The sequence below is a fragment of the Nocardia sp. NPDC004168 genome, from assembly GCF_040610355.1.
Taxonomy (GTDB): Bacteria; Actinomycetota; Actinomycetes; order Mycobacteriales; family Mycobacteriaceae; genus Nocardia; species Nocardia sichangensis.
Window position 1 is genome coordinate 282,316 of the sequence record NZ_JBEXME010000005.1, and the last position, 114,908, is coordinate 397,223.

The 114,908-nt window shown below is 66.7% G+C and carries 100 protein-coding genes and 9 pseudogenes (2 of these 109 only partly in view); 62 read left to right on the forward strand and 47 right to left on the reverse strand.

Features of this window, described 5'->3' with window-relative positions:
* From ABZW96_RS13165 to ABZW96_RS13200, 8 genes are all read left to right on the forward strand, one after another.
* Positions 1-174, forward strand: the 3' end of a protein-coding gene (locus ABZW96_RS13165) for an HAD-IIIA family hydrolase (RefSeq protein WP_355074200.1). Its footprint begins 1,326 nt before the window's first position; only the last 174 of its 1,500 coding nucleotides appear in the window; its start codon lies off the left edge, out of view; it ends in the stop codon at positions 172-174.
* Entirely contained in the window at positions 171-1,214 is a 1,044-nt protein-coding gene (locus tag ABZW96_RS13170; RefSeq protein WP_355074202.1) for a glycosyltransferase family 9 protein, read from the forward strand. The genes ABZW96_RS13165 and ABZW96_RS13170 overlap by 4 nt, the downstream gene beginning before the upstream one ends.
* On the forward strand, positions 1,211-1,774 hold the full coding sequence (locus tag ABZW96_RS13175; protein WP_355074204.1) for an SIS domain-containing protein: 564 nt from the start codon (positions 1,211-1,213) through the stop codon (positions 1,772-1,774). Before ABZW96_RS13170 ends, ABZW96_RS13175 begins: the two co-directional genes overlap by 4 nt.
* Positions 1,771-3,153 carry a PfkB family carbohydrate kinase gene (locus tag ABZW96_RS13180; RefSeq protein WP_355074205.1) on the forward strand — a complete coding sequence of 461 codons (1,383 nt, stop codon included), beginning with the start codon at positions 1,771-1,773 and terminating at the stop codon, positions 3,151-3,153. Before ABZW96_RS13175 ends, ABZW96_RS13180 begins: the two co-directional genes overlap by 4 nt.
* A gap of 21 nt (positions 3,154-3,174) precedes the next feature.
* A complete protein-coding gene (locus tag ABZW96_RS13185) occupies positions 3,175-3,864 on the forward strand; it encodes an SDR family oxidoreductase (RefSeq protein WP_355074207.1) in 690 nt (229 codons plus the stop codon).
* Positions 3,855-4,805, forward strand: a complete 951-nt coding sequence (locus ABZW96_RS13190; RefSeq protein WP_355074209.1) for a glycosyltransferase family 9 protein — start codon at positions 3,855-3,857, stop codon at positions 4,803-4,805. Before ABZW96_RS13185 ends, ABZW96_RS13190 begins: the two co-directional genes overlap by 10 nt.
* Entirely contained in the window at positions 4,798-6,123 is a 1,326-nt protein-coding gene (locus ABZW96_RS13195; RefSeq protein ID WP_355074210.1) for a UDP-glucose/GDP-mannose dehydrogenase family protein, read from the forward strand. The genes ABZW96_RS13190 and ABZW96_RS13195 overlap by 8 nt, the downstream gene beginning before the upstream one ends.
* A gap of 274 nt (positions 6,124-6,397) precedes the next feature.
* Positions 6,398-7,714 (forward strand): solute carrier family 23 protein, encoded by a 1,317-nt coding sequence (locus ABZW96_RS13200; protein WP_355074211.1) that lies wholly within the window; start codon positions 6,398-6,400, stop codon positions 7,712-7,714.
* 72 nt (positions 7,715-7,786) lie between these two features.
* On the opposite strand, the gene ABZW96_RS13205 is transcribed toward ABZW96_RS13200, so the two are convergent.
* From ABZW96_RS13205 to ABZW96_RS13225, 5 genes are all read right to left on the reverse strand, one after another.
* The gene (locus tag ABZW96_RS13205) at positions 7,787-9,340 is read right to left on the reverse strand and encodes an AMP-binding protein (protein WP_355074213.1); all 1,554 of its coding nucleotides are present in this window, start codon (positions 9,338-9,340) and stop codon (positions 7,787-7,789) included.
* 3 nt (positions 9,341-9,343) lie between these two features.
* Positions 9,344-10,570 (reverse strand): thiolase family protein, encoded by a 1,227-nt coding sequence (locus tag ABZW96_RS13210; RefSeq protein WP_355074215.1) that lies wholly within the window; start codon positions 10,568-10,570, stop codon positions 9,344-9,346.
* A gap of 106 nt (positions 10,571-10,676) precedes the next feature.
* Entirely contained in the window at positions 10,677-11,519 is an 843-nt protein-coding gene (locus tag ABZW96_RS13215; RefSeq protein WP_355074216.1) for a dienelactone hydrolase family protein, read from the reverse strand.
* Between the two features lie 86 nt (positions 11,520-11,605).
* Positions 11,606-12,088 (reverse strand): hypothetical protein, encoded by a 483-nt coding sequence (locus tag ABZW96_RS13220; protein WP_355074218.1) that lies wholly within the window; start codon positions 12,086-12,088, stop codon positions 11,606-11,608.
* Positions 11,992-13,074, reverse strand: a complete 1,083-nt coding sequence (locus ABZW96_RS13225; RefSeq protein ID WP_355074219.1) for a hypothetical protein — start codon at positions 13,072-13,074, stop codon at positions 11,992-11,994. The genes ABZW96_RS13220 and ABZW96_RS13225 overlap by 97 nt, the downstream gene beginning before the upstream one ends.
* A gap of 110 nt (positions 13,075-13,184) precedes the next feature.
* Between ABZW96_RS13225 and ABZW96_RS13230 the strand changes: the two genes are divergently transcribed.
* A complete protein-coding gene (locus tag ABZW96_RS13230; protein WP_355074442.1) occupies positions 13,185-13,817 on the forward strand; it encodes a TetR/AcrR family transcriptional regulator in 633 nt (210 codons plus the stop codon).
* 118 nt (positions 13,818-13,935) lie between these two features.
* Here ABZW96_RS13230 and ABZW96_RS13235 read toward each other — a convergent pair whose 3' ends face one another.
* Together ABZW96_RS13235 and ABZW96_RS13240 are read right to left on the reverse strand one after the other, a co-directional pair.
* Positions 13,936-15,165 carry an erythromycin esterase family protein gene (locus tag ABZW96_RS13235; RefSeq protein WP_355074221.1) on the reverse strand — a complete coding sequence of 410 codons (1,230 nt, stop codon included), beginning with the start codon at positions 15,163-15,165 and terminating at the stop codon, positions 13,936-13,938.
* 274 nt (positions 15,166-15,439) lie between these two features.
* On the reverse strand, positions 15,440-16,054 hold the full coding sequence (locus tag ABZW96_RS13240; RefSeq protein WP_355074223.1) for a TetR family transcriptional regulator: 615 nt from the start codon (positions 16,052-16,054) through the stop codon (positions 15,440-15,442).
* Between the two features lie 134 nt (positions 16,055-16,188).
* Between ABZW96_RS13240 and ABZW96_RS13245 the strand changes: the two genes are divergently transcribed.
* A complete protein-coding gene (locus ABZW96_RS13245) occupies positions 16,189-17,085 on the forward strand; it encodes an SDR family oxidoreductase (RefSeq protein WP_355074225.1) in 897 nt (298 codons plus the stop codon).
* A gap of 254 nt (positions 17,086-17,339) precedes the next feature.
* Here ABZW96_RS13245 and ABZW96_RS13250 read toward each other — a convergent pair whose 3' ends face one another.
* The 6 genes from ABZW96_RS13250 to prpD form a co-directional block, all read right to left on the reverse strand.
* Positions 17,340-19,052, reverse strand: a complete 1,713-nt coding sequence (locus ABZW96_RS13250; protein ID WP_355074227.1) for an acyl-CoA dehydrogenase family protein — start codon at positions 19,050-19,052, stop codon at positions 17,340-17,342.
* 318 nt (positions 19,053-19,370) lie between these two features.
* Positions 19,371-20,282, reverse strand: a complete 912-nt coding sequence (locus tag ABZW96_RS13255) for a cutinase family protein (protein ID WP_355074229.1) — start codon at positions 20,280-20,282, stop codon at positions 19,371-19,373.
* Between the two features lie 609 nt (positions 20,283-20,891).
* Entirely contained in the window at positions 20,892-21,602 is a 711-nt protein-coding gene (locus tag ABZW96_RS13260) for a DUF6069 family protein (RefSeq protein WP_355074231.1), read from the reverse strand.
* Between the two features lie 428 nt (positions 21,603-22,030).
* A complete protein-coding gene (locus ABZW96_RS13265; RefSeq protein WP_355074233.1) occupies positions 22,031-23,137 on the reverse strand; it encodes a bifunctional 2-methylcitrate synthase/citrate synthase in 1,107 nt (368 codons plus the stop codon).
* The gene (gene prpB / locus ABZW96_RS13270; RefSeq protein ID WP_355074235.1) at positions 23,134-24,048 is read right to left on the reverse strand and encodes a methylisocitrate lyase; all 915 of its coding nucleotides are present in this window, start codon (positions 24,046-24,048) and stop codon (positions 23,134-23,136) included. The genes ABZW96_RS13265 and prpB overlap by 4 nt, the downstream gene beginning before the upstream one ends.
* Complete coding sequence (gene prpD, locus ABZW96_RS13275) at positions 24,048-25,550, reverse strand: 2-methylcitrate dehydratase PrpD (protein ID WP_355074237.1); 1,503 nt, start codon at positions 25,548-25,550, stop codon at positions 24,048-24,050. The genes prpB and prpD overlap by 1 nt, the downstream gene beginning before the upstream one ends.
* 154 nt (positions 25,551-25,704) lie before the next feature.
* Between prpD and ABZW96_RS13280 the strand changes: the two genes are divergently transcribed.
* A complete protein-coding gene (locus ABZW96_RS13280) occupies positions 25,705-27,141 on the forward strand; it encodes a short-chain fatty acyl-CoA regulator family protein (protein WP_355074239.1) in 1,437 nt (478 codons plus the stop codon).
* 20 nt (positions 27,142-27,161) lie between these two features.
* Here the strand turns inward: ABZW96_RS13280 and ctaD are convergent, their stop codons facing one another.
* Together ctaD and ABZW96_RS13290 are read right to left on the reverse strand one after the other, a co-directional pair.
* Complete coding sequence (gene ctaD, locus ABZW96_RS13285) at positions 27,162-28,859, reverse strand: cytochrome c oxidase subunit I (protein WP_355074241.1); 1,698 nt, start codon at positions 28,857-28,859, stop codon at positions 27,162-27,164.
* Between the two features lie 31 nt (positions 28,860-28,890).
* Positions 28,891-30,684, reverse strand: coding sequence for a thiamine pyrophosphate-requiring protein (locus tag ABZW96_RS13290; protein WP_355074242.1), 1,794 nt, complete (start codon positions 30,682-30,684; stop codon positions 28,891-28,893).
* A gap of 158 nt (positions 30,685-30,842) precedes the next feature.
* Between ABZW96_RS13290 and ABZW96_RS13295 the strand changes: the two genes are divergently transcribed.
* Entirely contained in the window at positions 30,843-31,346 is a 504-nt protein-coding gene (locus tag ABZW96_RS13295; RefSeq protein ID WP_355074243.1) for an FAD-binding oxidoreductase, read from the forward strand.
* A 61-nt stretch (positions 31,347-31,407) separates the two neighbouring features.
* Here ABZW96_RS13295 and ABZW96_RS13300 read toward each other — a convergent pair whose 3' ends face one another.
* Entirely contained in the window at positions 31,408-32,058 is a 651-nt protein-coding gene (locus ABZW96_RS13300; protein WP_355074245.1) for a hypothetical protein, read from the reverse strand.
* A complete protein-coding gene (locus ABZW96_RS13305) occupies positions 32,055-32,672 on the reverse strand; it encodes a hypothetical protein (protein ID WP_355074247.1) in 618 nt (205 codons plus the stop codon). The genes ABZW96_RS13300 and ABZW96_RS13305 overlap by 4 nt, the downstream gene beginning before the upstream one ends.
* Before the next feature lie 870 nt (positions 32,673-33,542).
* On the opposite strand from ABZW96_RS13305, the gene ABZW96_RS13310 reads away from it, so the two are divergent.
* Complete coding sequence (locus ABZW96_RS13310) at positions 33,543-34,427, forward strand: universal stress protein (RefSeq protein WP_355074249.1); 885 nt, start codon at positions 33,543-33,545, stop codon at positions 34,425-34,427.
* Positions 34,428-34,612: 185 nt separating this feature from the next.
* Here ABZW96_RS13310 and ABZW96_RS13315 read toward each other — a convergent pair whose 3' ends face one another.
* The 3 genes and pseudogenes from ABZW96_RS13315 to ABZW96_RS13325 form a co-directional block, all read right to left on the reverse strand.
* On the reverse strand, positions 34,613-40,069 hold the full coding sequence (locus ABZW96_RS13315) for a carboxyl transferase domain-containing protein (RefSeq protein ID WP_355074251.1): 5,457 nt from the start codon (positions 40,067-40,069) through the stop codon (positions 34,613-34,615).
* A gap of 826 nt (positions 40,070-40,895) precedes the next feature.
* Positions 40,896-41,387: a TetR/AcrR family transcriptional regulator C-terminal domain-containing protein gene (locus tag ABZW96_RS13320; RefSeq protein WP_355074444.1), complete on the reverse strand. Its 492-nt coding sequence runs from the start codon at positions 41,385-41,387 to the stop codon at positions 40,896-40,898.
* Positions 41,388-41,399: 12 nt separating this feature from the next.
* A pseudogene (locus tag ABZW96_RS13325) lies at positions 41,400-41,630 on the reverse strand (helix-turn-helix domain-containing protein); the annotation flags it as partial.
* 333 nt (positions 41,631-41,963) lie between these two features.
* Here ABZW96_RS13325 and ABZW96_RS13330 point away from each other — a divergent pair.
* Positions 41,964-42,941, forward strand: a complete 978-nt coding sequence (locus ABZW96_RS13330) for an ADP-ribosylglycohydrolase family protein (RefSeq protein WP_355074253.1) — start codon at positions 41,964-41,966, stop codon at positions 42,939-42,941.
* 127 nt (positions 42,942-43,068) lie between these two features.
* On the opposite strand, the gene ABZW96_RS13335 is transcribed toward ABZW96_RS13330, so the two are convergent.
* Both ABZW96_RS13335 and ABZW96_RS13340 read right to left on the reverse strand, forming a co-directional pair.
* Positions 43,069-44,271 carry a phosphatidylserine decarboxylase gene (locus ABZW96_RS13335; protein WP_355074255.1) on the reverse strand — a complete coding sequence of 401 codons (1,203 nt, stop codon included), beginning with the start codon at positions 44,269-44,271 and terminating at the stop codon, positions 43,069-43,071.
* Between the two features lie 153 nt (positions 44,272-44,424).
* Positions 44,425-45,381: a LysR family transcriptional regulator gene (locus ABZW96_RS13340; protein ID WP_355074257.1), complete on the reverse strand. Its 957-nt coding sequence runs from the start codon at positions 45,379-45,381 to the stop codon at positions 44,425-44,427.
* 64 nt (positions 45,382-45,445) lie between these two features.
* Here ABZW96_RS13340 and ABZW96_RS13345 point away from each other — a divergent pair, with 64 nt between their 5' ends.
* From ABZW96_RS13345 to ABZW96_RS13385, 9 genes are all read left to right on the forward strand, one after another.
* On the forward strand, positions 45,446-46,579 hold the full coding sequence (locus tag ABZW96_RS13345) for an XdhC/CoxI family protein (RefSeq protein ID WP_355074259.1): 1,134 nt from the start codon (positions 45,446-45,448) through the stop codon (positions 46,577-46,579).
* An 80-nt stretch (positions 46,580-46,659) separates the two neighbouring features.
* Complete coding sequence (locus tag ABZW96_RS13350; RefSeq protein ID WP_355074261.1) at positions 46,660-47,550, forward strand: xanthine dehydrogenase family protein subunit M; 891 nt, start codon at positions 46,660-46,662, stop codon at positions 47,548-47,550.
* 2 nt (positions 47,551-47,552) lie between these two features.
* On the forward strand, positions 47,553-48,071 hold the full coding sequence (locus tag ABZW96_RS13355) for a (2Fe-2S)-binding protein (protein WP_355074262.1): 519 nt from the start codon (positions 47,553-47,555) through the stop codon (positions 48,069-48,071).
* Positions 48,068-50,458, forward strand: a complete 2,391-nt coding sequence (locus ABZW96_RS13360; protein ID WP_355074263.1) for an aerobic carbon-monoxide dehydrogenase large subunit — start codon at positions 48,068-48,070, stop codon at positions 50,456-50,458. Before ABZW96_RS13355 ends, ABZW96_RS13360 begins: the two co-directional genes overlap by 4 nt.
* Before the next feature lie 26 nt (positions 50,459-50,484).
* Positions 50,485-51,378, forward strand: coding sequence for an XdhC family protein (locus ABZW96_RS13365; RefSeq protein ID WP_355074446.1), 894 nt, complete (start codon positions 50,485-50,487; stop codon positions 51,376-51,378).
* A complete protein-coding gene (locus tag ABZW96_RS13370) occupies positions 51,375-51,968 on the forward strand; it encodes a nucleotidyltransferase family protein (RefSeq protein ID WP_355074265.1) in 594 nt (197 codons plus the stop codon). The genes ABZW96_RS13365 and ABZW96_RS13370 overlap by 4 nt, the downstream gene beginning before the upstream one ends.
* Positions 51,965-52,852 (forward strand): MoxR family ATPase, encoded by an 888-nt coding sequence (locus ABZW96_RS13375; RefSeq protein WP_355074267.1) that lies wholly within the window; start codon positions 51,965-51,967, stop codon positions 52,850-52,852. The genes ABZW96_RS13370 and ABZW96_RS13375 overlap by 4 nt, the downstream gene beginning before the upstream one ends.
* Before the next feature lie 13 nt (positions 52,853-52,865).
* Positions 52,866-53,510 (forward strand): SRPBCC family protein, encoded by a 645-nt coding sequence (locus ABZW96_RS13380; RefSeq protein WP_355074269.1) that lies wholly within the window; start codon positions 52,866-52,868, stop codon positions 53,508-53,510.
* Positions 53,507-54,733, forward strand: a complete 1,227-nt coding sequence (locus ABZW96_RS13385) for a VWA domain-containing protein (RefSeq protein ID WP_355074270.1) — start codon at positions 53,507-53,509, stop codon at positions 54,731-54,733. Before ABZW96_RS13380 ends, ABZW96_RS13385 begins: the two co-directional genes overlap by 4 nt.
* Positions 54,734-54,892: 159 nt before the next feature.
* Here ABZW96_RS13385 and ABZW96_RS13390 read toward each other — a convergent pair whose 3' ends face one another.
* On the reverse strand, positions 54,893-55,333 hold the full coding sequence (locus ABZW96_RS13390) for a hypothetical protein (protein WP_355074272.1): 441 nt from the start codon (positions 55,331-55,333) through the stop codon (positions 54,893-54,895).
* A 481-nt stretch (positions 55,334-55,814) separates the two neighbouring features.
* Between ABZW96_RS13390 and ABZW96_RS13395 the strand changes: the two genes are divergently transcribed.
* On the forward strand, positions 55,815-56,219 hold the full coding sequence (locus tag ABZW96_RS13395; protein ID WP_355074274.1) for a hypothetical protein: 405 nt from the start codon (positions 55,815-55,817) through the stop codon (positions 56,217-56,219).
* Between the two features lie 139 nt (positions 56,220-56,358).
* Here ABZW96_RS13395 and ABZW96_RS13400 read toward each other — a convergent pair whose 3' ends face one another.
* Positions 56,359-57,360, reverse strand: coding sequence for a transcriptional regulator (locus ABZW96_RS13400; protein ID WP_355074276.1), 1,002 nt, complete (start codon positions 57,358-57,360; stop codon positions 56,359-56,361).
* Between the two features lie 93 nt (positions 57,361-57,453).
* On the opposite strand from ABZW96_RS13400, the gene ABZW96_RS13405 reads away from it, so the two are divergent.
* From ABZW96_RS13405 to ABZW96_RS13420, 4 genes are all read left to right on the forward strand, one after another.
* Positions 57,454-57,876 (forward strand): VOC family protein, encoded by a 423-nt coding sequence (locus ABZW96_RS13405; RefSeq protein ID WP_355074278.1) that lies wholly within the window; start codon positions 57,454-57,456, stop codon positions 57,874-57,876.
* Positions 57,877-57,907: 31 nt separating this feature from the next.
* Positions 57,908-58,168, forward strand: a complete 261-nt coding sequence (locus tag ABZW96_RS13410; protein ID WP_355074280.1) for a hypothetical protein — start codon at positions 57,908-57,910, stop codon at positions 58,166-58,168.
* Positions 58,169-58,371: 203 nt separating this feature from the next.
* On the forward strand, positions 58,372-59,805 hold the full coding sequence (locus tag ABZW96_RS13415; RefSeq protein ID WP_355074281.1) for an aminobutyraldehyde dehydrogenase: 1,434 nt from the start codon (positions 58,372-58,374) through the stop codon (positions 59,803-59,805).
* Positions 59,806-59,970: 165 nt separating this feature from the next.
* Positions 59,971-60,717 (forward strand): ABC transporter permease, encoded by a 747-nt coding sequence (locus ABZW96_RS13420; protein ID WP_355074283.1) that lies wholly within the window; start codon positions 59,971-59,973, stop codon positions 60,715-60,717.
* Positions 60,718-60,767: 50 nt separating this feature from the next.
* Here ABZW96_RS13420 and ABZW96_RS13425 read toward each other — a convergent pair whose 3' ends face one another.
* On the reverse strand, positions 60,768-61,424 hold the full coding sequence (locus ABZW96_RS13425; protein ID WP_355074284.1) for a VC0807 family protein: 657 nt from the start codon (positions 61,422-61,424) through the stop codon (positions 60,768-60,770).
* Positions 61,425-61,651: 227 nt separating this feature from the next.
* Between ABZW96_RS13425 and ABZW96_RS13430 the strand changes: the two genes are divergently transcribed.
* A complete protein-coding gene (locus tag ABZW96_RS13430; RefSeq protein WP_355074285.1) occupies positions 61,652-62,044 on the forward strand; it encodes a hypothetical protein in 393 nt (130 codons plus the stop codon).
* Between the two features lie 73 nt (positions 62,045-62,117).
* Here the strand turns inward: ABZW96_RS13430 and ABZW96_RS13435 are convergent, their stop codons facing one another.
* On the reverse strand, positions 62,118-62,495 hold the full coding sequence (locus ABZW96_RS13435) for a TIGR03618 family F420-dependent PPOX class oxidoreductase (RefSeq protein WP_355074286.1): 378 nt from the start codon (positions 62,493-62,495) through the stop codon (positions 62,118-62,120).
* 46 nt (positions 62,496-62,541) lie between these two features.
* Complete coding sequence (locus ABZW96_RS13440) at positions 62,542-62,832, reverse strand: dihydrofolate reductase family protein (RefSeq protein ID WP_355074288.1); 291 nt, start codon at positions 62,830-62,832, stop codon at positions 62,542-62,544.
* A 90-nt stretch (positions 62,833-62,922) separates the two neighbouring features.
* Here ABZW96_RS13440 and ABZW96_RS13445 point away from each other — a divergent pair, with 90 nt between their 5' ends.
* The 3 genes from ABZW96_RS13445 (at position 62,923) to ABZW96_RS13455 (ending at position 64,974) form a co-directional block, all read left to right on the forward strand.
* Positions 62,923-63,375 (forward strand): helix-turn-helix domain-containing protein, encoded by a 453-nt coding sequence (locus ABZW96_RS13445; protein ID WP_355074290.1) that lies wholly within the window; start codon positions 62,923-62,925, stop codon positions 63,373-63,375.
* A gap of 238 nt (positions 63,376-63,613) precedes the next feature.
* Complete coding sequence (locus tag ABZW96_RS13450; RefSeq protein ID WP_355074292.1) at positions 63,614-63,844, forward strand: DUF6400 family protein; 231 nt, start codon at positions 63,614-63,616, stop codon at positions 63,842-63,844.
* A gap of 299 nt (positions 63,845-64,143) precedes the next feature.
* The gene (locus ABZW96_RS13455; protein ID WP_355074294.1) at positions 64,144-64,974 is read left to right on the forward strand and encodes an LLM class F420-dependent oxidoreductase; all 831 of its coding nucleotides are present in this window, start codon (positions 64,144-64,146) and stop codon (positions 64,972-64,974) included.
* Between the two features lie 190 nt (positions 64,975-65,164).
* Here ABZW96_RS13455 and ABZW96_RS13460 read toward each other — a convergent pair whose 3' ends face one another.
* Complete coding sequence (locus ABZW96_RS13460) at positions 65,165-65,773, reverse strand: helix-turn-helix domain-containing protein (RefSeq protein ID WP_355074295.1); 609 nt, start codon at positions 65,771-65,773, stop codon at positions 65,165-65,167.
* Between the two features lie 77 nt (positions 65,774-65,850).
* Between ABZW96_RS13460 and ABZW96_RS13465 the strand changes: the two genes are divergently transcribed.
* Both ABZW96_RS13465 and ABZW96_RS13470 read left to right on the forward strand, forming a co-directional pair.
* A complete protein-coding gene (locus ABZW96_RS13465) occupies positions 65,851-66,801 on the forward strand; it encodes a zinc-binding dehydrogenase (RefSeq protein ID WP_355074296.1) in 951 nt (316 codons plus the stop codon).
* A 476-nt stretch (positions 66,802-67,277) separates the two neighbouring features.
* Entirely contained in the window at positions 67,278-67,970 is a 693-nt protein-coding gene (locus ABZW96_RS13470) for a dienelactone hydrolase family protein (RefSeq protein WP_355074298.1), read from the forward strand.
* A gap of 195 nt (positions 67,971-68,165) precedes the next feature.
* Here the strand turns inward: ABZW96_RS13470 and ABZW96_RS13475 are convergent, their stop codons facing one another.
* The gene (locus ABZW96_RS13475; protein ID WP_355074300.1) at positions 68,166-69,500 is read right to left on the reverse strand and encodes a carotenoid oxygenase family protein; all 1,335 of its coding nucleotides are present in this window, start codon (positions 69,498-69,500) and stop codon (positions 68,166-68,168) included.
* 332 nt (positions 69,501-69,832) lie between these two features.
* Between ABZW96_RS13475 and ABZW96_RS13480 the strand changes: the two genes are divergently transcribed.
* From ABZW96_RS13480 to ABZW96_RS13495, 4 genes are all read left to right on the forward strand, one after another.
* On the forward strand, positions 69,833-70,597 hold the full coding sequence (locus ABZW96_RS13480; protein ID WP_355074302.1) for a potassium channel family protein: 765 nt from the start codon (positions 69,833-69,835) through the stop codon (positions 70,595-70,597).
* Positions 70,598-70,862: 265 nt separating this feature from the next.
* The gene (locus ABZW96_RS13485) at positions 70,863-72,146 is read left to right on the forward strand and encodes a serine hydrolase (RefSeq protein WP_355074304.1); all 1,284 of its coding nucleotides are present in this window, start codon (positions 70,863-70,865) and stop codon (positions 72,144-72,146) included.
* Positions 72,147-72,669: 523 nt separating this feature from the next.
* Positions 72,670-73,230 (forward strand): choice-of-anchor K domain-containing protein, encoded by a 561-nt coding sequence (locus ABZW96_RS13490; RefSeq protein ID WP_355074305.1) that lies wholly within the window; start codon positions 72,670-72,672, stop codon positions 73,228-73,230.
* 119 nt (positions 73,231-73,349) lie between these two features.
* Entirely contained in the window at positions 73,350-73,622 is a 273-nt protein-coding gene (locus ABZW96_RS13495) for a hypothetical protein (protein WP_355074307.1), read from the forward strand.
* A gap of 136 nt (positions 73,623-73,758) precedes the next feature.
* On the opposite strand, the gene ABZW96_RS13500 is transcribed toward ABZW96_RS13495, so the two are convergent.
* On the reverse strand, positions 73,759-74,226 hold the full coding sequence (locus ABZW96_RS13500) for a MarR family transcriptional regulator (RefSeq protein WP_355074309.1): 468 nt from the start codon (positions 74,224-74,226) through the stop codon (positions 73,759-73,761).
* A 111-nt stretch (positions 74,227-74,337) separates the two neighbouring features.
* Here ABZW96_RS13500 and ABZW96_RS13505 point away from each other — a divergent pair, with 111 nt between their 5' ends.
* Both ABZW96_RS13505 and ABZW96_RS13510 read left to right on the forward strand, forming a co-directional pair.
* Complete coding sequence (locus ABZW96_RS13505) at positions 74,338-75,465, forward strand: NADH:flavin oxidoreductase (RefSeq protein ID WP_355074311.1); 1,128 nt, start codon at positions 74,338-74,340, stop codon at positions 75,463-75,465.
* 212 nt (positions 75,466-75,677) lie between these two features.
* Positions 75,678-76,334: a helix-turn-helix domain-containing protein gene (locus ABZW96_RS13510; protein WP_355074313.1), complete on the forward strand. Its 657-nt coding sequence runs from the start codon at positions 75,678-75,680 to the stop codon at positions 76,332-76,334.
* 194 nt (positions 76,335-76,528) lie between these two features.
* Here ABZW96_RS13510 and ABZW96_RS13515 read toward each other — a convergent pair.
* Positions 76,529-76,603, reverse strand: a pseudogene (locus ABZW96_RS13515) (FAD-dependent monooxygenase); the annotation flags it as partial.
* A 59-nt stretch (positions 76,604-76,662) separates the two neighbouring features.
* A complete protein-coding gene (locus ABZW96_RS13520) occupies positions 76,663-78,102 on the reverse strand; it encodes an MDR family MFS transporter (protein ID WP_355074315.1) in 1,440 nt (479 codons plus the stop codon).
* 97 nt (positions 78,103-78,199) lie between these two features.
* Between ABZW96_RS13520 and ABZW96_RS13525 the strand changes: the two genes are divergently transcribed.
* Together ABZW96_RS13525 and ABZW96_RS13530 are read left to right on the forward strand one after the other, a co-directional pair.
* Positions 78,200-78,868: a TetR family transcriptional regulator gene (locus ABZW96_RS13525; RefSeq protein ID WP_355074317.1), complete on the forward strand. Its 669-nt coding sequence runs from the start codon at positions 78,200-78,202 to the stop codon at positions 78,866-78,868.
* 270 nt (positions 78,869-79,138) lie between these two features.
* Positions 79,139-80,665 carry an amidase gene (locus ABZW96_RS13530; RefSeq protein WP_355074318.1) on the forward strand — a complete coding sequence of 509 codons (1,527 nt, stop codon included), beginning with the start codon at positions 79,139-79,141 and terminating at the stop codon, positions 80,663-80,665.
* A gap of 728 nt (positions 80,666-81,393) precedes the next feature.
* On the opposite strand, the gene ABZW96_RS13535 is transcribed toward ABZW96_RS13530, so the two are convergent.
* Entirely contained in the window at positions 81,394-81,756 is a 363-nt protein-coding gene (locus tag ABZW96_RS13535) for a DoxX family protein (RefSeq protein ID WP_355074320.1), read from the reverse strand.
* 59 nt (positions 81,757-81,815) lie between these two features.
* Positions 81,816-82,286, reverse strand: coding sequence for a cupin domain-containing protein (locus ABZW96_RS13540; RefSeq protein WP_355074322.1), 471 nt, complete (start codon positions 82,284-82,286; stop codon positions 81,816-81,818).
* Positions 82,287-82,366: 80 nt separating this feature from the next.
* On the opposite strand from ABZW96_RS13540, the gene ABZW96_RS13545 reads away from it, so the two are divergent.
* Both ABZW96_RS13545 and ABZW96_RS13550 read left to right on the forward strand, forming a co-directional pair.
* Positions 82,367-83,233, forward strand: coding sequence for a LysR family transcriptional regulator (locus tag ABZW96_RS13545; RefSeq protein ID WP_355074323.1), 867 nt, complete (start codon positions 82,367-82,369; stop codon positions 83,231-83,233).
* Between the two features lie 929 nt (positions 83,234-84,162).
* A pseudogene (locus ABZW96_RS13550) lies at positions 84,163-84,777 on the forward strand (alpha/beta hydrolase); the annotation flags it as partial.
* 190 nt (positions 84,778-84,967) lie between these two features.
* Here the strand turns inward: ABZW96_RS13550 and ABZW96_RS13555 are convergent.
* On the reverse strand, positions 84,968-85,993 hold the full coding sequence (locus tag ABZW96_RS13555; RefSeq protein WP_355074325.1) for a DMT family transporter: 1,026 nt from the start codon (positions 85,991-85,993) through the stop codon (positions 84,968-84,970).
* A 158-nt stretch (positions 85,994-86,151) separates the two neighbouring features.
* Here ABZW96_RS13555 and ABZW96_RS13560 point away from each other — a divergent pair, with 158 nt between their 5' ends.
* Entirely contained in the window at positions 86,152-86,604 is a 453-nt protein-coding gene (locus ABZW96_RS13560) for an Lrp/AsnC family transcriptional regulator (protein ID WP_355074327.1), read from the forward strand.
* 130 nt (positions 86,605-86,734) lie between these two features.
* Here ABZW96_RS13560 and ABZW96_RS13565 read toward each other — a convergent pair whose 3' ends face one another.
* Positions 86,735-87,973, reverse strand: coding sequence for an MFS transporter (locus tag ABZW96_RS13565; protein ID WP_355074328.1), 1,239 nt, complete (start codon positions 87,971-87,973; stop codon positions 86,735-86,737).
* On the reverse strand, positions 87,966-89,756 hold the full coding sequence (locus ABZW96_RS13570; protein ID WP_355074330.1) for an HEXXH motif domain-containing protein: 1,791 nt from the start codon (positions 89,754-89,756) through the stop codon (positions 87,966-87,968). The genes ABZW96_RS13565 and ABZW96_RS13570 overlap by 8 nt, the downstream gene beginning before the upstream one ends.
* Before the next feature lie 1,466 nt (positions 89,757-91,222).
* On the opposite strand from ABZW96_RS13570, the gene ABZW96_RS13575 reads away from it, so the two are divergent.
* From ABZW96_RS13575 to ABZW96_RS13590, 4 genes are all read left to right on the forward strand, one after another.
* Complete coding sequence (locus tag ABZW96_RS13575) at positions 91,223-91,375, forward strand: hypothetical protein (protein WP_354957206.1); 153 nt, start codon at positions 91,223-91,225, stop codon at positions 91,373-91,375.
* 67 nt (positions 91,376-91,442) lie between these two features.
* Complete coding sequence (locus ABZW96_RS13580; protein ID WP_355074332.1) at positions 91,443-92,681, forward strand: FxsB family cyclophane-forming radical SAM/SPASM peptide maturase; 1,239 nt, start codon at positions 91,443-91,445, stop codon at positions 92,679-92,681.
* A gap of 16 nt (positions 92,682-92,697) precedes the next feature.
* On the forward strand, positions 92,698-94,491 hold the full coding sequence (locus ABZW96_RS13585) for an HEXXH motif domain-containing protein (RefSeq protein ID WP_355074334.1): 1,794 nt from the start codon (positions 92,698-92,700) through the stop codon (positions 94,489-94,491).
* Between the two features lie 22 nt (positions 94,492-94,513).
* Positions 94,514-95,749: an FxsB family cyclophane-forming radical SAM/SPASM peptide maturase gene (locus ABZW96_RS13590; protein ID WP_355074336.1), complete on the forward strand. Its 1,236-nt coding sequence runs from the start codon at positions 94,514-94,516 to the stop codon at positions 95,747-95,749.
* A gap of 102 nt (positions 95,750-95,851) precedes the next feature.
* On the opposite strand, the gene ABZW96_RS13595 is transcribed toward ABZW96_RS13590, so the two are convergent.
* Positions 95,852-96,247, reverse strand: coding sequence for a transposase (locus ABZW96_RS13595; protein ID WP_355074448.1), 396 nt, complete (start codon positions 96,245-96,247; stop codon positions 95,852-95,854).
* Between the two features lie 38 nt (positions 96,248-96,285).
* Positions 96,286-97,875, reverse strand: coding sequence for an MFS transporter (locus ABZW96_RS13600; RefSeq protein ID WP_355074338.1), 1,590 nt, complete (start codon positions 97,873-97,875; stop codon positions 96,286-96,288).
* Positions 97,876-97,988: 113 nt separating this feature from the next.
* On the opposite strand from ABZW96_RS13600, the gene ABZW96_RS13605 reads away from it, so the two are divergent.
* On the forward strand, positions 97,989-98,666 hold the full coding sequence (locus ABZW96_RS13605; protein ID WP_355074339.1) for a TetR/AcrR family transcriptional regulator: 678 nt from the start codon (positions 97,989-97,991) through the stop codon (positions 98,664-98,666).
* Between the two features lie 154 nt (positions 98,667-98,820).
* Here the strand turns inward: ABZW96_RS13605 and ABZW96_RS13610 are convergent, their stop codons facing one another.
* Complete coding sequence (locus tag ABZW96_RS13610; RefSeq protein ID WP_355074340.1) at positions 98,821-98,970, reverse strand: hypothetical protein; 150 nt, start codon at positions 98,968-98,970, stop codon at positions 98,821-98,823.
* Positions 98,971-98,984: 14 nt separating this feature from the next.
* Complete coding sequence (locus ABZW96_RS13615) at positions 98,985-100,088, reverse strand: bifunctional 3-(3-hydroxy-phenyl)propionate/3-hydroxycinnamic acid hydroxylase (protein ID WP_355074341.1); 1,104 nt, start codon at positions 100,086-100,088, stop codon at positions 98,985-98,987.
* Positions 100,089-100,162: 74 nt separating this feature from the next.
* Here ABZW96_RS13615 and ABZW96_RS13620 point away from each other — a divergent pair.
* The 7 genes and pseudogenes from ABZW96_RS13620 to ABZW96_RS13650 all read left to right on the forward strand — a co-directional run.
* Positions 100,163-100,552 (forward strand): annotated as a pseudogene (locus ABZW96_RS13620) (AMP-binding protein); the annotation flags it as partial.
* Positions 100,533-100,643: pseudogene (locus tag ABZW96_RS13625) on the forward strand (fumarylacetoacetase); the annotation flags it as partial. The pseudogenes ABZW96_RS13620 and ABZW96_RS13625, both read left to right, overlap by 20 nt.
* A gap of 33 nt (positions 100,644-100,676) precedes the next feature.
* Positions 100,677-100,922 (forward strand): annotated as a pseudogene (locus ABZW96_RS13630) (AMP-binding protein); the annotation flags it as partial.
* Between the two features lie 80 nt (positions 100,923-101,002).
* Complete coding sequence (locus ABZW96_RS13635) at positions 101,003-101,335, forward strand: hypothetical protein (protein ID WP_355074343.1); 333 nt, start codon at positions 101,003-101,005, stop codon at positions 101,333-101,335.
* Positions 101,336-101,644 (forward strand): annotated as a pseudogene (locus ABZW96_RS13640) (fumarylacetoacetate hydrolase family protein); the annotation flags it as partial.
* A gap of 473 nt (positions 101,645-102,117) precedes the next feature.
* Positions 102,118-102,432: pseudogene (locus ABZW96_RS13645) on the forward strand (toll/interleukin-1 receptor domain-containing protein); the annotation flags it as partial.
* Positions 102,433-102,972: 540 nt separating this feature from the next.
* Complete coding sequence (locus ABZW96_RS13650; protein ID WP_355074450.1) at positions 102,973-104,874, forward strand: WD40 repeat domain-containing protein; 1,902 nt, start codon at positions 102,973-102,975, stop codon at positions 104,872-104,874.
* 112 nt (positions 104,875-104,986) lie between these two features.
* Here the strand turns inward: ABZW96_RS13650 and ABZW96_RS13655 are convergent, their stop codons facing one another.
* From ABZW96_RS13655 to ABZW96_RS13665, 3 genes are all read right to left on the reverse strand, one after another.
* Positions 104,987-105,190, reverse strand: a complete 204-nt coding sequence (locus ABZW96_RS13655) for a hypothetical protein (protein ID WP_355074344.1) — start codon at positions 105,188-105,190, stop codon at positions 104,987-104,989.
* Between the two features lie 480 nt (positions 105,191-105,670).
* A complete protein-coding gene (locus tag ABZW96_RS13660) occupies positions 105,671-106,066 on the reverse strand; it encodes a hypothetical protein (protein WP_355074345.1) in 396 nt (131 codons plus the stop codon).
* A 297-nt stretch (positions 106,067-106,363) separates the two neighbouring features.
* Positions 106,364-106,519, reverse strand: coding sequence for a hypothetical protein (locus ABZW96_RS13665; RefSeq protein ID WP_355074347.1), 156 nt, complete (start codon positions 106,517-106,519; stop codon positions 106,364-106,366).
* 239 nt (positions 106,520-106,758) lie between these two features.
* On the opposite strand from ABZW96_RS13665, the gene ABZW96_RS13670 reads away from it, so the two are divergent.
* Both ABZW96_RS13670 and ABZW96_RS13675 read left to right on the forward strand, forming a co-directional pair.
* On the forward strand, positions 106,759-107,793 hold the full coding sequence (locus ABZW96_RS13670; RefSeq protein WP_355074348.1) for a zinc-dependent alcohol dehydrogenase family protein: 1,035 nt from the start codon (positions 106,759-106,761) through the stop codon (positions 107,791-107,793).
* Between the two features lie 274 nt (positions 107,794-108,067).
* Entirely contained in the window at positions 108,068-108,640 is a 573-nt protein-coding gene (locus tag ABZW96_RS13675) for an NADPH-dependent FMN reductase (RefSeq protein ID WP_355074349.1), read from the forward strand.
* 276 nt (positions 108,641-108,916) lie between these two features.
* On the opposite strand, the gene ABZW96_RS13680 is transcribed toward ABZW96_RS13675, so the two are convergent.
* On the reverse strand, positions 108,917-109,315 hold the full coding sequence (locus ABZW96_RS13680) for a nuclear transport factor 2 family protein (RefSeq protein WP_355074351.1): 399 nt from the start codon (positions 109,313-109,315) through the stop codon (positions 108,917-108,919).
* Positions 109,316-109,754: 439 nt separating this feature from the next.
* On the reverse strand, positions 109,755-111,464 hold the full coding sequence (locus tag ABZW96_RS13685; RefSeq protein ID WP_355074353.1) for a thiamine pyrophosphate-binding protein: 1,710 nt from the start codon (positions 111,462-111,464) through the stop codon (positions 109,755-109,757).
* A 605-nt stretch (positions 111,465-112,069) separates the two neighbouring features.
* Between ABZW96_RS13685 and ABZW96_RS13690 the strand changes: the two genes are divergently transcribed.
* The 3 genes and pseudogenes from ABZW96_RS13690 to ABZW96_RS13700 all read left to right on the forward strand — a co-directional run bounded on the left by ABZW96_RS13690 (position 112,070) and on the right by ABZW96_RS13700 (position 114,378).
* Positions 112,070-112,363, forward strand: coding sequence for a hypothetical protein (locus ABZW96_RS13690; RefSeq protein WP_355074354.1), 294 nt, complete (start codon positions 112,070-112,072; stop codon positions 112,361-112,363).
* Between the two features lie 106 nt (positions 112,364-112,469).
* On the forward strand, positions 112,470-113,381 hold the full coding sequence (locus ABZW96_RS13695) for an NAD(P)H-binding protein (RefSeq protein ID WP_355074356.1): 912 nt from the start codon (positions 112,470-112,472) through the stop codon (positions 113,379-113,381).
* A 212-nt stretch (positions 113,382-113,593) separates the two neighbouring features.
* Positions 113,594-114,378 (forward strand): annotated as a pseudogene (locus ABZW96_RS13700) (SDR family oxidoreductase).
* Between the two features lie 243 nt (positions 114,379-114,621).
* Here the strand turns inward: ABZW96_RS13700 and ABZW96_RS13705 are convergent.
* Positions 114,622-114,908, reverse strand: the end of a protein-coding gene (locus ABZW96_RS13705) for a class I SAM-dependent methyltransferase (RefSeq protein WP_355074358.1). It continues 643 nt past the right edge of the window; only the last 287 of its 930 coding nucleotides appear in the window; its start codon lies off the right edge, out of view; it ends in the stop codon at positions 114,622-114,624.

Below are 114,908 nucleotides of genomic sequence, written 5' to 3' on the forward strand. Positions count from 1 at the left end.
GTCATCGGCGACACCGGCGCCGACGTCGCCGCCGCGCAGTCCGCGGGCGCACGCGCGATCCTGGTGCCGACGGCGAGAACCCTCCCCGGCGAGGTGCACCGCGCGCGTCGCGAAGCGACCGTGGCGCGGGATCTGACCGAGGCCGTCCGGCTGGCGATGGCGGGTGTGCCGTGACCGGCCGGGCGCTGGTGGCCCGCATGGACAATTTCGGCGATGTGCTGCTGGCGGGGCCGTGCGTCCGAGCGGTGGCCGCGCAGGTCGATTCGGTGACGCTGCTGGCCGGGCCGCGCGGCCGAGCCGCCGCGGATCTTCTGCCGGGTGTGGAGCAGGTCGTGACGTGGCGCGCGCCGTGGATCGATCTGGAGCCACCCGCGGTCACGTCGGCGGGCATCGATGCCTTTGTCGAGCGGATACGCGCGCTCGAGGTGGATCTCGCGTTGATCCTCACGTCCTTCCACCAGTCGCCGCTGCCGCTGGCGCTGCTGCTTCGGATGGCCGGTATTCCCTGGATCGGCGCGATCTCGGAGGACTACCCCGGTTCGTTGCTGGATCTGCGCCATCGCGTCGAGGGCGATCCGCCCGAAGCCGAACGGGCGTTGTCGCTCGCCGCGGCGGCCGGCTTCCGGCTGCCGCCCGGCGACGACGGGAAACTCGCTGTCCGGCAGCCGTTGCCGAAGGTCGGCGGGCTCACCGGCGAACCGGGTTACGTGGTCATGCATCCGGCCGCGTCGGTACCGGCGCGGCAGCCGTCCCCGTCCCGTTCCGCAGCCATCGTCGCCGCACTGACCAGCGCCGGTCACCGGGTGATCGTGACCGGCGCTCCCGCCGACCGGCCGCTCACCGGCGCCGTCGCGGGCAGACACGGCATCGACCTCGGTGGAGCCACGACCCTGCCCGAACTCGCCGCCGTGCTCCGCGACGCGAGCGTCGTGGTGGCGCCCAACACCGGCCCGGCGCATCTCGCCGCGGCCGTCGGGACACCCGTGGTCTCGCTGTTCGCACCGGTCGTGCCCGCCGAGCGGTGGGCCCCCTACGGCGTGCCGGTGGCCATGCTCGGTGACCAACGCGCGCCGTGCCGCGGCAGCAGAGCCCGGGTCTGCCCGGTGGCGGGGCATCCGTGCCTCGACTCGATCACCCCCGAGCAGGTCGTCACGGTGGCGGAAGAACTCGGTGCGGGCAGCCTCACGCGCCTGCGGACAGGAGGTGCGGGGTGATCGAAGACCATTTCGCGGCTTTGCACGCGGCGCTGGACCGCACCAGTTGCTTCGCACCCGATATCCGCAGATGGGGCAGGCAACTCGCGGTCGTGCTCGCCAACGGTGGACGGTTGCTCGCCTGCGGTAACGGCGGCAGCGCCGCGGAAGCCCAGCACCTGACCGGTGAGCTGGTCGGCCGCTTCCGCAACGAGCGCCGTCCGTTCTCGGCGATCGCGCTGCACGCCGACACCTCGGCGGGTACCGCGATCATCAACGACTACGGCGAGACCGAACTGTTCGCCCGCCAGGTCCGCGCGCACGGCAGGCCCGACGACATCCTCGTCTTGTTGTCCACCAGCGGCACCAGCCACAACGTGGTTGCCGCGGCGAAAGCGGCGCACGACATCGGCGTCGTCACGTGGGCCATGACCGGGCCTGCGCCCAATCCACTCGCGGCGCTGTGCGACGACGCCGTCGCCGTGGACGCGCCCACCACGGCCACTGTGCAGGAAGTGCATCTGGTCTTGGTGCACGCTCTGTGCTCGGCGCTCGACGATGCACTGGGGGTACCGACATGAAGCCGTTGGTCGTGGTCGGCGACAGCATTCTGGACGTCGACATCGAAGGCGTCGCGGAGCGGTTGTCGCCCGAAGCGCCCGTGCCCGTCGTGGACGTGGAACGCCAGTGGATACGCCCGGGCGGTGCCGGGCTGGCCGCCGCGCTGGCCGCGCAGTCGGTCGCCGAGGTCTCGCTCATCACGGCGACCGCCGACGACCACGACGGCCGCATCCTCACCCGGCTCCTCGACCAGCACGTTCGAGTCGTTCCGATCGCGCTGCGCGGCAAGACGGTTCGCAAGGCCCGCGTCCGCGCCGCGGGACAGTCGCTGTTGCGAATGGACACCGGCGACGGCACCGCGGACGGCGGCTCGGTGAGCGCCGCGGTTACCAGGACACTGCGGGCGGCCGGGGCAATCCTCGTGGCGGACTACGGCCGGGGTGTCGCCGCGCATCCCCGGATCCGGAGCCTGCTCACCGAACTGGCTCGGTCGGTACCGGTGGTGTGGGATCCGCACCCGCGCGGCCCCGCGCCGACACCGGGAGCACAACTGGTCTCGCCGAACCTGAAAGAGGCACGCCAGTTCGCGCCGGGATATGTCGAACCCGACGAGTTGGCGAAGGTGCTCCGAGACGAGTGGGCAGCGGATTCCGTCGCGGTTACCACCGGTCCGGGCGGAGCGGTCCTGGCCAATGGGAAACGGCTCACTGTGGTTCCGGTACCTGCCGACGTCCGTCTCGCCGGGCATCCCGGTTCCGACACTTGCGGCGCGGGTGACCGATTCGCCTCGGCCGCGACCGCCGCCCTGTTCGGCGGCTCCACGGTCGCCGACGCGGTGTCGCACGCGGTCGACGCGGCGGCCAGGTTCGTCGCGGCGGGCGGCGCGGCCACGTTGTCCACGTGCGACAGCACGGCCGTGGCCACGGCGGGGCCGACCGACACGAACGAGTCGGCGTTCGAGGTGGCGGCGCGAATCAGGGCGCGTGGCGGCCGACTCGTCGCCACCGGTGGCTGTTTCGATCTGCTGCATCCCGGCCATGTGAGCCTGCTGCGCCAGGCTCGCGCCATGGGTGACGCCTTGGTGGTCTGCCTCAACTCCGATGCGTCGGTGCGGCGCCTGAAAGGGCCGCGCCGGCCGATCGTCACCGCACGTGACCGTGCCCGGCTGCTCGTCGAACTGTCCTCGGTCGACGCCGTCGTCGTGTTCGACGAATCCTCGCCGAGCGCACTGCTGGACCGCCTTCGCCCCGATGTGTGGGTCAAGGGCGGCGACTACTCCGGCGTGGATCTCCCCGAGGCCGCGGTCGTTCGCGGTTACGGCGGCGAGATCGCGCTGATACCCACTGTTCCCGGTTACTCGACTACACAACTGGTCACCGCGAGCCAGGTCGGCGGCTGACCCGAGAACGTAAGGAGCGCGATGCGAACCCTCGGCAATGTCCTGATCACCGGTGGCGCTTCCGGGCTCGGCGCGGCGGTCACCGCCGCCGTCCGCGCGAACGGGGGCCGCCCCTATGTGATCGACCGGGTGGAGCCCGAGGCACCCGTCGATTTCGTGCGTGCCGATCTCGCCGACACCGTCGCCGCCGAACAGGCCGTGCACGAGATCATCGAGCGCACGGGGGGCCGGATCGACGGCGTGTTCACCGCGGCGGGGACCGACGCCTGCGGCCCACTGGACCAAGTGCCCACGAAGAAATGGGAATACGTGGTCCAGGTCAATCTGTTCGGCACCGCCGCCGTGATTCGTGCCGCCCTTCCGGCGCTGCGGGAGAGCAAGGGAACGGTCGTGACGTGTGCTTCCACCCTGGGCATCAAGGCGGTCGGTCACGCGACCGCCTATTGCGCCTCGAAATTCGGCGTCGTGGGCTTCACCAGGGCGCTCGCCGCCGAAACGGCGGGCAGCGTCGGGGTGACCCTGCTCATCCCGGGCGGGATGCACACGGCGTTCTTCGACGACCGCGACGAGCAGTACAAGCCGCCGCCCGACGCGAAACTCAACCAACCGCGGGACGTCGCCGACGCGGTGGTCTTCGCGCTCCGGCAGCCGCCGGGCTGCGAGGTCAGGGAGATGGTCGTGTGCGCCTCGGAAGAGGGATCGTGGCCCTGACGCGCACGATCCTGGTGCTGCGGGCACTCGGGCTCGGCGACCTGCTGACCATCGTGCCCGCCTTGCGCGGGATCAGAAGCTCCCACCCCGGCCACCGGGTGGTGCTCGCGGCGCCGGCAGCGCTGCGTGACCTCGTCGGCCTCATCGACGCGGTCGACGAACTGCTGCCGACGGCGGGACTTGGTGCGCTTCGATGGCCCACCGCGCCACCGAGTCTCGCGGTCAACCTGCACGGCAAAGGACCGGAGAGCATCCGCGATCTGCTGACGGCAGGCCCCGATGCGCTACTGACCCACCACAATCCGGAATTTCCCGACCTGCCCGGCCCCGCGTGGCGCGACGACGTGCACGAAGTGGATCGCTGGTGCCGGCTGCTGGAATACGGTGGGATCGACGCCGATCCAACCGCACTGCTGCTGCCGGCCCCACCGCGACCCGCCCCCGAATCGAATGCGGTCGTGATCCATCCCGGCGCGGCGTATCCCGCGCGGCGCTGGCCGTCCGAACGCTTCGCGCGAGTGGCGCGTGAACTCGTCGCCGACGGTCATCGAGTGGTGATCACTGGGAACAGAGACGAAATGCGCTTGGCCAACGCGGTCGCCGAGAAGGCCGGGCTACCGCCCTCGGCGGTGTACGCGGGACGCACCGATCTGACCGAACTCGCCGCACTGGTGGCCGACGCGGCTCTGGTCGTGTGCGGTGACACCGGCGTCGGGCATCTCGCCACCGCGTTCGGCACACCGTCGGTAGTGCTGTTCGGGCCCACGCCCCCGAACCGGTGGGGGCCGCCCCCGGACGCGGAACACCACATCGCGCTGTGGGCCGGGACGGTCGGCGACCCGCACGCCGATTATCCGGATCCGGGCCTGCTCATGGTGCGACCCGAACATGTGCTCACGGTCGCGGCCGACTTGCTCGGACAGCGGGTCCGCCATGGGTAGTCGCGTCGGCGTGGTCGGCGCCGGTTATGTGGGTCTCACCAGCGCCGCATGCCTCGCCCACCTCGGACACCACGTGATCTGCGTCGACAACGACGAAGCCAAAGTGGCGGCGCTGCGTACGGGTGCGGTCGCGATCGTCGAGCCCGGGTTGCCGGAACTGGTTCGAGAGGGACTGGAGGAAAATCGGCTGGTCTTCACATCGGACGCGCAGGCGCTGCACGAATGCGAAGTGGTCCTGTTGTGCCTTCCCACGCCCATGGGCACCGGCGGTACGGCCGACCTCGGCGTGCTCGAGGACGCGCTGAGGACGTTGGCCACCGTCCTGCCGCCGGACTGTGTGCTCGTCACCAAATCCACCGTCCCGGTGGGGACGGCGGCGCGGATTCCCGCCCTGTCCGGTCTCGCGGGCACGGCGGTGGTCAGCAACCCCGAATTCCTCCGGGAGGGCCACGCGGTCGAGGATTTCCTGCGCCCCGACCGGGTTCTCCTCGGCGCGGCCGAGCACGATCGGGAGTCGGCCGACCGTGTCGCGGCGCTCTACGCCGGAACGGGCGCACCGGTGCTGCGTTCCGACTCTGCCAGCGCCGAACTGGCAAAGTACGCCAGCAACGCATTTCTCGCGGTGAAGCTCTCGTTCGTCAACACACTCGCCGAACTGTGCGAACGAGTCGGCGCCGACATCACCAAGGTCACCGGCGCGATGGGGATGGACGACCGGATCGGTCCCGCCTTTCTCGCTCCCGGCCCCGGCTGGGGCGGCTCGTGCCTGCCCAAGGACACGCGCGCGCTCCTGCGTGCCGCGGAAGCTCGGGGTGTGGACTTCGCCATGGTTCGCAATGCTCTGCAAGCCAACGACCGTCAGCAGGCGATGGTGCTGCGCAAGATCCGCCGCGCGGTCACCGATTCGGTCGACGGCTCGCTGGCCGGCACCCGGATCGGCGTGCTCGGCCTCGCGTTCAAAGCCGGAACCGGCGACCTGCGCGACTCCCCCGCCGTCGCGGTCGCGCGGCAGCTGACCCGGCACAGCGCCGTGGTCACCGCCTACGACCCGTGTGTGCCGGCGGGCACCCCGGGTCTGGACGGCATCCGCGTGGTGGACGACCCCTACCTGGTGGCGAAAGACGCCGGCGCGCTGGTGATCCTCACCGAGTGGCCCGAATTCCGTTCGCTCGACTGGGCGAAACTCGCGACCGATGTCGACCGACCCGTAATCGTCGACACGAGAAATCTTCTCGACGAGCGCCTGCTCACCGGCACCGGATTCACGGTGCTGGGCAACGGCACCTCCGGCGCTTCCGACGGCGGACGGGCCTTTTAGACACGCTCGTGCAGGGCCCAGGTACGCGAAGCCGGTCTCGGCACCGGCGATCTGCTGGCCACCGGAACGCCGTCCCGCGTCGGTTACGCCCGCACCCCCGCCTGGCTGGTGCAGCCGGGCTACACCGCGAAGGCGTGGGCGACGACTTCGGCACCGTCCGGCGCCCACGCCTACGGGGCACAGGACGAGGTCGACGCGCGGCACGACAGCATGCGATATCTCGGCCGAGGAGTCCGGCACAGCGCGCCGGCCGTCGATGCCGCACACTGCTCCCATGACGACGCCCGAATCGCGAACCGGATCGATGTTCCGGTGGACTCCGGTAGCCACCGGCGCGGTGATCGCGCCCGGCGAGCGATTGACCTGGCCGCGCACGATCGGGATCGGATTGCAGCATGTGGTGGCGATGTTCGGCGCCACCTTCCTGGTGCCGGTCCTCACCGGGTTCCCACCGTCGACGACGCTGCTGTTCTCCGGGGTCGGCACCCTGCTGTTCCTGGTGATCACCCGCAACCGGCTGCCGAGCTATCTGGGTTCGAGTTTCGCGATCATCGCTCCGGTCCTCGCGGCCACCGCCTCCGCCGGAATGGGTGCGGCGCTGGGCGGCATCGTCGTGGTGGGCGTCGTGCTGATCGTCATCGGCGCGGTGGTGCACTTCGCAGGCACCCACTGGATCGAAGCGCTGATGCCGCCGGTGGTCACCGGCACCATCGTCGCCCTGATCGGGCTGAACCTGGCGCCGACCGCCAAGACGAATTTCGAGAAGGACGCGATCACCGCGACGGTCGTGCTCGTCCTGCTGATCCTGTGTCTGGTGCTCTTTCGCGGGTTGCTCGGCAGGCTGGCGATCGTCACCAGTGTCGTGCTCGGCTATCTGCTCGCGCTCGCCCGCGGCGAGGTCGACACCGCGGCGATCGGGAAGGCTTCCTGGGTGGGGCTGCCCGACTTCCACGCACCGAGCTTCCACCTCTCGGTGATCCCGATGTTCCTGCCGGTGGTCCTGGTACTCGTGGTGGAGAACATCGGGCACGTCAAGTCGATCACCACGATGACCGGTATCGACTACGACCGGCGCATGGGCCGCGCGCTGGCGGCCGACGGTCTGGCGACCGTACTGGCAGGCAGCGGCGGCGGTTCGGCGACCACCACGTACGCGGAGAACATCGGCGTGATGGCCGCGACGAAGGTGTACTCCACCGCCGCGTACTGGGTGGCCGGCGCCGCGGCGATCGCGCTCAGCCTCTCACCGAAGGTGGGAGCCGTGATCGCCGCCATCCCGGCCGGGGTGCTCGGTGGCGTGACGACGGCACTCTACGGCTTGGTCGGAATCCTCGGCGTGCACATCTGGGTGAGCAACCGGGTGGACTTCGGCAAGCCGATCAACCAGTTCACCGCGGCCATCCCGCTGGTCATCGGCATCGCCGACTTCACATGGGTGGTAGGCGAACTCGACTTCGGCGGTATCACGCTGGGCGCCGTCGCCGCGCTGGTGATCTACCACGCCATGCGGCTCATCGGGGGATGGCGCGGGACGGTCGTCCCTGACAACGCGCACGGGGTGCGGAAGCCGGTGGAACCGACGGATCGGTGACCGTCGGCGATTCCGGGCAACAGCGATCGACGCTCCATGCGCTGGGAACCTGGAGGAATACGAGCACGACCCTCAGATCCTCGTGCTGCGGTCGGCCCAAAATCGCTCCCGCACTTCCTTCTTCAAGACCTTGCCATTGACGCTGCGAGGGAGCTGGTCGACGAAGACGACCGCCTTGGGCGCCCGCACCGGGCCGAGCCGCTCGCGGCACCGGGCGATCAGCTCCGCCTCGCCAACGGTCTGCCCCGCCTCGAGTTCGACCACAGCGGTCACGACCTCACCCCAGTCGGGATGCGGGGCGCCGACCACCGCGCAATCCCGCACGGCGGGGTGGCTCCAGATCACCTGCTCGACCTCGCCGGGAAAGACATTGAAACCGCCAGAGATGATGAGGTCCTTCTTCCGGTCGGTGATGTGGAGGTAGCCTTCCGCGTCGCGATGCCCCAGGTCGCCGGTGTGCAGCCATCCGTCGACAATGGTCTCCGCGGTGCGTTCGGGATCCTTGTAGTAGCCCTTCATCACGAGATCACCCCGGACACAGATCTCGCCGGTCACACCCGCGGCCACCTCCGCCCCGGACTCGTCCAGAATCGCCACCGTGGCCAGCGGATAGGGTCGTCCGCACGAACGGAGTCGGTGCTCGGGCGCAACCCGTCCGTCGATCAGGTGCTCGTCGGGCCGCAGGAACGAGATCGCCGCGGGGGCTTCCATTTGCCCGTAGCCTTCCAGGAAGACCGGCCCGAGCCGCTCGATTCCGGCGCGGAGTTTCTCGGTCGACATCGGCGCCGCGCCGTAGGTCAGGTAGCGCAGGGACGAGGTGTCGGCAGTCCGCTGCCGCAGCGCCTCGAGCAAGCGGTAGATCACCGTCGGCGGAAGGAACAGATCCGTGACGCGGTGCCGCTCGATGGCATCGAGGACCCGCTCCGGTGTCGCGCGCGGGATGATGACGACTGCGCCCCCGCGTGCGGTGGCCTGCAGGCTGAACAGCCCGGCCGTGTGCGTCATCGGGGCCGCGGCCAGGTTGACGATGGGTGCGCCCGCCGGATGGACCAGCGCCATCATCTGGTGGGTCACCATCGCCGACAGACTGCGGTGCGTATTCATGACGCCCTTGGGTGCACCGGTCGTTCCGCCGGTCGGCGCCACGGCGACCACATCGTCCATGGCGTAGCCGACCCGCGGTGGCGCGGTGGGATGCTGGGCGGTCCAGTCCCGCAGGGTCACATCGTCGGTCCCTGCCGCCAACGCGATGTATACGCCGACCTCGGGTGCTGCCGTCTTCAGTTCCGCTACCTGGTCGGCGAGAGCAGGGTGGTAGAACAACACTTCCACGTCGAAGCGCCGCAACAGCCGGATGTTCTCGCTCACCGGATGGGCCGGGTTCAGCGGGACCCACGCCGCGCCCGCGCGCCATGCGCCGAGTACGCAGATCCACGCCAGCGGTGAGTTCGGCGACAGCACGGCGATTTTCGATTCGCGCCGCATGCCGGCGCTCAGTAGCGCATGGGCGATTCGGCACGACAGCGCACCGGCTTCGTCGAAAGTCCAGACCTCGTCGTCGGTCCGGTAGGCGACGCCCGCCGGATTGATCGCCCGCCCTCGATCGAAGAAATCGATGATGGCCATGTCTCACACCCTTCCCAGCACGATGACGGCGGTGACCGCTTCGTCGCCGCGGTGGAAACCACCGCCGTTCTCCGCCAACGCGATTCGCGCCCCATCCACCTGACGCTGACCGGCGTTGCCGCGCAATTGTTCCGTGAGCTCGAAGATCTGGCCGAGCCCACTCGCCCCGAGGGGATGCCCCTTGGATTCCAGGCCGCCGGAGGGATTCACCGGAATCCTGCCCCCGAGCGTGGTCTCACCGCGCAGCGCCGCCGGTCCACCCGCACCGAGCGGAACGAGGCCGAGCAACTCGGTCTGCAGGATCTCGCCGAATGCCGTGGCATCGTGAACCTCGGCCACGTCGATGTCCTCCGGACCGGCTCCTGCCAGTTCGTAGGCGCGTGCGGATACCGTACGGCTCGGGTGTCCCTCGAACGTCGTCGCGTCGCGGTCCGCTCCGCTGCCGAGGACGGCGGCGAGAACCTGCACCGATTTCGGCGCGCCGAGCCGCCGGAGCCCGGCCTCGCTGCACACGATCACCGCGGCCGCGCCGTCGGTGATCGGCGCGCACATCGGGACGGTGAGCGGGTACGACAGCTGCCGCCCCGCGAGTACGTCCGCCACGGTCATCGGCTTGCGGTAATGCGCGCGCGGGTTGTCGGCCGCATGGTCGTGATTCTTGGCCGCTACCGCGGCGATCTGTTCCTGGGTCGTGCCGTGCAGACGCATGTGGTTGCGAGCGATAGCCGCGTAGATGTCCATGAAGACCGAGCGGCGCCCCAGGTCGTGGTCGTCGACGTCACCACCCAACTCCAGCAGGACGCGCTCGAGCGCGGCGGGATCGGACACGTCGTAGGCGCTGTCGAACACCGCCATGGTTCGTTCGGGGTCGTCGACGTGCATGCGCTCCACGCCGACGGCCAGCGCGACATCAGCGGCCCCCGACCGGATCCGATCCACCGCGAGCGCGAACGCGGAGGCGCCCGTAGCGCAGGCGTTCTCGACGTTCACGATCGGAATGCGCTGAATACCCGAGGCCCGCAAGGCGATCTGCCCCGCGATCATGTGCTGGCCCTCGAGCGCACCTTGCGTGGCGGTACCGAAGAACGCGGCGTCGAGTGCGTCGGCGGAGGCACCGCAGTCCCGCAACGCGTCGGTGACGGCCGAGCGGGTGAGATCGTTGACGCTCTTTCCGGGGTGTCTGCCGAACGGCGTCATTCCGACACCGGCGACCCAGACGGGGGTTGTCATGATTTTCCTTTCGATTCGGAAGTCGTCGATGCGGTCCGATCGACGCCGGCCCGCGCCGAAGGCGGTGCGGAGTCGCATCGACCTCGCGGGACGACAGGAGTCGTCGCTAAGGGCGCTCACCGATCGGCTGGTGATCCGCCAGGAGTCGACTGCCGAGGAAATCCAGTACTCGGTGTAGGGCGGCCTGGGTAGGTTGGCCCGGTTCGTCGATGAGGTGTTCGGTCAGGACCGAGTGGGGATCGAGCACGGCGTCCGGATTGGCGGCGGCGTCGTCTAGTTCGATCGCGATGAACGCCTCGCCGAGTTGGTCGCGCAGGAAGTCGAATCGTTCGGCCGGAGAACGTCGATCACCGCAGAATCGCAGGCCCATGACCGAAAGTCCGTCGGCGCAACGTTGTTTGACGCGGGCGAGGTCCGAAGCGGACAGGTCGATGGAGTATTTCTGTCGCGAGGTGAAACCCAGCGGCAGCCCCGGCTGGGACAGCACGGGCGCGATCAGACGGTCGTCGACCGCCATGGCGAGGGCGAATCCACCGGTGAAGCACATCCCGACGGCACCGACACCCGGTCCGCCGCAGCGGCGGTGCTCGTGTTCGGCCAGCGCACGCAGCCAGTGCACGACCGGTGAGGTGCGGCCGGTGGCCAGCACCACGAACTCCCGGCTGACGCAGATCGGCCCGAGCTGACCGGCGACGTTCGCCAACGCGGAGACCAGCCCGTGCGCGGCGGGGCTGGGGTCACGACCCGGGTTGCCGTACAGGTGCGGCACCACCGCCGTGCACCCCAAACCCGCGACGCGGCGGGCGAAGTCGAACACCTCGGGTGAGATGCCCGGGAATTCCGCCATGACGATTACGGCGGGACCGGCGCCTTGGCGGAAAAGTGCGCGGGTCTTGCCGTCGTAGGTGAACGAATCGCGCTCGAAGTCGTGAAGATCGTCGTCGCTCATGTGTAGCCCTTCTCGTGAACGGGCCCTCACTATCGACCGGCAGGACTCGCCGGTTATAGGAAAAATGTTCCCCGATGCGCCCGGAGTCACCGCTGTCCCTCGACAGCGCCGTCGATGAACAGCGGCGTCGACGAGACCGGGACCCGAAGCACTCCCCCAGCGATGTCGACCGGCACCCGAGCACCGTGCGCATCCACTACATGCGCCCGGAGAAACGGCCAGTCGCAGACGAATTCGTTCGGTGAATCATCCTGATCGGCCATGCCGCGCCGCTCCCAGACGACCAGCGCCGGAGTACCGTGATTCCGCTCGGCTTCGAACAAGTACAAGTCGGGACGATCGGTGACGGTGATCCGCCGAACCCGGGTGGCGCCGTCGAGCAGGCGTGCCATCAACTCGAACGTGTCGGCGGCCGGATGCCGCCGACCGATGGTTGCGCCCGCACTGTCCAGAAGCTGGAGTTTGCCGAACATCAGCGCACCCGCGGCACGGCTGTCGCGATAGAACTCCCATTCGGGGGCGATCGGGTAGTACAAGTTGCGCCGGATGCCCTCGGCGAGCGCGAGCATCGTGCGCACCACCACATCCCGGCAGGCCAGCCTGTGCCGTGTGCCTCCAGTTCCGGTGCGCACCCGTTCATGAACATCTGCAATGTGGGCGGCAGTTCGGCCATGCGCTGGTAGAGCTCGACCACCGGCGCGTCGGCCGCGGCTTCGATCTCTTCGAGGGTGTCGGGCATAGGAGCCTTCCCGAGGAACTGCTGCTGATGAACCGCGAGCACATCGGCCAGATGCGGCAGATTGTCCGGGAAATCCGTGGGCAGCGGCCCACTGTGTTCGCTTGCGACGACCGGCTTTTCGCATCCGTGCGCGGCCAGCTGCGCTCGGCATGCTCGCACCAGTTCCGGGACGGTGTACGGGTCGCCGTATGGGTGGATGTCGAAAACGTCGAAATGCTCCGCTCCATCCCGCAGCACCTCTCCGAAGAAGCGCCCCCAGGTGCGCGCTCCGGCCGGTCCGTCGCCCAGCATCGCCCCCGGCACCGCCGCGCCGAGTACCACCAGCGCCGCGGGGTCCGCCTGTTTCACGGCCTCGTGGAAGACCCGCAGCTGAGCGACATAGTCACCGGCCGTACCGGCCCAGAACAACGGCAGGCATGGCTCGATCTCGCACTGCCAGAAACGGATTCGGCCCGGCTGGTGCACGGCGAGCTCTCGGACGAAGCGATGGTAGCGGGCGATGTCGATGGCCGGCGACGCGGGCAGCCACCGGGTGGCGCGCCGCGTGGCCCAGTGCGAACCCGCGCACACCGTCACCCACGCCTCGTCGCCGTCGGCGAGTTGGTCCAGCAACGCGTCGAGCACGTGCAGATCGAACCGGCCGGGTTCCGGCTCGACCTGCGACCAGTAGATGTTCACCCGGACGATGCCTGCGCCCAGCGCCCGCGCCTGTGGCACGAACTCCTCGGGTCGGCCGAACAGCCCGTAGGTGGTGCCACGCACCACCCCGAGACGAATTCCGGGCAGCAGTTCATCCGCGGATACGGCAGAGGTCATGGTCGTGCTCCTTTCAGCGGGCAAATAGAGGACTATCAGTACTCTATTAGTGAGCCAAGCTACCACGAGATTCCGCCACCAAGGGACGTATAGTCCTCTAAGTGAACGGAATGAGTGGGCCGGACGGGCCGAGCCGCGCGGACGATCACCGCAAGGCGCCGCGACGGCGTGGCGAGGTGCTGGAGCAAGCGATACTGCGAGCGGCGGCGGAAGAACTCGCCGAGGTCGGCTACGCGGGCTTCGGCATCGACCGAGTCGCCACCCGCGCCGGAACCAACAAAACCACGATCTATCGCCGCTGGCCCAGCCGCGCGGCACTGGCGGTCGCGGCGTTCCGCGATGCCGCCCTGACCGACGACGTGCCCGACACCGGCGACCTGCGCACGGACGCACTCGCGGTACTACGCGGCGCCGCCGACCGAATGACGTCACGACAGGGAGAACTACTGCACGTACTGGCCACCGAAATGCACAGCCAACCGGACCTGCTCCGCGAAGTTCGAGATCAGCTGTTCGACACCAGCGTCACCCGATGGCTGACGATTCTCGGTCGCGCCGTCGCCCGTGGCCAAGCCCGCCCCGAAGCACTGTCGCCGCGAATCGCGACCGTGGCGGTCGATCTACTGCGCAACGAGTACCTTGTCCGCGGCGTCACCACCATCCCCGACAGCACCATCACCGAGATCATCGACACCATCTACCTGCCCCTCGTGCGGCCCCACGTCGGGCGGGGCGGCGAATGAGAGCGCGCCGCCTACTCGGACCGCGTCGAGCGCGTCAGAAGTGCGCGGCGCCACCGTCGATCGAAGTCGAGTGGCGTAATTTGTCGAGGGTCGTGGAGCGCGACGGCGGGCGCATGCGTCACGGTTGGGCGAGCGAGTGCGTCGGGGTGATGGTCCGGATGTGCAGGACGACGTCGAACCAGTCGCCCAGTCCGGCACCGGCGATGTGATGATCGACGTCGCGGTCAGGGCGGTAGGTCCCGATGACGAGGCGGAGCTTCGCGGGCCGATGCAGCCATTGCCGAACCGCGCCCGCGGGTGCGGTCCGCAGATCGAGCAGGTAACTGCCGAGCTCGGGTTGGTCGAGCACAGTGTCCGCGAAGCCCTCTGCCGGAGCGGGCACAGCCAGGTCGGCGCGGACGTTGCCGTGATGAAAGGTGAGCGCGACCGACAGATAACCGGTTCCGAAGCGGTCACGGAGCAGGGATCCCGTGTTCGGAAACCGTTGTGACATAGCGGCAACGGTGAGCTCTCGCGCGACGGCGGTGTTGGACACTCCTTCCCAGTACACGATCCGGTGCCCGGTGCGGTCGTGCCAGTCCACGATGCGGCGAGCGGCATCGACGGATTCGGCGGCGAAGTCACGGCGGCCCGAGGCGGTGCTGCTCTCGTGGTACCGCACGATGAGGCGAGCCGCGTCCAGGACTTCGGGTGCGCCTGCGGCGCCCGGCAACGACTCGACCAGCGTCAGCGCGTCTTGGGCGTGGTCAGCGAATGGGCGCCCGGGGTGGGTGCCGTTCGCACGCTGTATGTGCTCGCCCAGCCGATGGGCTGTCACAATCGGGTCGTAGTGCGATCCGAGATCCGCCTTCCTTTGCGGCGCAACTCTTTCCACGAACCTAGTCACGCGCTCGTAGTGCGCCGGTTTGGCGGCCTCGGGAGCCAGGCCGAACAGGCGTACCGGATCGTGCGGATGCGCACGATTGAACTCGCGCGCCCACTCCAGAACCGCGATTGTCTCGGAGGTGCGCCACGGCACCCACGCATCGCCCAGAATCGCCCGCACGTCCCCGGCACCCGTCCGCGCGTATTCGTCCATGGCCGCCACGACGGATTCGTCATCGAGTAGGGCGAGCGCCCGAAAACCTAGAGTTTCCACGAACACTCGCAATATCCGGTGTGCGGTCACGGACAGTTCGTGCCCCGCGCGGGTCGTCGCGCCGACTCCGACGACGACCGTGCCGTCAGCCCGGTCGGCCAACGCCGCCAAGTCCATGAGCGATCCATCGGCGTCGAGCGTGGCGAGGGGGCGGGCGCAGTCGCGGATCCAACGCGTCACGTGCGCGGAGTCGTGCGTCTCATCCGACATGATCTGCTCCTCGACGGACGGGCCCGCCGGACCTGGCTCGGCGGAGCGCTATGGAAAATACCTTTGCGATCAAAGGTATTTATCTTTGCTCGCAAAGGTACTTTCGGGATGGAGCGGATGTCAATTGCCGAATCGCGGTCACCGAGCCCCGTCTGCCCTGCCTACTGCGACCAACGCGCCGCGATGAGGTCGGCCGCGCCGGAACGCAGGAAGGACCGATCGAGTGAGCCGAGCATCAACGGCGTCATGAGCGATGGCGGGCGGCGACAGTTTCTCAGGATTGCCCGGCGGCGCGATCCGCGGGCGTCGCGCGATGCGCTGTCGCTTTTCCCGCGAGGGTCAGCAACTCGCCGAACACATCGGCTGCTATCTCGGCGAGCGACCGCTGCTCGTCTTCGCGAATCCATTGCGTGAAAGCGATCCCGAACACCGTGATGCACGACTCCGCCGCCAGCCTCGCGGCGAGGTCGTCGACGCCTCGCGCGCGCAGGGCGTCGGCGACCGTCGTGGCGAGACCTGCGAGCTTGTGCCGCTCGCGTTCCTGTAGTGCGGGGTTCTGGTCGATCACGAATTGTCGCGTACGGGAGTCCGACCGGCGTTCGTCGGGAAAGAACGACGCTACGGACTGCAGCGCGGAGGCGACGATGTCGATCGCGGAGGTGTCCGGGGGTGCGGCGTCCACACCGGTGACGAACGCTTCGGCCAGTAAGCCCTGTCCACGGAAGAGAACCTCTCGCTTGTCACTGAAGTGACGGAAGAACGTGCGTTCGGTCAGGCCGGCGGACTGCGCGATCTCCGTTGCGGTGGTCTGTTCGAAGCCCCGGGTGGCGAACAGTTCGAGCGCGGCCTGCCGCAGCCGCTCCGCGGCCCCAGGTTCCCAACGTGCCATGTCGCCAAGTGTAGTGATGACAGCTACTGACATGAAGGCGTAAGGTGATGTCTGTGACTGACGTCAGTCACAGACATCACCTCGCAGGGATCGCTCCCCGCTTCAGCGGCGGAGTGGACGAAGGAGTTCACGTCATGCATGTTTTCGTCACCGGAGCCTCTGGATGGATCGGCTCGGCCACCGTCGCCGACCTGCTCGCCGACGGCCATGAGGTCACCGGACTGGCCAGATCCGACGGATCCGCCGCAGCCCTCGAGGCAAAAGGCGCCCAGGTCCGCCGCGGCGACCTGGACGACCTCGACGGCATCCGCTCCGGAGCCGAGGCGGCCGACGCCGTCATTCATCTGGCGAACAAACACGATTGGTCCGACCTCGCCGCCTCCAATGCGGCCGAGCGAGCCGCCGTTCAGACCATCGGCGACGCGCTCGCCGGCACCGGCCGCCCCTTCCTGCTCGCGTCGGGCGTCGCCGCCCTCAGCCAGGGCAGGCCCGCGACGGAGGCCGACCCTTCTCCGTTCCACGGCCCCGACTCGCCGCGCGGAGGAAGCGAGAACTTGGCGCTCGAGTACGTCGACCGCGACGTGCACGCCGTGAGCCTGCGTTTCGCGCCAACCGTGCACGGCGCCGGGGACCACGGTTTCATCGCGACCCTCGCCGCGATCGCTCGCCGGACCGGCGTCTCCGGCTACCCCGGCGACGGCGCCAACCGGTGGGCCGCGGTCCATCGAGCCGACGCCGCCCGACTGGTCACGCTCGGCCTCGGCAAGGCCCCGGCGGGAACTCGCCTGCACGCCGTCGCCGAAGAGGGCGTGCCGAGCCGCGTGATCGCCGATGCGATCGGCCGAGCGCTGGACCTGCCCGTGACCTCCATCGCCCCGCAGGACATCCAAGGTCATTTCGGGTGGATCGGCGCATTCTTCGCGATGGACCTCTCGGCGACCAGCGATGCGACGCGAGAGCTGCTGGGCTGGACACCTACCGGACCGACCCTCATCGAGGACCTCGACGCCGGTGCCTACACGGCGCACTGATCGGCCGCCGCAAGTTCATGCCGTCGCCGGGGCGGTTCCACTGGCCAGCCTTCCACCGCGGTCACCGGTAGCCTCCCCGACCCAGCACGCCCTGTGGCGATCACCGCCTCGGCGACCACAAGAAAAGGCCGGTGTCCGCACCGGTGCGGCCGCGAACTCGGCCCGCGCCGCCTCGAGACCACAGGTTCCTGCGTAATCTCGACAGTCCTCGACGGCGACGGCGACGGCGTGCGCCGTCGAGGAGGGGCAGCCGGCTACGGGTTCATTTCGAACACGCCCGCGTGGCTCATCACCTCGTCGTGCAGGCGCGCGGTTCGCTGGACGTCGATGATCGGCTTATGCAGCACGCTCAGTGCCCAATCCTGTTGAGCGGTGGTCGAGGAGGCTTTCGAGAAGACTCCCAGCGCGTACGAGGAGAAGTCGCGCACGAATATCTCGAAGATCGAGTCCACAATGTCCTCGGACGCCCCTTTGATCTCGGCTTGTTCCAGGATGAGCTGCCCGTAAGGCAGCAGCGTGAACAATTCCCCCACCGCGAGCTGATAGTCCAGATCCTCGAGTTGGGCCGGGGTAGGCGGTGCCTGCACGGGGAAATGAGTGAAGCGCTCGGCTTGCTCGACGAACAATGCCACGTTGGGCAGGTGCCGATAGCGTTCGTACGCCGGCCGCCAATCCGCGAATCGCACTGCGCCCAACCCCGCCGCGCCCGGTTGCCGGAACAGCGACTCGTCGTCGCCGGGATCTCGTCGCACCGGTACCGGCGGCAGTTCCGCGGGGTTGAACAAGAAGTTCGGCATGAATTTCAACGTCAAGGCCATATTGACGTGTGCGGTGCCCTCCAGCCGTGGCATCGAGTCGATGGTGCCGCGTGCCGTCGCGAAGTAGGAGTCCTTCTCGAATCCTCTGGCGGAGACGACATCCGAGAGTTCACGGAACACGCGCTCGGCCTCGCGAGTGACCTTCATCTTGCCGATGGAGTTGAACATCACGAAGCGGCGGTCCTCCGGGGTCGAGCAGCGCATGTAGTCGATCGCTCGTTCGTGGTAGAGCCGCATGGCGGTCATGCGCACGTAGCTGTCGCTCAGGATCTGGCGCACTTGCGGGAAATCCGTGACGGGGTGCCCGAACAGGACCTTGGCGGCGGCGTGGTTGATCGTCTCGTAGAAACAGTGCTCCACGATCCCCAACGCGACCATGCCGATGTTGAACTTGCCGAGGTTGACCGCGGCGAGCGCGGAGTCGAACGCCTTGCGGCCTACGTGGAGTACGTCGTCGGCCGAGACGGGATAGTCCACCAGGTCGTAGGCGGAGACGAAGTTCTGCCCGTGGATGACGTTCTTGACCAGCCGGTAGTTCGGGTGCTGGCTGTCGGCGATGAACCAGACGTACGCGTCGGAACCCTCCAGGTCGGTGCGCCTGCCGATGGTCGGCACGATCCTGGCCACGTTGCCGTTGCCGATGTAGTACTTGCTGCCCGTGGCGGTGAAACCCCCTGCGCCATCGGGAGAGAGCAGCATATCGGTAGCGTAGATGTCGGCGCCATGGTCCTTTTCCGACAGCCCGAACCCGATGATCCCGCCGCGGTCGAGTTCCTCGGCCGCACGCAGATGCGCCTTGCCGTTGGCGCTCTGCCAGATGGTGGCGAGGCCGAGCGTGGAGACGCCCCACGCATACCAGTACTGCGATCCGTAGAAGCCGGTGATCTCGTTGAACCGGGAAATGAACGCGGTGTCCCAGCGCTTCTCCGGATCCGCGCCCGAACTCGCCCGCGGGGTCGCCATGTAGGCGATGATCCGGCTCTCCGCCAGGAACCGCATCCAGTCCTCGTACCACTCCGCTCGGTGCGCGTCGCTGGTGAGCGCCTGCTTGCCCTTCCGCTCGAAGAAGTCGACCACCGACCGCAGCCGAGCCCGCGTGGCGGGATCGAACTCCTCGAACGTCTCGGTCTTCGGGTTGAACAGGGCCATGACGACACCTTTCGAACTGACGGCAAGTGCCTTCAATTTAGAACTGACGGCAGCTGCCGTCAATCATCGGACGGGGCTCGGCGGTACAGGCGACGGTAAGCGGTCAGCGTCTCGGCGAGGTGTTCGACGACCTGGTCGCGTGTCGCGGGCAATGTGCCGTTCGACCAGGCCGAGAACAGGCCCGCACAGGCGCACGCCATCGTGGACCGCGGCCAGGTCGCGGCGCACCGGATCCCGGATACCGGTGCAGAAGTGCACTCGGATCAGGCGCGGTGGATACCGGCTCCAGCGGCGAGGTGCTCGTTACCGAACGGAGGGTCAGGAACTCGTCGCCTCGATGAGGCGCTGGCGCAGCCAGGTCAACGGCGTGGCCGCATCGGGGCCGATGGCGTACGCGGGATAACTCTGGTGAATGCCGGACTTCAGGAATTCATCGATCTGCCGCTTCCGCTGTTCGTAAGCGGAGGCGTTGAGCTGATCGGACAAGAGACCGAGGCCTCCCGCGGCCAGTGCGTCACCGATGATTTCGATTGCCTGCCGCTGGTATTCACCCATGTTGCCGGGATCGGGATTCGACAGTTGCACGAAGAAGCCGGCGATGCGTCCGGCGAAGTCGCCGTCCGGCATCGCGCAATACAGGTCACCCGCGATGCAGAAGGTGTAGGTCCGCGCGGTGAGCCAGCCGAAACCCCCTGCGCGAGGGCCGATCGCGCCCGCACCCGGGACAGGCGGCCCGATCAGGAGGTCGCCGGGTGAGCGACGAGGATCGGAAATCAGCCCGACCAGCACGACCCGGTGTGGCGGCACCACGCCCAGTCCGGTACCGATTTCGGCCGCGAGATCACCTGCCGCGTCCGCGCCTTGGCTGTAGCCGAGCAGCGCGATCCGGGTGGCCCCGCACAGCTGGGCCACTGCCGACACCAGAACGCGCGCTTTGTCGATCGCCTCCTGTTTGGAGCGACCGTACACTTCGCTTTCCCATGGGAAAGCCGTTGCCGCGTAGGGGACATAGTCGACCTGGACATCCCCGGGTAGATCATTCAGGCTCAGCGCGAGCATTCCTTTGCCCGGATCGGTGTTGGACGTTTCCCACGTTCCGGGAATCGCCACCACGTACAACTCTGGGCAATGGGCCGGTGCGCCGTCCGAAGCGGACACGACACCGAGATGAACGGTGGTCACCGCCACGGCTACCAACGCAGCGGCGATCGTCTTCCATCGAGCGAGCATCGAATACCCCCGGCGCTCATCACGGTAGCCGCAGGGGGTCCGTCATGCCGTTCGGGCCGCGCCGAGTTCGACGCCTCGGAGATCCGGTCGCTCCGGATCGTGATCGCACAACGGGTTTCGACGCCGCGCGCCGCCTGAGTCCATCCATACCTGCGCCACTCCTCATTGAGCCGAGCACCGATCGTGCGGGCACAAGGACGTCCACACGCGGGCACAGCGTAAGAATAGCCATTAACATATTGATCGTCCAGCGTGCCGCCTCAGCTCATCGCAACCCAGTCTCCGTCGCTGGCTTCCGGAGACATCAGCCAGTGCGAGTACCGTCCATTCCCGCTGCTGCAGCGGTTTTCTCGCATCCCGATGGCGCAACTTGCGGCACCACGTGCGTCGCGCGGCGAACAAAAGGCCCTACCGTTACCATCAATCGTAGCGGTGGGGTGAATAAGCAGTCACATACCCGCGCGGATGGGTCGGCAAGGCGAGTGAAGGTGCACGCTCCTCGATCAACCGCGCTCCCACACCCGACGAATCCTCCGGCGCCACGGCCACCCTGAGTGGGGGAGGCATCCGGCTCGCGGCAGCGCGCGGGCGAACACTACGCAGGGTCGATCACCGGGGCACGATGGTCTTCGCGCCCACCATGCGCACGAGGCTGAGGATCGGGAGCCCGATCACCAAATGTTCGATCCCGGTGGAGATGCCGACCCAGAGGTCGCTGGACAGTGCCAGAGGAATGATCACCGCCGCGGCGGTCAGAATGCCCACGATCCAGCCGAAGAACAACTCCGGCGACGGAGTGCCCAAGCGCAGCAGATACCACAGCACCCCGCCCAACAGCGCACAAATGAATGCCACCACGGCGAACCAGTACGCATCTTGGGCCATCGGGTTCCACACCCCGAACTTGCCGCTCTCGCTCACCCGGGTGGCGATGATCTCGATGATCCAGGCGCACAACCACGCCGCGAGCGCGGTCACCACCGCCGCGGCGATCACACCGCCGACGAACATGCCGATATTGACGTCCGGCTCCTGCCGCGACCGAGGTTGCCTCTCCGGGCGTTCGGAGTGCTGATACGCGCCCTGTCCCTGGTCCTGGCCGTATCCGGACGCCTGGTCGTATCTGTGATCCTGGGCGTACCCCTGATCCTGGGCATACCCGTGATCCTGGCCGTATCCCGAGGCCTGGCTGTACCCGCGATCCTGGCCGTACCCGGAGGACCGGCCGTTTCCGCGATCCTGGCCGTACCCGGGATCACGGTAATCGCCCGGCTGATAACCGGCTTCATAACGTGCGGTGTGCTGGTCGCGCGGATTCATGGGATTCAACCGCCGATCACCTCCTGGAGAGCTTGCGTGTGCGTCGAGTGTAGGGCGGGACCGCAAGGGCCGCTGCCCCCTATCCAATTCCGTTGCGCGCAGTCGTCACACAGGCCAGCGCCGCCATGGCGGAGATCACTAAGGTGCCGGACTCCGATCGGGGCCTGAGGATCGCCATCGCCCAGATGAAAGAACCCGGAATGGGCCCCGACCGCGGCCCGGAACCAACCGTTCATCCGGCGCAGCGGGGAAGGATCGCGGGCGGGCGAACACTCCCCGCCGGGGCGGCGCCGCGCGGTGATACGCAACGGGCCTGGGCGAGTCCGAGCGCCCCGCCCGCCACCGAGAGTCGGCGAAAAGTTAAGGGCCGACAACTCCTCCCGGTTCCCGGCCGATCGCACCTGAGCACGATCCGCAGTGCGGAAAGTTCAGGCGACGACCGTCCGTTGCGGGACGCCGACGTATTCGCTCAGTGGCCGGATCAACGCGTTGGATTCGCCCTGCTCGATGATGTGCGCGGTCCAGCCGGTGATGCGGCTCATCACGAAGATCGGGGTGAACACCTCGATATCGAAACCGAGCAGGTAGTAGGCGGGGCCGGTCGGGAAGTCGAGATTCGGTTCGATGCCGGTGGCCTCGCGCATGGTGCGTTCGAGGACCTCGTATATACGCACCCACTTCTGGCCGTCGGTCGCCGCGGCGATATCCAGGAAGGCTTTCTTCATGGTGGGGACGCGGGAGTCACCGTTCTTGTAGACGCGGTGGCCGAAGCCCATCACCTTCTCCTTGCGCGCCAGCTTGTTACGCAACCATGCCGGGGCCAGCGCGGGGTCGTCGATCTCCAGCATGTCGTGCATGACGGCTTCGTTCGCGCCGCCGTGCAGGGGCCCTTTCAATGCGCCGATGGCGGCGGTGACGGCGCTGTATATGTCCGACTGCGTGGAGGTGACGACGCGGGCGGCGAAGGTGGAGGCGTTGAAGCTGTGCTCGGCGTAGAGGATCAACGACACTTCGAACGCTTCCACCAACGCGCGCGACGGGATGGTCCCGAAGCACATGTTCAGGAAGTTCTCCGCGTACCCCAGATGGGAATGCGGTGCGATCGGGTCCAGGCCATGGCGACGGCGATGGTCGGCCGCGACGATGGTCGGCAGCACCGCGAACATGCGAAGAGCCTTGGCGCGGTTGGCGTTCGCCGAATTGTCGTCTTCGGCCGGGTCTTCCGCGCCGAGGTAGCTGATGGCGGTGCGGACCACATCCATCGGGTGGCAGGTGTCGGGCAACTTGGCCACCAGCGACAGCAGTGACCGGTCGGCCCGGCGGGACGCGCGTTCTCGCTGCTGGAACCGCTCCAGTTCGGCGTCCGAGGGCAACTCGCCGTACCAGAGCAGATACGCCACTTGTTCGAAACCGCAGTGTGCGGCCAGGTCCTGTACGGCGTAGCCACGGTAGGTCAGAGAGTTGGTTTCCGGCACCACCTTCGAGATGGCCGTGGTGTCGACGACGACGCCTGCTAGGCCTTTGGCTATGGTCACTGGTTCCTTCCCAGAGTGAAATCGAAGATGTCGGAGTCGAATTCGTTGTATCGCTCGTACTGGAGAAGCTCGTACAGGCGAGAGCGGGGCTGCATTCGATCGAGCGAGCCCGATTGCGTGCCCTGCTCGAAGATCTCCCGCAACCCGGCTTCGGCCGCGAACATCGCCAACCGCAGGGTGGACACCGGGTAGATCACCGCGTTGTAGCCGATCCGCTCCAGTGTCGCCGCCGGGATGAGTTCGGACTTACCGAACTCGGTCATATTCGCCAGCAATGGGATCGGCATCGCGGCCCGGAACTTCTCGAAATCCGCGACGGTGCGCAACGCTTCGGTGAAAATCAGGTCCGCGCCCGCTTCGGCATAGGCCCCGGCCCGATCGATCGCGGCGTCGATGCCTTCGATCCCGGCGGCGTCGGTGCGCGCGCAGAGCACGAAATTCGGATCCCGCCGGGCGGACACCGCGGCCCGGAGCCTGCGCACCATCTCCTCGACCGGCACCACAGCCTTGCCGTCGAGGTGACCGCACCGTTTCGGATTCACCTGATCCTCGAGATGGCAGCCCGCGATTCCGGCGTCTTCCAGCATCGAGACCGTGCGCGCGGCGCTCATCGGCTCGCCGAAGCCGGTGTCGGCATCGATGAGCACCGGCAGATCGGTCACGCGCGCGATCTGCCGACCGCGCTCCGCCACCTCGGTCGAGGTGGTGAGCCCGATATCCGGCAGCGCCAGATCGGCCGAGACCACCGCGCCGGAGACATACACGCCTTCGAAGCCGATTTCTTGAATCAGCTTGGCTACCAGCGGATTGAACGCACCCGGGAAACGCTGGATCGTTCCGGAGGCCAGCCCCGCGCGGAACGCGGCGCGTTTGTCGGCGGCCGGCGTGGCCGCGGCCAGCAGGCCGGTCATCAGAACAGTCCCTTCGGCAATTTCGGCGCCCGCGCGAGTACCTCGTCGGAGACGGTGAAGTTCAACTGACCCAGTTCCTCGGCGGACAACTGCGGGGTGCGCTGGGCCACGTCGAGGAAGCGGTCCTGCTCGCCCGCGTCGATCACTCCCTCGGCCAACGTCCGGAACTTGGCGATGTACTGGTCGCGGGTGAACGGCCGCGCGCCGAGCGGGTGCGCGTCGGCGACCGCGAGTTCGTCGACGATCACCTCGCCGCTCTTCAGCGTGACCTCGACACGGGCGCCGAACGCCTTCTCGTTCGGGTCGGTCGAGTGATAGCGCCGGGTCCACTCCGGGTCCTCGGCGGTGGAGATCTTGCGCCACAACTCGACGGTGTCGGGCCGCTGTGCACGTTCGGGGGCGTAAGAGCGCTCGTGGTGCCAGGTGCCGTCCTGCAGGGCGACGGCGAAGATGTACATGACGGAGTGATCGAGGGTTTCGCGGGACGCCGTCGGGTCGAACTTCTGCGGATCGCCCGATCCGGTGCCGATCACCACGTGCGTGTGGTGGCTGGTGTACAGCACGATAGAGGCGATCCGGTCCAGGTCGCCGATCCGCTCACGCAACCGGCGCGCCAGGTCGATCGGCGCCTGGCTCTGGTATTCGGCGGAATGCTCCTTGGTGTAGGTGTCGAGTATGCCGCGCTTGGGTTCACCCGGGCCGGGCAGCGGCACCGAATACTCCTTGTCGGGGCCGCCCAGCAGCCAGGCGATGACGCCGTCCTCCCCTTCCCAGATCGGCGACGGCGCGCCTTCACCGCGCAGGGCACGATCGACCGCTTCCACCGCCATCTTCCCGGCGAAAGCGGGTGCGTAGGCCTTCCAACTGGAGATTTCTCCCTTGCGCGATTGCCGGGTGGCGGTGGTGGTGTGCAGTGCCTGACCGATGGCCTGATAGATGGTCTCGGTGTCCAGGCCGAGCAGCGTGCCGATACCGGCGGCGGCGGACGGGCCGAGGTGGGCGACGTGGTCGATCTTGTGCTCGTGCAGGCAGATCGCCCGCACCAGGTCCACCTGGATCTCGTATCCGGTCGCCAACCCGCGGATCAGATCCCGCCCGCCGCGTCCGGCATGCTGGGCTACCGCCAGGATCGACGGGATGTTGTCGCCGGGGTGGGAGTACTCCGCGGCCAAGAACGTGTCGTGGAAATCCAGTTCGCGCACGGCCACGCCGTTAGCCCAGGCCGCCCACTCCGGCGAGCATCGGCCGTCGACGCCGAAGACGGTCGCGCCCGGCTGGTACGGGTGCGCCAGCGCCTGGGCGCGCGCGTTGGCCACCGGACGACGCGTCACCGACGCCGCCGCGACCGCCGCGTTGTCGATGATCCGGTTGACGATCATCTCCTCGGTCTCCGGAGCGACCGCCACCGGGTCCGCGGCAACCTCAGCGATCCGCCACGCGAGGTGCTCCTCGCGGGGGAAGTGCTCAGCGGAGCGACGCGTGCGGACGAAGTGGTTTTTCACGACGAAAGCCTCCAGATCATCGATTTCCGGGTTTCTTTTCGCACACTACACACGCCTATGCACGCGGGAAATCCGTTACAAATGCCGAATTTTGCGTACCGCAATCAGCAAATTTGTGGAAATTGCGAAATCTCGTGGTGCTACATTCGCGAGCATGCAGAAGATGTATGCGGGCGGACGGCTGCGCGCACTGCGCGAGCAACGCGGCTTGTCGCAATCGGGCCTGGCGAAGGCGCTCGCGCTGTCGGTCAGCTACGTCAACCAGCTGGAGAACGATCAGCGGCCCCTGACGGTGCCGGTGCTGCTACGCCTGAATTCCACCTTCGATCTGGACATGGGGTTCTTCGCCGCCGACACCGACGCGCGACTGCTGGCCGACCTGCACGACGTCTTCGCCGAGGATCCCGACGGCGCGACGGTGTCCACCGCCGAACTCGACGACCTGGTCTCCCGGGTGCCCGCCGCCGCCCGCGTCCTGGTGAGCCTGCACCGACGTCTGCGTGGCGCGACCGAACAACTCGAACGATTCTCCGCGGGCATCGAAAGCCCTACCGCCGACCCCGGTCGTGCCATGCCGTACGAGGACGTGCGCGACTTCTTTTACGACCACCGCAACCACATCCCCGAACTCGACCAGGCCGCCGAACGACTCTTCGCCGACCACGGTCTGGGCATCGGCGGCCTCGACCTGCAACTGAGCAAACTCCTGCGCGAGCGGCACGGCATCACGGTCGCGATCAGATCCGACGACCCACACCGCCCCGGCCCCAAGCGCGTCTACGACCCCGAAGCGGGCCGTATCACGCTCGCCCGCAGGCTCTCCGCCGGTCAGCGGGCCTTTCAGCTCGCCACGCAGCTGGCTTTTCTCACCCAGACCGCGGCCATCGATGCGTTGACCGCGAGGGTGGAGTCGATGGCTGACGAATCGCGCGGGCTCCTGCGGGTCGGGTTGGCGAACTACTTCGCCGGGGCGCTGATCCTGCCCTACACCCGGTTCCGGGACGCCGCCGAAGAGCTGCGCTACGACATCGATCTGCTGTCGGCGATGTTCGAGGTCGGCTTCGAGACCGTCTGCCACCGCCTGTCCACACTGCAACGCCCCGGACGACGCGGAGTCCCGTTCTTCTTCGTACGCACCGACCGCGCGGGCAACATCTCCAAACGCCAATCCGCGACCGCGTTCCATTTCTCCAGGGTCGGCGGCAGCTGCCCGCTGTGGGTCGTCCACGAAGCCTTCACCACGCCCGGTCGGATCCGTACCCAGATCGCCGAGATGCCCGACGGACGCAAATACCTCTGGCTGGCCCGAACCACCGACGAGAGCACCCCCGGATACCTCTCTCCCAGAAGGGATTTCGCGATCGGCCTGGGATGCGACCTCGCCTACGCCGACAAGCTCGTCTACTCCCACGGCTTGCCCATCCACGACGACACCTCCGCGGTGCCCATCGGCGCGGGCTGCAAGATCTGCGAACGCCCCGACTGCGCCCAGCGCGCCTTCCCGCAACTCGGGCGCGCGATCCGGGTCGATGAGAACCGCGCTGCCAACATCCCCTACACCCCGGCCGACCATCGCGGCGAACCGCGATGATCACACCGGCTTCATGCCACCTACGAGCCCCAGCCGACGTACGATTCCGCGCGCATCCGTTCTCGCATGTGCGGGTAGTGGAGTTCGAAGGCCGGGCGTTCGGATCGAATACGGGGGAGTTCGTAGAAGTTGTGCCGGGGAGGCGGGCAGGTCGTGGCCCATTCGAGTGAATTTCCCGCGCCCCAGGCGTCGTCCACGGTGACGACCTCGCCGTAGCGGTAGCTGCGGAAGGCGTTCCACACGAACGTGACCATCGAGACGCCCAGAATGAACGATCCGATGGTCGAGATGGCGTTCAGCGCCGTGAAGCCGTCGGTCGGCAGATAGTCGGCGTACCGGCGGGGCATACCTTCGGCGCCCAGCCAGTGCTGGACCAAAAAGGTCGTGTGGAAGCCGACGAATGTCGTCCAGAAATGCAGCCTGCCCAGGCGCTCGTCCATGTAGCGCCCGGTCATCTTGGGGAACCAGAAGTAGATTCCGCCGAAAGTGGCGAAAACGATCGTGCCGAACAACACGTAGTGGAAGTGGGCTACGACGAAATAGGTGTCGTGAATCTGCCAGTCCAGTGGCGGGCTGGCGAGGATGACGCCGGACAGCCCGCCGAACAAGAAAGTGACGATGAAGCCGACGGCAAACAGCATCGGGGTCTCGAAAGTCAGGTTCCCCTTCCACATGGTGCCGATCCAGTTGAAGAATTTGACCCCGGTCGGCACCGCGATCAGGAAGGTCATCATCGAGAAGAAGGGCATCAGCACCGCCCCGGTCGCGAACATGTGGTGCGCCCATACCGCTGCCGACAGCACTCCGATCGAGATGGTGGCGTACACCAGAGGTCCATAGCCGAACAGGGGTTTGCGGCTGAACACGGGCAGGATCTCGCTGATGATCCCGAAGAACGGCAGGGCCACGATGTAGACCTCGGGGTGCCCGAAGAACCAGAACAGATGCTGCCAGAGCAGGACGCCACCGGTAGCCGTGTCGTAGATGTGCCCGCCGAGATGCCGGTCGTAGGCCAGCGCCATCAAGGCGGCGGTGAGAATCGGGAACGCGAGCAACACCAGCACGCTGGTCACCAGGATGTTCCACCCGAACATGGACATGCGGAACATCGTCATGCCGGGCGCGCGCAGGCAGACGATGGTGGTGATCATGTTCACCGCGCCGAGAATGGTGCCCAAACCGGATACGACCAAGCCCATGATCCACAGGTCGGCTCCTGCGCCGGGCGCATGGATGATATCGCTCAGTGGCGTATACGCAGTCCATCCGAAATCAGCCGCGCCGCCGGGTGTCACGAATCCGGAGACCACCATCGTTCCGCCGAAGAGGAACAGCCAGAAGCTCAAGGCATTCAACCGTGGAAATGCCACGTCGGGTGCTCCGAGTTGCAACGGAAGGACCGCGTTGGCGAATCCGAACACCGTCGGAGTCGCATACAGCAGGAGCATGACGGTGCCGTGGATGGTGAACAGCTGGTTGTACTGCTCGGGTGAGAGGAACTGCAGGCCCGGCCGTGCCAGTTCCGCGCGCATGAGCAGCGCCATCAGACCGCCGAGCATGAAGAAGGCGGTAGCGGCGACGAGATACATGATGCCGAGCACCTTCGGGTCCGTCGTGGTGACCAGCCGCCACAACACCGAGCCCTTCGGAGCCGTCCGCGCCGGAAACGGCCTGGTCGGTGTGACCTGCGGTGCGAGTGGATACGACACTCGAGTCATCGATACTCCTCACCTACTACCGGCGAGACCTTCACCCGCGGTGGCCGGGGACGAATTCCTGGGCCTTGACTTTCACGCCTTGTGCCACGAGATGCCAGGCGTCGGGGTCGCCGCGCAGCACCGCTTCGGCGGTGGATTTCATCTGGTCCCAGGTGGCGTGCGGTGGGATCGGCGGTACCTCCGGATCGCAGCGGACGTCGAGCACCGTGGGCCGCTCGGCCGACAGCGCCGCTTCCCAGGCAGGCGCGAGGTCGTTCGGGTCGTCCACTGCGATGGCGCCCAGACCGTACGTGCGGGCGAGCTCGGCGTAGGAGACCTCCGGCAGCGACTGCGATTCCTCGAATTTCGGCGCGCCCCCCATCGAGCGCAGCTCCCACGTGACCTGGTTCAGGTCGTTGTTGTGGAACACGCACACCACCAGCCGTGGATTGCGCCACTGCTCGCGGTAACGGCTGATGGTCAGCAATTCGGCCGCGCCGTTCATCTGCATCGCCCCGTCACCGACGAGAGCGACCACCGGCCGGTCCGGGTGGGCGAATTTCGCGCCGATCGCGTACGGCACACCGGGCCCCATGGTGGCCAGCGTCCCCGACAACGAACCCCGCATCCGCCCGCGGAACCGCAGACAGCGGGCATACCAGTTGGTGGACGACCCGGAGTCCGCGGTCACGATGGCGTCCTCCGGGATGCACCGCGACAGTTCCCACACCACCCGCATGGGATTGACCGGCTTCGCGTCCAGCAGCGACTGGCGTTCGATCGTCTCCCACCAGCGCCGCACGTTGGATTCGATCGTCGTCCGCCAGCTGCGATCGGACTTGCGGCTCAGCAGCGGAAGCAGTTCGGTGAGTGTTCGTTTCGCGTCACCGACGAGGTTGACCTCGGTGGGGTATCGCATGCCGATCATGGCGCCGTCGATGTCGATCTGCACCGCACGCGCCTGACCGAAGTCCGGAAGGAACTGCGAATAAGGGAAATTCGATCCGATGATCAACAGGGTGTCGCAGTCGCGCATCAGTTCATAGCTGGGCCGGGTACCCAGGAGCCCGATGGATCCGGTCACGTACGGCAGGTCGTCCGATAGCACGTCCTTGCCGAGCAGGGCTTTGGCCACCCCGGCTCCGGTGATCTCGGCCAGCTCCATCACCTGCTCGGCGGCGTCCCGGGCGCCTTGCCCGACGAGGATCGCCACCCGCGACCCGGCGTCGATGATCTCGGCGGCTCGTTCTATGCCTGCGCGATCCGCGGTGACCGTGGCATGCAGTGCCGAGGGCGGGCTGGATGGCACTTGCTTGAACGCGTGCTCGGGCGGCTGATAGCGCTCCTCCTGCAGATCGGAGGGGATGATCAGCGCCGTGGGGGCCCGGCGGGTGGTCGCGATACGGAACGCGCGGTCGAGCGCGTTGGGCAATTGATCGGGAACGTTCACCTCGACCAGATAGTCCGACGCGACATCCTTGAACAGGCTCTGCAGATCGACTTCCTGCTGATAGCTGCCGCCCATCGCGCTGCGCGCGGTCTGCCCGACGATCGCCACGACCGGCACGTGATCGAGTTTCGCGTCATAGAGGCCGTTGAGCAGATGGATCGCTCCCGGACCTGACGTGGCGGTGCAGACGCCGACCTCGCCGCTGAACTTCGCGTAGCCCACCGCCTGGAACGCGGACATCTCCTCGTGGCGCGCCTGAATGAAGGCGGGTTTGTTGTCCGCCCGCCCGAACGCGGCGATCAAGCCGTTGATGCCGTCGCCCGGATAGCCGAACACCTGCTGCACGCCCCACTCACGCAGTCGTCGCAAGACATAGTCGGCGACCTGGTCAGCCATGTGGTTCTCCTGTCCGCCTTCGAGGTGTCGTCTCCGGGGCCGATTACCCCGGCCGGCGGCCCTCAACCCGAGGCATACGCGGCGACCGGACGGGTATCCGCGCGGTGTTCTCGTCTGTTCCGATGCTCACCTGCCGTCGTCGAGACGATGTGCCCGAAATGGCGCGTTCGCTTCAATTGCCCGGCCATCACAGCGCTTCCGGTCGTTCCCAATGGCCGTTGGAGGCACTGCGCGCGGAACTCACCGAGCGGATCGACGGAGAGGTTCGATTCGACTCAGGAAGCCGCGCGACGTACTCGACGGATGCGTCCAACTATCGCGCCGTCCCCCTCGGGGTGGTCGCGCCGCGCACACCGGAGGACGCGGCCACGGCGGTCGCCGTCTGTCGCGCGCACGACGTGCCGGTGGTGTCGCATGGTGGCGGCACGAGCCTGGCCGGGCAATGCCGCAACGCGGCGATCGTCATGGACCGGAGTAAATACTGCACGCGTGTGGTGTCGGTGGACCGTGCCGCCGCCACCGCCGTGGTCGAGCCGGGCATCGCGCTCGACCGGCTCAACACCGAGCTGGCATCCACCGGCCTGATGGTCGGCCCCAAGCCGTCCACCCATGTCAGCTGCACGACCGACAGCTCTCGCCGCGCTTCCGGCTCGACGGAATGAGAGCACGGCCCGGCCGGTGAAGGCCCGGGCGGCGACATGCCCTGACGTCCATACTTTTTCATCACCCGCCGGTCCACCGCGATTGCGGCGGACGCACCCGGTGCACGCGATCGACCGACGAGGCTCCGGGCTGCTCGACGAGCGGGATGGGCCATCGGAGGTCGATCATGGTCGCCGTGTGCAGCGTACGTTGGCGTTTCATGATCGGCCCGAGCTCCGGCGCGCCGATCGATACCGTCACGGTGCAATCGCCGGGGCCGAGCGCCGCCAGCATGCCGTTGCGAACGGTGGCGGCGAGCGGCTGGAGCAGTAGCGCGACGCAGAGTTCGATCGTGAACTCCCCCACCGGGTTTCCGTCGATGGTGACATCCAGGCACGGATGGTAGGTCTGGGTGATCTCGTGTTCGAACAGCGTCACCTGCTCGGCTCCGCCCGCACTTGTACGCATCGCCGCCATGCGTAGCCGGTCGTAGCGGCGCCAACCCTCGATCGCGACAGTGCCCAAGTCGACCTCGAGCAGCCCATCTATCGTCTCGGCCACCTCGTGCAGCGCCGCCGACTCCAGTAGTGCGGCCACGCCCGGCGCCCGGCGCAGTGCCAAGTGTTCAGCGCCCCTTTCGTGCAGGCACTCGGCCAACTCGCCCACACCGACATCGTGCGGAGCGTTCTGGAACAGTACTGTCCGAGCCCTGATCAACGCTGGACTTGTCATCCGAATACCTCCTTGACATTCAGCCATGGCTCGCGGGCCCGCAGGCGCACCCGGACGTCGGGAGCGCGGGCGCCCTGGCGAACGTGGATGGATGGGGGGACGTCCGCGACCACACGCACCTGTACCCGTGGCAGATGCGGATCCTCGTCGTGCGACGCGCCGCCCGGGCGTTTCCCGCGACCCCGTACGACCAGCGCCGCGGCACCGAGGGCAAGGAGGAACCCTCCGAGGCCCACTATGCCGACGGGGCCGGTGTCCGGGTTGCCCGCATCAACTTGTTCCGGAGGAGGCGGAGGATCGCCGGTCGGTTCCGGGGTTCCGGGTCCGTTGGATGTGGGGACGAGCCGCGCGGGTGAAATCTCCACGGACGTCTTCGCGACAATGCGCTGTGAGGTTTCCGAACAGGCGGCGGGGATGGAGTGCAGACCCAGTTCGGCTCCCTCTGGCACATCGACGCGAGCATCGAACGAACCACCCTGAACCTGAGCGGTCACCGCTGCGGACCAGTCCGGAAGCACCCGCACCAGGCCGCAGGGCCAGCGCTCGCCGTGCACAGTGATCACGGTGCCGCGTTCGGCCGTGGCCGGCGCGACGAGCACGGGTGCGGGAAGCACGGCGGAACTCTCGGGCGGAACGGGGGAAGGACCGGAACTCAGTGGCGACGCAGGTGTACGGACCGGTTTCGTCGTCGTGATCGTCGGTCCCGGTTTCGTCGTCGTGGTTGTCGGTTCCGATTTCGTCGTCGTGGTTGTCGGTTCCGGCTTTGTCGTCGTGGTTGTCGGTTCCGGCCTTGTCGTCGTGGTTGTCGGTTCCGGCCTTGTCGTCGTGGTTGTCGGTTCCGGTTCGGTCGTGGTCGTGGGCTCCCGTTTCCCCGTCGTGGGCTCCGGTGTCGTCGGGGTGGTCGTCCAATCGGACCGCGTAGTCTTGGGCGGCCAGTCATCCGTGGGCGTGCTGTTCGGCCAAGCGGGTTGCGACGTGACCGGCGACGGGTTGGGCACGGTGGTAACCGGCTCCGGTGCCGCGACCGGTACCGACACCGCGCCGAGCAGTCCCGCTACGGCCGCCGCGACAAGGAATACTCGCGAATCGTTTCTCATGATCACCTCCCCCGAGACAGGCATGCTCCCGAGGATGCAGTCGAGCCTTCGCTCTCCTCGACCTGCCGACGCGAGTAGCCGACTACCCGTTTCCCGTAGTCGCGCCCGTACCCGTCTGCCTCGGCACCGCCCTTGATTCGGCGAGGCCAGCGGATGTATCACCAGTCGAGGCTCGAACGCACCATCCGTGCTCCGCGACTTCGCCGCAGAGGTCGCCGCGGGGAAGGCGGCTCCCGGCCGCGTGCAAGAGCGGGACCTTGGTCCTTCGCCGCTGGCTACCGGTTGCTCTACTGCCGCCTCGCCGAGGAGACGGACACTCGCAGGTACGCCGCCACGATCTCGACCCGGCCCGACAACGGCCCCCGCATGCGAACCGGAGGAGAACCCATGTTCACTTCGAGCAAGGCTCCGATCCTCGCGGGTGTCGACGGTTCCGAGGTGGCGCTTGCCGCCGTGCGCTGGGCCGCCATCGACGCCGCCCACCGCCACGCACCGCTGCACCTCGTCTATCTGACCGGTGGCCTCGGCGACCACGGTTCCGGCGTCGAGTTCGGGCCGTCCGCCCCCGGCAGCTATCGCTGGGGCGGCCCGGACGCGTTGGAGATCGCGTACGCCACGGCCATCGCCGAATCCGCTCCGATCAATCGGATCGACGTGACCGCGGAGTTGACCAACGCCGCCCCCGTTCCGGTTCTGCGCCGCCGATCCGAGACCGCGCGGCTGCTCGTGGTCGGCGCCCATGACCTCGGCGCGTTCAGCCGCGCGATGCTGGGATCGCTGAGCACCGCGCTGGCGCGGCAGGCGGGATGCCCCGTTGCCGTCGTTCCCCGTGGCGTCGAGCACGGCGACGGGCCTGTCGTCGTCGGCGTCGACGCCTCCACGAGCAGCGCGGCAGCCGTCTCCTTGGCTTTCGACGAAGCGGCGTTTCGCGGCGCCGATCTCGTTGCGGTCCACGCGTTGTCCGGCTTCCCCGGCTCGCTCATCGAATCGCGGGAGGGTGGCGAGGGATTGCTCGACCGGAGTTTGGCAGGGTACAGCGAGGCGTATCCGGAAGTGACGGTGAGGCGTGTCGTGGTCGAGGACCACCCCGCCAGGCGACTGCTCGAGGCGGGCGAGAAAGCGCGGTCGATCGTCGTCGGCAGCCGCGGGCACGACGAATTCTCCGCGATGCCGCTCGGTTCGGTCAGTAGAGCCGTACTACACGGGGCGCAGGTGCCGGTGATAGTCACCAGACCGGCGAGCTTTGCGCGGCACCCCCGGAACCGGCGATAGACGGGCACCGCCACCGCGGTCGACGGACCGTCAACGCTACCGATTCACGGTGCACCACGAGGAGCCGTGGGGCCGTAGCCGAGCTCGCACACGAGGGCGGGCGACGACTGCCGACCGGATTGTGCCGCTATCGAGCACAACCGACCGTCCAGCCGCCGCCCGCCGAGGACGCCGCCCGCCCGCCGTCAGCCGTCCAGGCGCTCCTGGATGGCTTCGATGACGCGAAGCCGCAGTTCATCGGCGCGGATGACCGCATCGACAGAGCCGACTTCGACGGCGCGCTGGATGTTGTGGATGCGGTCGAACTCCGCGGCCACTTCACCGAGTTTCTCCGCGCGCACCGAGGAGCGCAGTTCGTCCAGTTCGGCGCTCAGAGTGGCGCGATCGGTACCGGCCGCGTTGGCGACGCGCACCTCCAGCTCCTGCACCCGCGGGTCGGCCGTGGTGCGGGTGGCGACGTCACCGGAGAACACCGCCGCCGCGGCGGGCGCGCCGCCGAGCACCGAGGCGAATGAGCCTTCCAGCGCCAGGACGGTCATGTTCGGGTTCAACGCCTTCGAGAAGACGACGAACGCGCCACCGTGATAGCGGGAGATCACGCAGAACACGATCGGACCGTCGAAGTTGACGATCGCACGGCCGATCTCGGCGCCGTACTCCAACTGCAACTTGCGCATCGACTCCGGCGACCCGTCGAAGCCCGACAGGTTCGCCAGCACCACCAGCGGACGGTTGCCGCTCGCGGCGTTGATCGCCCGCGCGGCCTTCTTCGACGACCGGGGGAACAGCGTGCCCGCGGTGTAGGTGTCCGGGCCGTCGGTGGGCGGAAAACCGTGCCGCGGCACGCCCCTGGACTCGATGCCCAGCAGGCACACCGGGATTCCGCCCAGATGCGCGTCCTGCACGACGGCGGTCTCGGCGTCGGCCATGCCCGCCCAGCGCTCCAGCACGGGGTGGTCCTGGTCGGCGACCGCGCGCATCACCGTGCGGATGTCGAACGGCTTCTTCCGGTCCGGATTCGCGGTGGCGGAGAAGATCTCGCCGACGGTGGCGAAGTCGCTGCCCGCCAGGACGTGCGGGAAATCGGAGATGTCGCGATCGATGGGATCGCTCGTCTGCGACCGCCGCGGCGCCTGCTCACCAGGGACGATGTAGGTGTGGTCGTAGTGCGCCATCAGGATGTCGCGCGCCGCGGCCAGGTTCGGCGCCCAGTACTGTGCCTGTCCGTTCGGACCCATGACCCGGTCGTAACCGCCGATGCCGAAGTTGTCCTCGGCCGACACGCCGCCGGAGAAGTCCAGCGCCTGCTTACCGGTGAGCACCATGGCCGAATCCGGCGTCATCACCAGGATGCCCTTGGTGTGCATGAGCATGGTCGCCTCGGCGTTCCAGTACGGCTGAGCTCCGACATTGATGCCCGCGACCACGATGTTGATCTCGCGGCCCGCCTGGGTGAATTCGACGATCCGCTTGAGCGCGGCCGCCACCCAGTCCATGTTCTCGGTGCCCGATTCCATCGAGATGCGAGCGCCCGCCGACAGCGCGTACCACTCCAGCGGCACCTCCAGGCGCTCGGCCAGGTCCAGTGCGGCGATCACCCGCCTGCACTCCGGTTCCGACAGCGCGCCCAATGCTTTCGTCGGGTCGCCGAGCAGCACCACCCGCGTGACGCCCTCCGGGTGTTTCGGGGTGGCCGTGGTGATGACGCCGGCGACGATCGCGGCGGTATTGCGCCCCTTCGGCCGGTCGACCGGGACCAGCGTGTGGTCGCTGTCGAGGTCGTATTCGGTGAAATCGCCGAGCAGGCCGGTCAATTCGTAGGGGTACACCGCATTGCGGCCCGCGGCGCGCAGCACCTTCTGCCGATAAGCGTCGAGCGGTTCGATCGGTTCGTCGGACGGCTCGCCGAAGGTCACCACGGTGCCGCCCGCGGCATCGAAACTGATCCGGATGGCCACCTTCGTCAACTCGCCGGTGTCCGCGTCGCGTTCCCGCGCGATGAGCACGATCTCCTCGAGTCCGGCGCCCGCGGTCGTCGGCAGCACATGCCCGCCGATCCGCTCGAGCTCGGCGCGGGTGACATCCAGCGGCGGCCAGACGTACATCACGATGCGATTGGTGTTGAGCCGCTTCGCCGACGGCCGCTGCGACTGCGCCCGGCGGATCGAGTCGAGGCAGGTGGCGATCGTGCTCTCGGCGGTCGGCAGCGCGAGCAGCCGTCCGTCGTGTTCGCGCAGCGCGGTCAGGTCCCGCACCTGGGCGAACGCGATGAGCCGGTCGTCGGCCGGATTGTCCTTCGCGACGCACCGGAACAGATAGATCTCCTCGTCGTCGGACGACGGCAGGCGCGTCAGATCGAACTTGCGCAGCCGCTCCATTTGCATCCGCTGCGCGATGTACGGATGCAGGCCGCGGATCAGTCGTTCCTCGGCCGGGCCGGTGGCCGACGGGCGGAAGGTGAAGTGGTGATGCATGACCGCGCCGTTGCTGCCCGCGACTGTCGCGGTGATCCGGTGCACCTGCTTCGGCAGCGGCTGCGCGCTGAGCACCGAGTGCAGAGCCGCGGCCATGGCGTCGAAGTCGACGGGCTGCTTCTCCCAGCTGAGGTAGATGTCGGCGTCGATCGACACCGCGTCGCCGGTCAGTTCGGCCAGCCCGCGCACCGCAGCACCGAGCGCGTCGAAGCGCACCGCGGCGGACACCAGGCTCGCACCGTCGCGGTCGGCGATCAGGTAGCGGCATCCGTCGACGTCGTGGGTGCGGACGCCGGTGAGCCCCTTGTTGCCGTAGTACCGGCGGGTCAGCACCTCGAGCATCGCCGTGTTGTCGTCGCTGCCGCGCACCAGCCGCTGGCCCAGCAACCGCACCAGCGGTTCGGTGCTGCGGACCATGTCGGAGATACGCTCCGCGCGATCGGACGCGTCGGGATGGGTGTCCAGGTACCGCAGGGACCGGCGGACATTGGTGTACACGCGGGCGCGATTACGCCGCAGCAACGGCTGGCCGTACCAGCCGAACACCAGACCGCGAGCAAGATCGGCGACTACGGGGAAATGCACCTGGGTCGCGGCGACCAGCCGTTCCAGTGCCAGACCGACCGGTTCGCGCAGGGCTCGATCGGGCATCCGCTCGCCCAGCCACTCCCGCAGCAGTGCCGTCACGACCGCGACGGTGTCGGTGCGTTGCTGGGCGAGGAAGATCCGGAAGACCGCGGCCTCGAGCTCGGGGGAACGTTCCAAATCGGACACGCCGTAGTGGCCGAGCGCCCGCGCGAGCTTGCTCTTGAACGATTCCGGCAGTCCGGCCCGTTCGACGTCCAGGCTCTGCAGGTAGGTGTGGAAGTACTCGCGGGCACTGTGGACATGCCCTTGGGCGTCCTCACCCGACGGCCGGTTGTGGCTCAACTCGGCGAGGTCGGTGAACACGTCGATGAGCTCGAGTTCCTCCGCCAGCGGCCTGCGGTCGTCCGCGACGGCGATACGGCGGGCATCGAGGTAATCCGTCAGCACCCGGCGGTCGTCGTGCGGATCGACGTCGAAACCGAGCAGCAGGCCGCGCAGGTCCTGCGATCGTCGGACGATCCGCTCGTGCGGATGAGCCTGCGCATCCCCGGCGGGCAGGTCCAGTTCAACCGACCCGACGGCCGCGGTCTCCTCGACCGCGTCGTCCACCAGGCGCTCCAGCCGCAGCAGCGGCGCCCCGGTCTCCACCTGGGTACCGACCGAGACGGCGCATTCCTTCAGCCGCGCCTTGAACGGTGCGCGCAGCACCGTCTCCATCTTCATGCTCTCCAGCACCAGCAGCGGCGCGTTGGCCTCGACCTCGTCGCCGACCTGCAACGGCGTGGCGACCACGAGCGCGGGTGCGGGTGAGCGGACGACGCCGCCCTCGTCCCGGCTCACCCGATGGGTCACACCATCGACGTCGACCACGTGGATCGGCCCGTGCGTGCCCGCGGTGACGCGGAAGGCGGTGCCGTTGACCACGATCTGGCCGGAATGCCGGTCATAGCGGACCAGGTCGACATCGGCGGTGCGGATGTCCTCGCCCGCCTCGATGCCGATGCGGAACCGATGCGCGCCGGTACGGGCCACGCGCACCCGATAGCCGACTCCGCGCAATTTGAGGTCGAGCGGTCGGCCCGCGTGGTGCTGCACCAGGGGACGACCGCCCGCGGCGGTGGACAGCAGGCGGTCCCGCTCGGCCCGTTCCTCTTCCTCGTAGGCATCGATGGCGGCGGCCGCGAGCGCGACGGCGGAGTTGCGGTGCGAAACGAGGCGACCCTGTCCGCGCACCCGGTCGATCCAGCCGGTGTCGGCGCTCGCGTCGATCACCTCGGGCTGGTCCAGCAGTTCGAGGACGAAACTCTTGTTCGTAGCGCCGCCCTCGATGATCACCCGGGTCTGCCCGACGGCCCGGCGCAACCTACCCAGCGCCTCGGACCGGTCGCGGCCGTAAGCGATGATCTTGGCGATCATCGAATCGAAATCGGCGGGGATGACATCGCCTTCACTGACACCGGTGTCGACCCGAATACCCGGCCCCGCGGGCAGGTCCAAGCGGGCGATCCGGCCCGGCGCGGGAGCGAAGTCGCGGTCGGGGTCCTCGGCGTTGAGCCGCGCTTCGATGGCGTGCCCACGCTCGGCGGGCGGCTCGCCCTCGAGCCGTTCACCCGAAGCCACCGCCAGTTGCGCGCGAACCAGGTCGAAACCGGTGGTCTGCTCGGTGATCGGGTGTTCGACCTGCAGACGGGTGTTGACCTCGAGGAACGCGAACAGCTCGTCACCGGGGTGATAGAGGAACTCGACGGTCGCCGCGCCGCGGTAACCGACCGCGACCGCCAGGCGCTCGGCCGAGGCCTTGAGTTCGGCGACCTGCTCGGGCCGCAGCACAGGTGACGCGGACTCCTCGATGACCTTCTGGTTGCGCCGCTGCACCGAGCAGTCGCGCACACCCAGCGCCCAAGCGGTGCCCTGACCGTCCGCGATCACCTGAACCTCGACATGGCGAGCGCCGGTGACGAGCCGTTCGAGGAACACCACACCACTGCCGAACGCGCGGGCGGCCTCCTGCCGGGTGCGTTCGTAGGCGTCGACCAACTCGGCCTCGTCGGTGACAACGCGAATACCGCGCCCGCCGCCGCCCGCGGTCGCTTTCAGCATGAGCGGGTAGCCGATGTCGGCGGCGGAGGCGAGCGCGTCGTCGACGGTCTCGACCGGGCCGCGGCTCCACGGCGCGACCGGTACACCGACCTCTTCGGCGATGAGCTTCGCGCCGATCTTGTCGCCGAGTTTGCGCATCGCCTCGGCATCCGGACCGATGAAGGTCACGCCGATCTGGTCGCACAACTCGGCGAACGCCGGATCTTCGGCGACGAAGCCCCAGCCGACCCACGCGGCGTCGGCCCGGGTCGCCACCAGCGCCCGTTCGAGCGCCTTCAGATCCAGGTACGGTCGCGCGGAGGCCGGCCCGAGGTCATAGGTGATATCGGCCTCGCGCACGAACGTCGCGTTGCGATCGACATCGGTGTAGAAGGCGATGGTCTCGATCGAACGTGCCGTTTCCGCGGCCAGGTCTCGGACCGCGTGGATGAGGCGCATGGCGGCCTCTCCCCGGTTCACAATGGCGATGCGGCTGAACACTCGCCGTCCTTCCTCTCCGAAGTTGTGGCCCGGTCGACGGGCAAAAGGGTGGATACCCTTTGTCGCACATCCGGTCGGTGCAATTACACCTGTCCGGTGGTTACTCGGCCGTATCGTCGCGCGGGTGCGGGGCAGGCGCGCCGGGTAGCCCGCTGCCGACTGCGACGGTCAGGGAAGCGTGGAGTGATCCGGCAGCCGTCGGTCGCAGAGATGGCGATACCTGCGACGGCCACCCCGACGCCGCATGGTAAGCATCGTTCACCACGCGAAGGTTAGAGGCAGGCCGGTGCCGCGTCAATCTTTTCGCCTCGCGTACGCTCGCGTCGTCGGATTCCGCTACGAAACCAGAAACGCGAATTACTGGTCGGTTTCGAATATTTTAGCGAGTACCGAGAGCTGTGGCGCCGCAACCTGCACGCGAACGGCGTCTCCCTTTCGCAGACGTCTCCCCTCCCACGAACGGGGAACCCGCCACTTCGCGACCCACCGGACGACCCCGTGACGAGGCACCGCGTAGTTGTCCCGGGTTCACCTCCTCACCCGGGGTACGGAGCAAATGACTCGATGCGCCCGCCGTAGCGCGTTCCGATCGCGATCTTCCCGACCTCGGCTTTACCGTAGGCATACAAAAGGCTCGGATGCCGATTCACCCCGTCGCGCTGCCACCCCGCACCCGGGAGGCCCGACGCGCCGACCCAGGTCGCAGATGCATATGAAGCGCACCGCCTTCGCCGATGCGTCGACGTCCGGACAGACCGCGAACCGGTTGAGCCGATCAGCCATGATGCGGCCGCGCCCGTCGATTCGGCCGAATCCGACGCCGCGGTCAGTTATGCACCGGGGCAGGGATGTTCGCCGAATCTCGAACCTTGCCGTAGAGAACAGCGCGCAATCCGTCCGCGAACCTCAGATCCCGATCACCGGTCATAATCGCGAGGACATCGTCGGCGCCCTCCTGCCGGGCATGATCACCGGTCGAAATTCGCGCCACCAGGGAATCCCACTCGCCCGCGTTGCTCAGTTCGAGATAGGCCTGTTCCTCGATGACGAAACCCGTGATGTAGGAACGCAATACCAAAACGATCTCGCCGACGCCGAACTGCGGCAGAACCACACCGCGGAGGAGTGTCGTCAGCGTACTGGAGACTCTGATGGTCTCCGGCGAAGGCGAGTACGAGCCCGCGACGACGCGCCCTCCCTCACGGAAACGAAGTATCGCCGCACGAATACGCCGACAGCAGATCATCGTCTGAGCGACATCGGGGTTGCCGAGGTCGATATCCGACAGGTCGACGGCCCGGAAAATGGTGTCGGCCATCGCACGCTGGAGATCCTTCCGGTCCCGTAAATGCTTGTACAACGCACCCGGCGTCACCCCCGCCGCGGCCGCCAACCGTCGCATCGTGAGCGCGTCCAGACCGTTCTCCGAGACGTAATCGTGAGCGATGTCGGCCAGACGATCCCGGGTCAACCCGCGCTTGGTCATCGCTATCGCGCCGATCCCGCGCCGCGAGCAGGCCCAAGGACGCGGCGAGTGCCTCCCCCCACGTGATCGACACATATGAGCCGTCGAGTCACCCCACGGACATCTACGAAGCGGAGGCCGTCCAGATCTCCCGCACACGAGACGGAAGTGGTTACGACCGCCGGGTGATCATTGTTCACCTCGCCGAGGCTAGGACAAGCGCTGCATTGCCGTCAACGGCTCTACGGGTGATACATATCTTGATGCGCATATCTAAGTATGAACATGCAATTGTTCCCGTGGCGCCCGACGGCAGCGAATTCACCCATCTCGCCCAGCTGGGCGTTCCGCCGTCAGCGCTCGGTTCAGGTACGGCCCAGCCTGCGCATTCGTATGTACCGCCGTTTCGGATGGCTACCATCAGACGCGATGCATGTTGAGTTGATGCTCGATTCACTCGATGGACTGTCCGTGGGAGACGCGCTGGGAGCGGAATTTCCCATCATGGGCCGGTCGATTCCGGATCTTCGGGCCGGCAATCTCCCGGCCCGGCAGTGCGGGTGGACCGACGACACCGAAATGGCCTGCACCGTGGTTGCCGAACTCATCGGTCGCGGTGGGATCGACCAGGATCGGCTCGCCGCCGCCTTCGCGCGCCGATTCGACCCGAGCCGTGACTACGGCTTCCTGGCGGTCGGTACCTTGCGCCGGATCCGCGACGGCGTGCACTGGCGGGAGGCGGCCGGAGCCGTGTACGACAACCAGGGATCCTGTGGAAACGGTGCGGCCATGCGGGTCGCTCCGCTCGGCGCCTTCTACGCCGACGATCCGGAAAAGATCGCCGCCGAAGCGGCGCGATCGGCGCAGGTGACGCATCTGCATCCGGAGGGCGTCCTCGGCGCGGTCGCGGTGGCGCTCGCGGCCGGTCAGGCCGCACATGCTCGCCTGCGCGGAAGTCGGCCCACGCCAGCGGATTTCATCACCGGCGTCCTCGACCGCCTCGACGATGGCGAGACGACCCGCCTGATTCGCCGTGCTCGAAGTCTGCTCGAGGCCTCCGCGGAGGAGGCCGCGGACGAACTCGGCAACGGATCCCGGGTCACCGCGCAGAACACGGTGCCGTTCACGATCTGGGTAGCGGCGACGCATCTCGACGACTACCCGGCCGCGATCACCACGTGTATCGCCGCGGACGGCGATATCGACACCACGAGCGCCATCGTCGGCGGAATCGTCGCCGCCCACACCGGCACCGACACGCACCCCGGCCCGCTCGGAGGAGTGCCGCGAACCTGGCTCGCCGCGCGAGAACCGTTGCCCAGCTGGTTCGACCCCACCCGCCGACCACCACGGCGCAAAGATTCCGTTTCCGGCCGCTTCCGGAAGTGGCTATCCGGCGCGTCGTGAGAACAACCAGCTGACGCCGTGGATCCCCAACACCAAGACGCCACTCCCCCGTCGTACTTCCTCCCCTACCCTGACGCCCGCCGCACCGGTCGCGGCCCAGAGCCTCGTGGTCGCAAAGCTTTTCAAGTCAGCGGTTGGTCGCCGACGCGAAGTGCGCTGCGGGTGATCCGACGAGCCGGTAGTCGTCGTCGGTGTTCACGTGCAGATCGAGCTTGTTCTGGAAGAGGAGGATGATGTCGGAGCCGCCGAACTGGAAGTAGCCGAACTGCTGGCCCTTCTCCATCTGCCTGTTCTCGACCGCGGTGAGCACGACCGAACCCACGTGGGACATGCCGACGCAAACGACCGCGACGATGCCGATGTCACCGGCCGGTGCGACGGAGGTGTCGATGGTGACGACACCGCGGGTTTGAGAGAACTGATAGCCCGTCTGGGCGTCGTCTCGGCAGACCAGGTGGTGATCGTCGATCTCGACCTTCAGAAAAACCTTGCCGTTGATCAGGTAGGACTCCGCGACCAGGCCCGAGACCGGTAGATGGAAGCGGTGGTAGGCGCAGGCCGGCAAGTTGTAGTGGACGAACGTTCCCCCTGCGAAACTCTCGGCGTAGCGACTGCCCGCCAGGAGTCGTGTGATGTTGCCGTACCTGTGGGTGCCTTTGATGGGGACGGCCGGAATGTTCGATCCGGCGTCGATGGCGTACTGATGCTGGAAGATGCAGTCCGCCGGCGAGGTGATCACCCGGTTGTCGCCCGGGTCGGAAATCGGACGCAGACCGCCGTTGAGCTCGCGGGCGATGAATTGGTTGAACGTCAACCAGCCGCTGGGCATGTTGGGGATGCCGTCGACGAACGACTCCCCGACGCGATACTCCGGGGCGTTGTCGATGAAGCTGTTCAGGATTTCGGGGCCGAAGGACCGGGTGGTGTCGAGGAAGCCGCCCCACTCGCGCGCGAACTCGGTAACCCAATCCCGGAAGGCCGCCGAAGACTCGGCGATCGCCGTCTGGTCATCGCCCACGTGCTGGTCGACGAGCCAGAAGAAGTGGCACATCCGATCGGTGACCTCACCTGCGTAACCCCGCTCCGGCGCGGGTGCGGTCCAGACGGGCGCATCGGATTCCACGGGCACCCAGCGAAGGAAACGCTCCAGGTAGGCCTCGTACTGCTCGAGATTCTGCGGCCAATCCAGCGCCGCGAAAAGCGCGGGGTCCAGTTGCGGCTGCGCGGATGCGCGGGCCTGAACCAACGAGTGCTCGAGCCGGGCGGCAAGGCCGTCCTCCGCGCCGAGGGCCCGCCGCAAATGCTGGATGATCCTGTCCGGCTCGCTCACATCAGCCTCCTGCCGGCCGTGTAAACCCAACTCTACGTCGCGGCCCGCGGCGGCCAGATGTTCCGCATCGCCGACAACATCGACTCCGCCATCGAGGCCGTCGTGCCGACTCGAGGCGAAGCATCCCGTCAACGGTGCGCAGCAGTCGCGGTTTCAACTCCACAGGGTCACATGCACTTTCGGGCGAAACCGCGTGACGCCCACGCCGGACCCACGGATCATCGCCTGGATGCATCGCGGGGTGGTGATGAACCGCAGCAGTTCCGACACCGCGGGCTGGCGGGAATCGGGCGGCAACGTGGTGGCGCACCACTCGTCGGATACCTGGAGCCCTGGTCCCTTGACGTGGATCAACCGACCGGCCGCGAGATCGGCGGCCACGGCGAAACCGATCGTCGGGGTGATGCCTCCGACCCGGCGGACCTCTTCCAGAGCGGCGGCGTCGCTCTGGAAGATCCGCTGATGGGATTCGGGTACCGCCAACTCGCGCAGCATCGTCGCGATGTGCCCGTCCACACTGCCCGCGCTGGGACCCAGCATCCACGGCTGCTCCCGCAGCAGCGCCGGAGGTGCGGCGGCGCCCGCCAGGGGGCTGTCGGGGCGCGCGACCGAGATGATCTGATACTTCAGGAACGGCCGGGCGGCGATGGCCGTGTCGGCGTTCTCCGGCCCGGGCCCGAGCGCGATGTCCACCGCACGGGTCTCGATCAGACCCCGGAACCGGCTGGTGGGGTGCACGCTCAGCTCGACCGCCAGATCCTTCGCCCGCGCCGCGAACAAGTCGATGAGGCCCGGCGCGGCATGTTCGGCGAACGCGCTCGATGCCGCGATGCGCAGCAGCCGTCGGCCATGGGCGGCTTCGCTCACCTCGATCGCGGTCTGCCGTTGCAGTCCGAGGATCTCGATGGCCCGGCTGGCCAAGCGCAATCCGCCGGGCGTGAAGGCCAGCCCCGCGGCGGCGCGGGTGAACAACGGGTCGTCGAGCTCTTTGCGCAGCTGGGCGATGTGCAACGAGACACCGGCGTCGGACATCCCCAGCTCTCTGGCCGCCGCATGGACGGAGCCGAGCCGCACCACGGTCGAGTAGGCCCGAAGCTGGGCGGGCGTCACGATCCGAGTCTAGTTTGGAGGTGGACGCGGTGCCTACCGCCGTATCGCGCCCGGAGGACGCATCATGCAGGACGTGCTCACGGATCTGATGGCAACGTGGAACGCCGGGGGCACGGCTGGGGTCGCGACGGTCGTACGCACCTTCCGCTCGGCGCCGCGGCCGCCAGGCGCCGCCATGGTCGTCGCCCCGGACGGTACGGTCGGCGGTTCGGTCTCCGGCGGCTGCGTCGAAGGCGCGGTCTACGAACTCGCCACCGATGTCGTGCGCACCGGTCTTCCGGTGCTGCAGCGGTTCGGGTTCTCCGATGACGACGCGTTCGCCGTCGGCCTCACCTGCGGCGGCATCATCGACATCTTCGTCGAACCCATCTCCCGGAAGACGTTTCCGGAACTCGGCGAGGTGGCCGCGGACATCGCCGAGCACCGGCCGGTCGCGATCGCGACCGTCATCGAGCACCCGGACCCCGGCCGGATCGGGCGGCGGCTGCTGATCCGGCCGAGTGACGCGCGCGGCACGCTGGGGTCGGCGCGCACCGACGACGCGGTGATCGATGACGCGGCCGGGTTGCTCGCGGCGGGCCGCAGCGAGGTGCTGTCCTATGGCCCGGACGGGCAGCGTCGCGGCGAGGGCATGGCGGTTTTCGTCGCCAGTCATGCCAGGCAGCCGCGGATGCTGGTGTTCGGGGCCATCGATTTCGCCGCCGCCGTGGCGCAGCAGGGATCATTTCTCGGCTACCGGGTGACCGTATGCGACGCGCGGCCGATCTTCGCCACCTCGGCCCGGTTCCCGACCGCCGACGAGGTCGTCGTCGACTGGCCGCACCGCTACCTGACCGCGCAGATCGCGGCAGGCGCGGTCGATGCGCGGACCGTCGTCTGCGTGCTGACCCACGATCCCAAGTTCGACGTTCCGCTGCTCGAGGTGGCCCTGCGGGCGCCGCGGATCGGTTATGTCGGCGCCATGGGGTCGCGCCGCACGCACGACCAGCGGCTGGCGCGCCTGCGGCAGGCCGGACTCACCGAGGAGCAACTCGCCCGGCTCGCCAGCCCGATCGGGCTGGATCTGGGCGGCCGGACGCCGGAGGAGACGGCGGTGTCCATCGCGGCCGAGATCATCGCGCGGCGCTGGGGTGGGCACGGCCGTTCGCTGACCGGAACCGGCGGACGGATTCACCACACGGCACCGACAGCCGATTAAGTGATTACTTAATCCGGCCTTGACCCCCAGTTCAGCGGCGCAGAAGCTGAGCTTCTCCCCATGAACGTGAGGTGGGTCACATGCAGGTGCCCGGACCATTCGAATACGAGCGCGCGACGGGCGTGGATCACGCCATCGGACTCCTGGACCGGCTCGGAGAGGAGGCGCGCATCATCGCGGGCGGGCACAGCCTGTTGCCGATGATGAAACTGCGCCTGGCCAATCCGGAATATCTCATCGACATCAACGACCTGGCTGCCGAGCTGGGCTATATAGTCACCGATCCGACCCTGGTGCGCATCGGCTCGATGGTGCGGCACCGGCATCTGCTCGAATCCGACGATCTCGCCGCGGTATGCCCGATCTTCCGTGACGCCGAGCGCGTGATCGCCGACCCGGTCGTGCGCAACCGCGGCACGATCGGCGGCTCGCTGTGCCAGGCCGATCCCGCCGAGGATCTGACCACGGTCTGCACGGTTCTCGGCGCCACCAGCCTGGTGCGCGGACCGTCCGGTGACCGGGAGATCGCGATGGACGACTTCCTGGTCGGCCCGTACGAGACCGCCATGATGCGCAATGAACTTCTGATCGAGATCAGAATTCCCGTGCGGCATCGGACCTCCAGCGCCTACAAGGAGGTGAAGCGCCGAGTCGGCGACTGGGCGATCGCGGCGGCAGGCGCGACGGTGACACTGCGCGACGGTGCGATAGCGGCCGCCCGGATCGGCCTGACCGCCGTCGAGCCCGATCCGGCGGCGCTGGCCACCGCCTCGGACCTGCTCATCGGTGAGGCGCCCACCGAAGAGATCTTCGCGGAGGTGGGCCGCCGGGCGAGCGCGGCGTGCTCACCCGCTTCCGATTCGCGTGGCAGCGCGGACTACAAGCGCCACCTCGCCTCCGAACTGACGATCCGCGCGCTGCGCACCGCGGTCGAGCGCGTACCGAACGATCCCGCGCTGAGAGGGAACTAGCCATGCAGGTAACCATGACCGTCAACGGCGAGCAGGTGAGCGCCGACGTCGAGCCGCGCACCCTGCTCGTGCACTTCCTACGAGACCAATTGCGGCTCACCGGAACCCACTGGGGATGTGACACCAGCAACTGCGGCACCTGTGTGGTGGAGGTGGACGGCGAACCGGTGAAGTCGTGCACGATGCTGGCCGTCATGGCCGGCGGGCGTTCGGTGCGCACCGTCGAGGGACTCGAGGTCGACGGCAAGCTCGATCCCGTGCAAGAAGGCTTCATGCAGTGTCACGGGCTGCAGTGCGGATTCTGCACGCCCGGGATGATGATCACGGCCCGGGCACTACTCGACCGCAACCCGGATCCCGACGAGCAGACCATCCGGGAGGCGATCTCGGGCCAGATCTGCCGCTGCACCGGATACACCACCATCGTGCGGTCGATCCAGTGGGCCGCGGCGAAGCAACGGGGCGAAGCGGCGGAGCCGGAACCCGCGCCCACCGCGGCGCCGGTAGGGAGCACATCATGACCGCCGTCGAATCCCGGCCGGAAGACCGCGTCGACAACGACCGCAGGCCGTGCGGGCACGGCAGGATGCTCCGCAAGGAGGATCCCCGGTTCATTCGCGGACGCGGCAATTTCGTCGACGACGTCCAACTGCCCGGCATGCTGCATATGGCGATCCTGCGTTCGCCGTTCGCGCACGCGCGGATCGTGAGCGTCGACGTCTCCGCGGCACAGGCGCATCCGAAGGTGAAGGCGGTCGTCACCGGCGCGGACCTCGCCGCCAAGGGACTGGCCTGGATGCCGACGCTTTCCAACGACGTGCAGGCGGTGCTGGCGACCGACAAGGTCCGGTTCCAAGGCCAGGAGGTGGCCTTCGTCGTCGCGGAGGACCGCTACGCCGCGCGTGACGCGCTGGAACTCATCGACGTGGAGTACGACATGCTCCCTCCGGTGATCGATGCCCGGACCGCGCTCTCGCCCGAGATGCCGGTGATCCGAGACGATCTCGAGGACAAGCGGGACAACCACTGCTTCGACTGGGAGACCGGTGACGCCGCCGCGACCGAGGCGGTGTTCGCCCGTGCGGACGTCGTCGTCGAGCAGGAGATCGTTTATCCGCGCGTGCATCCCGCCCCGATGGAAACCTGCGGCGCCGTCGCGGATCTCGATCCGGTGACCGGCAAGCTCACCCTGTGGTCGACGAGTCAGGCGCCGCACGCCCATCGCACGCTCTACGCGATGGTGGCCGGGCTGCCTGAGCACAAGATCCGGGTGATCGCACCCGATATCGGCGGTGGTTTCGGCAACAAGGTGCCCATCTACCCGGGATACGTCTGCGCCATCGTCGGGTCGCTGCTACTGGGCAAACCGGTCAAATGGATGGAGGATCGCAGCGAGAACCTGACCAGCACCGGGTTCGCCCGCGACTACATCATGCTCGGTGAGATCGCGGCCGACGCCGACGGCAAGATCCTGGCCATCCGGTCCACCGTGCTCGCCGATCACGGCGCGTTCAACGGCACGGCCGCCCCGTTGAAATATCCGGCCGGCTTCTTCGGTGTCTTCACCGGCAGCTACGACATCGAGGCCGCCTACTGCAAGATGACGGCGGTCTACACGAACAAGGCCCCTGGCGGCGTCGCCTACGCGTGCTCGTTCCGGATCACCGAGGCCGTCTACTTCGTCGAGCGGTTGGTGGATTGCCTCGCGCAGGAACTGAAGATGGATCCGGCGCAGCTACGGCTGCGCAATCTGCTCCGGCCCGAACAGTTCCCGTACACCAGCAAGACCGGTTGGGTTTACGACTCCGGTGACTACGAGAAGACCATGCGCTTGGCGATGGACATGATCGGATACGACGCCCTGCGAGAGGAACAGCGGGAAAAGCGCGCCCGCGGTGAGCTGATGGGCATCGGGATGGCTTTCTTCACCGAAGCCGCCGGCGCGGGACCGCGCAAGGATATGGACATCCTCGGGCTCGGGATGGCCGACGGGTGTGAGCTGCGGGTCCACCCGACCGGCAAAGCCGTTGTGCGGCTGTCGGTGCAGACCCAGGGGCAGGGACACGAGACGACGTTCGCCCAGATCGTCGCCGAGGAACTCGGGATACCGCCGGACGACATCGACGTCGTCCACGGCGACACCGATCAGACCCCGTTCGGCCTCGGCACCTACGGCAGCCGCTCGACTCCGGTCTCGGGCGCCGCTGCCGCGCTGGTGGCGCGGAAGGTGCGCGACAAGGCCCGGATCATCGCGTCCGGCATGCTCGAAGTATCCGTCGCCGATCTGGAGTGGGAGAAGGGCTTGTTCCACGTCAAAGGCGACCCGTCCGCGGCCGTCACGATCCAGCAGATCGCGATGCGAGCACACGGCGCGGGTGATCTGCCGGAGGGTATCGAGGGCGGACTCGACGCGCAGATCTGTTACAACCCGGCGAATCTCACCTACCCCTATGGCGCGTACTTCTGCGTCGTCGATGTCGACCCGGGGACGGCCGTGGTGAAGGTCCGGCGCTTCCTCGCCGTCGACGACTGCGGGACCCGGATCAATCCGATGATCATCGAGGGTCAGGTGCACGGCGGCATCACCGACGGCATCGGCATGGCGCTGATGGAGATCATCGCCTTCGACGAGGACGGCAATTGCCTCGGCGGATCCCTGATGGACTACCTCATCCCAACCGCGCTCGAAGTTCCGCATTTCGAGACCGGGTACACGGTCACTCCTTCACCGCACCACCCGATCGGCGCGAAAGGTATCGGCGAATCGGCGACCGTCGGATCACCGGCGGCAGTGGTCAACGCGGTGGTGGACGCATTGGCGCCCTATAAGGTTCGGCACGCCGACATGCCGCTGACGCCGTCGCGGGTCTGGGAAGCGATGCAGGGCCGGGCCACACCGCCCGTCTGAGCGGGGTGGGAGCGATGGGAACACCGATGAAGATGACCGAGCGTGCCCAGCAACTGGTTCGGACCCGGACTCCGTTCGTGCACGCGACCGTCGTCCGAGCGCAGCAGCCGACCTCGGCGCATGCCGGGGACGAGGCGATCCTGTTGCAGGACGGGACGATCGAAGGATTCGTCGGCGGCCAGTGCGCCCAGAACTCGGTCCGCAAGGCCGCGCTGGGCGCCCTGCAATCGAACGAGAGCGTGCTGCTGCGCGTGCTGCCCGACGGCGACCTGCAATTTCCCGAAGCCCCCGGCGCGGCTGTGGTGGTGAATCCCTGTCTGTCCGGCGGAGCGCTGGAGATATTCCTCGAGCCGCAGGTCCCGGCTCCTCTGGTGCGCATCTGCGGCGCGACACCGATCGCGGACGCACTGGCCGAGCTGTGCGCACTGGTGGGATTCGATGTGCAGCGCGGTATCGGCGGATCCGACTCGCCGGATTCGCTGACCGACACGACCGCGGTGGTGATCGCGAGCCACGGCGGCCCGGAAGCCGAGACGATCCGCGCCGCGCTCGACTCGGGTGTGGGGTATGTCGGTCTGGTGGCCAGCAAGATCCGGGGAGCGTCGATTCTGGACGAGCTCGGCTTGACCGAAGCCGAGCAGATGCGCGTGCGCACCCCGGTGGGCCTGCCGATCGGCGCCAAGACCTCGGCGGAGATCGCCGTCTCGATCGTCGCGGAAGTGATCCAGGCGATCCGCAAGGGCGGCTTGGCCATCCCGGTTCGCCTGTCGAGCGTCACGTTCGAGGCGCTCGATCCGGTGTGCGGTATGACCGTGGCGGTCGGGCCGGACACACCACATCTCACCATCGACGACGTCGACTACTGGTTCTGCGGCTCCGGCTGCCGCACTTCCTTCGCCGAGGCGAAGACGGGCTCATGACAAACGGATTCGTCACCGGGGTCGTACTCGCGGCGGGAACCTCACGGCGTCTCGGCACACCGAAACAGCTACTGCCATACCGGGATACGACACTTCTCGGCGCCACACTGGAGGTGGTTCGAGCCTGCGGTTTCGGTCAGATCATCGTCACCCTCGGCGGGGCGGCCGCAGCGGTCCGGCAGCAGGTCGATCTCACCGGTGTGGAGGTGGTCGTGGCCGACGACTTCGGTTCGGGCTGTTCCTCGTCGTTGCGTTCGGCCCTGGGCTCGGTACATCCCCTGGCCACCGGAATCGTGCTGATGCTCGGTGATCAACCGGGTCTGTCGGCCGCGACCGTCGAACGACTGATCGCCGACGCGACGACCGCGGCGATCACAGTCTGCGGCTACCGCGACGGCGTCGGGCATCCGTTCTGGTTGCCCCGCGGCCTGTTCGGCGCGTTGGCCCGATTGCACGGCGACAAGGCGGTCTGGAAGATCATCGAGTCGGGCCGCGTCCCGGTGTCCCGGCTCGACGTCGACGCAGCGGTGCCCTTGGATGTGGACACCTGGGCCGATTACGAGCGCCTGCGCGCCTCGACCTCGCCATGATGTCGCCGTTCGCCGATATCGAGGACGTGGTCCGGCGATTCGACGCCGACGACTACCTGCTCGACACCGGTACCGCCGCCGCCTTCTATCTGGCCACCACGTTGGGTCGGCCCCTACTGCTGGAAGGCGAGCCGGGAGTCGGCAAGACGACCGCGGCGAAGACCCTTGCCACCGCGCTCGCCGCTCCGCTGATCCGCCTGCAGTGCTACGAGGGCCTCACCGTGAACGAAGCGCTGTACGACTGGAATTACCAGCGTCAGCTGCTCAGCATTCGGCTCGCCGAGGCGCGCGGCGCCGATCTCACCGAAGCCGACTTGTTCACCGAGGCATTCCTGGTCGACCGTCCGATTCTGCGCTGTGTCCGTTATCGCGGTCCGACGCCTCCCGTGCTGCTGGTCGACGAAATCGACCGCGCCGACGACGAATTCGAGGCGTTGCTGCTGGAATTCCTCGGTGAGGCCGCGGTGACCGTGCCGGAACTCGGCACCTTCACCGCCGAGCGGCCGCCGCTCGCGGTGCTGACCTCGAACCGCAGTCGCGACCTGCACGACGCGCTGCGGCGGCGCTGCCTCTACCACTGGATCGACTACCCCGAACCGTCCCGCGCGGTGGCGATCGTGCGACGCACCGTGCCCGGGGCGACCGATGCGCTGATCGAGCATGCCACCCTGTTCGTCGCGCACGCTCGCGGTCTCGATCTCGACAAGCCGCCCGGCGTCGCCGAGACCATCGACTGGATCGCCGCGTTGGCGACGCTCGATGTCGCCGATCTCGTCGCGCCGGAGGCGGTCGCAGCACTCAGCGCGCTGGCGAAGACGCCCGACGACCGCGCGACCGTGCGGGAGGCGTTCGACGAATACACGCGAGACCTGGCTACCGGATGAGAGGGATGCCGCAATGAAGATCGCCAACGAGTTCACCGTGAACGCACCCGTCGAGCGGGCCTGGGAGGTACTGACCGACCTCGAACAGGTCGTCCCGCTCCTGCCCGGCGCACAGATGGTCGGACGGCAGGGAGACGACTTCCTCGGCAGATTGAAGGTCAAAGTCGGCCCGGTGACCAGCGAATTCACCGGCAAAGCGCAGTTCGTCGAGCGCGACGAACACGACCATCGTGCTGTCATCAGCGGGCGCGGCCGGGATTCGCACGGATCCGGGAACGCCGCCGCGACCATCACCACACGGCTGTGCGCGGACGACGGCAGGACCCGGGTCACCGTCGACACCGACCTCAAGGTTGTCGGCAAACTCGCCCAGTTCGGCAGCGGAATGCTGCAACAGGTGTCCGAGAAGATGATGAATCAGTTCGTCACATCCTTGGAAACGAAACTCGCGGCTGCCGATGAGACCTCTGTGGAGCCGGTAGCCGAGCCGGACCGCCGAGCAGCACAGCCGGTGGCGCCGCCCGAGCCCGCGCCGCTGGACCTTGTCGAACTCATGGGGCCCGCGATGATCAAGAAATATGCGCCCGCGGTCGTGTTCGCACTCGCGGCAGTGCTCGGAATAATTTTGCTGCGCAAGCGGATACGCACGAATCGATGACGCGGGCGGCACTGCTGCGCGGCGTGGATCTGGCGGCGTTCGCCGTCGCGGTGGTCGCGCGGCTGCGGGGAAGTGGCGTCGCGGTGGCGCCGAGCGGTCCCGCGCTGTTCGTGCAAGCCTGGCGTCGCATGGCGCCGCGCTCGCGCACCGAACTCTACTGGGCCATGCGACTGACGCTCGTCGATCGCATGCAAGATCTCGCCGCCTTCGACGCGGTCTTCGCGGCGGTGTTCGCCGACGCGGTGCTGGGTGTGGACCCGGCGAGCCGGACGCACGGACTACCGGCCGAACGCGCGTCGGCGCCGGGCACAGTCGGTCGGGGGCGGTCTCGGCACGGCGGTGATGTCCCCTGGGCGACGCCGCGATCGGCAACCGGCGCCGACCGGTCCACCGACCAGGCTCCAGCGCTGCCGGACGTGCTGCCGAGCCGGTTCGCCGCACGGGAACAGGAACCGTTCGCCTGCTTCGATCCGGACGATCTGCGAACGATCGGCGCCTGGCTGGAACAGGCGGCGGCGCTCTGGCCGCAGCGCCGCAGCACGCGCCAGGAAAGTGATCCGCATGGCAAGCGGATCGACTTCCGGGCGACGATGAACCACTCGCGGCGCACCGGCTGGGAGTCGGCGGTGCTGGTCCGCACCCGTCCCAGGCGTCGCCCGCGCCGGATCGTCATGATCTGCGACGTCAGCCGCTCCATGCAGCCGTATTCGACGATCTACCTGCACCTGATGCGGGCCGCCATGCAACGCCGTTCGTCCGATCGACCCGAGGCGTTCGCCTTCTCCACTTCCCTGACCAGGCTCACCCCCGTGCTCGCGCACCGTTCCCCGGAGGTGGCGGTGGCCCGGGCCAACGACAAGGTGCTCGACCGCTACGGCGGCACGCACATCGGCCGATGCCTCGGCACACTGCTGGCGACTCCGTCCGGTAACGCAGTGCGCGGCGCCGTCGTCGTCATCGCCTCGGACGGTTGGGACAGCGACACTCCCGATCTCTTGGCCCGCGCGATGGCCCGGATCAGACGCCGGGCTTGGCGCGTCATCTGGCTCAATCCCCGTGCGGGCGAGTCCGGGTTCCAGCCGGCCACCGGCGCGATGGCGGCAGCCCTGCCGTTCTGCGACACCATGATGCCCGCGCACACTCTTGCGGAGGTACACGCGTTCGTTCGGATTCTGGCATCGTCGACTGTGTCCGCCGACCGATACCCGATCCCCTCCCGGTGATCATCGAGAAACCTTGCGGTGGCGCGAACCCACCCGAGCCCTCGACGGCACACCCGAGGCGCACCGACTACTGCGCGCGCCCATTCCGACCGGGGTTCCACATGATTGAGTTTTGAACAGCGTCCTGTTCGATCGCGCTGTCCGCCGTCCGGCGGATGATCAGGTGTGCTGGAATTGCCACTGCTGGGTGCGGCTGATCGGCGCGGATCGCGCGAGCCCGATCTGCTCGGGTCCGATTTCACCGTCGTGACCGGGCAGGTCGAGGACGAACTCGCAGGCGGCCCAGACAGCGATGCGGTAACAGTCGGGGTGGGCTTCCTCGGCGGTGATCTGCCACCCCATCGGCGTCCCACTGCACTCGAGGTGGGTTCCCTCGCTCACCACCCCGTCGCCGAGTCCGAGCCTGGTGCCGGTGCGTCCGCTGCCGATATACCAAATTCCCTCGCCGAATTCCGGCGCTCTGGACAACAGCCAATGCTGCCAGCCGTCCTCGACACCTGGCTCCGCCACCACCGTCACCTGATCAGCGCTGTCGAGCGCCAGCACACAACCGGCGCCGACATTGACGATCCGATAGACACCCTCGCTCAAACCGGTCATGATCCGTCGTCCTCACCATCCGCTAGATCCCGAGGCCACGGTGTTCCCGCGAGCCTCGCGTCAGAAGATTCCGTGCCTTTGGGCTACCCCGCCCATCGACCGAAGAATCACGTCGGTACGGGCGCGATCGCAGCCGCCTGGCTCCTCCGAACGAGACAGAGGCCCCTACTGCTCACAGCGAGCTGCGGACGATCTGCGTAGTCGGCAACCGTCCGGTCGGGACCTACCCCCGACACCTCGCGCTGTCTCCACCCACCGCCGCCCGGTGACTCTGTCGGCTGTCTGCGGTGAGCGGCGGTCGGCACCCCGCGCCGGTGCACGGCGCGACCGGGGGGCGACTCGGAAATCATCTCGAATTCCGCGCGCAGCGACACGCCAACGAGAACGCAGAGCGGATGCGGCCCACGAATCCAACGGCGGCTACACTCGGCCTCCGGACACCGCAGCCGAGGGGATGGCTCCCAGAACCTGGAGGACGGTAATGGCTGACTACGATCGAGTCGTTTCGCTGTCCCGCGAGAAATTCGAACAATCGGGACCGAGTGTTGCCGAACTCAGAGACGATACGAAGTCGACCAAATCAGATGACGTCGACATCGCACGGACGGAGCGGATCCTCGACCTGCGAGAGGGCATGCTCGCCGGCGACGAGTACTACCTCCAAAAAATCGTCTGCGAATGCGGAAGACGCCTCACCATGTACGACTTCGTCTTCACCGGTTTGGTTGACGCCGGCCATTCGAAGTCTCTTATCGTGCATACATTCGTCGGCAATAAGCTGGTGGTCAACGAAGCTCGGCCTATCCGGTGTTCCGCGTGCGCCAGGGTCTGCCCGCGCCCGTGGTATCGAATGCCGCAAAGTTACGGTTGCCGACCACCTGCGTGATTGTTCAGCCGAAGGCAACACCCTCTCGTATATCGCACCTGCTCGTCAGGTATACGGCTGCTCGGTGTGTTCGATCCCGGCGATCGGTTCGGGCCCGACGCGGTTCCGTGCTGATTCGAGTGCGCCGCCGGACAACGACTCACCCGCACACCTGCCGGCCGGGTCCGCTGTTCGCTGCGTCGGTGTAGCGGCGGGCCAGGTGGGCGAAAGCGGCGGTGAGTTCGGGCGGGCCGATGACCTCGATGTCAGCGTCGAACCTGCCGAGAGAGCTTGCGAGCGCGGGCCACGACCACGAGCCCAGGACGATTCGGCAGCGGTCGGGACCGAGCGCCTCGACCACTCCGTCGTGGAGGAACGGTGCGACCGCGGTGGCGGGCAGGTGCAGGATGACCGCACCGCGGCAGGGCCATCCGCCGTTCGCGTCCGAACCGCGAAAACTGCTGCTCACGAAGGTGGCCACATCTCCCGCAGGAAGTTCGCGCGGAACGAAGCGGGGGCCGGTGGGGATGCGCGGGGTGATCCGGTCTGCTCGGAACGTCCGCCAGTCGTCACGGTCGAGGTCCCACGCCACGAGGTACCAGCGCCCTCCCCACGTGACGAGATGGTGGGGCTGCACTCGACGCGGGGGGTGCGCGGCGGCAAGCGGTGCGGCCGCGCCGTTGTAGTCGAAACGCAGTACTTCGCGGGCATTGATGGCGGCGCCGATCGCCGTGAGAACCTCCGTGCCAACCTCGGGTGCGGACTGGTCGGCGGGCGGTGCGACAGCGGTGATCCGAAGAGTGTCCATGCGGTGGCGTAGCCGCGCGGGCATGACCTGACGGATGGTGGTCAGCGCTCGCGCCGCGGATTCTTCGATACCGGCGCCTGCGGTGGTGGCGATCTGCAGTGCGACGGCCAGGGCGACGGCCTGCTCGTCGTCGAACAGCAGCGGCGGCAGTTGTGTACCCGCGCCGAGCCGGTATCCCCCGTCCGGGCCTTTGCTGGTGACGATCGGATAGCCGAGTTCGCGCAGCCGGTCCACGTCACGGCGCACCGTGCGCGGGCTGACTTCCAGCCGCTGGGCCAGCAGCATTCCCGGCCAGTCCCGGCGCGCCTGGAGCAGGGACAGCAGTGCCAGCAGTCGCGCGGAAGTTTTCGGCATGTTTGTCATCCTGCCCGAAGTAGAGGACACAACTTGGCCACTACCCTTGCGAATGTTGCTCACGTCAGCCATCGAGCCGAATCAGGAGCAACCTTGTCCCTCACAACCACCACCCACCTGAACTTCCGCGGTGACGCCCGCGCCGCGCTGGCGTTCTACCAGTCCGTTTTCGGCGGCCACCTCGCCGTCGTCACCTACGGAGACGCCGGAGCTGTCCGTGACGAGTCCGAAGCCGACCAGATCATGTGGGGCCAGGTACAGGCCGACAGCGGGTTCCACGTCATGGCCTACGACGTGCCCTCGTCGATGGACTACCACCCTGGAGAGAACGGGTTCTTTGTCTCCGTGCGCGGAGAGACCGTCGGCGAGGTGTCGGACTACTGGGAGAAACTCACCGCGGGCGCCACCGTGGTGATTCCGATAGGCCCGGCGAGCTGGGCGACCGCCTACGGGATGCTGCGGGACCGTTTCGGTGTGGTCTGGGTCGTCGACGTCGTCAGCGAATACAACGGATAACTCGTTGCGTCATCGGGGCGCTCCCGCCCCGATGTCCATCCGCCTTCCCGCCGGGCCGCCTGGGGCACTTCCCGTCGACGAATCTGCATCTGCCGCAGAATCGCCGCCGCATTCCACCAACCCAATCGAATTCGCCGCCGCCTTCGTGGCCAGACGGGCCACGAGCCATGATTCGATATCCCGATGGGCGGCGGCAACGCCGGTCGGCGGGGGGGTGAAGGCGGTGCACAACTTTTCCGACATCTGGAACGACAATATTCTTAGCGAGGCGGAATTCGTCGCAATCGGATGAAATGACGCTGTTCGGCGCGGATAAGCAGGACTCCAGCAGCATAGTCCTCGGCAGTCACGAGAGGAGTAAAATCAATTCATTCGATATCGATAAATCAAATATCGACGATAATTGATAGCCCGACGATGGCGACCAGATGCCGAGTCGACCGACCGTCCCACGCCAACGAATCGTCGACAGAACAGAGCGATCGAGGAGGCATCATGACAGTGGTTCAGAACTTCATCGACGGCAAGCTCGTCGACTCGGTCGGTGGTGCGACGATGGCACTGGTCGACCCCGCTACCGGCGATCGGTACGGTACCGCCCCGGTGTCCGACGAACAGGACATCGACAACGCGTACGCAGCGGCCGCCAGAGCGTTCCGCGACTGGAAGCGGACGACGCCGGCGCAACGCCAGAAGGCGCTGTTGGATTTCGCCGACGAGTTGGAGAATGCCGCCGACGCGCTTGTCGAGGCCGAGGGCCGCGACACCGGCAAGCCGAACCACATCACCTCGGCCGCGGAGATCCCGCAGATGCTGGACCAGACCCGATTCTTCGCGGGAGCGGCACGGGTACTCGAGGGCAAGTCGGCCTGCGAGTACCTGGCGGGCCATACATCCTGGATCCGCCGGGAGCCGATCGGCGTCATCGGGCAGGTGACACCGTGGAATTACCCGATGATGATGGCCATCTGGAAGTTCGTTCCCGCGATAGCGGCAGGCAATACCGTGGTGATCAAGCCGAGCGAAACCACTCCGGTGACGACGGTGATGCTCGCCGAACTGGCCTCCGAACACCTGCCGCCAGGTGTGCTCAACGTGGTAACCGGTGACCGGGCGACCGGCGCGGCGGTGGTCGCGCATCCGACTCCGAAGATGGTATCGATCACCGGTTCGGTGGCCGCGGGCCGTGCGGTCGCGGAGTCGGCCGGGAGCCACCTGAAGCGGACGCATTTGGAGTTGGGCGGCAAAGCGCCGGTGATCGTGTTCCCCGACGCCGATATCGCTGCTGCCGCCCAGGGTATCGCGGCCGCGGGCTATTTCAACGCCGGGCAGGATTGCACGGCGGCCACCCGAGTGCTCGGTCACGGCTCTGTGGCCGACGATCTGACCGCGGCGCTGGCCGAGCAGGCCTGCGGCGCGACAACCACTTTCGGCAAAGCCGCCGATGACGAGGATGCCTGGGTGCCACCGGTCAACAACGCCGACCAACTACAGCGGGTGCTCGGCTTCCTCGACGAGGTACCCGATCACGCTTCGGTCGTGGCCGGTGGACACCGGCAGGGCGACCACGGGTATTACGTCGAGCCGACGGTCATCGGGGGGTTGTTGCAGGATGACCGGATGAGCCAGAACGAGATCTTCGGCCCGGTGATCACCGTGCAGTCGTTCACCGACGAAGACGAGGCGATCCGGTGGGCCAACGGCGTCGAATACGGGCTTGCCTCCTCGGTGTGGACCAAGGATGTGTCGAGGGCGCTCCGCGTGTCGGCCGCGCTCGACTTCGGCTCCGTGTGGATCAACACCCACACCGCGCTGGTCGCCGAGATGCCGCACGGCGGGTTCAAGTCGTCCGGACACGGCAAGGATCTGTCGATGTACGGGCTGGAGGACTACACCCGCGTCAAGCATGTGATGGCCAAGATCGACTGAAGCCCCACGACGATGACAGCACAGCCGGTCGCCGCCACCGGCAGCACCATGCGCCAATTGCGGCGTCGCCATCACCTACTCGTGTGATCCAGGCCGGTCGGCGGCACAATCGCAACAGCGTAGGCAACGAATCCGGTGCCGTGAGCGAAGACGAAAGGGGCGCGGGTGCACGCGACCGTAGAGCCCGGCGTCGAACTGGCGGTGCTGTGCGTGGTGATGGTGGCCCTGACAGCCGCGTGCTATCGGGTGGCGCGATTGGGACCGGCTCCCGTGGCTCCGCGCGCCGCGATCCGCGGCGCCGCACAACTCGGAATCGTCGCGCTGGTCCTGGCCGCGGCACTGGCACAGCTCTGGTCCGCGGTGCTCGTCCTGGCCGTCATGTTTGCCGCCGCGGTGGCGACCGCCGCGCAGCGGTCCTCGGCCGGCTGGTCGGGAATGTGGCTCACCGTCGCACTCGGGGCGGGCATCGGGGTGGTGGTGCCGCTGATGCTGATCAGCGGCGTAGTCCCACTCACCGGTGTGGCGTTGGTCCCGATCGGCGGAATCGTGCTGGGCGGAACGATGACCGCGACATCGCTCGCCGCCCGTCGAGCCCTCGACACGGTCGAACAACGGTGGGGTGAAGTGGAGGCGGCGATGAGTCTGGGCTTCACCGAACGCGAAGCACGCCTCGAGGTCGTCCGCCCGAGCGTCGGGGATGCGCTGTTGCCGGGCGTCGATCAGACTCGCACCGTCGGATTGGTCACTCTGCCCGGCGCTTTCGTCGGTGTGCTGCTCGCCAGCGGCTCGGCCCTTCAGGCCGCCGCGGTACAGATGCTGGTGCTCACCGGCCTGCTGCTGGCCCAAGCATCCGCGGTCGCGGTGACCACCGAACTGGTCGCACGCTCGAAGGTTCGCCGCACACGACGGTAACGACACCAAGGATCCGTACCAGCCGAAGGTGCCGCACCGAGCCGCGCCGGTCACCCCCGGAGCGCCTTGCGCATCCGCTTGACCCTCCGGACGGTGACGACCGCCAGCACCGTCAACGTGGCCGTCAGCAGCACCGTGGACAACCACGCCATGGTGGGCACCGACAGCCGGTAGACCAACACGATCCGGGTCGCGGCCTCGACGACCAGTCCCACGCCCCACAATGCCGAGAGGCGGACGTGGGTGCGGCGGGCCAGCGCATTGGTGCGGTAGGTGTGCTCGATGACGGCCAGGTCGCCGGTCGCCATGACGCGGCGGGCGGCGTAGTAGGTCAGCGGTTTGCCGAAGAACAGGCCGATGAGGATTGTGACGCCGATACCGGCGGTCACCACGGATTGTTGCACCATGAGCGTGCGGGCGTCGCCACTGAGCAGCGACCCGATCAGTCCGATCACGAAGCCGCACAAGACCATTCCGGCGAACAGGTCGATCCGGCGATTCCGCGCCACCTCCACGAGCACGGTCGCCGCGGAGGCCAGCGCCCCGGCAAGCAGCGCCATGAAATCGGAGCAGCCGAGCGCGTGCAGCACGAAGTAGGCCGCTATCGGCACCAGGATGTCGCGCGCCACGGGGGCGAACAGTTTTCGCAGGTCCGGACGCCCAGTGGCAACCTGCGCGGCGGGGGAAACGGTGTCGTCGACGATCATGGTGGGCAACTCCTGTAAGAACGGGCCGGACAGGAATCGAATCTACGAACGCGAGAGCCGTCCGGGATCTGTCAACCGTCACATGTCGGGCATGACAACTGTCATGCCGCGGTAGCCGCCCCTGAACGGCACCCGACCCGGACCCGCAGCCGTTCGACGTGGCGGAGTCGGCGTTCGGCGAGGACACTGAGGACGTAGCACCCAACTCGTCCCCAGGAGCACATGCGATGCCAACCAACGGGCCTTTCGGCATCGATCCGGAAGATTTCGAACGCGCACTGCGCGGGGCGGGCACCGAGCTCCGCGACCTGCTCGGGAAAGCCGGTGTATACCTGGATCGCGTAGATCACGCGACCGTCGGTTCACTGGCGTCGCTGCTCGGTCAGTTCGTCCAGCCACAACAGCCACGTCCACCGAAACCCGAGGGCGAGACCACCGGGGAGACCGGCAGCGGGGTGTGGGTGATCTACAGAGTCGACGACATCGGCGAGGCCAAGGTCGAGCAGGTATTTCCGAGCGAACTCGAGGCTTTGCGCGCCCATCGCGACAACACCGATGATCGCCGTCGGGTGCGGTTCCTGCCCTACGGGGTTCCGGCAAGTGTGTTGGATGCGCCCTGACGGCTGTACAACCACCGACTACCCCGATGCGATGGACGGTAGGGACATCCGGCCGGGGTGAAGCCCCGCGGTTTCAGCCGATGCTTTGACGGGTCGGCTCGATGAGCGCGATGAACCGCTCCTCTTGCCGCGAGTAGGGGTTGCCGGTGTATTTCGTCGAGATTTGGTCGACGATCTCCCATGCGGCGTCGCCTTCGAGCCATGCGACGACCCTGCCGCGGATGACGACCGGCCGGAGCGGGTTGTCGACCGGTGTGAGGGACAGTGCGATCCGGGGGTCGCGGCGCATGTTGCGAGTCTTGCGATAGCCGGGGCCGGTGATGATCGCGATATGGTCGCCGTGGGTGCCGGTCCAGACGGGGACGGAGTGGAGTGCGCCGTCGGGCAGGATGCTGGCGAGGTGGGCGATCGAGGTGCCTTCGAGCACGCGGCGCACTTCGGGGTCGAGCATGCTTGTCATCTCCTGGGCGTGAGTTCTCGGTATCGATATCGAAGGGTCAACGCTGAATCTCGTAGTGGAGGTGAGTGACTCCCGGCGCGGGAACGGCTTCGACCAGACGCAGACGCACCTGCTCGGGCAGCGCCCGGAAGAAGGGCCTGCCCTCGCCGAGCAGGACCGGCACCTGATGCAGAACCACTTCGTCGACGAGTCCCGCTTTCAACGCCTCGGTCACGACGCCGCCGCCCATGAGGGCGACATCCTTGTCGCCTGCGGTCTCACGGGCTGCCGCGATCGCGTCCTCGATGCCGGTGGTGACGAGGTTTTGGCGGTCGGAAACCTTGCTCATCTCCACATTCCTCTCTGAGTTCCTTCAAGAGACTTCAGAACCGTAGCACCTTCAGTTCCCTGAAGGAACTCCAATGGGTAAGCTGTTTCCATGCAGCGCACGAACTTCAGCGGGATGGCGTGCTCGATCGCGCGGACGCTCGACGTCATCGGGGAGCCGTGGTCACCGCTGGTCCTGCGGGATGTGTGGGTCGGGCTCAATCGGTTCGACCAGATCCAGGCCGACCTGGGAATCTCCCGCAAGGTCCTGACCGAGCGGCTGAACCACCTCGTCGATCAGGGGGTGCTCGTCCGGCGTCCTTACGACCAGCGGCCACGCTACGAGTACCACCTCACGAAGAAGGGTCTCGAGCTGGTGGACCTGCTCATGGTCATGACCCGCTGGGGTGACAGATGGCTCTCGGGCCAGGAAGGCCCGCCGGTGCTCTACCGCCACCACGCGTGCGGCCGGATCAGCGACGTCGACCTGCGCTGCGCCCACTGCGGCGAGCCGATGCACGCGGAGGACATCGACACACTGCCGGGCCCCGGCGCAGCCGGATGACCCGCCCGCTTGCGTTGCGTCCAGTTGCGAGGGCGCCGGGTAGCGGGATTCGGGGCCTGGATCAATCGCTGGCCGAATACGCTTCCGATCATTCGCTCTACTCCGCCGTCCAGCGCATGTACGGACATCGAATGTGACGAAGACATATCACAGAACGTGATGCAGATCATTGCGCCAAAAGATGTGGTTGGGCATCGTCGTCCATTCATTTTGGAAAGAACCTGGTTGGAGATGCCGAATGGCCGACCATAATTTCGCTTACGACCTCACGCTGGACGAGGCACGACGGCGCAGCGCCGTCTTGGCGGCGCTCGGAGACGACTGGGATCCGGTTGCGGTGCTCGCCGAGGAAGAGCTGGCGTACACCATGCTGTACTCGAATCTCGACGATGAGCAGCAGCGAATCTACGAGGAACTCGTCCAAGCGGGGATCCTGCCGGATCGAGCGACACGCGATACTGCGCACTGATCCGACCGCCGAGCACGAACCGTGACCGGTGTTCGGCGTGTGCGACAGCCCGACCGCCGGACGGATCGTCCCCGAGCCGGCATCCGGAACTCATCCAGAGCTGTCGCGCGGGACCAGGGACACGGCCGAGTGGTCGGACTGCACCCAGGTCGTAGGCGCCGGTCGTCCGCACCGTTATCGTTTTCCTGAGGAAATCTTCGCCCGCCGGCATCCACGCCCGCGTGGGCCGGGACGCGAAACGGTATACCTTCAGCGGCGGGTCGCTGACCAGCGGAGGCAAAAGGAAGGTTCGGACGTTTATGGCGATCGACGGTCTCGGACGGTACGGCGTATGGCGCGGCTACCGGGGATTCGCTCCCGCGGATGCCGCCGAACTCGAGGGTCTCGGTTACAGCGCGCTGTGGCTCGGTGGGTCGCCGCCCGCCGACTTGCCGGTGGTCGAGTCGTTGCTCGAGGCGACGGAGACGTTGATCGTCGCCACCAGCATCGTGAATATCTGGACGGCACCGGCGAATACGGTCGCCGAATCGTTCCACCGGATCGAACAGCGATTCCCCGGCCGCTTCCTGCTCGGTATCGGCGTGGGGCACCCGGAGGCCAACAAGCCGTATCAGAAACCGTACGACGCGCTGGTGGAGTACCTCGACGAGCTCGACAAGGCCGGGGTGCCGAAGGAGCGGATCGCACTGGCGGCCCTCGGGCCGAAGGTGCTCGAACTCTCGCGCGAGCGCACCGCCGGCGCGCTGCCGTATCTGGCTCCGCCGGAGCACACCGCGCGGGCGCGCCGGATCCTCGGCTCCGCGCTGCTGGTCGCGGAGCAGAAGCTCGTGCTCGACGACGATCCGCAGCGGGCGCGCGAAGTCGGCAGGCAGATGGTGGACATGTATCTCGGCCTGCGCAATTACGTCTCGAACCTGCGGCGTCTCGGCTTCTCCGAGGACGATGTGACCAAACCGGGCAGTGACCGTCTCATCGATGTGCTCACGGTGCACGGCACGCCCGTCGAGGTCACCGGGCAACTGGTCGAGCATCTGAAGGCTGGTGCCGACCACATTGCGCTGCAGGCATTGGATGCGGACTATCTCGGCTCGCTGCGCCAACTCGCGCCGCTGCTGACCGCGGCCGACTGAATAACCGTGCCGGGCCGCGTTCTCGTGAGGCCGGCCATTCGCTGATCCACGTCGATCGACGGTTCGATGGGTGCGCACAGCGGTGTCGAGCACTGGCGACGGATGCGTCCGCTGCCGCAGAGGTGCCGGAGTCGGAGGGTGTGTAGGCTGCCACCGTCCCGCGGTGTTGCGTTGCGGCGGAAAGCGACTCCTACCGCGCACGCGGCATTGCCGACAGCGGACCGTTCTCAGGCGAGGCGCGGAACGCCTGGATCATGAGCGCGGCGAAGCGCCGCGAGGCCGCCACACGGGTTTGCGAGCCGGCCCGGATTCCTCGGTGTGCCATGAGCATGAGGCTCAGGTCGGCGACTGCGAAGTCGGGTCGCAGCTGCCCTGTCTTCTCGGCGCGGCGGGCCAGTTCGCCGACCGCCCGTAGCGCAGCGGCACGTTCGGCGGCGAAGTCGATTGCGTCGGGAAAGGTCGAGGTGAACGCCTCGGTGAAGGCGCGGTTGTCGGCGTGCAGCGCACAGATGTTCTCGATGAACTGGCAGAAGCCATGCCAGGGATCCGGGTCGGACAGTCCTTGCTCGACGAGGGCGCGGCAGGCGCGCATCTCACCGGCGAACGCGGCGGTGGCCAGGATCTCCTTGGTCGGAAAGTGCCGGTACAGCGTCGCGGGCCCGACCCGGGCATGGCGGGCGATATCGCGCATCGGCACGGTCATTCCCTCGGCGGCGAACAGAGCACGCGCGGCGTCCAGGATGCGTTCGCGGTTGTCCCTGGCATCCGAACGCAGAGTGTGAGGCAAACGGTCGGCCACCGCTCTCACTTTAGCTAAGCGGACGCATGCGTCCGTTAGCGTCGGCTCGGGGGGCTGACGGGAGACGAGGAGAGCCAGTGAAAGCCATCGAGATCCGGACCTTCGGAAGCCCTGACGGCATGGCAGTGGCCGACATTCGCATCCCGTCGCCCGCCGCAGGACAGGTGCTCGTCACCACGGAGGCGATCGGCGTCGGTGGAGTGGACGCGGTGATCCGGCGCGGCACCCTCGGCGGTTACGGCTTCCGGGAAGGGCACATCCCCGGCAGCGAGGTCGCCGGGGTCGTGACCGCGGTCGGCGCGGGTGTCGACCGCTCGTGGGTGGGGCGGCGGGTGTGGGCGTTCACCGGGGTCGGCGGCGGATATGTCGAACATGCCGTCGCCGCCGTCGAGCAGATCCTCGCGCTGCCCGAGCACCTGTCTCCGGCCGCGGCGGTCACCCTGGGCAGCTCCGGAGTCGTGGCGCACTTCGGTCTCGCCCATGCCCGCTTCGCCGCAGGCGAGTCGGTGCTGGTGCGCGGAGCGGGGGGCAGTATCGGAATCTCGGCCGTGCAGCTCGCCGCTCGCGCCGGCGCCGCCGCGGTCGCGGTCACGACCTCCTCGCCGGAGAGAGGCGATCGGCTCCGCGCCCTCGGCGCCGTCCAAGTGTTGGACCGCGCCGGGACCGGTGGCGCGGACTACGACGTCATCATCGACATCGTCGCCGGCGCCGCCGTCCCGTCGTTCCTCGGCAAACTCGCGCCGAACGGCCGCATGGTGGTCGTGGGGATCGTCGCGGGCTATCCACCGGCCGATTTCGGTATGACGATGATGACGGCGTTCCAGAAGTCGCTCTCCTTCGCAACCTTCAGCGCCGACACCATCGACCACACCGCCCAGCGAGCGATCCGCGCCGAGCAGTTCGCCGCCGCGGCTCGCGGGGAACTGGATGCGGTAGTGCACGAATTGCTGCCGCTGGAGCAGGCCGCGCTGGCGCATCGGAAGATGGACGCCGGAGAGGTTTTCGGTCGCATCGTCCTGACGCCGTGAGCGATCGCGTCGCCGAAATCCAGCGCCAGGTCTCCGCGCCCCGGCGATTTGCCCCTCCCGCGCCACCGGAAAGATTTCTCGGCGGCCGGACCTCCCAGCCCCCGACCGCCCGATTCGGCTCGACGCGCTCCATCGGATTCACAGGCCGTATCGGTTCAGAGGCGGCGTCGGTACTGCCATAGCCCCATCATCCCCTGCCTTCCGCGGTGGACCCCTACGTTCGACAGCCGGAAGCGCCGACGATCGCAATAACTTAGTGCTGGTTTCAATTCGAGTTCGATGGTGCGGGCGGTGAGGTAGCTTCTGTTCGACCGGCTGCGTCGAGCACAGGCGTGTCGACCTGGAAAAGGCTCCTGAACTGGGATAATCGGAGTTTGCGCAGCAGACTCGACACCGCATTCAGCTGGCCGTGTGGATGTCCACCGCTCGACGTCCCGACAAACTCGCCCCGACCCACCGAAGGAAGTCAGAGCGCCATGACAGATATCAGCATCGAGACGCTCAACGGAACCATCGACGCGGTGCTCGAAATCCCGTCCGGCGAAGGACCCTGGCCTGGCGTGGTCGTCATCCACGACGCCCTTGGGCTCCGCGACCCCCACCGGGAGATCGCGCGTCGCATCGCCGGCAACGGCTATCTGGCGATCGTGCCCAACCTGTACTCCCGCGGCGGGATGATCCGCTGTATGCGCTCGATGTTCAACGATCTCATGGCCTATGAAGGCCGCACCTTCGACGACATCGCGGCGGCACGAAAATGCTTGGCAGAAAGGTCCGACTGCACCGGTGCAGTCGGCATCGCCGGATTCTGCTCGGGCGGCGGGTTCGCCCTCGTCGCCTCTACGAAGGGCTTCGGCGCATCAGCGCCGTTCTATCCACCGCCCCTGCAGAGCAAGTACGCCGAAATCGTCGAGGGCGCGTGCCCCATAGTCGCCAGCTTCGGCCGACGCGATCCGATGAACCGGGGTAGCGGCCCGCGCCTCGAAGAAGTGTTGACCCAGAAGAAGATTCCACACGACGTCAAGACCTACCCCGACGCGGGTCACAGCTTCGCCGACCGCACTCCCGTGCAGGCGGTGGCGCGCGTCTTCGGGTTCGGCGAGAACGAGAAGGTCGCCGCGGACGCGTGGCAGAGGGTATTCACGTTCTTCGGCCAGCACCTACGGTGACCGCGACGCCGCGAGATCGGCGTCGGGGAGCCTCCGCCCGCGTTGTCGGACCAGTAGAGCATCGAACGCTCCCCGCCGTCCGCGACGGCGGCCCCGGACACCGCGGCATCGGCCGCACACCTGCGCGCCGCGCTGCCTCGACACACGGATTGGAGGAGACCGCGCGGGCGGTCGGCGCAACAGCTGGAGATGGAGTCAAGAGGGGATCCAACTGCCGTGGAAGCCGGTGGGGATTCGGACGGGCAGGTGGACTTCGGCGATGGGAGGGCTGGCGAGGTCGGCGGCGTCCAGAATCAGGAGGTAGCCGTTTCCGTGAAGACGATCGTGGGCGAAACTCATCAGGTATCCGTCGTTTTCGTCCGTCGCCTGGGCGCGCGGGACGAATACGGCCTCACCACAGCTACGCCCTTCCGGCAGTCGGTGAGTGCGCCGTGAGGCGCCGTCGGCGAAGTCGTAGCGGTAGATGCGGGAGTGGCTCGGTTCGGCTTCGAGCGAGAAGCTGACCAGGTAACCGAAGCGGTGGTGGAGCCCGACCGTGCTGTCGGCGACGCGCGGATACTCGACCACCGCGTCGTCCACCTGCTGTTCGGTGACGGTGCCCTCGGCAAGCAGCAGGCGCCACTGGTGCAGGCGGGGCAGTCCGCCGCCGATATCGTCGCTGCCGTCCCGCCACAATGCTGCCACCCGCGTACCGGTGAGGGTGATGGCGCCGTCGGCCTCGAAGGCGTTGAGGGTATGCCACACATAGCAGGGTTCGATGTCGAACCAGCGGACCGGGCCACCGGCGCGGGCCATCACCCCGAACCGCGCGTGATGTCCGTCGTCCCAGCGCCACGCTGCGGTGACCTGGTCGAACACGACCGGCAGGTCCATGAAGACCACATGGTGCCGGGTCACGGCGAAGTCGTGCATCATCGTGGCGCGCGGAAGTTCGATCGGCTGGGTCCGGAGCAGCTCGCCGGAGGGTGACACACGGTGGTAGGTCAGATACGGCGGGCGCAGTCGGTAACCGAAGAACAGCAACTCGCCGGATTCCGGACAGATCTTGGGGTGCGCGGTCATCGGCGTTCGCAGCGCGCCGTCGAAGGTGAACGGTCCGACGGTCTCCAGTTCCGGCGTGAGCTGGTAGGGGAAGCCGCCTTCCTCGAGCGCCAGAAGTCGGCCCGCGTGGCTGACGACGTGAGTGTTGGCCGTGGTGACCCGGTAATCCATCGTCGCGGTCGCCGGGTCGAAGCCGAGTTCGAAGCGCGATCGGCCCGGGTGGTGGTAGAGCGGGGTGCGCACGTAGCGGTTGCGATACCAGCGCGCGCGTCCTTCCGTCAAGGCGACCGCATGGACCATGCCGTCCCCGGCGAAGTAGTGCGGTGACCAACCGGTCCGTGGGTTGGGACCATTACGCACGAACATTCCGTTCAAGTCTGCGGGTATTTCTCCGATCACCTCCGCTGGTTCCACGGTGCATTCCTCGGTGACCGGCGCGTTGTTCCCGGCCAGATGCAGCGGCACGGCTGCGTGCGACGGCATTGTCATCGTCGGATCTCCCTTCCCCGGATCGCCGTGCCAGGATGCCGAGACAATTCCCGAACAAACAGACTTGTTTTCGGCGAAGCCCTGAGCCGCTCACCGAACTCCCAGCTCAGCGCCGCGCAAGAAAATATGCGCGACTCGATCACCGCCATCCGCGCCGGCGGCGGCCGTCGCGGATGGCGCCGGCCGACTCGTCGCTGGAATGACGACCGGGATAGGCACGGTGACCTGGGTTCCGTGTGAGAATCGGCTGGAGAACGGCCGGTCTCTTTCGGGACTCGGCGGCCGAACCCGCGGTGTCGCCGACACCGCTGCGCAGCGACACAGGTAGTCCGATGACCGAAACACATTCCGAGTGCACCCGCAGAGAGTTTTGGGAGCGGACGACCGGCATCCCCTTGATGGTGCTGGCCGTCGCGTTTCTCTGCGTCTATGCCTGGCAGGTGCTCGATACCGGGGCATCGCCTCGCCTGGACGCCTGGCTCACCCGGGTCGACGTGCTGATCTGGGCGGCGTTCGCGCTGGATTTCGCCGTGCGGTTGGTGCTGTCCGGGAACCGGTTGCGATTCCTGCGTACCCACCCGGTCGACCTGTTGATCGTGGTGTTGCCGCCGCTTCGCCCCCTGCGGCTGTTGCGGGCGGCCATGCTCGTGATCGGCACCCTGAACCGGAACACGACGACCAGAGCCAGGCTCGCGGTATTCGTCGGAACTAGTTCGCTACTGCTTCTGCTGCTGTGCAGCCTGGCATTCTTCGACGCCGAGTACGGGGCGGCCGACAGCAAGATCCACAATTTCGGTGACGCGCTGTGGTGGTCGATGGTGTCGGTGACCACCGTCGGCTACGGCGATGTGTATCCGGTGACCACCGAAGGCCGTTTGATCTCGCTGATCCTGATGACCTTGGGCATCGGCCTGATCAGTTTCGCAATCGGCACCACCACCAGCTGGGTGATGGATCAGCTGAAGAGCGTCGAGGCGAATGTGGAGAGTACCGATCGGGAGATCACCGAACTCGTCGCAGAGATCAGAGCATTACGTGCCGAGGTGGCCGCTCTGCGATCCACTGGGATCGAGCCGGATACCGTGCCGGCCGAATGACCCACGCATCCTCGGTGACAATGCCCATCTCCGGCGAGAGTCGCCAACGCGACCCTGCGGTGTCGGCCGGATTTCAACATGATTCGCCACAGCCGCGACCACCAGCGGATGCGGGCCGGTGCGGGGCCGCCCCTGCAAGTAGGGGCGTGCAGGGCCGTAACCGGGGGTGAGGTGGGGGCGATGAGCCAGGTGGAGTTCGTCGAGAGCGGAGGCCGGCGTGGGTCGAGCTATGAGAAGTGTTGCGGTGGTCGCTATTACGGCGGCAATGTCGATGTTCGGGATCGGTGCGCCGGTGACGGCGCATGCCGAACCGGACGGGCTGAGGCATTGCGCGGTCAGCAGTGGACGAGTACCGGAAACAGCGACCCCGGAGGAGGTCGGACTCGATTCGCCCGCGCTGCGCCAGGCGGTGGCGCTCGCGGCGGATTCGACCCGCACGACGCTGCAGATCTTTCGGAACAATTGCCTGATCGCGACCGGCCCGAACACCGCGCGGGCCGCCGGTGTGCCGTGGAATCTATGGAGTAGCACCAAGAGTGTGGTTTCGATGGTAGCCGGGATCGCGGTCGACGAGCAGCGGCTGCGGCTCGATGACCCGATCGGCGCCTATCTGCCGCCCGAGCTCGGTGATGCCGGACATCGCGCGATCACGGTGCGGAATCTGCTCATCGAATCCAGCGGCATGCGGGTAGCGGTGGCCTCGGAGGGCATCACCGGGTTGGCGCAAATCGACCCGAATGTGGTGGCGCAGGCGCTGGCGATGCCGATCGATCAACAGCAGGGCACCGAGTGGCGCTACAGTCAGCGCGCTGTCGATCTGCTCGTGTACGTCATCCAGCGTGCGGTCGATGAGGACTTTCAGACGTACGCGCAACGAAAGCTCTTCGATCCGTTGGGAATTCCGCCGACCGACTACTTCTGGGGACGGGACCGCAGTGGAAACACCTACGGTTACGCGCATCTACTGCTGCCACCGGACGACTTCGCCAAGCTCGGACTGCTGCTCACCAATCGCGGCCAGTGGGGCGGTCACCAGATCATTTCCGCGGAATATCTCGCGCAGGCAGGCCGGCCCGCCCCGACGAACCCATGCTATGGCTTCCTGTTCGTGGTGAACGGGCCGGACTGCGGCAACTACTTTCCTGGACTGCCGCCGGATGCGATGCAGATGTCGGGAATGATGCGCCAGGACAATTTCGTGGTGCCGAGCCTCGGATTGATGGTCAGTTGGACCGGTGTCACGGTGCCGGGGAGCGCGTTGAGCTTCCCGCACGATGTCCTGCGCGCGGTCGGCGCCGCCTTCCGGGACCCTCGCATACCCGCTGCGGCGCCCTACGAACAGCAATCCGATGTCCAACTGTCCGATCCGATGATCTCGAACCCGGACGCGACACTCGCCGCACTCGGCATCGGCCCGATGGCCTACCCAGGTTGCAACCCGCTGTCCTGCCTGGGTAAACCCATGTCCGCACCGTTCGCGAATTGGCCACCGGGTTGTTTCATACTCGGCTGCGTCGGCCCGCACCCGGCGACCCCTGGAATTCCGTAGCGGCACAACGCGTATATGCGGCCAAGGCCATCCCGCTGCCCCGCGGCGCCAGCACTTCTGCGCTGGGCGCCGCAGGCTGCGGCGTGCCGCGATCCGCGTCGCGCACCACGCCGCCGCCGACATATCACGACGCCGGGCCGCGCAACCGATCCGTAGTTCCTTTTGGTCTCATAGCATTCGAAGACGGCTCCGAAAGATGTTCGCGACGAACTGGACTTGGCGATCGATGCGCACCCAGCAGCACTCCTACGCAAATACGTCGCCGAACGAGATGGTCCGACTCACCTTCGTCGGTGAGCACGCCCTCGACCAGTGGCTACGACACCCCTGAGATGCGCGCCAACCTGCCTTCACCGTCTTCGGCGCGCATGGGTCCATCGAAGATCTCCGAGTAGTAGCTCGACCCAATTATTCCTGTCGCACAACCGATTTCGATGACAGGTCGCCCTCTGTGGGGGATGATGTGTCTCACGGTAGATAGGCAGTTCGCCGATCGGTCCGGAAACAAGGGGGCATGTCTGTCATGGGAAAAGTGGACACCAGAGGTGTTTGGACGCGCGTCAGCGTGGACGAGTCGCAGTTCGAGGGTTTGCGACAGCCCGGAGTCAGGTCGAGCGCGGGCATCAAATCGAGTATCCGATGGGGCGGCAGCCAAGACGAGGAGAAGAGCGGCTACGACTTCACCGGCCTCACCGATGTCGACGCGCGCCTCGACGGCCAGAACTTCCGGCTCGGCATATTCACACACTACAACCGTCGAATTCATTTGCCACACAGTCAGTTCTCGGTTTTCTTGAAGGTCACCGTCGACTTCCACGACGAGGGATTCGACCATACGTTCACCCTGCGTTTCCGTCACGACGAGACGCCCAACCAGCCGGGCGACGTCGCCGATGTGGTGAGACCGCCGGTAGTCCACGAGAACGACATCGTCCGCGTCGACGGCACCGAATACCTGGTGACCATCAGCGGTTTCCTGGATGACAAGGATGAAGTGAAGCCGTACTTCGAAAATCCCGAAGGGGAAATCAAGAGAGTCTGGCTCGTTGCGAAATTCGAACCCCAGGTTGAGCCGGGTTCCTGAAGATACTCGCCCGGCGCCCATCCTATGTCCTGGTGTGGCGGGACGCTGATGTAAACGGACACTTCACAGCCGGGCCCGACGGCGTGTTCGCCGGGCCCGGCCGCGGCAATCCAGCGTGCATGATCGACCACCGTGACCCGGGCGCAGCTAGCCGCGCCGACGGTCTTTCCTTGTGGCGCTATCGGGCCGCGATGCACGCCGCCGGAGTCCCGAACGACCACGTCTCCATGTGCGTCATCTACGGCATCAAGCCGAACGGGGATCTGCACTGGTATCGCCACGACGGGGGGCGGGACGGCACGGCGACGTGGACGGCCGGTGCGGGTGGGAAGAAGATCAGTGGTGGCTGGGACATCTACAGCGGATGTCCTGGGAATCGCGGCTCCGCTTGATGCACGGTTCGACTCCCCCAGAGGCTGCCCTTCGGGGGAGCGTCTACGTCGTCCAGAATCAGGCGGAGACCGCCAACGTCGGTCACGGTTGGCCTGGAACAGCTCTTTCGGGTCGGTGTGCCGGCGTCGTCGGCGCTTATCGACCTGCGACCGACGCAGGTGAGTCCGCTCGGGTGACGAGCCGGGAGACGAAAACTCGTTCCAACAGTTCGTACAGACAGTCGCGGTCCTGGTCGCTGAGCCTGTTCAGGCCGTCCTGGGTGGCGCGCATTTTCGCCCGGATCGTGTCGGTTATCTGTTCGCCCTCGGGCGTGATGACGAGATTGGTGACGCGCCGGTCGGCTTCGCTGGCCTCTCGTCGCACGAGGCCACGCTTCTCCAGCCGGTTGATGATCCCGGTGACGTTGGAGGCGTCGCAGGCCAAGGTCTCGGCCAAGGCGCGCATCGCGACGGGCCCTCGGCGCAGCACGGTCAGCGCCTTGCCCTGGCTCGCCGTCAAGTTCTCGCTCGCCGCCGCGACGGTGAAGTCGCCGTAGTAGACGCCGAGCGACACCGAGAGCAGCTCCATCAACTGGGCCGTGTCGACGCGGGGAGCTTCTGCCATGGCAACCAGCCTATCCGCAGAAACTTGACTATCTCAAATATTTACCCTTAGCGTGTGTGGCCATTGCTTGAAGTTCTCAACCATCGAAGTCGTAGCAACGAGGAGTACCCAGTGATCGTCACCGCGTCCGACGCCTCGCGCACAGCCGAGATCCTCTCGCGGCCCGTCGCGCTGAACGGCCTGACCGTCCCGAACCGCATCGTGATGGCGCCGATGACGCGCATGTTCTCCCCCGGCGGCGTTCCCGGTGACGATGTGCGGTCGTACTACGCCCGCCGCGCCGCCGCCGGCGTGGGCCTGATCGTCACCGAGGGCACCTACGTCGGCCACGAGTCCGCTGGGCAGAGTGACCGTGTGCCGCGCTTCCACGGTGAAGAGCAGTTGGCGGGGTGGGCGAAGGTCGCCGAGGACGTTCACGCGGCAGGCGGCACCATCGTGCCGCAGCTGTGGCACATCGGCATGGTCCGCAACCAGGGGGACGCGCCCTACCCCGATGCGCCCGCCGTCGGCCCCTCCGGTATTCGCGTCGACGGCACCGAGGGTCTCGGTAAGGCGATGACCCAGGGTGACCTGGACGACGTCATCGGCGCCTTCGCCGAGGCCGCGGCGGACGCCGAGCGCATCGGCTTCGACGGCGTCGAACTGCACGGCGCTCACGGTTATCTCCTCGACCAGTTCCTGTGGGCGCGAACGAACCGCCGTGACGATGCCTACGGCGGCGGCATCGCGGCCCGGACAACGTTCGCCGCCGAGATCGTGGCCGCTGTTCGTGCGGCCGTCTCGCCCGGCTTCCCCGTGATCTTCCGTTACTCGCAGTGGAAGCAGGAGGCCTACGATGCACGGCTCGCCGAGACGCCGCAGGAGCTGGAAGCGATCCTGGCTCCGCTCGCCGCAGCCGGCGTAGACGCCTTCCACGCCTCCACCCGTCGCTACTGGCTCCCGGAGTTCGACGGCTCGGACCTGAACCTGGCAGGCTGGACCAAGAAGCTCACCGGCAAGCCCACCATCACCGTCGGCTCGGTCGGCCTGGACGGTGACTTCCTCCGTGCCTTCACCGGCGAGGGCGCCGAACTCGGCAGCCTCGACAACCTCCTCGATCGCCTGGAGCGCGAAGAATTCGACTTGGTCGCCGTCGGTCGCGCCCTGCTCCAGGACCCGGAGTGGGCGTCCAAGGTCCTGGCGGGGCGGATCCACGAGCTGAAGCCGTACGACGCGGCGGCACTGAAGACGCTGAGGTAAGCGAGTTTCAGCAGGCCGTCGTCGTCGATCCGAGCGAAACGGCGGATCGAGCGCACCGTGGGCATCCATAGCGAGCCACGCCGGGCGAGCGCATCCAGGACACCCGGCGTTCGGCGCATGGACCACCGCCGGGAGGCCGTCACCACTGTAATCGTATCTGATGGAGCCATCAGATACGATTACAGTGACATTCGCCGATGGAAGAGGGATCCATGTCCGCCGACCCCGTGGTGCGAAATCGCATCGACCGCCGCCGGGAACGCACCCGCAACGCACTGCTGGGCGCGGCACGGAAGTTCCTGGCGGAAGGACGTTCGGCGGTGAGCATCCAAGAGATCACCGACGCCGCCGACGTGGGATTCGGCTCGTTCTACAACCACTTCACCTCCAAGGAAGAGCTGTTCGACGAAGCCGTCCGCTCGGTGTTGCAGGTCTACAGCGAGATGCGCGACGAGATCGTGAAGCTGTACGACGACCCGGCCGAGGTATTCGCGGTGAGTTTCCGGATGACCGGCCGTCTCCAGCGGCAGGCGCCGGAGATAGTGCGGGTGCTGCTGAATTCCGGCATGCCGGTGCTGCTTCGGGACGAGGGCCTGGCCCCGCGTGCCCGCCGCGACATCATCGCCGCCCAGGAGGCGGGCCGGTTCGAGCCGATGGACCCGGACATGGCCGTCATGGCCGCAGGCGGCGCGCTGCTGGGCCTGCTGCAACTCCTGGACGCCCAACCCGGGGCCGATGCGGGCGCGCTGACCGACGAGATGACCTTCCATGTGCTGCGCATGTTCGGCATGAACAAGCGTTCGGCGCAGAAGCTCGTCTCCCACCCCCTGCCCCCGCAGCCGCAGCCGCAGCTAGTCCCTGATCCATAGTTCCGGTGGCATCGTCATGCTCAGTGGCGCAGGTCTATCCGTGACCTCGTCGAGGCGGCGCCCGTCCTCGAGGCGATCATTGGGCAACAGACGCCCTGCCGCGCCGTAGCAGTGGAGCGGCCTCCAGCGCCGAGCGGCGCAGTGGTGGTATCTCGCCGCTGGATATCACACGGGCGAGACCGGGCAGTCGATGTTAGTCCCGCGCCCATCCCCTGACCGATGAACGGCGGGGTGAGGTGGGCCGCGTCACCGAGCAAGAACACCCCCCTTACGATCGGGGGCAACGCGCGCCTGAGGGACGAAAACCGCTGACCCGTCGGCGTCTGCTTCAGTTGCCGAGAGAGTCATCGGCCGCGTCGACGCGTCCGCCCCGTGCGGCCAACGCGGCCGCGGGAATAATGGCGACCAGTGCGGCTCCCAGCACCCAGGTGAAAGTGGTCGCGAACGCCTCCGCCTGCTCCGAGTGCTGGATCCCGCTGTCTCTCAGCCCCTGCTGCAGGACCACCACGAACACGGCCGTGCCGATGGATCCGCCGATGCGCTGCATGATATTGAGCTGAGGTGTGGCATCCGCCATCTGAGCCGGGCCGAGGTTGCGCAGCGCCACCGTCATGGCAGGTGTCGCGGCCAGTCCGATGCCGAGGCCACGCACGATCATCGCGGCGGCCAGCAGCCAGTACGGCGTGTCGCAGGCAACGAACAGGAACGGCACCGTGGCGACGACACCGATCACCGCACCGATCACGCTGGTGAGCCCGCCGAGCCGCTCGACCATGGGTGCCGACAGCCCCATGGCTACGGCCGCTCCCAGCCCTTGCGGGGCCAGCAGCATTCCGGTGTGCGCGGCATCCTGATCTCGGATCACCTGAAAATACAGAGGCAGCAGCACCATCGCCCCGAAGGTCACCGCGCCCAGCACCAGCGTCGTGACCGCACCAGCACGGAACAGCGGATCCCGCCACAGCCGCAGATCGAGAACAGGATGCGCGGATCGCGTCGCGTGCGCGACGAAAAGGCCGATGACGGCGACGCCGGCCAGGACCGGAACCAGCACCTGCGGATCGGTCACATTCCGGACTGCGGCGCGAGCCGATCCGAAAGTGACGCCCACTGTTCCGAGTGAAATCAACACCACTCCAACGACATCCAACGGACCCGCGGCTTCGGTCGGCTCGTCGGGCTGGAGCAGTCGCCACGCCAGCACCAGGCCCAGCACGCCGAATGGCACGTTGATCAGGAAGATCCACTGCCAGCCCGCGTATTGCAACAACAGTCCGCCGATGGTCGGCCCGATGACGGGTGTCAGCACCATCGGCAGTCCCGCCGCCACCATGGCTCGCGCCATGCCGCGCTGCCCAGCGCTGGCGATCAGGATCAACTGCCCGACGGGAATCATCAGCCCCGCACCGAATCCCTGCGCGACGCGGGCGACGATCAGGGTACCCACCGAGTCCGCGAGTCCGCAGGCGATCGAGGCGACGGTGAACAGGCCGAGCGTGCTCATATAGAGCCGCTTGGGCCCGATCTTTCGGGCGGCCCAGCCGCTTGCGGGCAGCACCGCCACCTGCACCAGGAGATAAGCCGTGACGACCCACTGGATGGCGTCCAGCGACGCGTCCAGGGCCGTAGCCAGGGAGTGCAGAGCGACATTGACGATCGTGGCGTCGAGGAAGGCGAGCACCGCGCCGACCAATACGACGACCACGGCCCGACGTGCCTGCGGGCTCAGCCCGGTGGTCACGCCGTCGGAAACGTTGGAAGCAGTCACCTTCGCAGTGTCATCCACACGGGAAACTCTGTCAACCAATTGGATGACAATGCATCCGACTGGTTGAACCAGTCACCCGAACGCGTAACCTGTTCGCATGGCCCGCAGCACGGATCCGACGCCCGAAGTCCCGGCCCGCCGTCCGCGCCGCGCCCCCAGCGCGGACGAGCGCCGCCGCGACGCGGAGCGCTCCCGTCAGGCTCTGCTCGATGCGGCCCTGGATGAGTTCTCCGCAAAGGGCTTCGACGGTGCGCGGGTCCAGGACATCGCCGCTCGCGCGGGGGTGAACAAACAGCTCATCGCCTACTACTTCGGCGGCAAGGAAAACCTCTATCAAGAGATTCAACGGCACTGGCCGGAGGCCGAGGCCGAGCGTGCCGATCCGGCACTCCCCCTCGACGAGACCGCCGCCCGTTACCTCACCGCCGCGCTGGCGGACCCACGCCCGGCCCGCCTGGTCATCTGGCGCGGGTTGACCGGGGGCGGCACCGAATCCGACTACATCGACGACGCCACGGTCATCGACACCGATCTGGCCAACCTCCGCCGAGCAAAGGAGCGCGGCCAGATAGCCCCGGAGCTGGATCCCGCGTTCGTCCGCATGGCCGTCATGAGCATGGTTTTGGCGCCCCTGATGCTCCCCGAGGCCGCCCTGCGAGCCACCGGAAAGACTCCCGGGTCACCGGAATTCGAGGAGTACTATCGCACTCAACTCCGCGCCCTTATCCGCCGCCTCGGCACGGCCGAATCACCGGAAGGGGCCTGATCCGGGCTCTTCCTGGGCGCGGCGACGCTCGGGCCAATCTCGGTATCGGTGTTTTCCGGCGGTTTCTCTCAGTCGGTTTGTGCGTTAGGCCAGAGGTCGGCGGAAGTGATTACGAACGCGTTGACCGCGGATGAGCATATGAGACATACATCCCGTTGCCCGGCGCGGCATTCTTATGCCCCGCGCTCATGGAGTTGGCCCGCTGCCGACGCTGTGACCTGGGGTGGAATTCCCGGCGATGGCAGAACGAGCGCATGACTTCACCGGTGCATGGTGTCCGCTCGACTTTCCATTGCGCGAAGCGGCATTTTATGTCCTGTCCGGCAGGCCGATACCGTCGGATTCATGGATTGGAGTTTTCAGTCGGTGGAAGAACTCGCGGCCGCCTTGCATGCTGGTGAAGTGACATCGGTGGAACTGACCGACGAGGCGATCGCGCGTATCGAGCGCGACGACAAGGCGATCAACGCGATCTGCGTACCGGATTTCGATAATGCGCGGGCCGCCGCAAGCGCTGCCGACCAGGCGCGCGCCCGCGGCGAGGATCGGCCGCTGCTCGGTATTCCGGTGACGGTCAAGGAGTCCTACGACATCGCCGGACTGCCCACGACCTGGGGCATGCCGCAGTACAAGGATTATGTGCCTGCCGAGGACGCGGTACAGGTGTCGCGGCTGAAGGCCGCCGGCGCGGTGCTGCTCGGAAAGACCAATGTGCCGTTGACGCTGCGAGATATCCAAAGCTTCAACGAGATCTACGGAACCACCAACAACCCGTGGAACCACAGCCGCACGTCGGGTGGGTCGTCCGGCGGTTCCGCGGCGGCCCTGGCGTCCGGATTCGGCGCGCTGTCCATCGGCTCCGACCTCGCCGGTTCGCTGCGCACCCCCGCGCATTTCTGCGGCATCTACGCGCACAAGCCGACACTCGGACTGGTGGCGTCCCGCGGTATGGTCGCGCCGCCGGCGCCGGCATTGCCGGTCGATCTCGACCTCGCTGTTGTCGGTCCGATGGCGCGCACCGCCCGCGACCTCACGCTCCTGCTCGACGTGATGGCCGGACCGGACCCGCTGACCTACGGCGTCGCCTACGACGTCGCACTGCCGCCCGCGCGCCACGAACGGCTGGCCGACTTCCGTGTCCTGATCATCGAGGAACATCCGCTCATTCCGACCGGATCGGCGGTGCGGGCGGGCGTGAACCGGGTCGCCGAGGCCCTCGTCGACGAGGGCGCCTGCGTCGAACGGCACAGCCCGCTGCTGCCTGATCCGATCGAAGCGGCGACGCTTTATATGCAGCTGATGCTGTCGAACGCCGCCGCGGGTCTTCCCCTCGACGTGTACCGACAGCTGCGGACCCAAGCCGCCGCACTGAGCGCGGACGACCGGAGCCTCGATGCGGCGCGGCTGCGCGGCATGGTGCTCAGCCACCGCGACTGGGTCGAGGCGAACAACCGTCGCGAACTCCACCGCCACGGCTGGCGGCAGCTGTTCGCCGCGTTCGATGCCGTGGTGTGCCCCATCACGCCTACTCCCGCGTTCCCGCACGACCACGACGGAGGTCTGGAGGACCGGCACATCGACATCGACGGCGTCGAGTACCCGTACTTCGACCAGCTCGTCTGGGCCGGTATGGCCACCATGCCCGGCCTGCCCGCCACCGCCATACCCGCGGGCCGCTCACCCGAGGGCCTGCCGGTGGGAGTGCAGCTCATCGGTCCGATGTTCGAGGACCGCACCCCGCTGCGGCTGGCCGAGCTGCTCGAGCAGAAGATCGGCGGCTTCCAGGCACCGAAGTAGGGTGCACTGCCGGGTGCCGGTCGAGCGGATGACGAACAAACAGTGTGAGGCGAAACCAAGTACGGGGGTTCGCACTTTCGACTCCTCGGGCCATCCGGTTCACACCGGCATGGCCCCCGCGCGTCCCGCGCGAGACATAGTGAATCAGCGGGTATAGGAACTTCGCGCGGGCCGGTCGAGTTCGTACCCCGGATTCCCGGCCGGGTGAACCGCGACGGATCAGAGCGGCCCGGGCTGAGGAGAGTGGCGGGTGGGCTCTTCTGCCCGAGATTGCGTAGCTGCCCAGCTGGCGAGGAGTTTGAGCCGGTCTTCGGGTGCGGTGGCCGGGTTCGGCGGTGTACGTGATCAGGTTCGAGCAAGGGGCGCTGACCGGCAGGTACAGCTCGGCCCATCCGTTGCCGGAGGGCAGCAGCCGGGCGGCCGTGTACAACGGCATCCTCCCCCAGCTGCAGTCGCTGACGGACCGGATGGGGGCGATCGGCGAGGACCGAGGCGCGTCCGCCGCCGACGTCGCCACCGCCTGGGCCATCGCCAAGGGACCACCCCGATCATCGGGGTCACGAAGGCGGATTACATCGACGGGTTGGTCCGAGCTCACGGCATCGAACTCGCCGACGAGGAGATCGCGGAGCTGGAGGCGCTGGCGGACGCTGCGGACGTCGACACGCGCGGCAGCTGGGAACACGACATGTAGGGCGGTGCGAAGCCGACTCCGAGATAATCTCGCATCACACCCAGATGGTTGCGAGCCAAACGGTCACGACGGCCATGAGAAGAAGGGTGATGTTGAGGGCGACTTTGTGGTCTACGCCGGTCAGATGGACGGGGATAGCACCGAGTTGCAGAAGTACGAACCCGATGGCCGCGGCGACGGCGAGCCCAGGCGTCAGGCCGGTCAGAGGTGGAAGGATCAGCCCGAGTGCGCCGAGTACTTCGAGTGCGCCGACGGTCCGGATCACGGACAGTGGTATGCGGTCCACCCAGGACATCATGGGCCGGAGTTGATCCCGGCTTCGGGTGATCTTCAGCCCGCCTGCGTAGAGGTAGAAGAGGGCGAGCAGACCGGCAGTGATCCAGAATGCGATGTTCACGATTCCATCCAGAGGTGTCATGTGCGGGCCGAGGCGAAAGCGCCCCGGCCCGCTGGGGTTCAGGCGAAGTCGGTGGCGTAGTGGCTCATCACCTCGATGTTCACCTGCGGTGTCAGTCCCCGGCTGTCGGCGACCATGTCCTGGAGGTCGCGGAAGTACTGCACGTACAGGTCGGGGGTGAAGGTGCTGAGCATGACGGCTGGTCGATCGGTGATGTTGGCGAAGGTGTGCGGGGTGCCGGGTGGGACCATCACGAGCGTGCCCGCTGTCACGTCGTAGTCGGTGTGGCCGACGGTGAACCGCAGCGCGCCGGAGATGATGTAGAACCCTTCGTCGTGCTGGGCGTGCCGGTGCTGCGGTGGTCCGGGCGTGTGTGGGGGAACGATGGATTCGGCGATACCGAGGCGGTGCGCGGTGTTGCTGCCGTCCTCGAGGACGCGCATCCGCGTGGCGCCCAGGATGATCAGCTCTCCCTCGCCCGGGCCCACCACCGAAACGGTTGTGCCGGAGTTGTTTTTGTCGTCTGACATGTTTCGATTGCACCGCCGAGTTGTCGTGGGCGTCCAAGACCTGTTCTGCGATGCCGATACCGGACGGGTATCGTGCCAGCGTGGAGCTGCGTATGCTGCGCTACTTCGTAGCTGTTGCCGAGGAACGCCATTTCGGTCGCGCCGCCGCCCGGCTGCACATGAGCCAGCCGCCCCTGAGCCGCGCCATCCGGCAATTGGAGTCGGAAGTCGGTGCGCCCCTGTTCGACAGGTCGCCCACGGGCATCGGCCTCACCCGGGTCGGGATGGTGCTGCTCGACGAGGCGCGCGCCCTGCTCGATCAGGCCGAGCGCGCCACCGTGCGGGTCGCCGCCGCGGCCGGAACCGCGAATCTCACCGTCGGCATCCTGGGCGACGGCACCGACCCCGGTGTCACCAGGCTTGCCGCGGCCTACCGCCACAAGCATCCCGAGGTCGACATCCGCATCCGCGACACCGATCTCACCGACCCCACCTGCGGACTGCGGGCGGGCCTGGTCGACGTCGCAGTGACCCGGGCCCCGTTCGACGACACCGCCCTGACCGCGCATGAACTGCGTGCCGACCCGGTCGGGGCCGTCTTGCGCGCCGACGATCCACTGGCCCGCCGCGACCACCTGACGCTGGCCGACCTGGCCGGCCGCCGCTGGTTCCAGTTCCCCGACGGCACCGATCCCACCTGGCAGACCTATTGGAACGGGGGCCGGACACGCGAAGGTCCGGTAGTGCGGGTCGTTCAGGAATGTGTGCAGGCCGTGCTCTGGAACGGCACCGTCGGCATCACCCCGCTCGGGCACAGTGTGCCAGAGGGACTGGGCACGGTCCCACTGATCGACATGGCACCGAGCAGAGTGGTGGTTGCCTGGAATGAAGGTGACACCAACCCCCTGATCCGATCGTTCGTGCAGATAGCCACGATCGCATACCTCGATCCCCCGCCTCGGCAGTGAAGGCGACCCGGTCCACGAGCCGGATGGAAAGCTCGGCGCGAGACGCACTCAATCGGCTACTCGAGCGGATGTTCTGCGCCACAGCCGATCACCGAGTCAATCGATCGACCGGCGGCATCTCAGTGCGTTCGACGGGGTGCGCCGTCGTTTTCCGAACTCGGGCGTAAAGACTCACCCGTGGGATCAGGGGACTTGTCAATACGGCGCGCACCCAGCCCAGGCAATCTGGGACGCTGTCCTGGCGCGGCCGCGCCGCGCAGCCCATAACCGGCCGAATGTTGCAGAACGTGGCGCATCGAATGTGAGAAGCAGCGCGACGAAATTGCCCTTGCCTCGCAGGTGTCGCACCGGAATACGCCGGCCGACTCGGATTGTCGCCGCCGACGCGGTGTATCGGTGACGATCTCGTGGTCGCCGCTTCGCCTCTTGGCAGATGACAGCTGTGAATCCTTTCGGGCCCCCGGCATCTCCTATACGCGGGGACGACCATTCAGACCCGAAGAGGCAGTGGACGTGTGTCCGAACAGCACGCCTACGCCCATCGCAGCACATCCACTCAGTCCATCCCGCAACCGCGAGGAGCCCGCATGTCCGCCCACCATCCACTGCAGCCAACTCCGGCAACACCCGGCAGCGGGCCGATGCCCCACCGTGGGCGACCCGTCTCGCGATGCTCGGTGCCCGCCTCGGCCGTCGTGGCCGCACTGGCAACCAGCATGCTGCTGGTCGCGCCCACCGCCGCTGACGCCGCCCCTACGGCCCGCCCGCCTGCCCATACCGACATCGAGTCGACAACGGCCGATCACTTCGACCGGTCGCCGTCGCTGACGGCACCCACGCACGTCGTCACCGTCGCGGGGCTGCCGATCGCCTACCGCAGCTTCGGACATGGACCAACCTTGCTGCTGACCCCATGTCTCGGACTCAGCATGGACGACTGGGATCCGGCACTGCTCGACCGCCTCGCCATGACCAATCACGTCGTCATCTTCGACTCCGACGGCGTGGGACGAACCCCGGCCGGCTCTTCGGCCATCTCGACTGTCCCTCAGCTCTCCGATCAGGCTTCAGCCCTCATCCAGGCACTCCACCTGGACCGCCCCACCGTGGTGGGCTTCTCCCTCGGCGGATTCGTCGCGCAACGCATGGCCGTGGACCATCCCGATGACGTCGGCGCCCTGGTCCTGATGGGAACCGGCCCCGGCGGAACACAGCAGGTGCTGCCCGATCCGCCCAGTCTGGTCCGAGGCCTGCCCGCGTTCGACCCGCTTGCGCCTGCCGACCAGGTCATTCCACTGTATTTCAGCGGCCACCCCGACGCTCTGTCAGCGTGGCGTCGACGAACAGGCTTGCGCCTCAACAGGATCGGGACGAACCTCACCGGACTCAACCGTCAACGCGCCGCGATGACCGACTGGCTCATCAACCCCACCACCAACGTCATCAGCAGCTTGCCGGCCCTGCAGCTGCCCACCCTCATCTTGGGCGCGGAGAACGACGAGCAAGAACCCGCCGCCAACTCCATCGTGCTACATCGCTACATCAACGGTTCGGAATTGCTGATCTACCCCGGGCTCGGTCACGCGTTCCCCTTCGAAGCACCAGGCGCGTTGCCGAGGACATCGCTCGGTTCACTCGGTAGCTCGGCGTCGAGGTCCGACGAGGCAGGGAGTCACGGACATTCGGGCACAGTCGACCGAGCAGGACGCGATCGTGATCTTGAAGCCCACTCCCCTACCGATTCAGGCGCATCCTCTCGTCGATCACTGACGGGGCCGAATCCGACGACGACTCGACCGCAACCCTGCAGGACGAACTCGTTCGCACGCACTCGGTGGCCGGGTCGGTTCGGGGAACTGCGACTTTCCCGGCGGGCGAGCGGTGCTCGACCGATCCGAGTGTCACCCCGGCGATGATGATGACCCCACCGAAGACTTGCGCCGGCCGGACCGTCTCCGCATTGATCACCACGGCACCGAGCACACCGAACACCGGCACCAGGTTGAGGATGTTCACCGCGACGCTCGAGGCCATCCGGCGCAGGCCGTAGTTGTAGAGCAGGAAGGCGCCGACGGAACATGCGACGGCCAGATACACGAGCAGCGCCGAGGCCGTGGCGTCGGGTACCCGCCAATGCTTCAACTCCGGTAGCGAGGCGAACAGGAAGCCGGCGGCGCCGGCCATGGTCTGGTAGTAGGTGAGGGTCACCGCGTCCTGCCCGTGCCCCGCATACTTGCCCAGCATGTTGTACCCGGCCCACACCAGTCCGCCGAGCAACAGCAGAATGTCGCCGGACCAGCGACCGCTGCCTCCAACATCCGCCCCGTTGTGAACGACGAGGAAAGCCCCCAGGGTAGCCAGCAGCACACCGCCGACCCGGAGCGGCGGCATTCTGCTCCGAAAGACCACCAGCTCCAAAAGCATGGTCATCAATGGGTAGGTGGCCACGATCAACGAGGCGTCGGAGGCGGTCGACAGCTCGACGCCGATGTTCTCCAGCACGAAGTAGGCCGTAATGCCCAGCAACCCACTGAGGTAGATCAGCCGCCGCCGACGGGCATCCGGTCTGACGGCCGGGTTGCGGCGCAAGAACATGATGATCCCGAGCAGTACCGCGGCGAGCGTGAAACGGATGGCCCCGATGCTCAGCGGGCCGACGTCCGTCAGCACCAGTTTGGTTACCGCGTACGAGCTGCTCCACAACAGCGCGGCCATTACGACCGAACAGATCGCCAAGACTTCGGCCTGCCGCTCATCCACTTCCCGTGCTCCTTACCGTCCAAAAACTTCTGATCTCTGTTCGTCCGCTTCATCGGAGGCGAATTATGAACGGAGATATGGCAATCAACGTAGCAATCAGCCGGGCAGCCTGGCAGTATGTCCGAATTAGATTCGGAGTTTTACCAGAGAGACGGAATATGGATGAACTAGATTCGGCGTTACTTCGGCTTCTGCAGTTGGACGGTCGGCGCACCAACCGGGACATGGCCCAGGAGTTGGGCATCGCACCCTCGACCTGCTTGGAGCGGATTCGCTCCCTCCGTGAGCGCGGCGTGCTGCTGGGATACCACGCCGAGGTAGACCTCGCGTCGCTCGGCCGGGGACTGCAGGCGATCATCGCCGTACGGATACGACCGCCTACACGTGCGGTCATCGAACAGTTCCAAGCCTTCGTAACGCGAATGCCCGAGGTGATCGAAATCTTCACGCTGACAGGCACCGACGACTTCCTCCTTCATGTGGCCGTTCGCGACACCGACCATCTGCACTCGGTGGTCTTGGACAAGCTGACCGAGCGAAAGGAACTCGCAGACGTACGCACCTCAGTGGTCTACGGACACCTACGGAAGAACGTCGTCGAGCCGATTTGAAGCCTCCCGCTCGCCCCTCGCTGGTCGGCGGCGCGGTCGGCTCGGCATCGAGAGCAGACAGCAGAATCTCATCATGGATCGCGCTGCCCGAGCGGCACTGCTGCCCCACTGGGACGAGCAGGCTCGCGCCTCAGGAATCGGGTGATGTCAGCGCAAGTGGTAGATCGCGAGAGCGGGTGGTGCGAGTACTTGCGTATGCGGCGAGTGTGAACATGGCCGTGAGTGCCAACCATCGCGTGGCGACGGCGCCAACTGTGGACAACAGATAGCCCGCCCCGAGCGCGCCGAGCGCGACCGCGCCGTCGCAGAACAGTGCCATCGTCGCGACCGCGCGACCGAGGGTCTGTTCGGGGATCACATCGAGCCGGGATATCGTCAACGCGACGTTGCTGACGACCCCCACGCCGCCGATGCCACACCAACACGCGGCCAGCACAAACGGATCGGCGCTGAGCGCCATTGGAACGAGCAGCGCCGTCCATGCCCACAGCGCGCCCCGATAGACATTCCGAGGAGGGAAGCGAGTGGTGAGCCGTGCTGCCGCGGCGGCGCCCAGTACTCCGCCGACGCCCGCGGCGCCGAGCACCACGCCGACGGTCCACGCGGGACCGCCGCCGTTCTTCAGTTCCACCAATATCAGCAGCAAGACGAGCTGAATGACGATATTCGACAGTCCGATCATCGCCGTCGACGTCCGCAGGAAAGGTTCGGTCCAAACGACACGGAAGCCGTCGGCGATCGTACGCCGGACCGAATGACGGTCGGGCTCGGCGGCTTTCTGCGGTGCTGTCGAGTCCGGATGGATCAGCAACAGTGCGACGAGGCAGTAGAGATACGACACGGCGTCGGCGATGAACGGCAGCCAGCGGGCCACGCCGTAGACCGCCGCACCTGCTGCTCGTCCGACCAGGATGGCGATCGGTTGCTCGGCCTCGAGGAACGAGAACGCGGCGGGTCGCTGTGCGTGTGACACCACGTCGCGGATCGCGCCCAGCTCACTGAGGCCGACGAAGACGTAGACACTGCCCTCGATGAACGCCGTGACACCGACTATCAGCGCGAGGCTCGAGAGCTCGGCAGCGACCGCTCCGGCAGCCAGGCAGGCCGCGATAAACCCGGTGATCTGGCATATCACCAGGGTCCGGATCCGGTTGGAATAGTCCGCGACGATGCCTGCCGGGATCTGGAAGATCAGACTCGGCAGGTTCAACGCGAAACCGACCCATCCCGCCGCGGCGGGCGAGCCGGTCACCGCGAGAACCAGCATCGGATAGGCGATTCGGACGCCGTGGAAGCCCACCAGCGATGTCGCGTTTCCGGACCACAGCAGCAGGAAGTTCCGGTTGGCGTGGATTCCCGATCTACCCATGAGTGCGCGGATACCTCGACAACCACCGCACCAGATCGACGATCTCGACACCTTCGGCATCCGCCAGCAGTACCTGGCACAGGTGGGCGGCGACCTCGGCCCTGTCATCGAGAACGCTGAAGTCATCGTCCGGGTGGAGCTTCGGCAACGCCAGCGCCAAGCCCGCCCACAACTGTGGCCGGAGCGGGTCGACGCGCAGTTCCTCGGTGTACAGCGCGACCGCCGCAGCCATGTCACCCGCCAGATAGGCCCGGTCGCCGCGCGGCTGCTCGGGGATCGACAGAGCTTCGGCCGCGGCGTGGTCCAGCAGCTTCAGCTGCGCTGGAAGGTGCAGGCGGCGATGATCGTTCGGCACGGTGCCCTGGTCCACCTGATCCGCGGGCGGCAGGCCGTCGGGCCGTGGCGCCCGCGCGATCCAGCGCACGGCCAGCTCGGCGATGCCGGCGACGTCCGGTGTCAGGTTCCGCACCTGCCAAAACGTCCGATGCGCTATCGCCACCTCGGACGCGGCGACCCTGACCGCCGTGGGCACGTCCTCCTCTCCCCACGGGCGCATTTCAGCGCTGAGCGCGTTCAGGAATTGCGAACCCGCCTCCGTGAGCAGACTCGAGGTCGATGCCTGCGCCACGGCACCTTCCACCTGTAGACGCCACAATTCGAAATCGACATTCGCTTCCATCGATCGGTGGCAGTCGGCGTGACGATGTATTCGCCAGAAGTCGGTGACTCCGAAGAATGCGTAGATCCCGTGCAGCAGGCCCATGATCGGACGCGGGTCGTCGCGCCACGGCGCGTAGAAGCGGCACACCGAGTCGGGATCGAACAGCACGATCTGATCGGTCAGCAGCGTGAACTTCGTGTGCTGGACCTCATGGATCAGCGTGAGCGCCAGCTGGCATGGGTCCGTGGGGGCCGTGGTATAGACGCAGCCGACTCCGTTGAATGCGGTGTGGCTCGTGCTCGCCGCGAGTGGTTGTGCACTCAGCGGCGCCAAAGACTGCAAGCAACTGCGCATCGGCACGAGGTACCGGTCGAAGTCTCGGCGCAGTAGTTCCCAGGCCGCCGCGAAATCCTGTTGCCATGTGCCGGCTTGGGCGGTCGTGAGCCGTGGTGGCTGCTGCCCGTCCAGCAAGTATCGGAACGGGTCCAGGTCGTCGAGGAACACCTCCCGTTCCGCATCCGCCCCCCGCAATCGCCGCAGCGGCAGCCAGGCGGGATCGGACTCGTCATCCTGGGACGGGACCAGAACTGTGCTGGTTCCCCGGGTGAAGCGCAGCGCGCCGTCCCGTGTCCAGTGCAGTTCGCAGTGCCCGTTGTCCTCGGCAGGGCCGAGCTCGGCCCTGCCGATCCCGGGCAACATCACCACGCCGTTCCGCACTACGAGGTTGATGGAACCTCCGGGCAAACAGGCGATGGAGCCTGCCGCGGCGAGCCAGCCCAGGTAGCCACAGTCGGCCCACAGTGGGGTCGGCGCGTCGTCGGGCTCGGCATGGAGGCGCTGCAGGACCTGGGCGAGCCACGGGCCGACGTGCGGGTACGACAACAGCGTAGCGACCTCGGCCGGATGGGATCGTTGCAATTCGGCCAGCGTCTGGTAGGCAAGGGAAAGTCCTGCGGCGTCGGCAATTTCCGGCCGCGACGTGGTTTCGGCGATGAGAGTGCGCAGCAGGATCAGCCGCATCAACAGCGCGCCTTCGGTCAGCGTCGCGATAGCAGGCTCGGTTCCGTATCCGGAACTCGAGCTGGCCGTGACATCGTCGATCCCGGTGACTGTCGTTGGCATATGGGTGTCCCGTCGCTAGGTGTCAATGGCAGAGTCGAAGTCCGTACCGACACGAGATCACGGCAAATCGAATGGGCGTGAGTCCAGCGAATTCCGATGTCGGATGTCCGCCGAGCAGAAGATCGATGATGTCACCGAAGAATCGCACGCCGGTTTCCAAGGTAGCCGGGTCGCATCCAATCCCGCCGCGGACCAGAAGGGTTGCTCCCGGAAATGTCCTATCGATACAGGCAACGGCGCCATCTCTTGCTCCGTCCACCTGCGTGAACGACCACGGGTAGTATTGCACCAGACCACCTGTGGTCAATTTCTATATCGCGGGACTACTTACCATCAACTGCGCCGCTCCTGTCGGGCGGGTACGGCAAGATGCTCCACGAGATACCTCCTTCTTTCACTCCCGTGTACGGACAGTGAAATTGCCGATCGCGCAGTCGGATAATCGACCGTTCTGGGAGATTACCTTCGCTGGACGACATGCCATCGGCCCCGTTGGCTGAAGTCTATTGCAAGACAATGGGATTCCTGACAATCGAAACTCCCATGGTTGGGAATCGGGAGTATCCGGAGAGCATCGGCGAACGCGGCACGGCAGCGAGTGCCCTGATCCAAGGGAAGGGATCCGGCTGGGGCACGGTGACCGGTGCGATCAAGGATATGGGTGGGGTCTACCAGGACATTCGCACGTGCAGTTGGTCGCGGCATAGACGCCCGCATATGGCGGACCCGAACCGGGCGTGGCGAAGGCGCTGGACATCGCGGCGAGTGCGACCGTGACGGCCAAGGTCGCGGAGTTGGCAGACCTTGCCCGCCATGGCGGCGAGTTACGTCACTGTGACGGCCGCGTCGGTTGCTATTTCGGTGTTATCGGCGACTTTCGGAGCCGCCTTGGCCACGGTGACACGAAAGTTGTGCAGCGCCATGAGCAGACCGCGACCTTCGAGGTGGAACCGGCGGATTTGGTTGCGCGAGATGATCGGGGGCGCACTCGCGGACTTGGCCCCACAGAATTGACGGCTACCCATCAACCTGCACACCGTGCCGCTGCGCGGGCATTCGGCAGGAATTGCCGCCAGTTGGCGAATTGTCCGTAATGGGCGGTATGCGACTTTCTGTCGAACTGGGCCGGTTCACGCTTGCACGCATCTTTGCAGCGAAGCGGGTTCGAGTTGAAAGCGACATCAAGAGCTGACCCAACGGCCCCCTGCAAATCTGAGCTCCATACGACCTCGCACTCGCCCATCACCGTGAATAGCTGTTGCGCGAGTGCGAGATGTCCTTCCCAACAACGGGGACAGGCGTGAGCGATCGTACGTTCCACGCGATTAAGATCACTCTCGGGACGACAATCGTCACCCATTGGTAGATATCCCGTTCACTTGTCGGCATTGTCGAGCCGATCAATTCTTGCAACGCCTGGCAATTTGCCGCGCCGTTACGGGAATACAGAAAAGGAGGTCCCGTAAATGGGAAGACTCGATGAACTCGCGGCACTCAACACGGAAGAGCTGGCCACCCACTGCACTCCGGCCATGCGAGCCGCCCTCGAGCGCTACGCCAAGGGTTCGCAGGACAGGGCCCCCGGCGGATTCAAGTCGTTCATCAACCCCACCAAGTGATCACGCGGCCACGGGCGACTCGGTAGCAGCGCGCCCGTGGCCGTTCTCGCAGCTCGAGGGAGCGAATATGGAGTCCGGCCCGGTGCCGTTGGGCGTACCCGTGGTGCAAACGTCCTGGCCCGCAATTGGATTGGATGTCGAAGGACTGCGCCGCCGTGGCTGGGAGCCGCTGCCGTTCACGGAATTCGTTGTCAAGATCCACAGCCGTTGCAACCTGGCCTGCGACTACTGCTACGTCTACGAGATGGCCGATCAGAGCTGGCGCGATCAACCGAAGACCATGAGCCGCAGGGTTTTCGACGAGGCCCTTCAGATGATCGCCGATCATGCTCGCCGCTTCCAGCTGCCCGCGGTGGATCTTGTGTTCCACGGTGGCGAACCGCTGCTGGTCGGACATCGCGATCTCGAATACTTCGCCCGGTCGGCGCGCGAATCACTGGAGCCGATCACCGAGGTGCGGCTGGGCGTGCAGACCAATGGCGTGCTGCTCGACCTGGAGTTCTTGCGCATCTGCGCGCGCTGGAATGTTCGCGTAGGAGTCAGCCTCGACGGCGACGAGAGCGGTAACGACAGGCATCGCCGGGATCGGCGGGGCGCCGGGAGCTACACGCGCGTCGCGGCCGGGATCACGCAACTGACTGCGGACGAGAACCGGCACCTGTTCGCCGGCCTGCTCTGCACCATCGATGTGGCCAACGACCCGGTGCGGACCTACGAAGCGTTGCTGGCCTGTCGACCCCCGGCGGTCGATTTTCTGCTTCCGCACGGCACTTGGACGACGCCACCACCGGCGCGGACCGCCGACCACACCGCTACCCCCTACGCCGACTGGCTCATTTCGGTGTTCGATCGCTGGTTCCGGGCTCCGGAGCTGGAGACCCGGGTCAGGATCTTCGACGACATCATCGACCTGCTGCTGGGCGGCTCCGTGACATCCGAATTACTCGGGCTGGCCCCCATACAGCTGGCCGTGATCGAAACCGACGGCACTCTGGAGCAGGTCGACGAGTTGAAGTCGGCCTTCGCTGGGGCCACCAAGTTGCGCACCGCGAACGTGGGCAATCCGCTCGACCTCGCACTGCTGGAACCCGCGATCGTCGCTCGTCAGATCGGCGCGGATGCCCTGAGTGAAACTTGCCGGGCATGTTCGATCCACAGCGTCTGCGGCGGCGGGCACTACGTGCACCGGTATCGCGCCGATAACGGCTTCCGCAATCCCTCCGTGTATTGCGCGGACCTGACGAAGCTGATCCACCACATCGGAGCGCGGGTCCGCACCGACCTCGCCGCCGCCGCAGATCACTGACGACAGGAGTGCAACCATGTCCGCCCCGACCATCGGTATCGACCATGCAGCGGCCGAGCTGTTCACCGGTTACGGCACGGAGGCAGCCGTCGTCCGGATGACTTCGGACATGCTGACCATACGACTCGTACTACTACGCGCGCTCATCACCGAAGTCACCGCTCACCACCCGGAAATCGACGACGCCGCCGGCCTTTCCGATGCCTATCGGGTCCTCACCGAGCTGGAGGAGTCACATCCTGGCGCGGTCGAGGCACTGCTGGCCTACCCGCACACCGGGGTGTGGCTCGGCCGCGTGCTCCAGCGCTTGCGCAACGGCTCGGACGATCGGGAACCAACTCCGTTGTGGGCCGACTGCGGCTACCTCGGCTGGTTGGCGGCGGCCGCCGTGGTCACCAATCTGCCCAGCGGATCGATGCGGGTTGTCGTACGCAACGGCGAAGTCATGCTGCCCGGGGTCGGGATGGCGCGGGTTGGATCCGCGGGCGACTACGGCCACTGCATGCTGAACTGGGGGGATGGCGCGATACGCATCGTCGCTGACGGCAGCGCCCCGATCTCGGTGGCGTCGCCTGCGGACGAGTCCGACCCGGCGTGGCTGCCGCTGCGGCGGTTGCACGGCGGAAACGGCGAACCGGAGGTCGTCCTCGATGATCTCGACCCGTTCCGCGACCTGCCCTCGGGTACGGCACCGCGGCTGACGACCGACGAATTCCGCACTTGGCGAGAGGATTTCGCGCAGGCCTGGCACGTCCTGCAACGAGACTTCCCCGGCTATCTGACGCCGATGCGTGCCTGCCTGCGGCTACTGACGCCGCTCACCGCGCGACCGGTGGCGGCGACCGTCGGCCACACCGCCTTCAGCGGGACCGGCTGTGTGTACACCACAGCCCCGAAGGACTCCTGTGAAATGGCGGTGTCGCTGATTCACGAAATCCAGCACAGCAAACTCGCCATGCTCGCCGATCAGGTGCTGATCGTGGATCTCGACCCGACGTGTCGCTTCTACGCGCCGTGGCGCGATGATCCACGGCCGATCCTCGGTCTGCTGCACGGGATCTACGCCTTCTTCGGGGTCACCGACTTCTGGCGGGTACACCGGCATGCCGATTGCCACCGATCGATGCGTGCGCACATCGAATTCGAGCGCGGGCGTACACAACTGGCGACCGCGATGGAGCAGGCATCCGGTTCTGGCCTGCTGACCGAGAGTGGAGAGGAGTTCCTGAGCGCGCTGACCGCAGGCGTCCGGCCGTGGGCCGACGAGGACGTGCCGGCGGAGGCTCGCGACGCGGTGGCCGAGATTCTGGTGGCACATCGCACTTCTTGGCAGGTGCGCAATCGTACATCCGACGACGCCGAGCTGGCCGAGCTGGCGGAGCTGTGGGTCGCGCGAGCGGAACCTCCCGCGGAACTGCCGTCCATACGGTACGTGGATCAGGAGACGATCCCGGATCGCCACCGCGATCTGCATATTCCGGTACGGCTGAGGATGCACGACCCGGCCGCCGCTTCGAGCGTCGCCCCCGCGGAACTGCCCCGCGGCACTCGCGCCTACCTGGCCGGCGAGCCTGCCGAGGCCGTCGAGTTGTACGCCCTGGATCTGCGCGTCGACCCGCTGCTCCCGCAGCTCTGGGCTGGTCTGGCCTCGAGCCTGCCGGAACTGTTTCCCGACACCGACTTCGGCGTTCTCAACGATCGGGCCGAGGTGGCGGCGCGCCTGTACCAGCGGCTGCTGTCCGACGGCACCGAGACCGACGTCGTCGAGCTGGTGCGGTGGTTGTCCGACCGCCCACGCACCGATATCTGAAACCAGGAATCGAGAGCACACAATGGAACCGACATCGGTGGCACTGGGGCTGCCCACAGTGCGGAAGTCATGGCCCGAGACGGGACTCGACGTGGCCGAATTGCAGCGCAACGGATTCGAGCCGCTTCCGTTTACGGAGTTTCTCCTCAAGATTCACAGTCGATGCAATCTGGCGTGCGATTACTGCTACATCTACGAAATGGCCGACCAGAGTTGGCGGGAGCAGCCGAAGGCGATGCGCCGGGAGGTTTTCGACGACGCCCTGCGAACAATCGCCGATCACGTTCGCAGGTTCGGCCCACCCGCGGTGAGTCTCGTCTTCTTCGGCGGCGAACCGCTCATGGCGGGTCATGCCGATCTCGAGTATTTCGCATCGCAGGCGCGGGCGGCGCTGGAGCCGATTACCGCTGTCAACCTCGCTCTGCAGACCAACGGCGTGCTGCTCGACGACGAGTTCCTCAGGATCTGCGACGACTGGGACATCGGCATCACCGTCAGTCTCGACGGCGATGAGCGCAGTCACGACCGCCATCGCCGGGACCGCCGCGGCGCGGGCAGCTACTCCCGGGTCGCTGCCGCCCTCGAGAAATTGACGGTCGGCGATCGGCGGCATCTGCTCAACGGTCTGCTCTGCGTCATCGACCTCGCAAACGACCCCTTGCAGGCCTACGAAGGATTACTCGCGTTTCAGCCCCCGAAAGTCAATTTCGAGATTCCACTGGGCAATTGGACGACGCCGCCGCCTGGGTTATCCGCAGATCCCGGAGCCACTCCGTATGCGGACTGGCTGATCCCGATCTTCGACCGCTGGTATGGCGCGCCGCAATTGGACACGCGGATCCGAATGTTCGAGAACATCATGGACCTGATACTGGGCGGGACCGTGGAATCAGAGGTATGGGGCCTCGGCCCCACCCGCATAGCGGTGATCGAAACCGACGGAAGTGTAGCGCAGATCGACGACTTGAAGGCGACCTTCTCGGGTGCGACCAAACTGCCTTCCGGCCAACGCAATCCGCTCGACCAGGCGATGCTGGTACCCGAGATCGTGGCGCGCCAGATCGGCGCGGACGCGCTCAGCGACACCTGCCGCGCCTGCTCGATACACACCGTGTGCGGCGGTGGTCACTACGTCACGCGATACCGTGCGGGCGACGGCTTCCGTAATCCCTCGGTGTATTGCGCCGACCTGGCCAAATTGATTCGCCACATCGAATCGCGAATGCGCGCCGACGTCGCCACGGCACTCCACGGGTGACCACTGCCAGGGCGCATGGATCATCGTCGGAGGCTGGGTGCGAGCGTCACGCAGACCTTGCCGAACGTCTGGAAACCGCGCCGGTCACACCCACGGATACGCTCATCCGCTGGGTGCGCGACCACGGTCGACCAGGGCCTGCCGCTTCCAGCGGTACAGGGTGGCCTCGGTGACTCCTGGGGCGCGGGCGAGGTCGGCAACCCGACGACCTTCATCTGTGACACATCGCGATGCGCTGCTCGTGCCCGACGACAGCCAATCCAACGCGTCGGACCACCCGACCCGACCGAGCCGAAGCGCTGGACGGCACCAACCGGGGCTGGGGTTCGCCGGACACGCTGATCGCCGCACTTCACCGCCACCATCCTGGTCACCGACACCCGACCTGAGGTCGTTCCACGTCGCCGGATCGGAGATCGACACATGCAATCCCCGACAGCTGTGAGAACCGATTACAGAGACGCCCTCTCCACCGACAGCGCAAGCGTGGGCACGCATCTGCGTGCCCACGCTGTGCGGTTGGAGCGCAGACCCCGTCAGCCGACCGTGATCTCTTCCTTGACCGCACTCGAAGCGGCGACGGACCCCTTCTTGCGCCCGCCGGGCAGCAGTGCGGCGACGGCGAGGGTGCCGACCGCCAGCACGATCGCCGCGATCAGGCTGGTGTGTGACACGGCGTGGGCGAAGGCGGCATCGGCGGCGGACACCAACTGGGCTGCCTGTTGGTGCATCCCGGCTTCGTCGAGCCGCTGGGCCACAACGAGCGCGCCGCCGATGGAGTCCTGTACCGCGCCGGCGGCTTCCGCGGGCATGCGGCCGGTGACGATCGGTGCGATCTCGTCGCCGTAGGCGGTGCCGAGAAGTGAGCCGAGGATCGCGATGCCGAGCGTGCCGCCCAGTTCCACCGAGGTGTCGTTCACCGCGCCACCCACGCCGAGCAGCCGTTCCGGGAAGGCATCCATGATCGTGTCGGTGGCCGGGGAGACACTCAGTCCGATAGCCAGGCCCATCAGCACCAGTGGCCCGGCGAACGCCGAGTAGCCGGACTCGGCGTCGACCTGGGTCAACGCCGCCAAGGCGAGGATGCCGAGCAGCATGCCCGCCACCACCATCGCCCGAAGCCCGAGGCGCGGCGTCAGCACGCCGGTGATCGCCGAGCCGACGAAGACCGCGCCCGCCAGCGGCAGCAGCCGCACGCCGGTGGCGAGGGCGTCGTATCCGAGCACGAACTGCAGATGCTGCGTGACGTAGTAGATCGCGCCGAATGCGGCCAGGAAGAACAGCAGCACAGCGAGATTCGCACCCGCGAACGCACGATCGCGGAATTTGCGGATATCGAGCATCGGGTTGGGATGCCGCAGTTCCCAGGCGATGAACCCCGCCGCGGCGAAGGCGGCCACCACACCGGCGAGCACCGCGGAGGTGTGCCAGCCGTTGCGCGGACCTTCGATGATCATGTACACCAGCGCCGCGACCGCAACGACCGACAGTGCGCCGCCCATGAGGTCCAATCGCTGTGTCGTGTGCGCCCGCGACGGCGGGACCACTATCAGCGCCGCGACTATCGATATGACCGCGATGGGAACGTTGATCAGGAAGGTCGACGCCCAGCCGTGGTCGGTGAGCAGCCAGCCCGCTACCAACGGACCGACCGCGATCGCGAGGCCGGTGGTAGCGGTCCAGATCGTGATGGCCACGGCGCGTTCCCGCTTCGGGAAGGTCGCCACGAGCAAAGACAACGTCGCGGGCATGATCATCGCCGCCCCGGTCCCCATGATCGCCCGCGCGGCGATCACCCAGTCGGCGCTGTCGACGGTCGAGCCCAGCACCGCGCCGGCCGCGAAGACGGCCAGACCCAGGATCAGCATGCCGCGGCGGCTGTACTTGTCGCCGATCGCACCCATGAGCAGCATCAAGGCGGCATACGGGATGGTGTAGGCGTCGACGACCCACTGCAGGTCCTGGCTGGACAAACCTAGGTCGAGGGTCATATCGGGAGCGGCCACGATCAGCGACGTATTCGTCATGACACCGATCAGCACGCTCAGGCACAACACGGCGAGCGCGGCCCAGCGGCGGCTGTATACGGCACCCGGTTCCACCGGTGAGGTGACTAGCAGAGACACATCCGTTCCTCTCACTATCTGCACACCATTGTGCATTTGCACATTGCTGTGCAATGTATAGAATTTGCACAACGATGCGCAACTATGGAAGGCTTCGACGTGAAGGGACTCACATGACAGCGACCAGGAGCACGACTTCCTCGACGACCCCGGGCACACGAGCGCGGGCCAATCGGAAGCGGATCCTCGATATCGCGGCAGCCGAACTGGCCCGCAATCCCGCGGCGAGCATGGAGGAGATCGCCTCGGCCGCAGGCGTCGTGCGCAGAACTCTCTACGGCCACTTCCCGACCAGGGAGGCACTGATCGACGGCCTCCTCGACCTGGCGTCAGAGGACATCGCACACACGCTGCGCTCGCTCGACCCGGACGAGCCGGTGACGGTGACCTCGGCCCGGTGCACGATCGCCCTCTGGCGGGTCGGCGACAAATACCGCCTGCTGTTCAAGCTGACCGAGACGAACCTGGGCGCGCGGATCGAGGAGCGGCTGTCGCCTGTGCACGAGCACGGCGCGGCCATGCTGCGCCACGGCCAGCAGCTCGGCGTGTACTCCGATCACCTCCCCGCCCAAGCGCTGTCCCGCGCGCTCGCCGGGCTGGTTCTGGCACTGCTCGAGGCGCGCACCGACGGAAGCTGGACCGAGGCCGACCCCGACGTGGCCGCTGCCCGCGCCTGCCTGGTCGCACTCGGCGTGCCACCGGGACAGGCGGGCGAAATCGCCGTCATCGCAGCCGGTTTGGAGAACGCTCACTCGTCATCGGCGCCTGATGTCGCTGATGACGTGCGGTAGAGCATCGACCGACTCCGAAATCACCGCACGGCTGGATCGCGAATCGAACGGGTCGATATCGCCGCCGATGCGCTAGACACCGAGCAAGGTTTCGGCGCAACGAGCGGCATCGGGCACTGATCAGAGTGCGGCGCGAGGCGGTGGAAACCGGTGGCTACTTCGAGGATGACGAAAGCGTGATCGGACGACGCTCGGCGAGCCCTAGACCACAGTTGTATGGATCCACGATGGCGGCGACCTGTGACAACCCCTTCAGTCCGGACATCACCTGCTCGATCTGGCCGGTCACCTGCTGCTCGGTCACCTTGGCCGCGACGTTCAGCTCGCACGTGTCCGCGGAATACTCGGCGCGAACCGCGGGAGCGACGCGCACAGAGCAGGCAGGCTTCCCCGGCAGCTCTGCACGATGCCGTCCGGCCGGACCAGGAGCGCGCTCACGTGGCCGCGGCGAATCCAGCGGCACAGATCCGTATGCGGCTCGGGGCGCAGCACGACACCGCCGCGTTGTTTCACGATCGCCTGATCACCTGGCGATAATTCGGCCGTGGTGATGATGGCGTATCGCCCTATAACGACGTCGTCCACGCGCCGCCCATCGGCCAAGCGGTCGTTCGGGACGAGCCGGCCGGTCAGACCTCTACGCATCCGCGGCGCCTCCACCAGCGAGGAACGGCGGAGGGGCGGGGACTCTCCGCTGGTGACCATGCCGGTGAGGCCGGGCACGACGCGCAGTCGCGGTGCGATGAGGTTACGCAGGCGGTTACCCAGTTCTCCGCCTTCGGTCATCGTCAGGCCGGTGAACTTGGCCAGCCGTATCATAGCCCGTGGGTGTGGTTTTCGTTCGGCTTCGTAGGTATCGAGCACCCCCTCGGACAGCTCACCGCGCAGCACTCCGGCCAACTTCCAGCTGAGGTTGGCGGCATCACGCAAACCCGCACCCATCCCCTGCCCGATGAATGGCGGGGTGAGATGGGCGGCGTCCCCGAGCAGGAACACTCGCCCACTGCGCCACCGGTCGGCGAGCTGAGCACGAAAGGTGTACTCCGCGACCCGCACCAGTTCGGATCGCTCGTAGGCTGCTTCGTCGAGCCACGGGGCGAGCAACGGCCGAAGCTGGAGGAGATCCCGATAGTCGGTCGCGGTCTCAGCCGGGTGCAATCGGAATTCCCACCGGTATCGAGTTCTTCCGACGCGCATGAAGGTGGCCGCTCGCGACGGATCGCAGATCTGTTGTACGCCCTCCCAATGACCCAGGTCGGCCGTCGTGGCAATGTCGGCCACCAGCCACCGCTGGTCGAATCGCAGATCCTGCATGCGTCCGCCGATCGCACCGCGCACCAGACTGTTCGCCCCGTCGCAACCCAGGACGTACCGCGCTCGAACGGACTCGGCCCTCCCGGTGGTCCTGTCGTCGAAATCCACTTCGACGCAGCCGATTCTCGGACATGCCCGTGCTCGTCGCGACCGGTGACATATCCGGCGAACAGGCTCGGGCCATTGATCATCAGCACACCGATCTGCCCCGCTATGCCGGTCCGGAAGACTTGGCGGTGATCGAATCCGTGCCGCTCGCGGCGCGCGGCTTGCCGGAATCGACCTATGCCCTGCTCGTCCGCGCGGCGACGCTTTGGCCGGAACACAACGCATTCACCGTGCTTCCGGACGCGGCGCGCTGGCGAGAGCCGTTGCGACGCAGCTACGGCGAACTGCTCGCCGACGTCCACCGGTACGCGAACCTGCTGCACGAATTGGGCGTGCGCCGCACCGACGCGGTCGCGCTCATCGCTCCCAATTGCGCGCAGTTGATACCGGCCACCCTCGCCGCGCAGGCGGCGGGTATCGCCGCGCCGATCAATGGCGGCCTGTCGCATGAGCAAGTATCTGAAGGATGGCGACACCGTCGAGGCCGTGATCGGCACCGACGATGGAGCGATCGACCTGGGCCGCCAGCGCACGGTCGTGAGGTACGCCCGATGACCGACAATTCGACCCTCGAGACCTCCGCCGAGGAACTTCTCTGGGCTGGACGAGGACGCGGTGATGTTCGCGGCACTTCCGCTGTTTCACGTCAACGCGTTGGTCGTAACCCTGCTCGCACCGCTGTTCCGCGGCCAGTCCGTAGTGTGGACGGGTCCACTCGGATACCGGGACTTCGCCCTCTATGCGGAGTTCTGGAATATCGTGGCGCACTGCCGGATTGCCGCGATGAGCGCGGTACCGACGGTGTACGCGGTGTTGGCACAGTGCCCGGTCGACTATTGGCGTGACCCCGACGGCTTCAGGCTCTATCCGCGCGCTTCTGCAACGCCGATCAGATCGAAAGCAGCACACCCACAATGAGACTCGCCAACCTCGACGGCCGGGCCACCATCGTCACCGACGACGGCGTCATCGACATCGCTCACGCCTCCGGCGGCGCGCTGCCCAGCGACCTCGACCACGCGATCGCGAACCTCGACCGGATCCGTGTGTGGTTCGACACCACACGTCCGAAAGCCGATGCGAGCCTGACTCGCGCCGATCTGCTCGCCCAACTCGAACGCCTCGGGCCACCGGTTGTCCGCCCATACCAGATCTTCGCCGTCGGACTGAACTACGCCGGACACGGCGCCGAGACCGGTCTGGCCGTGCCGACCCAACCGCTGGTGTTCACGAAGTTCACCTCCTAGATCACCGGTCCGGCCGACGACATCGCGCTGCCGACCGACACCTGTGACTGGGAAGTCGAACTCGTCGCGGTGATCGGCCGCGGTGGCCGCGACATCCCCGCCGTCTCCGCGCTCGATCACCTCGCCGGGCTCTGCGGGGGCCAGGACATCTCCGAACGGACCGCGCAGATGGCCGGCAGCCCACCGCAATTCAGCCTCGCCAAGAGTTACAGGGGATTCAGCCCCATCGGACCCTGGCTGACCACCATCGACGAGATTCCGGACCTCACCGACCTGGCCATCGAAACCGTGCTCAACCCGAACCCGACGCATCACTGGCAGCATCACCACCCTGCTCTTCAGTCGGTTCGGCAGATCGCTGCAGGACCTTATCTCCGGCGGGCGCCTGGTCTTCCACTCCTTCGCCGCGCTGGCCGAATTCATCCGCGAGCTGATCATCGACGGCACCGAGTAGGGCTTGGCCCGCCGCACGGACCCACCGGCAACACCACCGGCGATTACCGCCGAACAGATCCACCAGGCCCGTGCCAGGCGGAGGAGACCGTCTCCTCGGTCCCGAAAACTGATCGGCGTATCGCGAGCGATGATCTACAACTACCTGCGCGGATTCAACAGCTACAACTCAGTGGCCGATTTGCCGCGTCATTCGCCGATAATCAGTTCCGAGATGCTGTTCCATCGGATTGCTTCTGCGCTTCGACCGACGTTGCCCGTGAAGCCGGTGTAGGGGCTTTCAGCAGTCTTTGGCACCGGCACGGGTTTGGGTGCGCCATGCTGGTGCGGTGGCCGATTCGCGGAGCAGACAATACGACTACAACGCGTTCATTTCCTACAGCCACGGCGAAGACCGGGTGGTTGCGACCGCGGTACAGCAGGGTCTGCACCGTTTGGCCCGGCGCTGGTACACATTACGTGCGTTGCGGGTATTCCGAGACGACACGAGTCTGCCCGCGAACGCAGACCTGTGGGCCACCCTCGAACTCGCGATCCGGAAGTCCGAGTTCTTCATTCTGCTGGCCTCCCCGCAGGCCGCCGCGTCCAAGGGGGTGCGGCGGGAGGTGGAGTTCTGGAAGCAGATCGGCACGCCGGAGAAATTCCTGATAGTCGTAGCCGCCGGTGAGATCCACTGGGACGAGCGGCTCGGCGACTTCGATCGATCGCGCACCACGGCGCTACCACCGCAGCTCGACGGATGGTTCCGCGGTGAGCCGCTGTGGGTCGACCTGCGCGACCTCGATTCCCGTCGGCTCACGTTGCGCAACAGTCCATTTCGGTCCGCGATATGCAAACTGGCCGCACCCGTGCACGACAGGAGCCCGGACGACCTCGACAGTGCGGATCGCAGAGGGTTGAGGCTGCGCCGAGCGGCCCTCGTCATCGTCGTTTTTTCGACCGTGGCGACGGTAGTGGCTGTGGTCTTCGCGGGACAGCAGCTGCTGGAAGCCAGAAACCAGGGCGATATTGCGCTTTCGCGTCGGCTCGCGGCGGATGCCGCGGGGGTTCGACCGACGCAGCAGAACCTCGCCAGGCAGTTGAACATTCTGGCCTACCGGTACGCGCCGACCTCCCAAGCGTGGTCCGGACTGCTGGCCGCGGTCGCCACCCCACAGGAGACCTACCTCGGTTTCACCGATTCCGTGGCGGCGATCAATTCCGGCCGGATGCTGCTGGCTACCGCAGGCGAGTCACAAACCGTCACACTGTGGGATCTGACCGCTGCGGACAGGTCCAACGCGTTGAGCAGGCTGGCCCTTCGATTCACCTATTCGGTGACTTTCAGCCCGGACGGCCGGCTGCTGGCCACCGGCAGTCTCGACGGCACCGTTGGTCTGTGGGACATTACGAATCCGGCCGACCCAATTGCTGTCGCGCAGTTCGTCGGCCCGCCTGTCGTATCACTTCGATTCAGTCCAGACGGCCGCACATTGGCGGTCGGCGGGCAGATCCGGCGCGAGGGCTGGCGGGTTGACCTATGGTCGATCGCTGATCCCGCGCATCCGAGCCGGGCCGGCAGCATCACCGACGGTGTATCCGGTGTTCTGTCGATCCCCTTCAGCCCGGATGGGCGGCTGCTGGCCGTCGAAGCTCCCGACGGCGCGATCCGCCTGTGGAACGTGGCCGACCCCCTCTCCCCGGCGCCGGGCGCGGTTCTGTCAGGCCGTCCGGAAGGAGTGTGCGTCGCGGATTTCGGACCGGATGGACGGTCCCTGGTGGCTGGCGGTAACGACGGCCGGGTGGCGGTATGGAATTTCGCGGGTCCTGCCGCCCCTGCGATAGTGAAGAAGCACGAGAGTCCTGTATGCACTGCGGTCTTCAGTCGCGATGGTCACCACTTGGTCACCGCGAGCCGCGACAGCGCCAGATTGTGGAACACCGCGGACCTGGCGAGGATTCATATCGAGAAGGTTCTGGACGACGGCGTGAACATGGTGTCAGGGGCCGTTTTCACCGCCGACGGCCGCGATGTCGTGACCGCTTCCTTCGGCGGGCGGGTCCGTACCTGGCGTCTTTACGGCCCCGCGCTCACCGATCTGACGGACCAGGCCGCCGCGATCGCGGTGCGTCCGGACGGACGGCTGCTGGCATCCGGCAGCAGCCAAGAGGTGGTGCTCCGGGATCTCGTCGATGTCGACCGACCAGTGGTGACCGCCGTCCTGCCTGTTGCTACCGGCGTGGCACTGGCGTTCAGCCCTGATGGGCGCACGTTGGCCGTCGGCGGCTACGACACCTCCGTGTTCCTCTGGGATGTAGGCGATCCGGCTGCCCCGGTGCAAGTCGGGACCGTGAACATACGCAACAGTATGACCGGGCTCAGTGCAGCGCTGTCGTTCGACCCAACAGGTACCGAACTGGCGATTGGCGTACCCGACGGACTCGAGATCTTCGATGTCGGTGACAGAACCCATCCGGTGCCCTTGGGCACGCTCGACAGCGAGTTCCGAATAAGCCGGGTGGAGGCCGTCGAACGGGGTTTGATTCTCATCGCCGGTGGCGACGGCAGCATGTCGATCGTAGACGCCACCGACCCGCGAACTCCCCGGATCGTCGCCACGTACCCGGACAAGAAGAACCGGGTCTCCGCGACGACCCTCAGCCGCGACGGTCGTGTGCTTGTATTCGGCGACGAGGACGGCCGAATACGGGTATTCGATCTGACACATCCGGACAAGGCGCGGCTGACCGCATCCATCGGCAGCCCGTCAGGTCTCTCGACGTATGCCATTGGCCTGTCCTCGGACGCGACCGTGCTCGCAGTGGGCGACAATCGTTCGGTTCGACTGTTCGACCTGCGCGACCGCTCCGCACCGCAGGAACTGTTCGCCTGGTCCCTACCCGCCGAGCTGTCCGTCCACCTGCGCGTGCTTCGGTTCGACGAGCGCGGACGGGTGCACGCCCAATACGACGATCACCCACCTATATCGTGGGACACCACGCCAGACGAACTCATCCCCCGCATCTGCGCGCAGGTCAGCGGGCCGCTCTGGGAAGGCGACTGGGGACTCTACCTACACGGCCGTCCCTATCGGCCGCCCTGCTGAACACGCCCGAACACCGGGTGACCGTAAAACACCGAACCGCCGTTGTCGCGGAGCAGTTCCCATCGAATGCCGGACTGGCCGCCGCCTCGAAACGGTGGCGCGACTCGATGCGTCATCCGTTCTCGGTCACGGTGGTGTCGGGGTGACGGCGGCTGGTGTCAGGCTTGACGAAATGTCCAGTAATTGCTGAGCGGTCGCGCCGGCTGTCCCCGTCGTGAGGCTCATCCTCACCGAGGGTGGTCTTCGGGTTCTCCGCTGCGGTCTCCTCGCTCACGTATTCGCCGGTATCGGCGGAGCGGTAGCTCTTCTCGGCCACGTGAACCTCCTTGATCGTGTTGTCGAAGCCGTTGTCGAGGCACTATGTCGTGTCCTTCACCGAATAGCACCACCGCGCCGCTGTAAACGGCCGGCCCCCTCGTCTCGGCACCCGGTACCAAAGGCCTCCACACCAGAAACTCGCTGCGACCAGCTGCGACTCACCAGCACACGCTAGACGTGCTGAGCCGAATACCGCAGACACGCATTGATTCTGAAGGTCAGTGCTGCCAAACTTGCTGGAGGCGCCTCCGGTACACCTCGATCGGCGTGGTGGCATCGTGTACACGGCCGGAGCCTGGTGATCGGACCGGCTCGCACGACGAGCGCAGTGGGCGGCCGCGCCCTCAAACCTATCTCGCCCGGTTCGTCCACCTCATCGCCAAAGGCCGCGATGCGTCCGCCAGGGCACTCGGTCGTCGCGTGCCCAAGCCTGCCGATGGACTCGGAGGACCGAATGCGGTTCCTAGCGATGGGGGCCTTACCGGTCCTGCGCGCGGCCACCGATCCCGGCGTCTGATCGCTGCGTTTGCCGCACGAACGTGGGATGGGTTTCGGCGCTCGGGCGAGCGCGTTGCGCGACGGAACTCGCCGCGGAGTTCCGCTGGTCGGTCGCGCTGCGAAGCGCTCGGACGTGCTGCCGGTGGGCCAGCCGGAGACCCCAGACGCTCAGCGAACCGGCGAGACTGATGTAAAGAACATAGGCGGGGAGGACCAGCGAGCCGTAGTCGCGTGACCAACTCCGAGCCGGTAGCAGCGCGGCGAACCCGGCGCCGAGCAGCACGATGCCCAGAACCAGTGCGGGCGGTCCGAGCGGGAGAATATCGTCGGATGCGTGCTCGGTATTCGGCGAGAGAGAATTCTCGGCGCTGTTCATCGCCGAGTGGGCATCGTTGGCGGCCGGAGTATCCGATCGTGACGATGGTTCTTCGGTCGGAATGAACACAATCAAATCTTTCTCCTGGATGGGTCCGCCGCGCTGCTGTGCGGTTCGCTCGAGATCGACGCCGAAACAGTAGATCGGCGCGCAGATCGCGCCATCGTCCCGAGAGTACGAAGTCTCACCGGACGTTTGTCACCACGACAAGAGCTGCGGCGGGTCCCCGCGCAACGCGGCGCCCCGTACCACTCGCCACACCAGCAACGCTATCTCGACCTCTAGCGCGGTCGTCGTCTATCGGTCGTCCCCGCTCGATCCGGTGCGCAGGGAAATCCGCGATGTCGCCCGCAGCCGCTTCTCGTTGTCGTTGTCGTTGTCGATGGCCAGATCGCCGAGTACCTCGCTCACCCGGTAGCTGGGCATCGGATCGGCGAGTCGACCGTCCAGCACAGTTGCTGTGGGGTAACTTCTGGCGTCATACCTGGGGCGGTAGAGGCGAAACGGCCGGTAATCGGCCGGTGTGAGCGGGTGATCATCGGCCTGCATTGACCGGACGCCGACGGCAACGTGCGCACGGGTCTTGCTCCATCGAAAAGAAAGGTCCGGAGCCCAGTCGCCGACGTAGACACCGGCGTGTTCCTGTCCAGAACGCCCGAGTTAGTCGGGCGCCGAGAGCCGAAAGTTCGCTCATGCCACAATCCATGCGCGCGCTCGTAGCCGGAAAAATCGGCGAGCCAACCGACGTCCTGCGGCTGGAATCACGGCCCGTTCCCACGCCGGAAGCCGGTCAGGCGTTGATCCGCGTGCAAGCGACACCGATCCACGCCAGCGATCTGCACATGCTGCGTGGCCGCTACGGTTTCTCCCCCGAGTTTCCCACCGTGGTGGGTATGGAATGCGTGGGCCGAATCGAGGCGCTCGGTCCGGATACCGAGGGACTGCGGATCGGCGAGCGCGTGGTGACCGTCGGTGTAACCGGCACGTGGCAGGAATACATCGTCGCCGATACAGGAAGGCTTCTGCCGGTCCCCGATGATCTGAGCGATTCCAGTGCCTGCCAGCTCGCGGTCAATCCGTTGACCGCGCTGTTACTGGTGACTCACGAACTCGACGTACGGCCGGGTGAATGGATGTTGCAGACGGCCGCGGGCTCCACTGTCGGCCGGCTCGTCATCCAACTGGCCAGACATTTGGGTATTCGGACGATCAACGTCGTGCGGAGACGCGATGCCGTCGAGGAGATCAAGACGCTCGGTGGGGAGGAGGTGATCTGCACCGCGGATGAGGACCTATTGCAGCGTGTCATCGAAATCGCAGGACCGCCCGGGGTGCGCAAGGCCATCGACTGTGTCGCGGGCGAGGTAGGTGCCCGGGTATCCCAGGCATTGGCTCCGGGCGGAGAGGTCGTGGTCTACGGCGCACTCTCCACCCACCGCCAAGCCGACCCGGCAGCGCTGACGATCCCGCTGCTGGCACGCTCGATCATCTACGAAACCAAAGTGGTCCGTGGCTTCTGGCTCTACCACTGGCTCGGCACTACCTCACCTCAGGATGCGCTGCGCGCGCTGTCCGAGGTTCGCGATCTCGTCGCTGACGAAGTGCTGAACATTCCCCCAGGTCAGCCATTCCCGCTCGAACACTTCACCGAAGCCGTCTCGCTCGCCGAAACACCCGCACACGGGGGCAAACCCCTTTTCGTATTCGAAGAGGGGGGCGTTCCATGACTTTCAAGCCGAGATCGGCCGGGGCCATTGATCAATCCGATGAGCAACGACCGCACTAGATGAAGCTGGACCGCACTCACTTCAGCAAACGGCTCAGCCACAGACGGTCCATCCACTACCGCGACACCGCCGCCGACCGGCGGCGTCCGTTTCTCGGGCGCCGCGACCGCTGTGAAGTGCTACGTTGTCCGTGCAGTCTCGTGAAACCGCCGCGCGTCGACGACGCTCGGCGCTTCGTACAGCACCGGGCACCTCTCTGGTCAGGAGGCAACGCGTGAGTACCTACACGGTCGGCTACATCGTCGGCAGTCTTTCCAGGGAATCCGCCAACCGGATCCTGTCCAAGGCTCTGATCCGGCTGGCGCCGACCCAGTTGTCGTTCACCGAGATTCCGATCAAGGATCTGCCGCTGTACAACCGCGACTACGACGTCGACTACCCGCCGGAGGGCCGCGCACTCAAGGCGGCCATCGCCGCTGTCGACGCTGTGCTGTTCGTGACGCCGGAATACAACCGCTCGATCCCGGGAGCGCTGAAGAACGCCATCGACTGGGCCAGCCGCCCATGGGGCGACAACTCGTTCGCGCTCAAGCCGTCCGCCGTCATCGGCGCCTCGCCGGGCAAACTCGGCACCGCGCTCGCTCAGCTCAGTCTGCGCAGCGTGCTCGGCTATTGCAATTCCCCGCAGATGAATTCCCCTGAGGCCTACATCCAATTCCACCCGGACGTCTTCACCCCTGATGGCGATGTCCTCGACGACTCGACGAAGCGATTCCTCACCCGGTTCATGGCGGATTTCGCCACTTTCATCACCCGCGTGCACAGCGTGGTCCCCCAACTCGGCTGACCCGATCTTCCCGGCCCGTGGCACGTGGGTCGCCTCCGCCGGCGCCGAATCGCCACAGTGTCCGCGAACTCCGTCAGCGTCGTCACCAGTTCGCGGGCGAGTGTCGAACTCGCCATCGCCGGAACGGCGGCGTAGTGGCCAGATCGAACAGTGCCCAGGCGTCTCCACCGTTATCGGGGCGCCCGGGATCCTGCCCGGAATCATCTGGCGGTACGAACATGAGTTCGCTTGCCCAGTACAGCCGAATGGTGCCGTCGGACCAGCGCTCGAGAACGGTCAGCCGCGGTACAGGTTGGCCGTCAGCACCGTCGCCGCCGTAGTCTCGGTGACGATGGTGTAGAGCTCGATGATGACGCCGTCCTCGGTACGAGCGATATCCATGCCGCTGATCACCGGAGGTCGGTCGACGGGGCCGTACTGGAAGCCGAGGTGGCCGATGTCGTCGAGTTCCGACACCGGACCGAAGGGCCGGAAGGTCCAGTCCGGGTTTTCGGCACGCAACTCCTCGGCCCGGCGCTCGAGGTCCTTGCGTCCGCGCAGAATTCGGTCCGGTTCGTGCCAGATCACGTCCTCGGCATACGTCTCGGCGATGGCCGCGGCCCGGCGAGCCGGGTCGGGTTCGTTGAAGACGTCCAGAAGATTGCGTCGCATAAGGTCGGCGGGGGAACTGGTCATCGCGATTCCTTTCCGTTCATGTGGGTGGCTGTAGCTCACGATCGAACGTCGTGCACATGGGTAGGAGTCTCGGCGGATCCGCTGCCATGCAGTCCGATCCGGCCTCGCAGGAGCTGCCGAACAATGTTCGAGAGATGCTGTTCTCGTCATCCTCGCGCGATATGCCGAGTTCGCCGTAGCGCTCCTTGCCGAAGGTGGCTCCGCGCTCGCGGTATAGGGATTTCATTGCGGGCGGGTACATTTCGTATGCACGCTCGTCCCAGGGGTCGCCTGCGGCCACGCGCGCCTGCGACCTTCTCGAAGCTCGGCCCGCGGCGCGCCGGTCTAGGACGCAAGCGCTCAGACAAGCAACCGCAGTGGTTGTGACAGGCGCTGAAGTCTGAGCCTGAACCTTTCTCGCGAGCACAGCGTTCGGGCCATTGTCGTTTCGTCTTCCGGGTCATGCGGGTCGAAGCTGAGCACCCTCGTGGTGTTGTGGGCCGCGCGGCCCATAGTCGAGGTCTGCTCCTCTGTTGCTGCTGGCGGTCACCGGGGCGGGGGAATCGAGGGGATCCATGATGGATTCGATGAAGATCAGCGTGTCGTTGGGTGCGGATAGGGCGTTGCGCAGGTCCGCTGGAGTTCTGGCGGTGTACGACCGTGCGGTGGTGCCGGGGCGGAGCACTTTCGGCAGGTCCGCGTACGCCCACGTGGCGATGTCGTTGTAGGACTCGGTTTTGCCGAGGTAGCCACGCTCGATGGTGTATCCGCCATTGTTGATCAGGAAAATCACCGGCTTGTGGTCGTACCGCAGGATGGTCGACAGTTCCTGCGCGGTCTGCTGGAACGAGCCATCGCCGACGAACAGCAGGTGGCGTCGATCCGGTGCCGCAGTCAGCGTGCCGAGCAGAGCAGCGACCGAGTAGCCGATCGAACCCCAGTTGACCGACCCGACGAAGGTGCAGCCTCGCGGGAGTTGAAGGCCGAAGAGGGCGTATGACGTGCCGTTATCGACTAGTAGCACGTCCCCGGGCTGGATGTAGTCTTGGATGGCCTGCCAGTACATGGCCTGTGTCAGGTTGGCAGAGCCGTCGGCGTGAACGCGTGGTGCGGCTTCCGTGGGTCGGCTTGTGGCGCGATTGGTGACGTGCGGCACCGCATCGATGATGCCGCCGAGAACCTCCTGGAGCGTTACCGCCTGGTAGTTGTCATTGCCGACGTCGACCGAGTGTCCCCGCAGGTGGATCGTGTCGGCGGGCAGTGCGGCCGTGAAGTCGCCCGTGGTCACTTCGATCGGTCGGTAGCCGATGCACAGCAGGCAGTCGCTGTTCTCCATCGCGTCGCGTGTGTATGGCGCACTTGCCTCGCCGTTGTAGACACCGACGTAGTGAGGGAACGTCTCGTCGATCACCGCCTTTGCCGTGCTGCTCACCGCGATAGGAAGTTGCATCTTCTCGGCGAGTTCCATGACCTCGGCGGCGACGCTGAATCGGTCGGCGTCCAGATCCACCAGAATCGCCGGTGACCTGGCATCGGACAAGTGGCGCGCGACGGCGGTGATGCACGACTGCAACCGTTCGGGGTCACTGGACGGTTGTTCGAGGGCCAGCGGCTCGGACGGGGCCTCGATATCGAGGTAGGCGATGTCGGACGGCACTTCCACGTACACGGGCAGTTTCTCCCGCCATGCGGTGAGAATCAGTCGGTCGATCTCGACAGCCGCGTTGCAGGGGGTCAGCCTGGCCTGCGCGGCAGTCACCTGCGCGTAAGCACCGAGGAAGCGATCCCACGTCCCGTCGCCCATCGTGTGATGCATCCCCAAGCCGCGATCGATGGACCTGAGCGGAATCGACCCGCAGATACAGACCACCGGAACGTGCTCGGCATAGCATCCGGCGACCCCGTTGATCGCACTCATCGCGCCTACGGCGTTCGTCACGAGCAGCGCGCCCATGCCATTGAGCCGCGCGTAGCCATCCGCCGCGTAGGACGCGGCCAGCTCACCGCAAGTGCCGACCCAACGCATGGTGCCGCTGTCCTCGAGCTGCTGGAGCAACTCGAGGTTGTAGTCGCCGGGGACACCGAACAGGTGGCTTATCCCGGCCTCCGCCAGACGGCGAAGCAGAAAATCGCCGATCGTCATTCGTCGTGCCTCACTTGTAGACACCATGTGCTCCTCCGAATCGACATCGGATCACGGTGACGCCATCGTTTCGAACGGGCCGCCGACCGAACATGAACTCGTCCACAGGCACACAGTGCGTGCATTCCACCGGAACGAACGCAGTACGTGGCGGTCAAAATCGCCTCTGCAAGGTCCTCGCAGTTCTAGGTACGGATGCCGGTGGTTCGCGGGTGGATCGAACTCGAACACCCCTCCTAATAGTCGCAGATCGCGTAGGTGTTCGGCGAGGGATTCACTACGCACGCGACGTGTACACCCCGGTTCGCCACGGGAACGCACTACACAGGACATCACCCCGTTTACCTCATGCCAAGAGTTCCGAATGAGCGGGGAGTGTCGTAATATTCGACACTCCCCGCGAATGGGGTAATGCCGCTGAGCGCGTGATCGTCGGCGGTCGGGAGTGTCGGCGCATCGCGCCTATTCCTGCGCCACGGATGCCGGTTCTGCGAGCGCGCCGTTACCGCATTGTCCAAGTGGCTTTCCGCAACCGGGGCTGCCGGTCGATATAGTTGCACGGGTCATAGGTCTTACATCGTGGGCGCGTGTCGGCGAGCCGGCTCGCTACCGGATTCCACGGGAGGCGCGGCGTGACATCGACATACCTGGGGAAGCCGTACTATCCAGCGTGGCTGGACAATCTCGCCGACGATGTAACCGAGGAAGGCGCGGCGTGGGACGGCGCCATACAAGGCGCGCATGCCGTCCATGAAGTCGTGGTCGCCGCCCGTGAAATATATGAGTTTCAAGATTTCCACTACGGCGGGCCATGCGACGAGAACAGTTTCCTCGAGGACTACACCGCATCGGTCCCCGGCGTGCCGATTCACGTCATTGTTCAGGTCACCTTCGACGCCGCCGGAAAGCCCAGCGCATCGTGGTGAACCACCGGCCACGTAGCTCGGTGCTGCTGTTGTCCCGTGTGATGCTCGAGCGGTTCGCCGCACTCCCCTGGCCGAGCATTGGGAAAACACACCGTGAGGAGCGAGCATGAGTGCGCCCTTGTATCTGATCACCGGGGCGGGTGGTGGCACCGGTGGCGTGAGCAGGCAAGTGATCGAGCGACTGCGGGAACGTGGGGACCGCGTTCGCGCGTTGGTGCACCACGACGACGCCCGAGCCGAGCCGCTGCGCGCGCTGGGCGCTGAAGTCGTCGTCGGCGATTTGACCGAGCCACGAGATGTGGTCGGCGCGATGACCGGTGCTGATCGCATGTTCTTTTCGATGGGAGTTTCGCCGGGCTACCTGCAGGCGACGGCCGTCGTCTGCGACGCCGCATTGGCATACGGCCAGCTCGAGGTGATCGTGAACATGTCCCAGATGACCGTTTCTCAAATGACGCTGACCAGTGTGGGCGAGTCTCGCCAACATCGGTTGCATTATCTCGCCGAGCATGTCATGAACTGGTCGGGTGTGCCGGCCGTGCACATCAGGCCGACGGTGTTTCTGGACAATCCGATCTTCACCGGATTCGCGGCACCGTCGCTGCGCGAGCGAAACGTACTGGCCCTCCCCTTCGGAACGGGTCGAACGTCACCGATAGCGACCAGCGACGTGGCACGCACGGTTGCGGCAGTACTTACAGATCCCAATCACCGCATCGGCGACGTCTACGAATTGACCGGTCCGCAGAGTCTGGACATCGATGGCCTGGCCGCCGAGTACACCCTGGGACTGCACCGGCCGATTCGCGGCACCGACATCCCCCAGGAAACCTGGGTCGAGGAGGTCCTCGAGCCCCGAGGTCTGCCCGCGCACGTCGAGCAGCACCTGGCCACCATGGCACTGCTGCACCGCGCTGGGCGCTACGACCGAGCCACCGACGACGTCGAGAAGATCACAGGACAGCCGCCATCCACGGTTGGGCGGTACATCGCCGAACACACGGAGCTGTTCTCGTAGTGCTCGTCAGATGCGGGGTCGTGCGGAGGCTCGGGACGGCGACCACGTGCACGGCCCAGGATTCATGGGGGCTCGGTGATGATTGCGCAGACGCGACGGAAGACCGCGGATGTAAAGCCTTTCGGAGAGTCCGTATGCCTTCGACGAAGCAGAGAGCTGAGCCGGGCGTAGCGTCTTCGGAGTCACAAACCGAGCTGGCGATGGGAGAACGTATGGATCTACATCTGTCGGGCAAGATCGCCGTGGTGACCGGCGCCAGCAGAGGTATCGGGCTTGCGATCAGCCAGGCGCTGGTGGACGCCGGGGCCCACGTCGTGGCCGGATCACGCAGCCGAGGAGCCGGTCTCGGCGCGCTGGTGGATGCCGGGAAAGTGACCTTTGTATCCGCCGATTTGTCGCTGCCCGGCGGCGCGGATGACCTGATCGCGGCTGCGGCGGATCACGGTGGCATCGATGTATTGGTCAACAACGTCGGGGCGGTCACTGTCCAACCGGGCGGTATCGCGCGCGTTACCGACGACCAGTGGCAGGCATCCTGGGATCTCAATGTGATGGGGACTGTGCGGCCGACCCGCGCCGCGCTGCCACAGATGTATCGCCGTGGCGGTGGATCGATCGTCATTGTCGGATCGGTCAACGCGTACTATCCGGACCCGGCATCTACGACTACTGCGCCACCAAGGCCGCCGTCACCAATTTCGGCAAGGCATTGTCGAAGGAATTGGGGCCGAGGAATATTCGCGTCAACTCCATCAGCCCCGGGCCCGTGACGACAGGGCTGTGGCTGGACGAAGGTGGGGTGGCCGACACGATCGCCGACGCCAGCGGTCAGAGCCCGGAACAGGTGCGGTCCGCGACAGCCGGTGCTGCCGCCATGGGCCGGTTCACCACTCCGGACGAGGTTGCCGACCTGGTCGTATTCCTGGCCAGCGACCGGTCCGCGAACATCACCGGATCCGATCTGAGGATCGACGGCGGCTTCGTGACCACGATTTGAGGCCGACCAGTCACACACGACCCGCCCCACGGCCGGCATCGACCGCGGACTCGACCCCGACGAGGTGCCCTCCCGCGCGGACAAGCCACCGGTCCTGCCATCGGCCTACCGACGCGCCACTGGAGCTCGGAGCTTCGTCAGCGTGTCGGACTGCTCGTCGCCCTCACCGCTTCCACCGGAAGCCAGCCGCACTCGATGAACCCGCCGCGCAACCAATGTGGCCGCGTGTTCTTCGTGTCCGTTTCAGTGCGGTGTTCCGGGTTTGGTGCAGGTGAATTGCATGACGTCGATGTGGCCGCGGCGGGCGTAGTCGGCGCATCCGGTCAGGTACCGGATATAGGCGTTGTAGATGCCGGTTCCGGTGAGCTCGATGGCGTGGTCGCGGTGTTCGTGCAGGGCACTCGCCCAGTGGTCCAGGGTGGTGGCGTAGTGCGGTCCCATCGCCTGGATGCCGGTGACGGTGACGGTGAAGCCGGCGTCTTCGGCGTATGCGGTGACGCCCTTGGGGTCGCGGCCGGTCGGGGCCGGCA

Excerpts from the sequence above, each read along its gene's own strand:
- ABZW96_RS13180 (WP_355074205.1), top strand. The coding sequence starts at position 1,771 with ATGAAGCCGTTGGTCGTGGTCGGCGACAGCATTCTGGACGTCGACATC.
- ABZW96_RS13185 (WP_355074207.1), top strand. The coding sequence starts at position 3,175 with ATGCGAACCCTCGGCAATGTCCTGATCACCGGTGGCGCTTCCGGGCTC.
- ABZW96_RS13195 (WP_355074210.1), top strand. The coding sequence starts at position 4,798 with ATGGGTAGTCGCGTCGGCGTGGTCGGCGCCGGTTATGTGGGTCTCACC.
- ABZW96_RS13200 (WP_355074211.1), top strand. The coding sequence starts at position 6,398 with ATGACGACGCCCGAATCGCGAACCGGATCGATGTTCCGGTGGACTCCG.
- ABZW96_RS13205 (WP_355074213.1), bottom strand. The coding sequence starts at position 9,340 with ATGGCCATCATCGATTTCTTCGATCGAGGGCGGGCGATCAATCCGGCG.
- ABZW96_RS13210 (WP_355074215.1), bottom strand. The coding sequence starts at position 10,570 with ATGACAACCCCCGTCTGGGTCGCCGGTGTCGGAATGACGCCGTTCGGC.
- ABZW96_RS13215 (WP_355074216.1), bottom strand. The coding sequence starts at position 11,519 with ATGAGCGACGACGATCTTCACGACTTCGAGCGCGATTCGTTCACCTAC.
- ABZW96_RS13220 (WP_355074218.1), bottom strand. The coding sequence starts at position 12,088 with ATGCTCGCGCTCGCCGAGGGCATCCGGCGCAACTTGTACTACCCGATC.
- ABZW96_RS13225 (WP_355074219.1), bottom strand. The coding sequence starts at position 13,074 with ATGACCTCTGCCGTATCCGCGGATGAACTGCTGCCCGGAATTCGTCTC.
- ABZW96_RS13230 (WP_355074442.1), top strand. The coding sequence starts at position 13,185 with ATGAGTGGGCCGGACGGGCCGAGCCGCGCGGACGATCACCGCAAGGCG.
- ABZW96_RS13235 (WP_355074221.1), bottom strand. The coding sequence starts at position 15,165 with ATGTCGGATGAGACGCACGACTCCGCGCACGTGACGCGTTGGATCCGC.
- ABZW96_RS13240 (WP_355074223.1), bottom strand. The coding sequence starts at position 16,054 with ATGGCACGTTGGGAACCTGGGGCCGCGGAGCGGCTGCGGCAGGCCGCG.
- ABZW96_RS13245 (WP_355074225.1), top strand. The coding sequence starts at position 16,189 with ATGCATGTTTTCGTCACCGGAGCCTCTGGATGGATCGGCTCGGCCACC.
- ABZW96_RS13250 (WP_355074227.1), bottom strand. The coding sequence starts at position 19,052 with ATGGCCCTGTTCAACCCGAAGACCGAGACGTTCGAGGAGTTCGATCCC.
- ABZW96_RS13255 (WP_355074229.1), bottom strand. The coding sequence starts at position 20,282 with ATGCTCGCTCGATGGAAGACGATCGCCGCTGCGTTGGTAGCCGTGGCG.
- ABZW96_RS13260 (WP_355074231.1), bottom strand. The coding sequence starts at position 21,602 with ATGAATCCGCGCGACCAGCACACCGCACGTTATGAAGCCGGTTATCAG.
- prpB (WP_355074235.1), bottom strand. The coding sequence starts at position 24,048 with ATGACCGGCCTGCTGGCCGCGGCCACGCCGGCCGCCGACAAACGCGCC.
- ABZW96_RS13280 (WP_355074239.1), top strand. The coding sequence starts at position 25,705 with ATGCAGAAGATGTATGCGGGCGGACGGCTGCGCGCACTGCGCGAGCAA.
- ctaD (WP_355074241.1), bottom strand. The coding sequence starts at position 28,859 with ATGACTCGAGTGTCGTATCCACTCGCACCGCAGGTCACACCGACCAGG.
- ABZW96_RS13290 (WP_355074242.1), bottom strand. The coding sequence starts at position 30,684 with ATGGCTGACCAGGTCGCCGACTATGTCTTGCGACGACTGCGTGAGTGG.
- ABZW96_RS13295 (WP_355074243.1), top strand. The coding sequence starts at position 30,843 with ATGGCGCGTTCGCTTCAATTGCCCGGCCATCACAGCGCTTCCGGTCGT.
- ABZW96_RS13300 (WP_355074245.1), bottom strand. The coding sequence starts at position 32,058 with ATGACAAGTCCAGCGTTGATCAGGGCTCGGACAGTACTGTTCCAGAAC.
- ABZW96_RS13310 (WP_355074249.1), top strand. The coding sequence starts at position 33,543 with ATGTTCACTTCGAGCAAGGCTCCGATCCTCGCGGGTGTCGACGGTTCC.
- ABZW96_RS13320 (WP_355074444.1), bottom strand. The coding sequence starts at position 41,387 with ATGGCCGACACCATTTTCCGGGCCGTCGACCTGTCGGATATCGACCTC.
- ABZW96_RS13330 (WP_355074253.1), top strand. The coding sequence starts at position 41,964 with ATGCATGTTGAGTTGATGCTCGATTCACTCGATGGACTGTCCGTGGGA.
- ABZW96_RS13345 (WP_355074259.1), top strand. The coding sequence starts at position 45,446 with ATGCAGGACGTGCTCACGGATCTGATGGCAACGTGGAACGCCGGGGGC.
- ABZW96_RS13350 (WP_355074261.1), top strand. The coding sequence starts at position 46,660 with ATGCAGGTGCCCGGACCATTCGAATACGAGCGCGCGACGGGCGTGGAT.
- ABZW96_RS13355 (WP_355074262.1), top strand. The coding sequence starts at position 47,553 with ATGCAGGTAACCATGACCGTCAACGGCGAGCAGGTGAGCGCCGACGTC.
- ABZW96_RS13360 (WP_355074263.1), top strand. The coding sequence starts at position 48,068 with ATGACCGCCGTCGAATCCCGGCCGGAAGACCGCGTCGACAACGACCGC.
- ABZW96_RS13365 (WP_355074446.1), top strand. The coding sequence starts at position 50,485 with ATGAAGATGACCGAGCGTGCCCAGCAACTGGTTCGGACCCGGACTCCG.
- ABZW96_RS13370 (WP_355074265.1), top strand. The coding sequence starts at position 51,375 with ATGACAAACGGATTCGTCACCGGGGTCGTACTCGCGGCGGGAACCTCA.
- ABZW96_RS13375 (WP_355074267.1), top strand. The coding sequence starts at position 51,965 with ATGATGTCGCCGTTCGCCGATATCGAGGACGTGGTCCGGCGATTCGAC.
- ABZW96_RS13380 (WP_355074269.1), top strand. The coding sequence starts at position 52,866 with ATGAAGATCGCCAACGAGTTCACCGTGAACGCACCCGTCGAGCGGGCC.
- ABZW96_RS13385 (WP_355074270.1), top strand. The coding sequence starts at position 53,507 with ATGACGCGGGCGGCACTGCTGCGCGGCGTGGATCTGGCGGCGTTCGCC.
- ABZW96_RS13390 (WP_355074272.1), bottom strand. The coding sequence starts at position 55,333 with ATGACCGGTTTGAGCGAGGGTGTCTATCGGATCGTCAATGTCGGCGCC.
- ABZW96_RS13395 (WP_355074274.1), top strand. The coding sequence starts at position 55,815 with ATGGCTGACTACGATCGAGTCGTTTCGCTGTCCCGCGAGAAATTCGAA.
- ABZW96_RS13400 (WP_355074276.1), bottom strand. The coding sequence starts at position 57,360 with ATGCCGAAAACTTCCGCGCGACTGCTGGCACTGCTGTCCCTGCTCCAG.
- ABZW96_RS13410 (WP_355074280.1), top strand. The coding sequence starts at position 57,908 with ATGTCCATCCGCCTTCCCGCCGGGCCGCCTGGGGCACTTCCCGTCGAC.
- ABZW96_RS13415 (WP_355074281.1), top strand. The coding sequence starts at position 58,372 with ATGACAGTGGTTCAGAACTTCATCGACGGCAAGCTCGTCGACTCGGTC.
- ABZW96_RS13425 (WP_355074284.1), bottom strand. The coding sequence starts at position 61,424 with ATGATCGTCGACGACACCGTTTCCCCCGCCGCGCAGGTTGCCACTGGG.
- ABZW96_RS13430 (WP_355074285.1), top strand. The coding sequence starts at position 61,652 with ATGCCAACCAACGGGCCTTTCGGCATCGATCCGGAAGATTTCGAACGC.
- ABZW96_RS13435 (WP_355074286.1), bottom strand. The coding sequence starts at position 62,495 with ATGCTCGACCCCGAAGTGCGCCGCGTGCTCGAAGGCACCTCGATCGCC.
- ABZW96_RS13440 (WP_355074288.1), bottom strand. The coding sequence starts at position 62,832 with ATGAGCAAGGTTTCCGACCGCCAAAACCTCGTCACCACCGGCATCGAG.
- ABZW96_RS13445 (WP_355074290.1), top strand. The coding sequence starts at position 62,923 with ATGCAGCGCACGAACTTCAGCGGGATGGCGTGCTCGATCGCGCGGACG.
- ABZW96_RS13450 (WP_355074292.1), top strand. The coding sequence starts at position 63,614 with ATGGCCGACCATAATTTCGCTTACGACCTCACGCTGGACGAGGCACGA.
- ABZW96_RS13455 (WP_355074294.1), top strand. The coding sequence starts at position 64,144 with ATGGCGATCGACGGTCTCGGACGGTACGGCGTATGGCGCGGCTACCGG.
- ABZW96_RS13470 (WP_355074298.1), top strand. The coding sequence starts at position 67,278 with ATGACAGATATCAGCATCGAGACGCTCAACGGAACCATCGACGCGGTG.
- ABZW96_RS13475 (WP_355074300.1), bottom strand. The coding sequence starts at position 69,500 with ATGACAATGCCGTCGCACGCAGCCGTGCCGCTGCATCTGGCCGGGAAC.
- ABZW96_RS13480 (WP_355074302.1), top strand. The coding sequence starts at position 69,833 with ATGACCGAAACACATTCCGAGTGCACCCGCAGAGAGTTTTGGGAGCGG.
- ABZW96_RS13485 (WP_355074304.1), top strand. The coding sequence starts at position 70,863 with ATGTCGATGTTCGGGATCGGTGCGCCGGTGACGGCGCATGCCGAACCG.
- ABZW96_RS13490 (WP_355074305.1), top strand. The coding sequence starts at position 72,670 with ATGGGAAAAGTGGACACCAGAGGTGTTTGGACGCGCGTCAGCGTGGAC.
- ABZW96_RS13495 (WP_355074307.1), top strand. The coding sequence starts at position 73,350 with ATGATCGACCACCGTGACCCGGGCGCAGCTAGCCGCGCCGACGGTCTT.
- ABZW96_RS13500 (WP_355074309.1), bottom strand. The coding sequence starts at position 74,226 with ATGGCAGAAGCTCCCCGCGTCGACACGGCCCAGTTGATGGAGCTGCTC.
- ABZW96_RS13510 (WP_355074313.1), top strand. The coding sequence starts at position 75,678 with ATGTCCGCCGACCCCGTGGTGCGAAATCGCATCGACCGCCGCCGGGAA.
- ABZW96_RS13525 (WP_355074317.1), top strand. The coding sequence starts at position 78,200 with ATGGCCCGCAGCACGGATCCGACGCCCGAAGTCCCGGCCCGCCGTCCG.
- ABZW96_RS13530 (WP_355074318.1), top strand. The coding sequence starts at position 79,139 with ATGGTGTCCGCTCGACTTTCCATTGCGCGAAGCGGCATTTTATGTCCT.
- ABZW96_RS13540 (WP_355074322.1), bottom strand. The coding sequence starts at position 82,286 with ATGTCAGACGACAAAAACAACTCCGGCACAACCGTTTCGGTGGTGGGC.
- ABZW96_RS13560 (WP_355074327.1), top strand. The coding sequence starts at position 86,152 with ATGGATGAACTAGATTCGGCGTTACTTCGGCTTCTGCAGTTGGACGGT.
- ABZW96_RS13565 (WP_355074328.1), bottom strand. The coding sequence starts at position 87,973 with ATGGGTAGATCGGGAATCCACGCCAACCGGAACTTCCTGCTGCTGTGG.
- ABZW96_RS13570 (WP_355074330.1), bottom strand. The coding sequence starts at position 89,756 with ATGCCAACGACAGTCACCGGGATCGACGATGTCACGGCCAGCTCGAGT.
- ABZW96_RS13575 (WP_354957206.1), top strand. The coding sequence starts at position 91,223 with ATGGGAAGACTCGATGAACTCGCGGCACTCAACACGGAAGAGCTGGCC.
- ABZW96_RS13580 (WP_355074332.1), top strand. The coding sequence starts at position 91,443 with ATGGAGTCCGGCCCGGTGCCGTTGGGCGTACCCGTGGTGCAAACGTCC.
- ABZW96_RS13585 (WP_355074334.1), top strand. The coding sequence starts at position 92,698 with ATGTCCGCCCCGACCATCGGTATCGACCATGCAGCGGCCGAGCTGTTC.
- ABZW96_RS13590 (WP_355074336.1), top strand. The coding sequence starts at position 94,514 with ATGGAACCGACATCGGTGGCACTGGGGCTGCCCACAGTGCGGAAGTCA.
- ABZW96_RS13595 (WP_355074448.1), bottom strand. The coding sequence starts at position 96,247 with ATGCGTGCCCACGCTTGCGCTGTCGGTGGAGAGGGCGTCTCTGTAATC.
- ABZW96_RS13605 (WP_355074339.1), top strand. The coding sequence starts at position 97,989 with ATGACAGCGACCAGGAGCACGACTTCCTCGACGACCCCGGGCACACGA.
- ABZW96_RS13635 (WP_355074343.1), top strand. The coding sequence starts at position 101,003 with ATGAGACTCGCCAACCTCGACGGCCGGGCCACCATCGTCACCGACGAC.
- ABZW96_RS13660 (WP_355074345.1), bottom strand. The coding sequence starts at position 106,066 with ATGAACAGCGCCGAGAATTCTCTCTCGCCGAATACCGAGCACGCATCC.
- ABZW96_RS13670 (WP_355074348.1), top strand. The coding sequence starts at position 106,759 with ATGCCACAATCCATGCGCGCGCTCGTAGCCGGAAAAATCGGCGAGCCA.
- ABZW96_RS13680 (WP_355074351.1), bottom strand. The coding sequence starts at position 109,315 with ATGACCAGTTCCCCCGCCGACCTTATGCGACGCAATCTTCTGGACGTC.
- ABZW96_RS13685 (WP_355074353.1), bottom strand. The coding sequence starts at position 111,464 with ATGGTGTCTACAAGTGAGGCACGACGAATGACGATCGGCGATTTTCTG.
- ABZW96_RS13695 (WP_355074356.1), top strand. The coding sequence starts at position 112,470 with ATGAGTGCGCCCTTGTATCTGATCACCGGGGCGGGTGGTGGCACCGGT.